Origin of the sequence: Paraburkholderia largidicola, from assembly GCF_013426895.1 — a bacterium.
Classification (GTDB): Bacteria; Pseudomonadota; Gammaproteobacteria; order Burkholderiales; family Burkholderiaceae; genus Paraburkholderia; species Paraburkholderia largidicola.
In genome coordinates this window covers 1,028,605-1,140,381 of the sequence record NZ_AP023176.1, presented here as the reverse complement: position 1 = coordinate 1,140,381, position 111,777 = coordinate 1,028,605, and the positions used below count along the sequence as shown (strand labels likewise).

Below are 111,777 nucleotides of genomic sequence, written 5' to 3'. Positions count from 1 at the left end.
GCCGCCATCGCCCGTGTCCGGCTTCGTCAATCCACCGCCGCCGAACACCTGCGCGATGTTCATCTTGCCGTTGGAATGACCCGTTTCGAGAATCGCGGCTTCCTTCGTCGCCCCCGAGTTCAACGTGACCGAGCCGTCCGCGCCCATATGGCCGACGTTGTTGCCGCTCGCGTTGTACAGGTTGCCCTGCGAGTCTTCCTGCAGATGCAGCGCGTCGCCGCCCGCCTTGCTGTTGATCTTGATGTTGTGCATGCCCTGGCCGGCCGTGCCCAGGCCGTTACTGGCCGACGCGCCAGTGGGCGTGCCCGTGCCCGAACCGGCGGGCGTGCCCGTGGCCGAGCCCATCGGCGGCATCGAGCCGGGCTGGCCGCCCATCGGCGAAGCGGGATTCTGCGCACCCGGTGCACCTTGCGCGCCTTGCTGGCCGCCGAGCACACCCGCCAGATCCTTCAGGAACTGGCTGACGTTGTTCCCGCCGCCCGCATTGTTCTGCTGGCCGTCGATCAGTTGCGACAGATCCTGCAACAGCTTGCCGACGTCGCCGCCCTGACCCGGCACGGCTTGTGACGCGCCGCCCGTCATGCCGCCGACAGGCGTGTAGTTCACGGGGTTGAGAAAGGATTGGGTAATGGAGTTCATCGAATTCTCTCTGGTTGAAAAGAAGACGAACCGGCGATCTTTGCCCGATCCCGATTCAACCCAGACGATAGATTCATGCAGGCGATCGAGACCCATGCGGCGCGAAGCCACGTGACGCGTCGCGAATGACGCATGCCGCTGGCGAGATGCGGTGTAGTGAGCGTTGTGCTCTCTTCACACCCGTCGACGATGCGCTTCGGCACGCGGCACGACGCTTCGCGCACGCGAAAAATCAAAAGCGAAGGCACATGGAGAATGCCGTGTCGGGCGTGTTGCCCGCTTTCGATCGTCAACCGTTCATGCGAGGCCGCCATGTCGAATCTTCAATGCAGTCCATCCGTGCTCAACGCGATGATGTCGGTGTTTTCGGGCGGCATGCGCATCGGTGCCATGCCCGAGCTGCATGACGTGCTCGGCGCGTTGCGCGCGTGGCAGCCCGATAGCCCGCTCGCCGACGTGTGCGAGGCGCGTCTGCTGATCAACCAGACGGAATGGCGCGAAGCGGCGAACCTGCTGCGCCACGTGACGAGCCGTCACGCGAATCTGCCCGTCGTATCGGCGCTGTATGCGCTGTGTCTGTTCATGCAGCACGACGACGAGTGGCGCCGCGCCGCGACGGACGCCGTCGACACGGGCAACGATACGGCTATCGCGATCGTTGCGCGGTTTTTGAATGTGCCGAATGACGAAGCTGCGAGCGTTCACGGGCCGGAACTGTCGACGCGTGTGCTCGCCGCGATCGAGACGACGCATGCGCTGGAGCATGGTTGATGGCGGCAGCCGGTCGTTCCGAATGGTTGTGTCATGGCGGTGGTGACCAGAGTGAGGTTGGCTCGATAGCTCAGTGCGTGTGGGGCCGGACAATGGCGTCGTTCCGATGCGTCAGGCCCGTCCTTGTGTGGTCGACGGATTCGAGGGCTTCGAGGCTCGTGTCGGAACGATCGAGTATCGCGCGGGCTTTGTTCATGTCGAGCGCGTCCTCCCAGCGGGCAACCACGATCGTCGCCACGCCATTGCCGATCAGGTTCGTCACCGCACGCGCCTCGTTGAGGAAACGGTCGACACCGAGCAGCAGCACCAACCCGGACACAGGAATCTTGTGCATCGTGGCGAGCGTGGCCGCCAATGCCACGAACCCCGCGCCTGCCACACCCGCCGAGCCTTTGGACGTCAGCAACAGCACGCCCAGCAACAACAACTGATCCCAGATCGTCAGGTGGATGTTCATTGCCTGCGCGACGAACATCGAGGCCATCGTCAGATAGATTGCCGTGCCATCGGCATTGAACGTATAGCCCGTAGGCAACACCATTCCGACGACGGGACGCGAGCACCCCAGCTTCTCCATCTTGATGAGCATTTGCGGGAGAACGGCTTCCGTCGAGGCCGTGCCGAGCGTGATGAAAATCTCGTCCTTGATATAGCGAAGGTACTTCCACAATGACAGACCACTCAGGCGCATCACGAGACCGAGCACGGCGACCACGAAGAAAATCGACGTCAGGTACAGACACAGCATCAGCTGGCCAAACGAAGCCAGCGTGCCGATCCCGTACTTCGCGATGGTGAATGCCATGCCGCCAAACGCACCGACAGGCGCGACGTACATCACGATCCGCACGACCCCGAACATGCCCTGCAGGAACATGTCGAGCATGTCGACGAACGGTGCAGTGCGCGGGCCGAGTTTCGCGAGCGCGATGGCGAGCAGCAGCGAGAAAAAGATGATGGGCAGCATCTCTCCATTCGCAAACGCTCCAACAATGCTGTTGGGAACGATGCTCATGAAGAAATCGAGCATTCCGTGCTGTTGTGCCGCGTGGGTGTAGGTGGCAATGGCGGAGCTGTCGATATGCGCCGGGTCGATGTTCATGCCGCTGCCCGGCTTGATGACGTTCACGATCACGAGGCCGATCGCAAGCGCGATCGTCGATGCAATTTCGAAGTAGACGACCGCCTTGACGCCGACCCGGCCCGCTTCATGAAGGTCATTCATGCGGGCAATACCCACTACGACGGATGCAAAGATGATCGGCGCGAGCAGCATCCGGATCAGTTTGATGAACAGATCACCAAGTGGTTTGAGTTGAGAACCGATGTCAGGGTAGAAGTGTCCGACGAGGACACCGGCAACGATGCCAATCAGAACCTGGACGTAGAGTCTGGAAAGCGATTTTCCGATCTTTGAAACCCGCATGACTGTCTCCTATGCGTGGCATCTTTTAATGAAAGTCAGGTCGAGCACCGCAGCGGCATGATGCGCTGCGGCGTGCACGGCCTCATTTCGCCTGCATTCCGTTTATCTGTTTTTATGAACGCCGCGCCGACGCGCTTTTAGGCACGCTTTTAGGCACGCTTGTCGGCACGTTTGCCGCAGTGTTGTCGATTTGCGGTTTATGCAGAGAGCTTTTGCATCTCGGCGAAGAGATCGGCTTTCCCTTCGAAGCCGATGCCGGGCAGATCGGGCATGGTGATATAGCCGCCATCCACCTTCACACCGTCGGGGAAGCCGCCGTACGGCTGGAACAGGTCCGGATAGGATTCGTTGCCACCCAGACCGAGGCCCGCCGCGATGTTCAGCGACATCTGGTGTCCGCCGTGCGGAATGCAACGGCTCGGCGACCAGCCATGCTGATGCAGCATGTCCAGCGTGCGAAGATATTCGACGAGGCCGTAGCTCAACGCGCAGTCGAATTGCAGCCAGTCGCGGTCGGGACGCATGCCGCCATAACGGATCAGGTTGCGCGCGTCCTGCATCGAGAACAGGTCTTCGCCCGTCGCCATCGGCTTGTCGTAGTAATTGCGCAGCGTGGCTTGCAGTTCGAAGTCGAGCGGATCACCGGGTTCTTCGTACCAGAACAGGTCGTATTGCGATAACGCCTTCGCGTATTGAATCGCGGTGTCGAGATCGAAACGGCCATTGGCATCGACGGCGAGTTTCTGGCCGTCTTGCAGCACGCTCAGGATCGAGTCGATACGGCGCAGATCTTCATCGAGCGAAGCGCCGCCAATCTTCTTCTTCACGACCGTATAGCCCCGGTCGATGTAGCTGCGCATTTCGTCTTTCAGCTTTTCGTGGTCCTGGCCCGGGTAGTAGTAGCCGCCTGCGGCATACACGAAGATCTTGCGATTGGGCTGGCCATTGCCGTAACGGTCCGCCAGCAACTGGAACAGCGGCTTGCCTTCGATCTTGGCCACCGCATCCCAGATCGCCATGTCGATCGTGCCGATGGCGACCGAGCGCTCGCCGTGGCCGCCCGGCTTTTCGTTGGTGAACATCGTCGCCCAGATCTTGTGCGGATCGAGGTTGTCGCCGGCCTCGTTGACGAGCGAGGCGGGATCGGCTTCGAGGATGCGCGGAATGAAACGCTCGCGCATCAACTTGCCCTGACCGTAGCGGCCATTAGAATTGAAACCGTAACCCACGACCGGCTTTCCGTCCCGGATGACATCCGTCACCACGGCGACGAGACTCAGCGTCATCTTGCTGAAGTCAATGTAGGCATTCCGGATCGGCGAACTGATCGGAACGGTCTTTTCGCGGATTTCAACGATTCTCATGATGGCGTCTCCTGAGTTTTGAGCACGTTTTGCATGCGTCTGGCTGCAATGGAAACTAGCTTAGCCGCGGAACGAGGCGTTAGAATTCACTTGGATTCATTTCATTTTTTACTTTTGGTGAACAAACCGAAGTGACAACCGACTCGGCATCCGATTTCGAATTTTTCATCCTCATCGCCAGGCTGAAAAGTCTGTCGGGCGCGGCGCGCGCGCTCGATCTCACCCCGCCGGCGGCGACCAAGCGGCTGGGGCTGATCGAACAGAGACTGGGGGCGCGTCTCGTCAACCGGACCACACGAAGCGTCAGCCTCACGCCGGAGGGCGAGACCTACCTGCGCTACGCGACGCAGATCGTCGGGCAAGTCCGGCAGATGGAAGACGAGATATCCGGGTCCAGGTCCGACCCGCATGGGCTATTACGGATCAACGCGACGCTCGGCTTCGGGCGCACGACCATCGCGCCGCTCGTGTCCGACTTCGCGAAGCGGTTTCCCAAAGTCGAAATCCAGTTCGAAGTAACCGACCGGCCCATCGATCTGGTCGAAGAAGCCTTCGACATGGCGATCCGCTTTGGCGAGCTTCCCGACAGCCGGTTGAGCGCACGGCGCATCATGAGCAATCGACGGTTTCTCTGCGCCTCACCCAGATATCTCGAGCGCTTCGGCACGCCGCAGCGCGTCGAGGATCTGGTGAAGCATCGTTGCATCATTCATCGTCAGAACGATGATGCTTATGGTGTCTGGCAGTACATGCAGGGCGACCACACCGAAGCGCTGAAAGTCAAAGGCGCGCTGTCAAGCAATGACGGCGATATCGTGCTGCGGTGGGCGCTAGACGGACATGGGATATTGATCCGTTCCGAATGGGATCTGGCGAAGTACGTTCAGAGCGGCCGGTTGAAACTGGTCTTGCCGGATACGGTATTGCCGTCGGCGGATCTGTTTGTCTACTATCCCAGTCAGCGGAATCAGACTGCGCGCGCACGGGCATTTATCGATTTTCTGATCGATCATTTTCAGGCGCCGTTTATTCCAGTCGAAACGGGGGCTGCGATTTATGCCCAGAAGAAGCGCGGGGGACGGAAGGGGTGAGGCGTGGGTTGTAGTCGGGGGATGGTTCGCGAGGTCAGGACCATGCGGAAATTGCGATGAACGCCGTAATTGCCTGCCCACCGAATGGCGTTCAACCTCACGTGCTGGACCTACCCCCACTCACAATTCGGGCAGGCAAAGACACCGTTCCCCACCTGGCGCAATGTAGCCACGGTCGGTCATTTGACCGATACCGCCAAGGCAGTCCCAGTGCGATCCTTACCATCGGCACGTTCACTAGAATCCGATAGGGAGTTGCAATGGTTGATCGCCACGAAGATATCACGCGAGTTCACGAAGAACGCTGGCTCACGCGCTACTACCTTATCCGGACTGCTTTTTCCGCTATCTGGGTCGTACTGGCTTTCTCCGTCGGCCAGCACTTCCCGGCCGGCGCAGTTGCCCTGCTAGTCGTGTATCCCGCATGGGATGCTCTGGCCAATTACATCGACGCGTCGCAAAACGGCGGCGTGGCCAGGAACCCTACTCAAGCCATCAACGTCGTCATCAGTGCCATTACAACGCTTGCTGTGATCGTCGGATTACGATTTAACTGGGTGCTGGGCGTATTTGGCGCCTGGGCCATCCTATCCGGATTGCTTCAGCTTGCCACCGCCGTGCGCCGTTGGAAACGCCTGGGCGCGCAATGGGCAATGATCCTGAGCGGCGGACAGTCAGCATTGGCGGGAGCATTCTTTCTGGTGCAAGGCGGCGCGTCCTTGCATCCCGCGATTGCCAAAGTAGCCGGCTACGCAGCGGTCGGTGCAGTCTACTTTCTCGTTTCTTCGTTGTGGCTGTCGGTCGGTCAGTTGCGCCGCAAGGCCGTTCAAACGCCTTGAAGAATCGGCGCAACTGATTGCGGCGCGGTCTCGTGATCAATGCCCAGTGCACACCTGGAACCGCGGGCGCATCTCACGCTGCGCTCGCCGCCCGCGTCGTCAGCACGATCTTGCCGATATGCACGCCCGAATCCATCAGCGCATGTGCGCCGCGCGCATCGTCGAGATCGAAGGTTCGATAGATCACGGGCTTCACCGCGCCGCGTCGGATCTGAGGCCACACCGTTTGTTCGAGTTCCTCGATCAACGACGCTTTCTCCTCATGCGTGCGTGAGCGCAGCGTCGAGCCGATGTGTGTGAGCCGTTTCGCCAGCATCGGGAACAGATCGAGTGATGGCGCAGGTCCCTTGATGATGCCGATCTGCACGATGCGGCCGTTCATCGCGGCTGCCGCGTAATTCCTCGCGACGTAATTGCCCGCAATGATATCGACGACCACGTCCACGCCGCGCCCACCCGTTTCGCGCATGACTGCCTCGACGAAATCCTCGTTCCGGTAATTGACCGCGACATCGGCGCCGAGCGCCATGCTCGCGTCACGTTGCGTATCCGAGCTGACCGTCGTGATGATCTTCGATGCGCCGAATGCCTTCGCGAGCATCGTCGCAGTGGTGCCGATTCCCGATGCGCCGCCGTGGATCAGCACGCTTTCTCCCGCCGCGAATTTGCCGCGCTGGAACAGGTTCAGCCATACCGTCAGAAAGGTCTCGGGCATCGCGGCCGCTTCGATCACCGAGAGACCTTGCGGAATCGCCAGGGTGTTGCTCTCGTGCGCGACCGCATACTCCGCATAGCCGCCGCCCGGCACCAGCGCGCAGACCAGATCGCCGACCGCGAACCGTTTCACGCTGCGCCCGACGGACACGACCTCTCCCGCCACTTCGAGCCCGGGAATGTCCGGGGCGCCCGGCGGCGGATCGTACAAGCCCTTGCGTTGCATCACGTCAGGACCGTTTACACCGGCGGCATGAATGCGGATCAGCACCTCGTCGTCAGCGGGTGCGGGAACGGGCCGCTCGACGGGCACGAGCACTTCCGGGCCGCCTGGCTGCGTAATCTCGATTGCGGTCATCGCCGCGGGAATAGTGTTGGTTTCGTGTGACACGACTTCATCCTTTTCAAAATGCCGGATGCGTCACGACTTCGGGCAGTTCGCCGGATCGCTGCATCGGATGAAAAAAGTGTAGCGGCGCAGCCTGGATTTGACCCGCAGCGATTTGCCGATCGTATGATGCAAATTTGCATCACGCCGGAGGCGATATGAACTGGGACGACGCGCGCATCTTCGTGGCGCTCCACAGGGAAAGGACCTTGCGCGCCGCCGCCCGCGCGCTCGACATCGATCAGGCGACGGTCGGCCGCAGGCTTGCCGCGCTCGAGCACACGCTTGGCGCGACGCTGTTCCTGCGCACGTCGAACGGTTATGAGCTCACGCCCGTCGGCAAGATCGCGGTCCGCGCCGCCGAGGCGATGGAACAGTCCGCCCACGATCTGGTCCGCCACACGCAAGGCGTCGACAAGCGTCTTGCCGGCGAGGTGAAACTCTCGACGACGGATGCGCTGGCCCATGAGTTCGTCATGCCGGCGATCGAGCGCCTGCATATGAAGCATCCGGATGTATCGGTGATGCTCGACACGACGAGCCAGATTCTCAATCTCGCGAAGCGCGAAGCCGACATCGCGATCCGGACGGTCAAGCCGCGCAATCCGGACCTGCTTGCCCGCCGCCTTGCGCGCTGGGAAGTGGGGCTGTACGCGTCGCCGGACTACATGCGGCGTCATGGCGAACCGGCGCCGGGCGAGCGGTTCGCGGGACACGATCTCGTGGTCTACCAGCCGTATTTCGTCAAGGCGCGGGTGCCGGATTTTCTCGGCGAACCGCTGACGGGCGGCCGCATCGTCGCGCGCCTGAATACGAACCTGACGCTGCGCGCGGCGCTCAGGGCCGGACTCGGCATCAGCGTGCTACCCGTGCCGATGGGCGAACGCGACGGCCTCGTGCGGATCTGGCCAGACCGCGCGAACGACTCGCCCTATGAAATCTGGCTCGTCACGCATCAGGATTTGCGACACACCGCGCGCATCCGCGTGACGATCGACGAGATCGTCCATGCGTTCGATCGGTAGCCGCGGTTGCCTCAGCTTGCCGACCCCGACGTCCATTCGCTGAAGCTGGGCCCGCCGTGAATGGTTTTATGCCTTGCCCATTCCACCTCGGCGGCAGTGGCATACGTCACGCCGGGTTCCCACCAGAGCGCGGGTTCCTGCTGGAACGAGGGGCGTCTTTCCATTCGGGCGACCAACGATGCGAGCCTGGGTCGGCCCGCCGCACGCCAGGACAGTCGCAACGGGCGCGTTTCAATGAACTGACAGATGCAGGCGAGCAGGATGTCCTGCGCCGACATCACGCCGGGCACGAAAGCGGCGTCGGCGCCGACAAGCTGGGTCTCGAACCAGTCGAGAAGGTACTGGTTGCGCATGGCGCATCGCGCCGCATGAACATTTTCTTCATGCCTGACCCCGGACCATTGCAGTTGCGACACCATCGTCGTCGATACGCCGAACGTCTGTAGCGTCGCGAGAACAAGCTTGTCGTGCCAGCGGTGCGTCGCGCGCACATAGTCGGTTGCCAGAGGATCCATGCCCTCCGGTGGAGGCACGCCCGGATAGCTGGACATCAGGTAGTCGATGATCACCGCGGAATCCCAGAGCGTCACGTCACCGTCGATCAGAGTCGGCACCTGCAGGGTCGGCGCGACCTTCGCGCGCGCTTCCACGCTGGGTGTCGTAAAGGTCTCCTCGCGCTCGAAATCGAGTCCCTTCTCAACAAGCACGATACGGACGGCACGAGCGAACGGCGATCCTGTCGTGAAGAACAGCTTGCGCATCCTGGCCCCCTCGATTGCGGTCGACGAACGGAGATGAGCGGCTCGAACCGCATCCAAATCCGCACGTCCACGAAGCGGACTACACTTCAATTCAACCATAGTTGAAAAATGAGCAGGCAATAGCGGATGTGAAGCAGGTTTTTCGGACGCTCCCCTTTCTTTGCGAGCAGACAGACGGCACTGACGTGCGCAAATGCCCGTCCTCTATGGAGACGATCATGAAAAAGGAGAGAAAGACCGCCCGGCAAATTTTGTCCGGGAACTCACGGAAGGTGATTTCGGTGAACCCTACGGACGCGGTGCTAACGGCGCTGCGTCTGATGGCCGACGAGGATGTCACCACCGTGCTGGTGTTGCAGGACAGCAATCCTGTCGGCATCCTGTCGCAGCGCGATTACGCCCGCAAGGTCGAACTGGCCGGTCTCACCGCCGCCTCGACGACCGTTGGCGAGATCATGACGACCCAGGTGTTTTACGTCACGCCGGAGCACACCTGTGACCAGTGCCTGGCGTTGATGCACACCAGGCGGATCCGGCATCTGCCCGTGATCGATTCCGGAAAGATTATCGGCGTGCTATCCAGCGGTGACGTCCTCGAGGAACTGATTCAGGAAGACGAACGTTTCATCAGCATCCTCGAACATGACATGCTGAGCCTGACCATCGATACGGGCGGCGCCTATTGAGCCTTTGCGCGCGACAGTCTCCCCTCAAGTCACACGATACGGCGCTTCCTCACCCGCAGGCGGCGTGACGACACGCTTGACCTTGATTCTGCGCGCCAGCGCGCGGTGCAACGGCTTGTCGATATAGCGATAGACGAGGCAACCCACCGCCGAAGACACCACGATCGCGAGGATCACCCCCATTGGCGAGCGAACATCGAAACCATGCACGACCTTGGGAACGAGCTTGCGTAACCCCTCGACGACGAACGGGTGGCTGAGATAGGTCGCATAGCTTGCATCGCCGAGATACAGCAATCCGCGCGTGAGCGCGCTGTCCACCACGAGGCCTTCGAGACTCAGCGTGCTCAGCAGCAGCAGCATGGTCGGCACGCCATTGGCGACAACCGGCGAAACGTCCGGCCATGCCCGCTCGATACAGGTCATCAGCACATACATCGCGACGGCGCCGAGTGCCGCCATCGCAACGGGAATACGCACGCCTTTGCGCCATGCGAACCATACAGCGATACCTAACGGGAATTCGAGCAACCGGCCGTAGGCGAGGAATTCGACGATCACCCGGTTCGAATGCACAACGCTCGAAATCAGGAACAGCGTGAAGAGTATCGACGTGATCGCCGCGAAAATGTACGAAACATGCCGCCGGAACCGCCACAGTGCAAGCGCCGACACCACGTAAAAGAGCATCTCGTAGTTCAGCGTCCAGCCGACGAACAGCATCGGGAACATGTGGCCGCTCTCTTTTCTGTACGGAATGAAAAAGAGCGACTTCAGCAACTCGGGCACATTGGCGGTCGTCGAGTTGAAGAGATCCGGCCTGAGCAGCGCGCCGAAGAATACCAGCAACGTCGCGAGCCAATAGAGCGGCACGATCCGCACCAGGCGGCTGGCGACGAAGTCGCGCACGCTCGTCGTGCCGGCTTCGAGCGCGAGCGCGATCACGAAGCCACTCAGCACGAAGAATACGTCGACGCGGAATTCGCCGAACACCCTGCCGTCCCGTGTCAAGACGTGGTGCACGACGACAGTCGTCGCGGTCACTGCGCGAAGGATCCTTATTGAATTCAGCCTGCGCATCGCTCACTCACCGATGAGTAACCATACCTGGCTGTGCTCCAGGTATCAGGAGGCACGCGATACAGTCGCAGCAGTCACAAGATCGCCGGCGGCATGGTGCCTGTGCTGGCGCTCTTTACGAAGTGTTGCATCGTCAAATCGTGCATTGCCGCCTGAGCGTGGCTCCGTCGAGAGAAACATTCGCGCGCAAGAAGCGCTCGTGCGATCCGGATGCACGACCGTTTCATCGTTTGAACTGGAGTTTTAGCTGCAGACGGCGGTAATTCACCCGAAGCGTCGAATGCTGTCTTGCGATCGCGTACTCACGAGTCCGACTATGGAGCGTATCGAAGTCGAAGTCAGCGCGACGTCCAACATATGAAGCTGCAAGCAGACCGTAAAAAATAGTGCACGAACGTCCACCCTCACGGATGGTAATGTTTGCTTGACGGCACAACTGTTAGGCGCCGCACAGAAGCTCGACGGGAAACGCCAGAATTACCGGACGCCCGCTATCCGCCTGGCGACGCAAGCAACGCCGCAACCGTCCAGAAGAAAATCCCAGCACCCATCGCCCGCGCCAACTACACTCGAATCCGCGCCACCGCACAAAGGCTCATCCCATCCGAGGAGCACACCCTGCATGGACACGCACACGAAGCGCATCGTAGTAATCGGCGCCGGCTTTGCCGGGTTGTGGAGCGCGCTCGGCGCGGCGCGCAAGCTCGACGAACAGCGCGTGCCGACGGATCAGGTCGAAGTGGTCGTGATCAACGGCACGCCGTATCACAGCATTCGCGTGCGCAACTACGAGCAGCCGCTCGACGGCACGCTCGTGCCGCTTGCCGACGTGCTCGATCCGGCCGGCGTGCGGCGCATTCAAGGCGTGGTCCGATCGATCGATCTGCCAAACCGTCGCGTCGGCTTCGAATCCGCCGATTCATCTACACAATGGCTCGACTACGACCGCCTGATCCTCGCAGCGGGAAGCGAACTGGCGCGCCCCGCCATTCCCGGGCTCCACGAATTCACTTTCGACGTCGATACATTCGACGGCGCCGCGAAGCTCCACGCACATCTGCTCGCCTTGCCGGAACGGCCCGAAGCACCGGGACGCTACACGGTGATCGTAGTGGGTGCGGGCCTGACGGGCGTCGAACTCGCCGCGGAATTGCCTGCGCGACTGCGCGGCATTTTTGGCGACAGCGCACGCGACGCGGTGCGCGTGATTCTCGCCGACCGCTCCGCAAAGATCGGTCAGGCGATGGGCGGCGCCCAGCCGGTGATCGACGAAGCGCTCCGCGCGCAAGGCGTCGAGCTGCGGCCGGGCGTATCGCTCGAAGCCGTCACGCGCGACGGCGTACAACTGACGGGCGGCGAGCACATCGACGCCGCCACCGTCGTCTGGTGCGGCGGCATGCGCGCCAGTCCGCTGACCGCGCAATTCCCCGTGCCGCTCGACGCATTCGGACGCGTTCCCGTCGATTCTTTCCTGCGCGTCGACAATGTGCCCGGCGTGTTCGCAGCGGGCGATTGCGCGCGCATCCTGATCGACGGCGAACGGCCCTCCGTGATGTCCTGCCAGCACAGCCGCCCGATGGGTCGCCACGCGGGCCACAATGCCGTCTGCGACCTGCTGGGCCTCGCGCTGCTGCCGCTTTGCATCGACTGGTACACGACCATTCTCGATCTCGGCCCGTGGGGCGCCGTCTACACGGAAGGCTGGGAGCGCCGCCTCGCGTCGCAAGGCGAGGCGGCCAAACAGACCAAGCGCACGATCAACTGCGAACGCATCTATCCGCCCAGCACGAAGCAGCGCGAAGATCTTTTTCACGCCGCGGCGCCCGTCGTGCAGGCGCCGCCTTACACCATCCGCGACGCGGACTAGAGCGGATTAAAGCGAACCCAGGCCACGCTCAGAACTCGATCACGCGCGGCGTCAGCAACACGAGCCGTTCCATATGGCTGCTCTGATGCGTGCGCGAACGGAACAGCGCGCCGAGCACGGGAATCTTCGACAGCACGGGCACCCCCGTATTCAGATTCGAGTCGTTGTCGATCCGGTAACCGGCGATCAGCAGACTCTGCCCTTCCGCGACGACGGCCTCGGTATCGATTTCACTGGTGCGGATTTCGGGAATGTCCTTCACGCTGGCGCCCGTCGGCTGGCCGTCTTCGACGTGCACCTGCAGCTTGATCTGCTGCGCGCCATTTGAATCGACCACCATGGGCAGCACGCGCAGCGTATTGCCCACCTGCACGCTGAACAGATTGCTCGACGTGAAGCCCGATACGGGAATGAAGAACTGCGTCTTGTTGTTCATCACGGCTTCGACGTTATCGAGCGTCGCGACCTTCGGGCTGGCATCGATGCGCGCGAGGTTGTTCTGCTCCAGCGCGTCGATGCGCGTCAGCAGATAGCGGCTCGCATCGCCGATCACGGCCGTGAGCGATCCGCCCGTCGGCGTCGCCGTGGCCACCAGATTGCCCGCCGTATCGAGCGACGAGAACGTCGGGCTCAGATTGCCGTTGAAGTTGTTCGCGTTGGCACTGCCGCTGCCCGTCTGGAAATCGACATGACTCGAATGCGCGTGCCAGTCGACGCCCAGTTGCTTCAACGCGCCGTCGTCGATCTCGATGATGTGCGCTTCGATCTCGACCATCCTGCGCTTCACGTCGAGCCGGTCGATCAGTTGCTGATACTGGCCGACGCGATCGGGCAGATCGCGGATCAGCACCGAGTTGGTCCGCGCGTCGGCCTGGATGACGGGCAGCGAGCCCGCGCCGTCCGGCACGGCCGCCGTCGCCGCGCGTCCCGCGCTCTGCGGGCCGCTGCCCGATCCGCCGCCCGCCGTACCGCCTGCACCGCCCGCGCCCGGCATGCCGACCGGACCGCCGCCTGCCGCCGCCACGCCTGCGAACACGTCGGGCAGCGGCGGATTCACGCCGCTGTTGTTGTACGGCGAGCCGCCATTCGTGCCGCCTTGCACGTCCGCGTACGGGCTCACCTGCTGCAGGTTCGCCGTACCGTCAGCGGATGCGCGCGATGTGCCCTGCTGATCGCTGTCCCGGTCCGGGTGATAGAGACTCGCGAGCACGTGCGCAACGCCGGGCACGACTTGCGTCTTGCCGTTCACGGTGATCGTATGGTCCGCCGCCCAGCCGTAGCGCAGCGGAAACGCGCGCACTTCGCTGCCCGTGCGGCGGTTCGCGTTCTGATCGAGCCGCGCGGCCACCTCGTCGACCAGTTGAATGAGCCGGTGCGGCCCGGTGATCAGCGCGACGCCCTGCTCCGGGTCGTAGACGATCGGGAAGCGGTCGGTATCGAGCCCGATCTGCTTGAGCGTCGAACGCAAGCTCTGCGTGCCCGCGAAGTCGAGCTTGATGACCTTGGTGGTCACGTCGTCGGCGGTGCTGATGGACAGCACGCTGCCGTCGTAAAACCACACGAAGCCGAAAGTCGCCGCCATCGTGTCGATGAACTTGCGCGGCGGCAGATCGAAGCGCCCCGACACGGTGCCCTGCACGTTCGGCGCAATCGTCGCGATGATGCCCTGGCTCGCCGCGAAGTCGCGCAGCACGTCTTTCAGGTCGCGGCTTTCCACCGAAATATGCACCTGGCCGGGACGCCACGAGATCGGTGCGGCATGGCCCGCGTTCAGGCCCATCAGCAACAGGGCGGCCGCGATCGCGCGGTGACGGAATGTGAGTTTCATGATCGACGCTCGGTACAGTGTGTGGTTATGGTGGTCTCAGCGGTTCAGCGTGTCCGAGGGCGATTCGTTGAATTCGCGGCGGTAGCTGTTGACGAGCGTCGAGCGGTTGCTGACGCCCCACTTGACGGCTGTCGCGAGAATGCCTTGCTCGTGCGCGCTGTCGTCGGCTTCGAGTTCGGCGCGGATGCGCTCCATGCGCAGGCGGCGGATGATCTCGGTTGGTGTGGAGCCGAGGCTCGTCTTGAACGCGCTTTGCAGCGCGCGATCCGTCACGCCGACCTGCGCGGCAATTTCGCGGATCGACAGATCCTTGCGATCGAGGTTGTCGAGCAGATAGCGATACGCGCGCCGGTAACGCGCAGGCAGCCGCGTGCCGATATCGTCGAGCTGTTCCGGCGCACGCGCGATGCGCTGGCCGTAGCGCGCGAGCGCGCCCGCTTCGTCGCGGATGCAGTTGACGGCGGCCAGCGCATAGCGCGTGTACACCTCCAGCGATTCGCCGCTGCGCCCCTGCAGATGACGCAGCTTCGCGAGGCAATACAGATACTCGAGCTGCCGATGGCTCTGCGGCATCCGCACTTCCGCCGTCAGCAGCGTCAGCACCGACTCGGCCAGCGACGACACGCCGCCGGCAAGACTCGCCAGCACGATCTCGATGCGCACCGCGCTCTGATAGTTCTGGATGCCCTGCTTGCCCGCCCACTCCGCATGCGCGACGATCTGCTGCTGCGCGTCACGCTCGCCGCCCGCCAGTCGCGCAAGCCCATCGAGGAACTCGACGCGCCCGCGCAGCAACGGGTCTTCAATCGCGCCCGTCAGCAGGCGCAGCGCAGCGGGCCGTTGCGGCGCGACGCGTGGCGCGGCGTCGCCCGTCAGGCCCACTTGCCAGTAGATATGATCGGACAGCGTGGCGCGCGAGCGCAGCGTGCTCTGCGCTTCGACATCGAAGCGCACGGTGCTCAACAGACGCTGCCAGCCGTCGGCATGATGGAACGCACTGTTCGATGCCGCTTCGTCGAGCAGATCTTCGAGCGTGTCGAGCACGGCATCCGCATCGCGCAGGCGGCCCACGCTGAACAGCACGCCGAACGCGCCGAACAGCGCATCGAGCCGCAGCGCCGCGCTCGCCTGCGGGTGATCGGCGATCTGCATGAAGCACGACATCGCGGTGCCGTAGCGGTAACGGAACAGCGCCTGCCAGCCCGCGTTGCGGCACGACGCGAAGCGCATGCCGTCCTTGTCGTCGCGCATGCGCTTTTGCGCTTCGCGGTACGAGTCGTCGGCATCGACCTCCATGCCGAGCGACAGTTGCAGATCGCCCTGCAGTTGCAGCAGCGCGGCGGGCGGCGCGTCGTCGTGGCTATCGACGAGCCGTTGCACGTTCGCCGCCGCGGCGTGCACATGGCCGTTGCGGATCAGGTCGACGACGCTGGAAGGCACCGACGCTGCATTGAGCATCGACACATACGGGAAGTAGTAGGTAACGAGCATGGCTGATTCCGTCGTAAAGCTCGCGCAGCCGTCGGGGCGATGCTGCGTGAGCGCGTTGAAACGATGGCGAGGTCGTTGTTGCCGACGTCGCGTTGACGGAATGCACTGTAGCCAGGCAGAAATGCGAAAAGCTCAATAATCAGAGGAAACCGTTGAGGCTTGAGTAAAGTTGAGAATTGGCGCGCGCCGCAGACAAGAACGCTCAACAAAGCTCATTTCTTTTTTTGCGCATGTGCGCTGACATCACGGTGACACATCGTTGCGATGCGCCTGCGCGCCCGGCTTCAGATCGGTGTCGCGATCGCTCATCTGCGCGATGGCGCGGACCTGCTCCTTGAAGAGCCGCAAGTCCAACTGATCCTGCACCTGATGCACGAAAAGCCCTGCGAAAACGGCCAGCATCAGCACCGTCACCGCGCCCTTGATGGGTTGACTCAGCGCGCTCAGATCGAGTTTCTGCGCGGCTTTCGACGCGAGATTCGCACCCAGGTCGATCAGCAGCAGCACGAGCAGCATCGGCGCGGCGAGCTTCGCGATGGTCTGCATCAGCGTGTCCGTCTGATGCATCGCGAACACGGCGAGAAAATCCATCGACATCGGCTTCGTCGATGCAACCGGCCACCATCGATACGACTCGTACAGCGCCTCCAGCAAAAACTGCATGCCGCCGAGCGACCAGAACGCGACGGTCGCGATCTGGCCGAGCAGCGTCGCGGACGGCGTCGACTGTTGCGACAGCATCGGGTTGCTCAACTGCGCGTTGTTGTAGCCCGTCAGATTGTCCAGGTAGATGCCCGCGCCTTCCGCGACCCAGAACACCGTCGCCGCCGCGAAGCCCATCACGACGCCGATCAGCGTTTCGCGCAAGCTCGTGATCACCAGCGCGAAGCCCGTCAGCGACTCCGCGAACGACTCCGGTTGCGCCAGCGCGACGAACAGCGAGAAGCTCAGCGCGACGCCGTTGCGCAAGCGGCCTTGCAGCACGCCGTCGGCGGTGGGCGGAAACAGCGTCATGATTGCGTAGAGCCGCAGCGAGCAGACGCCGAGCACGGCAAGATGCCTGAGCAACCAGGGGCCGTAAAACTGCAACAGGTCGTTCATCCGCGTGCAAGGCGCGCGAGCGCCGTCTCCTCGATGTCTTCGTCTTCCGCGTCGGCGGCGATGCCGTCGAGCACGCGCTGCAAGGCGCCGATACGCTTTTCGCACAGATCGATGCGCCCACGGTTCTTCGCGATCTCGCGGCGCGCGCCTGCGATCACGGCATCGTGCGCGGCGAGCGCCTGCTGTGCCGCCGATACGGCATCACACGCCGCCGCGTACTGTCGGTCGACCTCGTCTGCGTAGAGGCGGATCGCCGTCAACGTATCGATCGAAAACGGCTCCGCGCCTGCCATCATCGCGCTGATGCGCTGGCGGTACGAGCGTGCCTGGGCTTCGCGTTCGGCCGCATGATGGCGCGCCTGCGCTTCGCTATGGACCAATGGCGAGCGCGCCGCGACGAGTTGCGCGAGCCGCGCGCGCAAGTCCTGTTCGAAGCGCTGACGGCGCGACACGGCACGCGACAACGCGGCTATCTGCCGTCTCTGCGCACTCATTGCGCGTCGCCCTGCGCCAGTTCGTGCAATGCGGCTTCGGTTTCGGCCGGGTCCGCATAGGCGTCTGTGGGCTGCGACAGGAATGCCTTGAGCGCATCGATCTTCGCGATCGCTTCGTCAGCGAGCGCATTCGTGCCAGGCTGGTACTCGCCGATCTGCAGCAGCATGTCCACTTCGCGATGCTTCGCAAGCAGCTTGCGCAGCCGCGCGGACGACGTCATGAACTCGCGCGGCATCACCTGCGACATCACGCGCGACAGGCTGCCGAGCACGTCGATGGCGGGATAGCGGTTCTGCGCGGCAATCTCGCGCGACAGGATCAGGTGACCGTCGAGCACGCCGCGCACTTCTTCCGCAATCGGATCGCTGCCCGACTCGTCTTCGGCGAGCACCGTGTAGAGCGCCGTGATCGAGCCGCGCTCGCCCATCCCCGCGCGCTCCAGCAGACGCGGCAACTCCGCGAACACGGAAGGTGGAAAGCCGCGCCGCGCGGGCGGCTCGCCCGCTGCGAGACCAATCTCGCGGCCCGCGCGCGCGAAGCGCGTCAGCGAATCCATCATCAGCAGCACGCGTTTGCCTTCGTCGCGGAAGTACTCGGCAATCGCCGTCGCGACGTAGGCCGCCTTGGCGCGCTCGCTCGACGAACGGTCCGACGTCGCGCACACGACCACGGACCGCGCCATGCCCTGCTCGCCGAGAATCAGCTCGACGAATTCGCGCACTTCGCGGCCACGCTCGCCGATCAGCGCGATCACGTTGATGTCGCATTGCGCGCCGCGCGCCAGCATGCCGAGCAAGGTGCTCTTGCCGACGCCTGCCGGCGCGAAGATGCCCATGCGCTGCCCTTCGGCGAGCGTCGTCATCGCGTCGATCACGCGCACGCCCGTCACCATCGGATGCTCGATCATGCGGCGCGTCATCGGGTTCGGCGGATCGGCGAAGATGGGCCGGCTGTCTGCCGCTTCGATCGGGCCGCGGCCGTCCATCGGCTGGCCGAGCGCATCGATCACGCGGCCGAGCAGCGCATCGCCGACAGGCACCGACAAGGGCCGCTGCAAGCCGATCACATGCGTCGCGCGCGACACTTCGGTCAATTGCGCGAACGGCGACACGACGGCATGCTCGCGCGTGAAGCCGATTACTTCGCCATGCTGCAACAGCTTGCCTTGCGGCGTGCGCAGCTCGCACAATTCGCCGAGCTTCAGGTCGATGCCCGCGACCTTGATCAGCGTGCCGACCACTTCGGCGATCTTGCCCGTCTGACGCACGGGCAACAGCGCGCGGATCTCGCGCTCGATTGCGCCGCCTAGCTCACGCAACCCGTCTTCGTGCAGGCCGAGAGCGTCGGCGAACGCCGGGTCGTGCGGTTGATGCTTCAAGGCCGTGGTGCTCATCAGTGAGTCTCTGCTTGCGCGTTGTGCGTTTTCATCGAAGTGTTGAGCGCGCGCACGATTGCCGCGCGCATCGAATCGAGTTGTGTCGACAGGCTGGCGTCGACGATGCCGAGATCCGATTCGCACACGCACGCGCCGGGCTCCAGGCGAGGATCTGCCGTCACCGCAAGCGGCACGGGCCGCCCCAGCATGCGCAGACGCTCTTCGAATTCGCCGAATGCGGTGCGCGCCGCGTCGAGATCGGCGGGATGCACGCTCACACGCAAATTCGCCGAACCTTCGACGATGCGGTCGATCGTGTCCGTCGCGCGCGCGAACAAAGCCTGCGCGCTTTCGGCACGCACCAGTTGTTCGACGGCGAGCATCACGAGTTCGGCCATCCGGTTGCGCAGGCCTTTTTGCAGGCGCTGTGCGTCCGCGCTCAACGCGGCAACGCGCTCGATCCACTGCGCCTCGCCGCGCGCGACGCCTTCCGCGTAGCCTCGTTCGGATGCCGCCTCACGCTCGCGCGCAGCCGACGCGACGAGGGCCTTTGCTTCATCCCGCGCCGCTTGAAGCATCTGCTCGCGCTCGATCTGCGCGGCGGCGAGAATCGCCTGACGCTCGGCTTCGACGCGTCCGTAGACATCGTCGATCGTCGCGAGCATGCCGAAGGTTTCGCGCGGCACGATATCGCCGACCAGGCCGACGCGCGGTTCGTCCTTGTTCTTTCGCGTGTTGCCGGTCGCGTGCGCTTCGCGCGGACGGCTCAGCCAGATAACCATGCGGCCTCCGGCATCAGCGGTCGGATGCGCTCGCGCAGCAAGGCGAACGTGCCTTCACATTCTTCTTCCGAAGGCTGCGCATTCACCGCACTTTGCGCGTCGTCTTCACGCGGCAACGCGAATCGCAGCATCATTCGGTGCATGTCCGTCACCGGCAGCAGCGCGAGCCCTTCGAGCGCGAGCGCATCCGCATCGAGCGAGCCGAGCGCGCGCGTTCCGGCACCCTCGCGCTTCGCATCGGTTAGCGACGGCGCTTCAGGCACTGCCTTGCCGAGCAGATCGTCGAGCGGACAGCCGATCCATTCCGCGAGTCGCTTGCGCGTGGTTCGATCGACGAGACGCCGCACTTCCGCGCGACGCGCCAGCAACGCCTGCATCCTCAGCACGCGCAGGCCGGTCTCGACAGGCAGCGCATCGAGCCGCGTGGCGGGCGCGATACTGAATGTGTCGAGATTCGGCGGCTTGGGCAACAGCACGCGCAGCACGGCGAGCGAGCACGCTTCGTCGCACCGCTCGCGCAACGCGGCCAGTGCTTCATCCATGCGCGTCACCCGTTCGATGCCCAATGCCAGCGCGAGCCAGTCCCGATGCAGCCACTGCAACGCGCTGCGCGCATTGCGTTGCCAGCCGAGCAGGATCTGCGCGGCGTCGGCGGGTGCAAGACGCGGCTCGGTCCTGGCTCGTTGCGCTGGCACCGCGGCGCGCATCGCACCGGATGCAGCCATCGCCGCCGTCATGCGGACTTCTGCCTGCGACGCGGCAGACGCTGCGCGAGCGACGCGACGCTCGCCCTCATCGGCGCGACGATGCCACCCAGCCGCGCGCGAAACACATAGCCCATGCCGACACCCGCCACCATCAACGCAAACAGCCCGCTCAGCACGATTGGCCAGATGGGCGTATGCGCGGGCACACGGCTATCGATATCGACCTGATCCGCCGGCACGCCCGTCACGCTCACCTGGTCGTACGACAGCCCTTCGACGCTGTGCACGACGAGGTTCTTGATCTGCGGCACGAGCGCATCGAGTTCGAGCCCTGGCCGGTACTTGATGAACACGGCGGCGGACGACGGCTTGATGGTCTGCGCAAGCGGGTCGTTGTTCGGAATCACGATCTGCACGCGCGCGACCAGCACGCCGTCGATATGCGACAGCGTGCCCGACAGTTCCTGCGAGAGCCCGTAGATGAAGCGCACGCGCTCTTCCGTCGGCGTCGAAACGAGACCGTCTTTCTTGAACAGACTGCCGAGATCGTCGAACTTGCTGTGCGGCAGGCCTTTTTCGCGCAGCACCTGCATCGCGCGCACCATGTCGCCGTCGTCGACCTGAAGCGTATAGGTCTTGCCGCCGTCCGGCGTGCTCTTGTCGGCGGAGACGCCGCGCTCCAGCAGCGCGACCGTCATCTCGTTGACGTCCTCTTCGGCAAGGCCCGTGTACAACTCCTTCTTGCAGCCCGCGAGCAGCGCGCATGCGATGAACACGCCGCCCATCAGCAGCCGCCTTGTCGGCGGAAACAGGGTTCGCATGTTCATCACTGGTTCTTCATCAGCGTTTCCGCCGACGACTTCGACGCCGAGACCACGGCCATCTTGGTCTGGAAATCGAACTGCGCGAGCGACAGGTTCAGCGACACCTGCGCAGCCGCCGCAATCTGCTGCGTCGGCGTGAGCGCCCCGGCGTTCGCGCTCAGCGTTTCGACCTGTTCGAGCGCGGCTTCCATCTGGCCATCCTGCTTGCGGATCGCGTCGATGACGTGATTGCCCGCGTGCTGCGTTGCGTCGTTGCCAGGCGTGGCGAGCGGCTGCTGCATCAGGTCTTCGAAGCGGCTGACGGACTCGGGCGCGGGCATCGGCGGCAATGCCTCGGGCTTGGCGGCATCGGCGGCGGCATGCACCGCCGTTTCGGCAATCGTGGAGATCGACATGAATGGTTCCTTGAATCAGGCGCGCAAGAACGCGTGCGACGCGAACGCGGGTGCCTCGCCGGACGGCTGGCGGGCGGTCTTCGTCTGCGCGTTCTCCTGCTCTTCGGCGAGATCGCGATACGACTCCGGCAGCACGAACTCGCCGCCGCGATGATTGGCGCGCGCGGCTTCGAGATCGGCACGTACGGTGAGCGCACGGATCAGCGCGTGCGTCTCCGGGCCCGCCTCGCCTTCGAGTGCCTGGTCGGCCCATTGACGCCAGCCGGCGTCCTTCTGCGCCGCGAGGCAGTACGCATACATCGCCTTCGCATAGGCAAACGAAGGCGCCGCGTCGATCACGTCGCGCAACGTGCGCGACGCCTCTTCCCAGCGGCCGTTGACGATGTGCAGCACGCCCGCCAGCGTGTCGATTTCGGCCACCTTCGGACGGAACGCGCGCAACGCGTCGAGCACCAGTTCGATGTCGGTCGTGTCGGCGCTGGCTTGCGGGAAATGCCGGAACAGGCCCGCCGATGCGATCTCGATCAGCGCGTTCAAGGTTGCATCGCCGCATTGCAGATAGTTCGGCGCGGCGTGGGCGAAGGCGGGTTGTGACGCAGGTTGTGATGATTTCGCGAGCATGGCGTGGACCCTCTTGAGGAAAACAGGACGCGGGGCGTCATCGCTTCGAAAGGTATCAAGCCGGCGTCGCGCGGCCCGTGCCGCAGCCGAAGCGAGTCGCGCGAAAGCGAACCTGGCGACGCATCGCGCGTGCCGCCTTTCCCTGCTTCGCGTTCGTGTGTGGGGCTTCGCCTCGTCTGGTCGGGTGCCATGACGGGCGCCCTACACTGCGCCAGCACATAAAGCGGCATAGGAGCCAGGGAGCGCCCGATGAGCGACGACAAAACCGAACAGCCAACCGAGAAACGCCTGCGTAAGGCGCGCGAGGACGGCGAGGTCGCGAAGAGCACGGACCTCGTCGACGGCGCGGTGCTGGCCGTGGGCGTCGGCATGCTGATGGCGACGGGCGACAGGATGGTCGATGGCTTGCGCTCGTGCATTTCGATCGCGCTGAAGTTCGTCGCCGGACCGCACGACATGACGACGCTGCTGCTCGCGGTGAGCCAGATCGGCTCGCGCATGGCCGGCGCGCTGCTGCCGATGATCGGCGCCGCGATTCTCGCCTCCGTTGCGGCGCTCGCCGGACAGACGGGCATCATGATTTCGATGAAGGCCGTCGGCCTGAAGTTCGAGAACGTCAGCCCGATGGCGGGCATCAAGCGCATCTTCTCGCTCAAGTCGCTGCTCGAACTCGCGAAGATGGCGATCAAGGGCATCGTGCTCGGCATCGTGATGTGGAAGACGATCACGGGCCTGCTGCCGCTCGTCACGGGCTCGCTGTTCCAGTCTCTGCCCGAGTTGTCGAAGCTCGCGAGCTTCGTCGTGATCCGGCTGCTCGCCGTTGCAGCCGCGCTGTATGTCGTGTTCGGCGGCGTCGACTTCAAGCTGCAGAAATTCCTCTTCATTCGCGGCAAGAAGATGAGCAAGGACGAGATCAAGCGCGAATTCAAGCAGGACGAAGGCGATCCCCTCATCAAGGGCGAGCGGCGGCGGCTCGCGCGCGAGCTGGCAACTTCGGCGCCGCGCAAGATCGCGACCGCGAGCATGGTGGTGGTCAACCCGACGCACTACGCGGTGGCCGTGCGTTACGCGCCCGACGAATATCCGCTGCCCGTGGTGATCGCGAAGGGCATGGATGAAGCGGCGCTGCAGATGCGCCGCGACGCGCAGTTCGCGGGCGTGCCGATCGTCGGCCATCCGCCCGTCGCGCGCGCGCTCTACAAGGTCGAGCTCGACGAGCCGATCCCCGACGAACTGTTCGAAGCCGTCGCCGCGATCCTGCGCTGGGTCGATTCGCTGGCACTGCCGCGCGAAGCCGATACGGCGCCGTCGCTGTCCGGTTGAATGCGCGCCCTACTACACACACCACACGCTCATGCTCAAGACACTCAAACTACCCGCCGGCGGCGAGATCGGCATCCTCGTGATGATCGTCGCGATCGTCTCGCTGATGATCCTGCCGCTGCCGTTCTTCATGATCGACATACTGGTCGGTCTGAACATCGCCACGGCCGTCACGCTGCTGATGATCACGCTCTATGTGCCGAGCGTCGTGTCGCTGTCCGCCTTCCCGTCGATATTGCTGTTCACCACGCTCTACCGTCTGTCGCTGAGCATCGCGTCGACCAAGTCGATCCTGCTGCATGCGGAAGCGGGCGACATCATCGACAGCTTCGGCAAGCTGGTGGTGGGCGGCAATCTGGTGGTCGGCATGGTGGTGTTCATCATCATCACGCTGGTGCAGTTCATCGTGATCGCGAAAGGCTCGGAGCGCGTCGCCGAAGTCGGCGCGCGCTTCACGCTCGACGCGATGCCCGGCAAGCAGATGAGCATCGACGCCGACCTGCGCGCCAATCTGCTGACGGCCGACGAAGCGCGCCACAAGCGCGCGACGCTCGCGCTCGAAAGCGCGCTGCACGGCGGCATGGACGGCGCGATGAAGTTCGTCAAGGGCGATGCCGTCGCGGGCCTCATCATCACGATGATCAACATCGTTGCGGGTCTCGCCGTCGGTGTGCTGTATCACGGCATGACGGCGGGCGAAGCGGCGAACCGCTTCTCGATTCTGTCGGTCGGCGACGCGATGGTCGCGCAATTGCCCGCGTTGCTCTTGTCCGTCGCGGCAGGCGTGATGATCACGCGCGTCGCCGACGATCGCGACGAGAAGCCGCGCTCACTCGGCGCGGAGATCGGCAAGCAACTGATGGGCAGCGCGCCCGCGCTCGGCTTCGCCGCGCTGCTGCTGGTCGCGTTCGCCGCCGTGCCGGGCTTTCCGTGGCCGCTCTTTCTGGTGCTGAGCGGCATTCTCGGCTTCACCGCGTGGAAGCTGAAAAAACGCGGCCCATCGCGTGCCTTCGAAGACCTCGAAGCCGTGCGCTCGATGCAGCGTGCCGGCGCGAAAAGCGAAACGCCCGCTATTGCCAGCGTGCCGCCCGCATTCTCCTGCGCGCTCGGCGTGCGTCTTGCGCCCGACTTGCGGGGACGACTCGCCGTCGACCGGCTCAATCACGCGTTCGAAGCCGAGCGCACGTCGTTGCAGGAAGAACTTGGCCTGCCGTTTCCGGGCATTCACATGTGGATCAGCGACAGGCTCGCGCCGTCCACCTGCGAGTTCCTGATGCACGACGTGCCGTCGTTCACGCTCGAACTGCCGCAAGGCAAGGTCCTGCTCGCCGGTCTGCCGCAACGGCTGGCCGCACAGCCCGACGACACGCAGGCGCAAGCGCTCGCCGAACGCTGCGAACAGCGCGAACCGATCGACGGCACGACGCAGCCGAGCTACTGGCACGACGAGGCCACGCTCGCCGACAAGACTTCCGGCTGGCGCGCCGAACAGGTGATCGCACATGTGAGCGTGCAGTTGCTCAGACGCAATGCGTCGCTGTTTCTCGGCGTCAATGAAGTGCAGTGGATTCAGGAACAGCTTGGCATCGAGTATCCGGGACTGCTTGCCGAAGTGCAGAAAGTGCTGCCGCCGCAGCGCATCGCCGACGTGCTGCGGCGCCTGCTCGAAGAACAGATCCCGATCCGCAATATCCGCAACATCATGGAAAGCCTGATTGCGTGGGGACCGAAAGAAAAAGACGTGCTGATGCTGACCGAGTACGTGCGCGGCGATCTCGCGCGCTTTCTCGCGCATCGCGCCGCGCTCGGCGCACGCATCCTGCCCGCAATCCTGCTGGACGCGCCCGTCGAGCAGCATATCCGCCAGGCGATCAAGCAGACGCCGACGGGCAATTACCTCGCGCTGCCGCCGGATCAGATCAACTTTCTGGTCGACAGCATCGAGTCGTTCGCGGGGCTTGCGCCGCGTCCGGGCATTGCGCTCGTCACGTCGATGGATATCCGGCGCTACGTGCGACGCATGATCGAAGGAAGGCTCGGCTGGCTCTCCGTCTATTCGTATCAGGAACTCGGCGGCCATCTGGAACTGCAGCCGATCGGCCACGTCACGGCCTGAGGCAACGCATGTCGAGAACCACCTCGCGTCCCGTGCGCGTGATCGCGGCGCCTTCGCAGACGTCGCCCGCTTCGGCGGGCGCGCGCATGCGCCGCGCGCGGCATGCGGATTTCGCCGCGCTCCTGCGGCGCGACGACAAACCGACGCCCGACGATCTTCTCGCTGCGCCGTTCAACGACGACGCTCAGCACGAACATCACGCGGACGAAACGCTCGCGCAACGCATCGGCAGCGCGAGCCAGCGCGTCGTCGCGGCTGTGCTGCGCCGCGAACAACAGATGCTCGAACTCGCGCATCTGCTCGCGCGGCATGTCGCCGACTTCGCGTCGAACCCCGCGATCCGCCAGGCAGGCCACTGGGAAGTGGCCATGCGCATCGATCCGCAGCGGCTGCCCGGCACGCAGTTGCATCTGACGCTTTCGCCCGCGGTTCTCTTGCTTCGCTTCGACGTCGAGTCGGCCGACACGCGCGAACTACTCTTGCATCATGCCGGCCTGCTCGAACGCGAGCTGCGCCAGTTGCTCGCGTCGCAAGGCGAAGCGCGCACGCTCGAACTGACTATCCACTAGCTCACGCCTTTGTCCACTGTGCCCACCGAACCTTCGTATGCAGAGAAACTGCGCCGCGTCACACCCGATGCGGCGCGGGCCGCGCGCTTTCTGTGCGATGCGCGTCATGTCGACGCGTTGCGCCAGCTCGGGGCGGTCGATGCCATCGAAATCGCGCCCGCCGTCGCGGCGGATACGGCTTTCGACGAAGCGGGCCGCATCGTGCTCGCGCATCTGGAAGGCACGCTCGATATCGATCTCGATCTCGCGCGCTATCCCGCGTTGCAGATCGTCGCGGCCAGCGCCGGCGACAGCGCGCGGCACGCGCTGCGCAGCACCCTCGCGAACGCGCTGCTTGCGCCGCTCGTGCAGCGCTTTCAGGCGGCGGGGCTGGGACGCTGGCGTGTGGCGTCGGTGGAACGGACGCCCGCTGGCGTCGCGAGCGGCGAACGCTTCGACGTGGCGTTGCTGCATGAAGGCGTCGTGCATCGGCTTTCGATCGGCGCATCCGGCGCGACGCTCGATGTGCTGCATAAACGGCTCGCCGCGTTGCCGTCGCGTCATGCAACGGAAACATTCGCTTTGGCATCCCCGATCTGCGTCGCGGGATCGATCGCGCTCGGCGCGCGGCGCGTGCCGCTTGCCGCGTTGCAGTCGCTGCGTCCGGGCGACGTCGTGCTGCGCGCCTTTGCGCCTTCCGTCGCGCAAGCGCTGAGCGGCGGCACCGCGTTCACCGCGCGCGCCACATGGGGCGCGACTGCGACGGGCATGCGGCGCATTCATGCGCGTGTCGTCATCGACGGCACGCAGGTCACTGTAGAAGAGAAACCGATCATGAACGAAGAACCTTTACAGGCCGAATGGCCCGACACGCTACCAGGAGACGGCGAAGCGCTGCAAGAAACCGAAGCAGCCGCGCCCGATGAAACGTCCGAAATCGACGCGCACAGCAACTGGCAGCACGACACAGAAGACGCCCCGCTCGATATCGGCCTGCTCGATCTGCCCGTGCAATTCGAAATCGACAGCGTGGCGCTGCCGCTCGCACAGCTCGCCGCGCTCCGCCCCGGCTATGTGATCGAACTTGCCGCGCCCGTGCTCGATACGCCCGTGCGGCTCGTCACGCATGGGCAAACGGTCGGCTATGGCGAGATCGTCTGTGTCGGCGAACATCTGGGCGTACGTATCACGAGGATGGCTTATGCCGGCGATTCAGACAGGTGACATCACCGGGCTGCTGATCGTCGTGCTGGCGATCAGCGTGATCCCGTTCATCGCGATGGTGGTCACGTCGTACATGAAGATCGTCGTCGTGCTCGGGCTGCTGCGCAACGCGCTCGGCGTCCAGCAGGTGCCGCCGAACATGGTGCTCAACGGCATCGCGATCATCGTCTCCGTGTACATCATGGCGCCCGTCGCGTTCTCCGCGATGCAGGGCATGCAGGCCAACCAGGCGCCCGGCAACGTCACGCAGAACGTGACGGCGGGTATCGCGGCCGCGCGCGAGCCGTTCCGCACCTTCCTCGAAGCGCATGCGCAATCGCGCGAACGGCAGTTCTTCCTGCGCTCGGCGACGGCCTTGTGGCCCGCGCAGCAAGCCAGGGCGCTGAAGGACACGGATCTGATCGTGCTCGCGCCCGCGTTCACGCTGACGGAGTTGACGGACGCCTTCAAGATCGGCTTTCTGCTGTACATCGGCTTTATCGTCGTCGATCTCGTGATCGCGAACGTGCTGATGGCGATGGGCCTGAACCAGGTGCAGCCGACCAACGTCGCGATTCCGTTCAAGCTGCTGCTGTTCGTCGCGATGGACGGCTGGTCCACGCTGATGCATGGCCTGATTCTCGGCTACCGGTAGGCGTTTCTTTAACTATGGACAAGCCATGACTATCGATACGCTCGTCGGCCTCGCGACGCAAGGGCTGCTGCTATGCCTGTACGTATCGCTGCCCGTCGTCGTCGTCGCGGCCGGTGTCGGCCTGCTGGTGTCGTTCCTGCAGGCGATCACGTCGCTGCAGGATCAGACGCTGTCGTTCGGCATCAAGCTGATTGCCGTGGTGGTCGCGCTCATCGTCGTGGCGCCGCTCGGCGCGTCGGCCATCCTGCGCTTCGCGAACCAGTTGCTGCTGACGGCGGTGCAGCGATGAACCCGCTTCACTCGCGACCGGCCACAGGGGCCTCAGGCACGTCGGCCACGCAAGAGGCCGCGCAGACGCAACGGGGCGTGACCGAACCCGCGCGGCAACAGACGCGCGCACGCTTTGCCACGTCGTTGCGTAATAACGTGCGCTTCGCACATGCGCATCACGCGCATCGGCAGGGGCAGGCACGCTCGGCAAATGCGCGGCGTCTTGCGAAAGCGCTTTTGAAGAAGCGCCAGGGCAAGGCAGCCGCGACACGTTTTGCCGCGGCACGCCGGCCCACGACGGGCCGCTCCGCTACTGGCGCGAGAGCGGCTCAGAACACGAGAAACACCGACCGCCAGCGCAACGCCGCGCTGCGCGTGTCCCGCGACGGCGGCAACGGCGGCTCGCGCGGCGGCGGGCAGCAGCAGGACGAACAGCAACAGCAACGGCAGCAGCAGCGCCAACAAGGCAAGCACGACGACGATCTGATGCTGGATGGCGCGGACGGCGCGAACCGCGCAGCGCCCTTCGTGCCCGAGTTTGCCGCGCATGCGTCGACACTTGCAGGCACGGCGCGCCGCGAAGCATTAGCCAGCGCGTGGTGCGACGCGTTGCTGAAGCCAGGTCGCCCGCTGCACGACGCGCTCTCGCAATTGCGCGCGCTGCGGCGACATGAGGGCGCGTTGCCGCTCGCATCGCTCGCACAGGTCCGCCAGTCGTTGATGGACGCAACCGCGCGTGCCGCCGCGCGTCGGCAGCCGGATGAGACATTGGCAACGGCTGCAACGGCCACGGCCGTTAGCCCGGACACCTCGAAACAGGCTCGCAACGCTCTCGCACCGTTGCTCGCGCTCGTCGCAGGCGGTCCGACGCTGCCAGGCCGAGAAGGACGCGCGGCAAGCGCGAATGCGGCGCTCGACGGCATCGCACACGCGCGCGGCACCCGTCCTGTCGAATCCGCGCGTTGAACTCACTTCGCGTGAACACGAGTGCCTTCGCACACGACGCGTATCGCAGCCCACGCGTCCATTAATCTGCGACTCATCGAAGGAAGCGAAACAGCACGATCGCTGCCTCGCTTCTCCGCCTGACCGACCGAACTCATGAAACAACTGCGCATCCTGACGGGTATTCATGCTGGCGCGACCGCACCGCTCGGTCCCGGTCTTTTCCGGATCGACGCGGACGACGACGCCGACATTCGCATCACCGACTGGACGGGGCCGTCCGCGATCGTCGAAGTTGGCGACAGCGACGTCGTGACCGTGCGGCGACTCGCCGCGCAAACGACTGCCGTCGACGCGAACGATGAAACAGCGCACCGCGAAGCCGACACGCAAGACGCAGAGCACGAACCCGTGCAGGACACGGCGCCCGTTTTCATGCTCGACTTTCTGCCGATGCAGTTCGACCAGAGCGTGATCTGCATCGGACCCGACGATGTCGAATGGCCCAGCGATCTCGCGCTGCTGTCGACGCTTTTAAAGCCCGGCCAGGCCGACAACGACGTACGCGACCAGCAACGCTCACGGCGCCGCACCTTCGTCGCGCTCGGCGCGGCATGTGTCGCGTTGATTGCGATCGCGTGCGTCAGCGCCCTGTCGATGACGACACGCGCGAAGGCATCGATGTTGCCCAACGACGTCGCCGCGATGGAAAACGTGAACCGCGAATTTGCCGCTGCGCATCTGAACGAACTGCGCGCATCGCTCGATGGTCACGGCGGCGTGCTCGTGCGCGGCCTCGTCGCGAACGAGTCGGAGAACCTCGCCGCGCGGCGACTGCTGGCCGCGATCACGTCGCCGCGCGTGCAGGCGCAGTACGGCATCGCCGAGGTGATCCGGCGCAGCATCGGCGAGAGCCTGCCCGTCGCGGGGATCAGCGTGCATTACGACGGCGCGGGCGTGTTTGCGATCGAAGGCAAGGACGTCGATATGGACGCGTTGCAGCAAGGCGTGAAGCGCATCCGTCCCGACTTGCCCACCAACGTGAAAGACATCCGCATCGACGCAACGGGCGCCGAGCAGGCTGACGCACCAGCGGGCGCGAGCTATATCGCGATCGTGTCGTCGGATACGGTGCGCTACGCGCAAACGCCCGATGGCGTGAAGCACATCTTCATTCTCGACAACGACACGAACGCCAGCGCGCCCGCCGCAGCGAGTGCAGCCAGCGACGCCGCAGCGCCCGCAGCAGCCGACTCACAGCAACCGGCCAGCGATGCAACGCCGCCCGTTTCGAAAGCCGTCATCGAACCGCCCTCACCGCTTGCCAGGCAGCTCGCCGGGCCTGCCGCCGCGCGGCATGTGCTCGACCTAACCCAGACGTCCGTCGCGCAGACGGCCGACACGTTACGGAGATGAACCATGTACGAAGCCATTGAACGCCACGCACAACACTTCATGGCGTTGCAGAACGTCGTGACCGCCGCCGACGCCGACGCGCGCGTCGCTGAACTGCGCAAGGCGCTCGAAGACAGCGCCGAGCAGCTCAATCATGCCGCCGACGGCACGGCCGCCGACCGCGATGCGCGCGCCCGCATCTATCGCGGCCTCGTCGCCGCGAGCCGCATCGTCGGGCAGTTGCGCGAGGACGCGTTGCGCGGCTGACGCGTCGAACGTCATTTCATTCGCTTTTTTCAACACCGGTTGGACATTCCGTCTGCCGGAACTTTCCAGGAGAGCCACCATGCCCGGTATTGCAACGGCAGCAACATCCGCACTGGGCGCCGTGACGAACGGCGTCAACTCGAGCAGCGCAACGGCAAGCGCCGAAGCGACGATCAACAACAACGCCCAACAGCAGCTCGAAATCGCGCAAGCGCAGTCGAATGCGAGCCTGCTGCAGGCGCTCGGCGAAGCGATGAAGTCGGGTGCGTCGAGCATCCAGAAGGCCGCGCAGGCATCGTAGTGCAGGCTGGCTGGCCGTTCGCGCAGCGGCCAGCCGTTGATGCCTTGCAGGATTTCCCTTTGTTTGATCGGGCATTCGCATCGTGAGTGAAGACCGTTATGTAGAACTCGTTGCATCGCTGTGCGAGACAGTCGGCTTGCCCGACGTCGAGCACGTGTTGCAGACCCATTCGATCGAAGTGGGCGGCCTCGATGTGCGGCTCGACTGCTTCGACGAAGACCCCGATGCGATCTATCTGAGCTTCGACTTCGGCGCGGTGACGGCGGGCCGCATCACGACCGTCTACCGGCTCATGCTCGAAGCCAATCTGCTCGTGTATGCGCAGGACCAGGCGCAACTCGGGCTCGACTCCGACTACGGCAATGTCGTGCTGCTCGTGCGCGTACCGTTCGCCGATGCGCCGACGGGCGAAACGCTCGCCGATCTCCTCGCCCACTATTCGGAACATGGCGCGTACTGGAAGCAGAGCATTCTCGAAGCCAGCGACGAGCGTTTCGAAGCCATCGTCTCAGGCAACTTCTCGTGGATCCGGGCATGACACCTACGCGGAAAACAGCGTCACGCTAGAATGTCTTCCAACATCGCCTGGACCTGGAAAACCAATGGATTTACGCACCGACCTGAATTTCTTCAACCTGCTCGCAGGCAGCTATGCGCGTCTGCTGGGCACCGAACTCGTACCGAAGCATGAGCGCGCGGAAGATGCCGTCGCGTGGCTGTATCACGATGCGCCCTTCGGGCTGCTCGCGCACAATACGGCCGAAGACCCTGTGTTCGTCTACGGAAACCGCCGCGCCCAGACGCTGTTCGGCTACGACTGGGACGAAATCACCGCCCTTGCGTCGCGCCTTTCCGCAGAGGCGCCGGAACGCAGCGAACGTCAGGCGTTTCTCGATCAGGTCACGCGGGACGGTTATGTCACCGGCTATCGCGGCGTGCGCATTGCGAAGACGGGCCGCCGTTTCTGGATCGAACGCGCGACCGTGTGGCAACTCATCGACGAGCACGGCAAGCTGCATGGCCAGGCCGCGATGATTCCGCAGACCACGGCGCTGCCTGAATAGGCCCCGCGCAAGGCACAAGGCAGGCCCCAACTCCCTCATCTCTCCGACCGGGCAGTCCGCGTTCTGGCGCGCTGCCCGGTTTTTTCATCTGCTGCGGTCATTTTCGCGTCATCTGCGTCTTGTCGGCGGGTGCATGCGCCAGTAGATTCGAGCGAACATGCCGGTGGTATCGGCCGTCGTTCCGCGTCCCCAGGCGAAAGCTCGACATGCACGCTTTCGCCGCCCTCCAGGTTAGCCATGTATCAGTACAACGAGTTTGACAAAGCCTTTCTGCTCAATCGCGCCGCGCAGTTCCGCGACCAGATCGAACGCTGGCAGGACGGCCGATTGAGCGAAGACGCCTTTCGTCCCTTGCGCCTGCAAAACGGTTGGTACGTGCAGCGGCACGCACCGATGCTGCGCGTCGCGGTGCCGTATGGCGAGTTGTCGAGTGCGCAGCTTCGCGTGCTCGCGCGGGTGGCGCGCGAATACGATGCGCCCGAAGCCGACGTCTACCGGCAGGCACTCGACGCCCAACGCAAGCTCGGCACCGTCCGGCTGCCAACCCATCACGCGCACTTCACGACGCGCACCAACGTGCAGTTCAACTGGATTCCGCTCTCGAAGGCCGCCGACGTGATGGACCTGCTGGCGACCGTCAACATGCACGCCATCCAGACGAGCGGCAACTGCATCCGCAACATTTCCTGCGACGAGCGCGCGGGCGTGGCGCCCGACGAGATCGCGGACCCGCGTCCGTTCGCCGAAATCATGCGGCAGTGGACGACGCTGCATCCCGAGTTCGCGTTTCTGCCGCGCAAGTTCAAGATTGCGATCACAGGTGCAAGCGACGACCGCGCGGCGACCGACTGGCATGATGTCGGCCTGCGCTTGCGCTATGGCGAGAATGGCCAACTCGGGTTTCGCGTGACCGTCGGCGGCGGCATGGGGCGTACGCCCGTCATCGGCACGGTGCTGCGCGAGTTCCTCCCGTGGCAGCACATCATGAACTACATCGAGGCCGTGGTCCGCGTGTACAACCAGTACGGACGGCGCGACAACAAGTACAAGGCCCGCATCAAGATTCTCGTGAAGGCGGAAGGCCAGAAGTACATCGACGAAGTCGAGGAAGAGTTTCGCCAGATCGTCGAGCATGACGGCGGACCGCATACCATTCCGCGTGCCGAACTCGAGCGCGTCAGCGCGTATTTCGTGCAGCCTGCAACGGGCTCGGTCGACAAGCCGTCGGACGCCGACGCTCGCAAGGCGATACACGACGCGGCCGCCAGTACGCCGCAATTTGCGCGCTGGCTGGAGCGCAACGTCGCGCAGCACCGCAATCCGTCGCTGCGCATCGTCACCTTGTCGTTCAAGCGTCTGCTGCAGGCACCCGGCGATGCATCCGCCGATCAGCTCGATCAGGTCGCCGGTCTTGTCGACCGCTTCTCGGCCGGCGAAGCGCGTGTCACGCACACGCAGAACATCGTGCTGCCGTGGGTGCATGAAAACGATCTGCTCGCGTTGTGGGAAGCCGCGCGCAGCGTGGGACTCGCGAGCGCCAACGTGAATCTGCTGACGGATATGATCGCGTGCCCCGGCGGCGACTTCTGCGCGCTGGCGAATGCACGCTCGCTGCCCGTCGCAGAAGCCATCACTGAACGCTATCAGGACATGGACGAACTCGAAGACATCGGCGAAGTGGATCTGCACATCAGCGGCTGCATCAACTCGTGCGGGCATCATCACAGCGGGCACATCGGCATTCTCGGCGTCGACAAGGATGGCGCCGAGTGGTATCAGGTCACGCTCGGCGGCTCCGATGGATCGCATGCAAGCGGCGATGCGCAACCCGGCAAGGTCATCGGGCCGTCGTTCTCGGCGCACGAAGTACCCGACGTGATCGAAGCCGTGCTGCGAGCGTATGTCGAACAGAGAACGGAATCGGGGCCGCGCCGCGAGAGCTTCATCGAAACGGTGCGGCGCATCGGGCTCGATCCATTCAAGACGGCCGCCAATGCGGCACGCACGCCGCTGGAGGTGTCGGCATGAAAGCGCGTATTCGCATTCTTGCAGCCGCCGGGCATCTCGCCGATGCCGTCGCGCATGTCGTCGCGCTCGATAACGATGCCGATCCCTTTGCCTATAGCGAGGCTATCGCTCAGGCCGACCGTATCGAGCTTCATTTTCCGAACTTCACCGACGGGCGGGCGTTCAGCCAGGCGTATCTGATCCGTCGCCGGCTCGGTTTCAATGGCGATCTGCGCGCAACGGGCGACGTGCTCGCGGATCAGTTGATTCAGATGGAGCGCACGGGGTTTTCGAGTGCCGTGCTGGCCGAAGGCGTCGATCCTGCCGACGCGCAGCGCCAATTGGATCGCTTCGCCGCCTTCTATCAGGGTGACGTGGCGCGCGATGCGCCATTCAGGCGGCGTGAAGTGGAAGTCGATGCGGGAAATTGAATTGGTTAGCGGCGCTTCGACGGGAGTCAAAGCGCCGCTAACACATGGAGACCTTCTTTAGTCGCGTGCCAATGCGCGCTCGATCGAAATCTGCGTCGGCATCATGTTGATGTTCGCATTGTGGATGACCCACAGCGAACCCGCGACGATGATCGCGATCAGCAACGCCGTGCACACGAAAATCCCTGTGTTCGAGCGCTGATCCGCGGATGAACCCAGGTGCAGGAAGTACCGCAGCTGCACCACCAACTGCACGACGCACAGAATGACGACGGCCGTCAGCCCCATCGAGCGCGGCACGACATGCGTCATCACCACGCCGAACGACGCGAACGTCAGCACCAGCGACAGCAGCATGCCGACCACGTAGCTCTTCACGCTGCCATGCGATGCATCATGAACGTGACCCTGCGTCACGTTCGATCCAGATGTTTTGCTCATAGAAATTCACGCAGATAGACAAGACTGAACACACAGATCCACACGAGATCGAGGAAGTGCCAGAAGAGACTCAGGCACGCAATGCGCCGCCGCGTCACGGGCGTCAGCCCGAAACGGCTGATCTGATGCATCATCACGACGATCCAGAGCAGGCCCGTCGTGACGTGCAGGCCGTGCGTGCCGACGAGCGTGAAATAGCCCGACAGGAACGCGCTCGTCGACGGTCCGGCGCCGTCGCTGATCAGATGGGCGAACTCATAGATTTCCATGCCGATGAAGGCCGCGCCCAGCACGAAAGTCGCGGCCAGCCAGCCCACCACCTTGCCGCGCTGGTTCGCATGCATGCTCAGCACGCCCATGCCGAACGTGAAGCTGCTGGCGAGCAACAGCAGCGTTTCGCCCAGCACATACGGCAATTCGAACAGCTGCTTGCCCGTCGGGCCGCCAGCCGTCGCATTGGCGAGCACGCCGAAGGTCGCGAACAGCGTCGCGAAGATCAGGCAGTCGCTCATCAGGTAAATCCAGAACCCGAGCGTGGTGCGGGTTCCGCTGTCGTGCTCATGGTCGTGGCCGTGCGCGTCGTGATGCTCGCCGGCCCGATAGGTCGATACGCTTGTCATGGTCAGGCCATCTCCGCAATTGCTTCGTCACGCGCATCTTCGATCTTCGCGTAGCGCGCGTTCTCGATCCGCTCCACTTCGGCAGCGGGAACGTAGTAGTCGACATCCTGATCGTAGGAGCGCGCGATGAACGTGCCGACCATCCCGATCAATGCGACGATCGCGAACACCCACATGTGCCACACCATCGCGAAGCCGAACAGGAGGCTGAACGCGGAGATGATGAAGCCAGCCGCCGTGTTGCGCGGCATATGAATGTCCTCGTACTTTTTCGCGGGCCGGGCGTATGCGCTGCCCGACTGCTTGTTGTCCCAATGCTGTTCGAGCGACGTGATGACGGGAACATGCGCGAAGTTATAGAACGGCGCGGGCGAAGCCGTCGACCATTCGAGGCTGCGTGCATCCCACGGATCGCCCGTCAGATCGCGACACTGCTCGCGCTTGCGGATGCTCACCGCGAACTGGATCAGCAACGCGAGAATGCCCATGCCGACGATCACGGCCCCCACGAGCGCAACGATCAGCCACGGGTGCCACTCGGCCACCGAGTAGTGATTCATGCGGCGCGTCATGCCCTGGAAACCGAGGATATACAGCGGCGTAAACGCGAGCCAGTAACCGACCAGCCAGCACCAGAACGCGACCTTGCCCCAGAACTCGTCGAGCGTGAAACCGAACACTTTCGGGAACCAGTAGCTGATGCCCGCGAGACAGCCAAACACCACGCCGCCGATAATCACGTTGTGAAAGTGCGCAACCAGGAACAGGCTGTTGTGCAGCACGAAGTCCGCGCCCGGCACGGCAAGCAGCACACCCGTCATACCGCCGACGGCAAACGTCACCATGAAGCCGATCGTCCAGAGCGTGGACGTGTGGTAGCGGATGCGGCCGCGATACATCGTGAAGAGCCAGTTGAACAGCTTTACGCCTGTCGGCACCGAAATGATCGACGTCATGATGCCGAAGAACGCATTCACGTTGGCACCCGAGCCCATCGTGAAGAAGTGATGCAGCCACACGAAGAACGACAGAATACCGATCGACGACGTCGCGTACACCATCGACTTGTAGCCGAACAGCGGTTTGCCGGAGAACGTGGAGATGATCTCCGAGAATGCGCCGAACGCGGGCAGGATCAGGATGTACACCTCGGGGTGGCCCCACACCCAGATCAGGTTGATGTACATCATCGCGTTGCCGCCCAGCTCGTTCGTGAAGAAATGCATGTCGAGATAGCGGTCCATCGTCAGCAGCGCGAGCGTGCCCGTCAGCACGGGGAACACCGCGACGATCAGGATGTTCGTGATCAGCGCCGTCCAGCAGAACACGGGCATCTTCATCAGGTTCAGACCCGGCGCGCGCATGCGCAGAATCGTCACGATGAAGTTGATACCGCTCAGCGTCGTGCCTAAACCGGACACCTGCAGCGACCATATATAGTAGTCGACGCCCGTGGTTGGACTGTAGCCAAGCTCGGACAGCGGCGGATACGCAACCCAGCCCGTCGCCGCGAAGTCGCCGACGAACATCGAGATCATCACCAGCACCGCGCCGACAGCGGAGAGCCAGAAGCCCAGCGAATTGACGAACGGATACGCGACGTCGCGCGCGCCGATCTGCAGCGGCACCACCACGTTCATCAGGCCGAGAATCAGCGGCGTCGCCACGAAGAAGATCATGATCACGCCGTGCGCGGTGAAGATCTGATCGTAGTGATGCGGCGGCAGGTAGCCCGCCGAGTCACCGAAGGCGACGGCCTGCTGCGCGCGCATCATGATCGCGTCGGCGAAACCGCGCAGCAGCATGATGAGCGCGAGAATGATGTACATCACGCCGATCCGCTTGTGATCGACGGACGTAATCCACTCTTTCCACAGATACGACCACTTGCCGATATAGGTGATGGCGCCGAGCAACGCGAGGCCGCCCAGTATCACGACGCCGAGCGTGCCCATGATGATGGGCTCGTGATACGGAATCGCATCGAGCGTAAGTTTTCCAAACATATCCACTACTCCGATACCAAAGCTGCGTGTGAAGGCAGACGAGCCGGCTTGACATACATGTCCGCATTCGCCGTCGTGCAGATCGGGCGGTCTGCCGCGTCACGCATGTACTGATAGACGATGCCGTCGAACAGTCCCGGCGCCACGTTGCTGTACAGCGTCACGGGGTTCTTTCTGCTCGGTTGCTGCAAGCTGTCGTAGGCCGCGACATCGAGCGCCTGCGGCGACGCTTTCGCGCGCGCCACCCATGCATCGAATTCGCCGCGGCTCGTCACGACCGTGTCGAAGTTCATGTCCGAGAAGCCCGGCCCGCTGAACGCCGACGAACGGCCCGCATATGTGCCGGCGCTATTCGCGATCAGATGCAGTTGCGTCTGCATGCCGGACATCGCGTAGACCTGGCTGCCCAGTTGCGGAATGAAGAACGAATTCATCAGCGACTCCGCCGTCAGACGGAAGTCGACGGGGGTATCGACGGGCAGCGCAAGCTGGTTGACGGAGGCCACGCCGTAGTCCGGGTAGATGAACAGCCACTTCCAGTTCAGCGCGACCACTTCGACGCGAACGGGCTTCACGTTCGATTCGATCGGCTTGTATGGATCGAGGCTATGCGTTGTCTTCCAGATCAGCACCGCAAGCGTCGCGACGATGATGCACGGAATGGTCCACACGACGACTTCGATGACGGTCGAGTGCGCCCACGTCGGCGCGTACTTCGCCTTCGTGTTCGACGCCCGGTAGCGCCACGCGAAATACAGCGTGAGCGCGATCACGGGAATCACGACCAGCAGCATCAAGCCGAGCGCAATCAGGATCAGGTTCTTCTCCTGTACGCCGATGTCGCCTTTCGGATCGAAGAGCACCATGCTGCAGCCGCCCAGCAGGCTCAGCGCGCCGGTCGCGGCGACGCGGCCTGCGCGCAGGAGTTGTCTTCGAATGGGATGGGAGCGGGACCGTGGTCCCGCGTGTTGGGGGGAACCGCCGTGTGTAGGTGGGTTGCGCATGCTTTGAGGTTGGTTGCCGGGTTACATAGCCCCATGCATCTATCCTCCAACCGTCGTACACGCGCGAACTTCCCGCTATCGCTATGGCCTTGCGGCGGATACATACATAGGCTATGGCGGCGCATGCTAGAGTAAGACATATGCCATACATGCGCGACAAGTTGCCACACATGACTTCATCTTCGAGAAAACGCGCTGCGCGGCGGCCGGACTGGATCACGGACTTTGCAGACAACGGCAAGGCGCGCTATCTGCAGATCGTCGATCTGATCGAGCGCGCCGTGGCGAACGGCACGCTGAATCCCGGCGACCGGTTACCGCCGCAACGCAAGCTCGCAGAAATGATCGGCGTCGATCTGACTACCGTGACGCGTGGCTTTGCCGAGGCGCACCGGCGCAACCTGATCGAATCGCGCGGTCCGTTGGGCACGTTCATCGCGCCACCCATCGCGACGTTCATGCAGCAAGCCGATCTGAGCATGAACATTCCGCCGCCGCCCGCCGACCTCGATCTCGCCGTGCTGCTCAGGCGCGGACTGTCGCAGGTGCTGGTGCGCAGCGACATCGATCTGCTGATGACCTACCAGTTGGGCGGCGGCAGCGATACCGACCGGCAGGCGGGCGCGGCATGGCTCAAGCCGATCCTCGGCCGCGTGGACCCGTCGCGGGTCGTCGTGACGCCCGGCGCGCATTCGGCGCTCGCCGCGCTGATACTGGCGCTCACGAAGCCCAATGCGCCTGTTTTCACCGAACCGCTGATCTATCCGGGCCTGCCGCTGATCGCGCGGCAGTTAGGCCGCACGCTCGAGACCATCGCGTCCGACGCGCACGGCATGCGGCCCGACGCGCTCGATGCGGCTTGCGCGCGCACGGAGGGCGGACTGATCTATCTGAACCCGACCATCCGCAACCCGACCGCGCAGACGATGCCCGAGCGTCGCCGCAAGGAACTCCTCGCCGTGGCGGCGCGTCGCAATGTGCCGATCGTCGAGGACGATCCCTACCGGCTGTTCGCCGACGATCCGCCCGCGCCGCTCGCGAGTCTCGCGCCGCAACAGGTGTATTACCTGTCCACGTTGTCCAAATGCATCTCGCCGGGCTTGCGCGCCGCGTTTGTCGTGTTGCCTGCCGCCACCGGGCAGGAAGCGTTTCTGAAGGCGCTGCGCTCGCTGTCGCTGATGTCGCCGCCGATCACCACGGCACTGGTCACGCAATGGATACTCGACGGCACGGCAGCGGACGTGCTGGCGGGGATACTGAAGGAGTCGGCGGAGCGGCTGCTTGCCGCGAACCAGATACTGTCGACGGTGAGCATGCCGGCGTCCAGCGGCGCGATACATGTGTGGCAGCCCTTGCCTGCGCACTGGGCCGCGCAAAGCCTTGCGGCGGCAGCGAGCACCGAAGGTCTCGTCGTCGCGCCCTCTTCCGCGTTTTGCCAGACGGGCGACGTGCCGAACGCGATCCGCATTTCGCTTGGCGGCTGCACGCGGCGCACGGAATTGACGTCGGCCTTGCGCAAGCTCGCGGCGCTCGTCGAACGCAAGCCTTCCGCCGATAACCGTCTGCTCATCTAACGCGCACCATCCACTCATTGCATCTGCTGCGCTGAAATCTTCGTCAACTGCTGCTGTACGAGAGACGGCTACGCACGAATAATGCGTTCAACGCGCTTCGAGCATTTCCTTCCTCCTTTTAACGAAGCGCGTTGGGATCACTGCGCGAGTGCCCGGGGCTTCGGCCTTCAACCCGCAGAGCTTGCAGCAAAGAAGTATCGAGCGTGGCGAGCACTAGACCTCGGCGCCTTCCGGCGCCGGGGTTTTTTCATTGCGCTCAGGTTCACGCGTCGGCGTGCGCGACGACTTCTACGTCATTCCCAACCTTGGCCAGCCGGCGCGTGCGCCAGCGTGCATACGCGGCCGTGAGCAGTGGCGCGAGCAACGACGTAACGATCGTGGAAGCGGCGATCTGAGGCGTTGCCACTGCGACCAGTGCGCCGAGATGGGGATCGACGGCCGCAATCGCTGTGGGCGTCGCAACCGCGTTGCCCGCCGTCGTAGCCGACGCCACGCCGCCCACACCTGAACCACCGAACAGGCGTGATGCGATCACGTTGAATACCGCGCCGACCGCCAGCGTAATCAGTCCAAGGACGATCCCTGACAAGCCCGCGCCGAGAATGGCGTGCAGATTGATCTGCGCGCCGAGACCGAATGCGAAGAACGGGATCAGCAAATCGCCGCCTGACTTGAGGAATTTGCGCATGTCCGGGTCGATATTTCCCAGCACCATGCCGATGACGATGGGCAGCACGGTGGCAACGAGATCGAGCACCGGTATCTTCGCCAACCCGGACAAACCCAGCGCGAGCATGGTCACGAACGGCCCTTCCAGGATCGACAGAACGGCAAGCGCGCCCCGATCGACCTCGTCGCCGAACTGCCGGGTCAACGCTGCGTAGAGTCCCATGTTCGCGTTGGTCACGGCGGCGATGATCGCCATGCCCGAGAGACCGAGAAACCCGTTCGCCCCGAATACCTTGCTGACGAGCAAACCGATCAGCACGCCGCTCGCGAGCTTGGCGAGGGTAATGGCCGCCCCGTTCTTCAGCGCACGCGGTGCGGTGCGCAGTTGAATCTCGGCGCCCATGCAAACGAAGAACACCGCGAGAATGGGCAGCGCGCCATGCGCAAGCTGGGTCGAAAAACTGCCGATGCCCAACACCTTAGGTGCGAACGTGTTGAGCAAGCTGCCCCAAAGCAAAGGAATGACCATCATGCCGCCCGGAAAGCGTTCGATGGCCTGTTTGATCTTCATGTCGAGTCTCCTTGATCCTGGCGCGGGTTCGACATGGCCCGACCAGCATTTGTCTTACGGCGTGCGGCGAGCGGGAAACCTGAGGCTCCCGCTACGCCGCACGGATGCGCGTCGCGCGACCCGACGCGCACGGCGGTTACATCTGCGCGCCGATCATCCAGGGCACGAATTCCTCGTTGCCGACGCCAAGCGCTTCGCTCTTGCTCTTGTGGCCCGATGCAACGTCGAGGATCATCCGGAAGATTTCTTCGCCCTTCTGCTCCACGCTTACGGTGCCGTCCATGATGTCGCCACAGTTGATGTCCATGTCGTCGGCCATCCGCTTGTACATCGTCGAGTTCGTCGCGAGCTTGATCGAGGGCGCGGGCTTTGCGCCGAAACAGGAGCCGCGCCCCGTCGTGAACACGACGAGATTCGCGCCGCTCGCGATCTGCCCCGTCGCGCCCATCGGGTCATAACCCGGCGCGTCCATGAAAACGAGCCCGTGCGTGTCGATCGGTTCGGCGTAGCGGTACACGCCCATCAACGGCGATGAACCGCTCTTGGCAACCGCGCCAAGCGATTTCTCGAGGATCGTCGTGAGGCCACCCGCCTTGTTGCCCGGCGTCGGGTTGTTGTCGATGCTGCCCTTTTCGCGCTTCGCGTAGTCTTCCCACCAGTGAATTCGCTCGACGATCTTCTCGCCCACGTCTTTGCTCACCGCACGACGTGTCAGCAGATGCTCGGCGCCGTAGATCTCCGGCGTTTCCGACAGGATCGCCGTCCCACCATGCCGCACCAGCAGATCGACAGCGGCGCCCAGTGCCGGATTCGCGGTGATGCCCGAATAGCCGTCGGAGCCGCCGCACTGCAGCGCGATATTGATGTGCGAAACGGGAACCGGCTCACGCACGGCCTGGTTCGCGACAGGCAACATGTTGTTGACTGCGGCGATGGCCGCGTCGACGGTCTTTTGCGTACCGCCTTCTTCCTGCATCACGAGCGGCACCAGCAGCGGCCCCGGCTCGACGCCCTCGGCGATGAACATCGCGCCCATCTGGTTCGCTTCGCAACCAAGACCGATGATGACGATGCCAGCGAAGTTCGGATGCTTCACGTATCCGCCAACCGTGCGACGCAGTTGCTGGATGCCCTCGCCATGATGGTCGATACAGCAACCGAAGCTGTGCGTAATCGGCACGATGCCGTCGACGTTCGGATAAGCGTCGAGCGCGCCGGGTTGCGCGAAGTGCTGCGCGACCAGCTTCGTGACGGTGGCCGAGCAGTTCACGGTGCTGACGACGCCGATGTAGTTGCGGGTCGCGACGCGGCCGTCCGCTCGCCGGAAGCCGTTGAACGTGAGCGGCACTGTAGCGGCCTCGACCTGCTTCATGTCTTCGCCAAATGCGTAGTCGCGCGCGAAGTCGCCCATCGACACGTTGTGCACGTGAACGTGATCGCCTGCGCGGATCGGCTGCGTCGCAAAGCCGATGATCTGGCCGTAGCGCCGCACGGGCGCACCTTGTGCCACGTCGCGGCACGCGATCTTGTGTGCGGCAGGAATGTCAGCCGATGCAACGAGATTGTCGAAATCAGCGAGAATAGTGCCGGCAGCAAGCGCGCCGCGCGCAATCAGCACATCGTCGATATCATGCAGTTTGATGGCGAGTGTGGCCTGGCTCATCATGATCCTCCTGTTCGGATTGTGGGTTAGCACGGGCGACACTCTCTGCTGACGTGCGGAGCGTTTGCCGGCGCGGACTCATATTGCGGTCGGCCCGATTGGACACGCAAACTGGTCAGGCCACTTTTCATCGGGTTGAAAACAGGCCTTCCCCGGTGTGGCTGATGAAGGATCAATTGTGGAAAGTCGTTTGAAAGCAGCGGGCGCATTGGCGCAGACAATCCGCCACATCGAGTCGGGCATTCAGGCAGGTCGCTGGCAGCCTGACGAACGCTTGCCGTCCGAACGCATGCTCGCGGAGTCGCTGGGCGTGTCGCGCGCGACGGTACGCGAAGCGATTGGACGCCTCGCAACCAAAGGTCTTCTGGAAGCGCGACGCGGTAGCGGCGTCTATCTGCTGCGCAGCAAGCCCGCGTCACTGGCGGCGCCGTGGCTTCAGCTGATCGCCGATACCCCGCCGCTGCGTTCCGAAACGCTTGAATTCCGCCTGGTGTTCGAGTGCGCCGCCGCGCGTTTCGCCGCGCAACGTGCGTCGCACCGGGAACTCGAACGTTTCGAGGGCGTGCTCGAACGCATGCGCGACGCGGTTGCAGGCAAGGACGTCGATAAGGAAGCCGCCACCGACGGTGAATTCCATACGGCGCTCGTTGCAGCGTCCCAAAACCGGCTGCTCGATCAGTTCTATGCGAGCGTGATCGGCATGTTGCGCGAACACATTGCAAGCAACACATACGACGCAACCGTCAACAACGCGAATGCAGCCGAGCAGGCACGCAGCCGCTTGCGCCAGCACGAATCGATCTATTACGCGATTCGTGAGGGGAATCCGGATGCCGCGCAACAGGCAATGTACGTGCACATCGACTACGTCGGACGACAGTTCAGCGTCTGACCGGCCCGCTACGGTATTTGTAAGCGTTGAAATGTGCGGTTACCAACTGCATAAGTTATTTCATCGAGTGCTGATTAAGATGGTCTCCATCAACCCGTTAAACGGAAAGCGGAGAACCATCATGAAACGCGCAGCGCTTGTCTTGTTGATGATCGGTAGCTTGTCGGTGGCCCAGCAGGCATCGGCGCACGGGCGCGGCGGCTGGGGCCGTGGCGGCGGCGTCGATGGCGGCGCGATCGTGGGGGCGCTGATCGGAGGTGCCGTGCTCGGTGCGCTCGTGACGTCGGTTGCCAATGCACAGCCCGCGTACGCGCAACCGGTGTATCAACAACCTGTCTATCAGCAACCCGTGTACGCGCAACCGGCTTATTCGCAACCGCCGTCGAACGCTTGCTACGACAGCTATCAACGCGCCTATGTGCCGTGTCAGGGCGGTTACGGATATTGATCGGGGATCGGGGATCGGGGATCGGGCTCGCGGCGGTAGTAGTCTCGTAACGCTATGAGACCGCTGCGAAATCGATCTCGGAGATGTATGTCGCCAGCTCCGTCACGATAGTCCCGATGCTCGCACCTGTCGGAAAGCATCTGGCGACGCCCCGCTTCTTCAATGCATGCCAGCTCGCGCTGTCGATGTTTCCGCCGATCACGATGGGAATGTGCGAGCCTTTGTCACGCAGTGCTTCGAGCAGACCCGACACCAGTTCGACATGCGCGCCTGCCAGCGACGACACGCCGATCACATCGACATCGTGCTTCGACGCCAGTTCGCTGACTGCCTCTGCCGACGCGAACATCGCGCCCGTCGTCACGTTGAAGCCCGCATCCCCGAGCGCGGCAGCGACGATACGCGCGCCCCGGTCGTGACCATCCTGGCCGAGCTTTGCCAGCAAGATGTGCGGCGCGCGCCCCAGTTGCTTCGTGACACGTTGCACGGCTGCGCGGGCGTTCATCCATTCGGCGTCGGACGACAGCATCTCGCCGTACACTTGCGCCGATACCGGTAAATCCACCGTGTGCCGGGGCCAAACAGCTTCCAGTGCCTGCGTGCATTCGCCGACTGTCGCACGCGCACGCATGCATGCGATGGTCAATTCAAGCAGGTTGCCTTCGCCATCGCGTGCCGCCCGTTGCAACGCGGCAAGCGTGTCGCGCACACGTGTCGCATCGCGCGATCGCTTCACCTGCGCGACGCGGCGTGCCTGCAGCGTGCGAATCTGCGCAGCGTCCTGCGCCTGCGTGACAAGCGGCTCGTCCTCGTCGTCCGTCATAAAGCGGTTGACGCCCACAATCACGCGTTGCCCGCTTTCGATATCCGCCTGCATGCGCAGTGCCGATTCATGAATACGCGCGCGTACCCAGCCCGAACGTATCGCCTCGACGACGCCGCCGCTCGCGTCGATCTCATCGAGCACGGCACGCACCCGGCTTGCGATATCGGCCGTCAGGGCTTCCATCATGTACGACCCGGCCCATGGATCGACTACATCGCAGACGCCCGTCTCGTGCTGAAGCACCAGTTGCGTATCGCGCGCGAGCCGCGAAGACTCCGCGCAAGGCAGCGCCAGCGCTTCGTCGTACGCATTGGTATGTAACGACTGCGTGCCGCCGAACACAGCCGCGAGCGCCTCGACCGTCGTCCGCACGACGTTGTTCATCGGTTTTTGCGCCGTCAGCGACCAGCCCGACGTCTGGCAATGCATGCGCAGCGCGCGGCCCTTGTCCGACGTGGCGCCGCTATGCGATGCGATCTCCGACCACAACAGCCGCGCGGCGCGCAGTTTCGCGACCTCGACATAAAAATCCGTGCCGACACCGAAGAAGAAACTCATGCGCTCACACGCGTCGTTTGCGTGCATGCCGCGTGCGACGAGGGTGTCGACATAGGTGCGCGCATTGGCCATCGTCAGCGCGAGTTCGAGCACGGCGTCCGCACCCGCTTCCTGAAAGTGATAGCCGGAGACCGACAGTGCATTGAAGCGCGGCACCTGTTGCGCAAGATGGGCGGCCACATCGGCGGCGATGCGCAGCGAAGGCTCGGGCGCGAAGATGCCCGTGTTGCGCACCATGAACTCTTTCAGGATGTCGTTCTGGATCGTGCCCCGCAGTTGCGATGCATGCACGCCGCTTTCGTCCGCCGCGACGATAAACGCGCCGAGCACGGGCAAGACAGCCCCGTTCATCGTCATCGATACCGACACGCGGTCGAGCGGTATGTCTTCGAAAAGCCGTGCCATGTCTTCGACCGTATCGATGGCCACGCCCGTCATCCCGACGTCCGCGCTGACTGCGGGGTCGTCCGAATCGTAACCGCGCTGGGTCGGCAGATCGAATGCGACCGAGAGACCTTGCGTGCCTTCCGCCAGCGCGGTGCGGAAGGCGAGGTTCGTATCGGCGGCTTGCGCGTAGCCTGCGTACTGGCGAATCGTCCACGGCTTTTCGGTGTACATCGAAGCGAACGGCCCACGCACGAACGGCGCTTCTCCCGGCATGCTGTCCACATGCGCAATGCCTTCGATATCCGCGCGCGTATAGACGCGCTTGAGCGGCACAGCGCGGCGGCGTGCGCGTGTCGTGCTCATCGGCGCCTCCAGCGCTTCTCCGTCGTGACATCGGCGATCTTCATGCCGTCGCTCTTGCGGCGCACTTCCGTCCAGTGCCGGATGCCCCGTTCGTCTTCTGCGCTGCCAACCACACGCAGGCTCAATGTATCGCCGACATCGACATTGCCGTAGTAGAACAACGAGCGGCTCGCGACCAGCGGCGGCTCGTCGAAGCGTCGCCATTGCCATTCGGCGCGATCGACAAACGCCTGAAAACTCGCGAAATAAAGGAAGTCCGCGCCGTTGAAATCGCTGTTCGGGCAAGGAAGAAATTCAATCGGTTCGTCGGTCGCGGGCGCGAGTTCCGGCAGCGCGGCGCGGTCTGCCGCCCGCAGACGCTTGCTCATCTGCATCATCTGCAACGCAGGTTCGGGCATCGGCTCGACGCCACCGGGCAGCGCCGCCAGCGCCGCGCGCGCGACGCAACGGTTGCTGCGCGGCTCGCCGCGCGTGACGAATGCCGACGACATCGACAGTTCCGCAATCTCCGTCTCGCCGCGCATGATGCGATGCGTGCTGAAATGACGCACGGGTCCCGTTCTGCACAGGGTGCTGCGAATGTCGAACGTGTCGTTTTCGCCGATCGAGTCGAGGCCGCCCGTTTGCAGTCGAATCGCCGTAAACGCCGCATACGAACGCCCGCCGTCGTCGTCGTGAAAGTCCGTCTGCTCGCGGCCCGCATGCGCGGCAAGCGCCTCCCAATGGCGATGCCCGCACTCCTTGAGCAACCAGTTTTCCGACAGCCCCGTGTAGCTCAATTGCGGCATGCCCGCGCGATAGCGTTGGATCATGCTCACGCCGCGAGACTCGTCGACGCTGCGTCGATGGATGAACGGATCGTATCGACCACATGCCCGGCATCGCGCGCGATGCCGGAGAAGCGGCCCGATCCCCATGTATGCAGCCACGGCAGCCCGATGAAATACAAGCCCGCTTGCGGCGTGATGCCGCGAACATGCGCGGGATAACCGCGTCCGTTGAAGACAGGCGCATCGATCCAGCTGAAATCCGGCCTGAAGCCGATGCACCAGACAATCGACGTGATGCCGCTTGCCGCGAGATCGAGCGACGTGCGTTCGCCTTCGGGCCGCCACACGGGTGCATAAGGCGTACCGGCCGGCGCGTCGAATCCATGCTTCTCGATGAAGCCGTCGATGCTCGCGTTGATCCGGTTATACGTGTCGTCGGCGCTATCGAGGGCATCGATCAGATTGGGCGCGAACTGCAGACGGCCGTCGCGCAGATCGTCGAGCCTGCCATACAGTTCCATGCCTTCGAGCGCAAAGCGCCGCAAGTCGATATCGCGTCCGCCGTCGCGGCCCGTCACATAGTGGTTCGTGTTGTCGCGCACGCCTTCGCGCAGCGGATGCTGATCGACGGGCATGTCGTAATAGCGCATGTCCGCGAGCCAGTCGACCACATCGCGGCCGCGATAGAAGCGCGCGCAACGCGGTGCTTCACCGACGGCCAGATACACCTTGCGGCCCGCCAGATGCAGGTCTTCCGCGATCTGCGCGCCCGACTGCCCCGAGCCCACGACGAGCACCGCGCCTTCGGGCAGCGCCTGCGGATTGCGGTAATGCGACGACTGCAACTGCACGATGTCAGCAGGCAAACGTTCGGCCATGCGCGGCACGATGGGCGTGTGATAGCCGCCTGAAGCCACCACGACCTGATCGGCCGTGAAGTCGCCATTCGACGTCGACACGACATAGCCGCCTGATGCCAGGCGCTTGATCTTGCGGACTTCCGTATGTTCGAGCACGGGCGCATCGACCATCGCGATGAAGCCGTCCAGATACGCGATGATCTCGTCCTTCTTCATAAAGCCGTGCGGATCGTCGCCGCGATACGGGTAGCCCGGCAGCGCGCATTGCCAGTTCGGCGTGACGAGGCAGAACGCATCCCAGCGCTGCGAGCGCCATGTATGCGTGACCGTGTGCTTTTCGATCACCAGATGATCGATGCCCGCCTCTTTCAGGTAGTAGCTGATCGACAGTCCGGCCTGTCCGCCGCCTACGACGATCACCGTATGATGGGGAACCGAGTTCGTTGCATCGGGAGCGAGAGTGTTTGCGTTCGACATGATTCTTTCCTGCGTTCGGTTCACAAAAGTTCGACGACCTGGACTTCCGCTTGCGGATCGGTAGCGAAGCGCTGCGCCTGAGCTTCGATCTGCGCAAGCTGATCCATCGCCGCCGAGCACGCGAAGCCGTACTTCTCGCGCACGCGTTCCGAGCCGATATGCAGCGCCTCGCGTGCCCTGTCGACGAAATCGCCAAGCGCATAACGTTGTCCGGCAACGAAAAACTCGCCGACTACGGTCGAAGGCGAATAGCAGTTGGCCTCGCTGCCGTCCGGCCACTGGACCCTGAAGTGCATGACTGGCATCACGTTTCCTTTGATTGAGAGATTCAGGCGCTGAGCGCTTGCATGAGGTGCTGCACATGGCTCGCGTACAGCGCGATATGTCGATGCGCGCTTTCGCGCCAACTGAAGCGTGCAAGCAGCTCGGGGACCGCATGTTCGAAGTCGATGCCGCCGCGATCGTGCAGCGCGCGGCGCAGTGCATCGGCGATGCTGGCGGCGTCGTCGGGTTGTGCCCAGCAGCAGACGCGTTCGTCGAGATAACCAGTGAAGGGTTCGATCTGCGACACGACGACGGGCGCGCCTGCCGCCAGCGCTTCGAGCGTGACGAGACCGAAGCCCTCGCGCAGCGACACCATCGAAACGACATCGGCGCGCCGCATCAATGCGGGGATGGCTGCGTCATCGAGCGGACCTGTGACGACGATTGCTTCGCCCTGCCCGATGCGCAGACCCAGTTGCGCTGCGCGCGCGATGAAGCGGCGCGTATAGGCATCGTGATCCAGCAGACTCGCGCCGCCTGCGATCACGAGTTGCGCGTGGGCATGCGTTTGCCTCAGTAAGGCAAACGCCTCCAGCAGTTGCAGCGTGTTCTTGCGCGCCTCGATGCCGCCCACGGCCAGCACGACCGGCTTGCCGACAACGCCCGGCGTCATGCAAACGTCTGGGTCGTTTGCCTCGCTTGAACTGCGAAAGCGCTGCACGTCAACGCCGTTATTGACGGTCGACGCCGCAATATCGAACGCGTCGCGCATCTTATGCGTCCACGTGTCACTGACGCAGAACACAGCATCGGCGTCCGCGAACGCACGACGCTGCCACTCGCTCAGCCGCGCGTCGTCGAACGTATCGAGATGATGGACCGTGCGCACGAAGCCGCGAATCGCACCCGCTTCGCGCAGTTCGGCAAGCGCGTTGCCGCTGATGCTGTCCTGTGCGTGAAGCACGTCGAAGCCGGACGCGCCATCTTCGATCAACGCGGTTTTCAACGCGTCGATCCGCATCCGCACCATCGATACCGTATCGTTGCCGTGCGCCGCGACGGGCGCGAGCACGACACGGCAAGTCGACGCGCGGAACATCGGCGCACCGCCGACGGATGGCGCGAAGATCGTCACGTCCTGCCCTGCCTCATGCAGTGCGCGTCCGAGTTCGAGCGTATGCACCACGCCACCGCGCGGATTGACGGAGTGCGTGAACAGCGCAATGCGCATCGCGGTGCCGTTCATGTTTGCGCTCTCACGGGCGCGCCGATGAACGCGCTGTCCTTGAAGCTCCAGAGCAAGGCCGAATCGGACTGCTGCGTAAGGACGACCTCGCGCGATGCATCCACGCTGCCGATCGACGCGCATGCGAGCCCGCGCTGCGCGAAGCGCGCGAGCACTTCATCCACGTGCTCATCGCGCACCGACAGCACGAAGCCATAACTCGGAAACGCACTGAGCCAGCGTTCGAAATCGACGTGCTCCGGGCGCGGAATCGCGTCGAGATCGATGCGCGCGCCGACGCCCGAGCATTCGAGCAGCATCAGCGACGTGCCGAGCACGCCCGCCATGCTGATGTCCTTGGCCGCGTCGCACAGGCCGCTTTCCGCGAGTTGCGGCAGCAGTTCGAGATCGTCGCGCAGACGCCCAGCGGGCGCGCCAACGGACGCGTTCCAGAACGGATACGGATCTTCGAAACGGCCGCGCAGATCGACGGCCATCACGAGACGGTCGCCGGGTCGCGCGTTGAAACTCGACAGCAGCGCGTTCGCGCGGCCGAGAATCGACACCGCCAGTTGCGGCTCTGCGCTGCGCGTATTGCTGTGTCCGCCTACGACGGGCACGCCATACGCATTCGATGCCGCCGCGATACCCGCCAGTATCTCCGCCGCCGCATCGAGCCCATCGCTCCACAGCGCGTCGACGACCGCGAGCGGCCGGCCGCCCATCGCATACACGTCGCTGACGTTGACCATCACGCTGCTGTAGCCAGCGAACCAGGGCATCGTCTCGACGAAATCGCTGACCAGCCCTTCGATCGCGAACAGCAGATAGCCGTCGCCATCGGCGAGCGCCGCGCAGTCGTCGCCCACGGCAACGGCTTGCGCGAGATCGCGCGTGCCGTTCGGCAAGCGCGACGCCAGCGACGCCACCACGCCGGCTATATCCGTCTTGTGCCGAAAGCCGCGGCTTGCGCGCATCCGTTCGACCAGCGCTTGCAGACTCATGAGCGGCCTCGCGACGACGTGACGAAACCGCTTTCGGGCGTAAAGCATGGCGGATAGTGCGCGAGGTCGGCTTCCATCAGATCGTGAGGCCGGCCAAACAGTGTTTCCTCCGCGACCGTCTGCCAGTGCAGACGCCTGAACAGCGGCACGTTCTGACGCTGCACATGGGCGAGAAACGTATCGCATCCCAGCGCATGCGCGCTGCTCACAGCAAGCCGGATCAGCGTCGAGCCGAGCTTGCCGTGCGAGCGGAACGCCGCATGGACCGCAAGGCGCGAGCCGAGCCACGTGCGCGGCTGCGTTTCGTGGATCCGCACCGTGCCGACCACCTGTTCCGGTACGCCCGCGATGCAGCTCAGCGCAACCAGCAGCTTCGCGTGACCGTCGATCTCGTCGCGGTCGTCGCCGACGAAGATGCCCTGCTCGACGCAGAACACCGCGCGCCGAAGCGCGTACGCTTCATTGCTTTCCCACGGCAGCGTCGCCCATTTCACGCGATACTCGGCGGGCGTGAAGTCGAGCGGCAATGCATCCAGTTCGTCGAATGTCTCGCAGAACATGATCAGTCCTCGTACGATGCGAGCGACGAGCACGCGCCGCATTTGCCGCAGCCCGCCTTGATATCGGCCGAACGCATCTGCGCGTCGCGCAGCATCGCGCCGAGCGGCGCCAGGATCGACTTCATGAACTCGGGCGAAGGCGCGGGATGGTCTTCCAGCGGCGTGCCGCTGATCGGCACGAAAGGCACGACGAACGGGTACACACCGAGGTCGATCAGTTCGCGCGAGATCGACAGAATGGCTTCCGCCGTATCGCCGAGGCCCGCGAGGATATACGTGCTGACCTGTCCCTTGCCGAACACAGCGACGGCCGCCTTGAACGCTTCCATATAGCGCGAGATGGGCACGCTCGCCTTGCCGGGCATCACGCGCGCGCGCACTTCCGGCGTGACGACTTCGAGATGCATGCCGAGCGTGTCGATGCCGCTTGCCTTCATGCGCTCGAACCACGCATCGTTATCCGGCGGCTCGCATTGCGCCTGAATCGGGAGATCGACGGCCGCCTTGATCGCAAACGCGCTTTCGCACAGGATCTGCGCGCCGCGATCCGGCGTCGGTGGCGTGCCCGTGGTCAGCACCATATGTTTCACGCCGTCGAGCAGCACGGCTGCGCGCGCCACTTCCGCAAGCTGTTCCGGCGTCTTGCGCGCAATCGTGCGGCCTGCCGCGAGCGACTGGCCGATCGCGCAGAACTTGCAGGTCTTCTTGCGGCTTTCGTAGCGGATGCAGGTTTGCAGCACCGTCGTGGCGAGCACGTCGGTGCCGTGCAGCGTCGCGATGTGCGAGTACGGCACGCCGTCGAGCGTTTGCAACTGCGTGAAGCGCGGCGCTTTCGGAAAGCTGATGCTGGCAATGGGGATCGTGCCGCGCATCAGCGCACTCGCGCCCGCTTGATCCGGCGCGCTCGCGACGAACGGCGAATTCCACGCGGAACTGGTGTGCACGGGCACCATGATCGTCACGCCATCGACGGTCACGGCCTTGTGGTCCGACGGGCCCGCACCGCCGCGCCGGCTCGCGGCGCCCGCGTTCGGATCGACGAGGCGCAGCCCCGTCGATTGCAGCTCCGTGCGCAGTTCCATCAGCTGGCGCTGCGTGCGCGGCTCAACCGGCGACAGGTTCACGCTGGCATTCATCCTGACCTCCACTCGTGGTTTCGTCGGGGGCGGCATCCGCACCCGCGCGTTCGAACGACATCGACATCGGCGTAACGGGCAGCGCCGGACGGTCGTTGATGGCAAGACTCAACAGCTCGGGCCGCGCATAGTGACCGACCGAGTCCATCATCCGTTTGCGCTTCGTGATCAGCGACATGTCGAGATCCGCGACGACCATGCCTTCGCCTTCGCGCAGCGGCTCGGCGAGATGCTGGCCTTCGGGCGAGATAATGGCCGTCATGCAGCCGCCGCGCAGCGCCTTTTGCAGCTTCGGGTCCGTCGTCACGGATTCGATCTGCGCTTCGCTGAGCCAGCCCGTCGAGTTCACGACGAAGCAGCCCGATTCGAGCGCGTGATGACGGATCGTCACCTCGATCTGCTCCGCGAAAATGGGCCCCACCAGCGAGCCCGGAAACTGGCTGCAATGGATCTCTTCGTGCTGCGTCATCAGCGCGTAGCGCGCGAGCGGGTTGTAATGCTCCCAGCACGCGAGCGCGCCGACTCGCGCAATGCCCGTGTGCGCGACCTTCAGACCCGCCGCGTCGCCTTGTCCCCAGATCATCCGTTCATGAAACGTCGGCGTGATCTTGCGGCGCTTGAGCACCAGACGCCCGTCGACGTCGAACACGAGCTGCGTGTTGTACAGGCTGCCGTGATCGCGCTCGTTCACGCCGAGCACGACCACCATCGAATGACGGCGCGCACGCTCGCTCACGGCCTGCGTGACGGGCCCCGGCACGACGACAGCCTGCTCGTAGAGCCGCATGTGTTCGGCGCCCGACGCGACAGGCGGACGCACGAACGAAAAGTACGGGTAGTAAGGCACGAACGTCTCGGGGAAGACGATCAGCTGCATGCCCTTCGACGCGGCTTCGTCGATTGCGGCGCATACCCTGTCGAGCGTGCCGCCGGGACGCTCGAAATCAGGCGCAATCTGCACCGCCGCTGCACGGATGATTCGCTGCTCGGACATGATCGGCACCCGGCGCGCTCAGACGGTCCACGTATGGATGATCAGCGCGTTCTCCTTGCGATGGAGAAGCTGCAGGTCGAGCACATCGAGCGGATTGATCGGCCGGATGCCTTCGATCAGCGACGCTTCGCCATGACCATAGAGCGCCTGCAAGGCGAAGCGGCATGCGTACACCTTGCCGCCCTCTTCCATGAACTTGACGAGTTGCTTGTTGAAGTTCAGATGGCCGGGAAAGGCTTCGTCGCCGAGCGTCGGAAAGCCGCGTTGCAGGCCGAGCGTGACGCCCGGGCCGTACAGCAGCACCGACGTATCGAAGCCCTTGCGCTGCAGACGCGTGGCCTGCAGCAGATTGACGAAACCGATCGAGCCTTCGAATGCAACCGTATGAAAGGTGACGAGTGCTTTCTCGCCGGGTTCGGCCTTGACGTCGGGAAATACCTTTTCTTCGTAGTCGACCAGGTAGTCGCCTTTCTGATGCATCGGTTTGTTGACGGCAGGCATATCGCTCTCCAATAAGTCGCGTAATTGATCGGATTGCTCGACGGGAAATATCCCGATTGGCGACTCACTTAACGCAACGGATATGCCAATTTCCGGCCCGGTTCATGCAATCAACTTCCAATCAATCAAATCGCAATTGTTCGAGCGACCCGAAAATTTCTTTGCGAGCCTTGTCTGACGGGGGTTTTCGGTGATAAGCGACAGATGCGCGCGCACCGTCTTCGCACAACGACGCAGCGTCTTTTGCGTGCGGATGGTGCGCGATACCCCGCAAGCGTGCATTCATCCAATCAATGCAATCAAGTTTTGAATTGAATGGAAATCGATTTATTTTTCGCGGAATTCGCGTGTTACCTTGAATGACGCTTTTCAGTTATCCGCATCGGAAATAACAGCATGGACAGTCTCGCGCATCACTGGCTCAAGCGGCTGACTGAAAGCCGCAAACCGGCGTATCTCGTGATACCGGATCTGATCGAGGAAGATCTCGCCAGCGGTCGTCTGCGTCCGCGCGACCGTCTGCCCGGCCTGCGCGATCTCGCGGGCGCACTGCAGTTGAACTACACCACCGTCGCGCGCGCCTATGCGGAGGCGCGCAAGCGCGGCCTGCTCGATGCCCGCGCGGGCAGCGGCACGTTCGTGCGTGGACGCACGCAGACCTTGCCGCTCGCGGGCGGCAGCAGCGTCGAAATGTCGATGAACATGCCGCCCGAACCGCCCGAACTGGCCGCGCGCCTGAGAGAGTCGTCGGCACAGCTGCTCGCGCAGACCGATCCTTACCGGCTGCTGCGCTATCAGGATTTCGGCGGTACGCCCGACGACCGCGCAGCGGGACGCGCATGGCTCAAGGAACGCATGCCCGATTGCGAAGACGATACCGTGCTGGTGTGTCCCGGCATTCATAGCGCGCTCGTCGCGCTCGTATCGCAGCTGGCGAGACCGGGCGAAACCATTTGCCTCGACACGCTCGCGTATCCCGGCATCAAGGCCATCGCGTCGCAACTCGGCGTGCGCTTGCAGCCGCTGCCGCGCGATGAAGAAGGACCGTTGCCGCACGCCTTCGAAGCGCTGTGCAAGACCGAAAAGCCCGGTGCGTTCTACTGCAACCCGACCTTGCAGAATCCGAGCACGCTGACGCTGTCGGTGCAGCGGCGCGAAGCGCTCGCCGACGTCGCCTTGCGCTACAGCGTGCCCATCATCGAAGACGATGCGTATGGCTGGCTGCCGTCGAACAAGCCCGTCGCGCTGGCTTCGCTGGCGCCGGAGCTGACCTGGTATGTGACGGGCTTTTCGAAGACCTTCGGCGCAGGGCTGCGCGTCGCGTATCTGCGCGCGCCAACAGCGAGGCAAACGCAGCGCGTCGCGGGCGCGTTGCGCGCGACGACCGTCATGCCGAGTCCGTTCACGGTGCTGCTGGCGACGCAATGGGTCAACGACGGCACCGCGCACGAGATGCTCGACGCGATCCGCAAGGAAGCGAACGTGCGTCAGACCATTGCGTCACAGGAACTGGCCGACTGGCATTACGAAGCGCAGTCCGATGGCTTTCATTTGTGGTTGCCGATTCCGCCGCAGTGTGACTGGAGCGCGCCAGAGCTGGCGCTGCAATTGCGCAATCAGGGCGTCGGGGCGGTGGCGGGTGCGGCGTTTTCGACGGACGGCAATCCGCCCAATACGATCCGCGTCTGTCTGGGTGGCCCGCAGGACAGAAACGATTGCCGCGACGCGTTACAGCGCGTCGCGGAAACCTTGAGCGATCCACATCATCTGCATATGCCGATGATGTGATCGCTCAGTCAATCAGCGCAGACCGCCGCTCGCAACAATGCGCTCGCCCGTCAGCCAGCCGGAATCGTCGGATGCGAGGAACACCGCGATGGCTGCGATATCGCGCGGCTGGCCTGCCCGGCCAAGCGGCGTCTGGCTCACCGCGTTGGTTTCGAACTCGGAGCCGGCAATCCCTGCTTCGTGCGTGCCCTCAGTGACGACGAAGCCAGGATTGATCGCATTGACGCGAATCTTCTTCGGTCCCAGTTCGCGTGCCAGCACGCCCGTGATTGCGTCGACGGCACCTTTCGTGCCGCTGTAGATCGCGCTCGTCGGCGGCGTGATGGTCGTCACGACCGAGCTGATGTTGATGATGCTCGCGCCTTCACCCAGATGCTTCGCGGCCGCCTGCGTGGTCAGCAACAGCCCGAGCACGTTGATGTTGAACTGCTTGTGGAATTGCTCTTCGGTGAATTCTTCAATCGCCGCGAATTCGTAGACGCCTGAATTGTTCACGAGGACGTCGAGACGGCCGTACGTTTCGACGGCGGCATTGATGATGCCTTGCGCGTCCGCTGCCTTCGACACGTCGCCGCCGACTGCGATCGCCTTGCCGCCCGCCGCGTTGATGTCGGCCACGACTGCGTCAGCAGCGGTTTTGCTGCTGGCGTAGTTGACGACCACGGATGCACCCTCGGCTGCCAGCGCCTTGGCGATGCCCGCGCCGATTCCTTTCGACGCGCCCGTGACGACAGCGACCTTACCTGCAAGCTTGCTCATGATCTGTTTCCTCAATCGATTCGATACCGTTTGACGGGACCGGCGGTGTCTCGAACCCGCCGGCCTGCGATGGAGTGAATGTAGACAGACGATTCGCCGCGATAAAGCGGCTCAAGGCGAATTGACTTGAAGGATCTGGCGAACAATCGAAAACGGATTGCGTACTGAGAGCCGCTCGCCGTGCATTCTAGTCCCTGAAACGGAAAACGCGCGGCGAAGGGTCCGAAACATTCACGGCCCCTTCGCCGCGCGAATCACGGCGGGTTGCAATGTCATGCAATCGTCACATCAAAGGCATGATGGTCGGATAGCTCAGATGCGCGCGCGCTTCCTTGACGCCCTTCACTTCGAGCGCGGCGATGCACAGCGCGCGTTCCTCGGCTTCGGACTCGATCACGCCCCACAGATGCGCGACCCCATCCTTGACGATCACATTTCCCTTCGACAACGCCCAGCGTTTTTCGCTCAATGCCGCGACGATCGCATCGGCGATTTCGCGGTCGTCCGCCGAAGGCGTGTCTTGCGTCTGCGCCGGCGCCGCTGTGCTCGCCAGCGCGCGAATCAGGTTGCCGCGCGTAACGATGCCGACCAGCGCGCCGTCACGCACCACCGGCACGCGCTTGATACGGCGCCGCTCCATCAGTTCGGCAATGTCGGCGACGGGGGTTGTTTCGTCGACGGTGATGACGGTCGTCGTCATCACGTCGGCGACGGTGCGTCCGTGTTCCTTCACGAAGCTGCTGGCCAGATCGCGCGTCGACGAAAAAAGTTCGAGCCAGCGCGAACGCCGTTTCCCGGTTCCCAACTCGACCCTGTGCAGCAGGTCCCCTTCGCTCAGGATTCCAGCGAGCGCACCGTTCGCGTCGACGACAGGCATGCCGCTGATCCTGTTTTCGACCAGACGTTTCGCAGCTTCCTGCACGGTCATTTCCGGTTGCGCGCAGATGACGGATGGCGTCATGACATCGATAGCTAACATGGTTTTCTCCTTGGCACACCAACCAGTTTGTGCCTCCTGGCGACGGACCGCTTGATCTGTATCAAACGGCGCGATGCGAAGCATGGGACGATGGACTCACGTTCTTTCGGAGGTCCGCATGCGGAAGCCACCTTCCATGCGCGGACGGCACGCCATGACCAAACCTCTGTTCCGCATCGGCTCCGCGCTGCTCAATACGCCCGCGCCGCGCCCCGTCGAAGGCACACCCGTTCCGTATATCGGCTTTGCGCCCCCGCAACGCACGGGCGGCCTGCCCTTGCTCGACGCGCTCGCCGCTCGGCAAACGTCGCGCGAGTTCGCCGACACGCCGCTCGATCACCGCACGCTCGGCGATCTGCTGTGGGCCGCCGACGGCATCAACCGTGCGCACGGCTATGGCCGCACCGCGCCGTCGGCGCTGGGCGGCTACGAGATCGACATCTATGTGCTGCTCGCGAGCGGCGCGTATCGCTACGATCCCGTCGCGCATGCGCTTACCCTCGTCGCCGCAGCCGACCTGCGCGCGATGACGGGTTACCAGGAGTTTCTCGGCCACGCGCCCGTCAATCTGGTGTATGTCGCCGACCTGACACGCATGCAGGACGTCCCGCACGCGCAGCGCGAAGCCTTCGCGTCGGCGAGCGCGGGCGCGATCCTGCAGAACGTGTATCTGTTCTGCGCGTCGATGGGGCTCGCGGCTGCCGCGCGTGGCTGGATGAACCGCTCGGCCCTCGCGGTCAATCTGAAGCTGCCCGTCGGATCGGTTGCGTTGCTCGCGCAGACGGTCGGGCATTTCGCGGCGGGATACGAACGTCGCGCCTCCGACGAAGACTTCGCGACGACCTTCTTCTGAACAGACGCGCGCGCCGCTCGCGTTGACGCGGACGGCGCATGCTTTACTGCGTGGCTTCGTCTTTTTCGTCGCTGCCGCGCACCAGCAGCACGGGACACGGCGAAATCCGCACGAAGTGTTCAGCGACACTGCCCAGCACGATCCGTTTCATGCCGCGCCGCCCATGCGTGCCGAGCACGACGAGTTCGGCGCCCAGGCGCCCGGCGTAACGTTTAAGCGTCTGGGCGATATCGTCGTTGAGGGGCTCCGTCTCCACCAGCTCGTTCGCGCACGCAACGCCCGATTGTCTGCACGTAGACTCGACGTTTTCGAGCGCGTTGCGCCCGTCGCTGCGCAATGCGTCCGTCAGCACGGTCGGGTCGAAATAACCGGCGTAGTTGAAGATCGGCGATTTATCGACCACATAGACGGCATGCACCGTGCCGCTCGTGAGCGATGCGATCTTTACAGCCTCCTGCACGGCCAGCTTCGATGTGTGGCTCCCGTCCACTGCGACGAGGATCTTCTTGTACATGTCGACTCTCCTTGAAATGCCCGAAAAACTGGATGGAACGTAAGGCCGCTGGCTCTATAAACAGGACACGCGTCACGATACTTCGATCAGCACCTTGAGCGCATGCGTGCTCCCCGCATGTGAGAACGTCTCGTACGCCGCGAGCATGTCGTCGAGCGCGAACCGGTGCGTGATCAGCTGCTTCGGATCGAGGCGGCCTGCGCGCACGGTTTTCATCAGCATCGGCGTGCTGACCGTATCGACCAGACGCGTCGTGATCGAAATGTTGCGGTCCCACAGTTTTTCCAGATGCAGATCGCACTTCACGCCATGCACGCCCACGTTCGCAATCGTGCCGCCGGGCGCGACCAGCGCTTCGCAGAGTTCGAAGGTCGCGGGCACGCCGACGGCTTCGATCGCGCAATCCACGCCCGTCGATTCCGTCAACGCCATGACCTGCGCAACGGCATCCTCGTGACTGTTGTCGATGGAGGCCGTCGCGCCGAAACGTCGTGCCACTTCGAGCCGGTTCGGGTCCGGGTCGATCATGATGATCTGCGCGGGCGAGTAGAACTGCGCCGTCAATAGCGATGCGAGCCCGATCGGCCCCGCGCCGACGATCGCCACCGTGCTGCCCGGCTGAACCTTGCCGTTGAGCACGCCGCATTCGAAGCCGGTCGGCAGGATATCGGAGAGCATCACCAGCGCTTCTTCGTCGAGTCCCGCGGGAATGCGGTAGAGACTCGTCTGCGCGTGCGGGATACGCACATATTCGGCCTGCGTGCCGTCGATGCGATGGCCGAGAATCCAGCCGCCCGTCGTGCAATGCGAGTACATGCCGCGCCGGCAATAGTCGCATCGCCCACACGACGAAATGCACGACACCAGCACGTGATCGCCGACCGCGAGGCCGCTCACCGCGCTGCCCACGCTATGCACGACGCCCACGCCTTCGTGGCCGAGAATGCGCCCCGGCTCGCAGGTCGGTACGTCGCCCTTGAGGATGTGCAGGTCGGTGCCGCAGATGGTCGTGCGCGTCATCCTGACGACGGCGTCCGTGGGCGCCGCGAGTTCGGGCATCGGGCGTTCGTCGAGCGACTTCTCGTTGGGGCCGTGATACACGAGTGCTTTCATGACAGAGTCCTCCATTGAAGGAATGAAGCAGTTCACACAGAACAATCTAGACCCATGCGCGCCGTCCCGCTTGACGTCGATCAATCGCCCCGGAAACAACCGCGCGACTCACGATACGACGCTGCTTGATCTGCATCAATCGCCATGCCGATGCGCCCCGTAGACTCGTTTGCATCGCGGGCTGATGCCCGCTCCACGTCTCTCTCTGTCTGGAGTAACGGCGATGAGCTACAAGAGCATCCTCGTGCAACTCGATACGGGCGTTCACGCGCATCCGCGCCTCGAAATCGCGCTACGGGTCGCCCATCAGTTTCACGCGAAGCTGACGGGCCTCTTTACGACTTACCTGCCCGATCCCCACGCGCTATTCGTGATGGCGGGCACGGCTTTCTATTACGCGGAGCATGAGCGTCAACGTCACGAACGCAGCGCCGCGCTCGACCGCCTGTTCCATGCGGAAGCCGCGCGCGCGAAAGTGGACGCGCGCTGGATTGCGGCGCCCGGCTACGCGAACGACGTCGTGCCGTCCTACGCGCGTCTCGCCGATCTCGTGATCGCCGGACAGACCGATCCGCAAGACCCCGAATCGTTCATTGCCGATCAGTTCGTCGAGCATCTGCTGATGTCGGCGGGCCGTCCGGTGCTGCTGGTGCCGTCGGCGGGCGCCCACGCGACGCTCGGCCAGCGCGTGCTGGTTGCGTGGGATGGCAGCCGCGAAGCCACGCGCGCGATTCACGACGCGATGCCCTTCCTGTCGCACGCCGCCGACGTCACGCTGCTCACCGTCAACGCGACGCGCGACGAGCCGCCGCTGTGGCGCATTCCGGGCGCCGACATTGCGCTGACCATCGCGCGACACGGCGTCAAGGTGAACGTGCGTGAAGTCTCCGCCAGCGGCGACACGCCGATCGGCGACGTGCTGCTGTCGCAGGCGGCGGAATCGGGCTGCGACCTGATCGTGATGGGCGCCTACGCGCATTCCCGTTTGCACGAGCTGGTGCTGGGCGGCGCGACGCGCACCGTACTCCAGTCGATGACCGTGCCCGTGCTGCTGTCGCACTGAGCGTCCTGCTGAAAAAGGAACTGACATGAGCTACAAGACCCTGCTCGTCCATATCGACGATAGCCGCCGCAGCGACACGCGCATCGCGCTGTCGCTCGAACTCGCGCAGCGCTGGGATGCGCATCTGATCGGGCTGTACGTGGTCTGCCAGGATCTGTTCAGGCCGATCTTCCGGCAGGACAAAACGCTGTCGTTCGGGCAGCTCGAAGCGCATGCAGACGAGCGCCGCGAGAAGGCGCAAAACGCCTTTCTCGCCGCCGCCGAACGCGCCGGCCGCAGCGCCGAATGGCGCGCGCCGCCCGGACCCGCGCTCGACGTCGCGATGCTCCATGCGCGGCACGCGGATCTGCTGGTGCTCGGCCAGCAAGATCCCAACGATCCCGCGTCGTTCGTGACACCGCACTTCGTCGGCGATCTGGTGCTGGGGGCGGGCCGCCCCGCGCTCGTCGTTCCGTATGCGGGCGAGGTGCGCACGCTCGGCGACAACGTGCTGCTCGCGTGGGACGGCAGCCGCGAAGCTGCGCGCGCCGCCGCCGATGCGCTGCCCTTGCTGCAACGCGCGCGCCATGTCGGCGTCGATATCGTGCGGCATCGTGTGCACCATGACAGTCGACAGAGCCCGGACGCGCCCGAAGGCATCGACGTCGCCGCATGGCTCGACGCACATGGCGTACGAGCGTCGTTTTCGACGACGCCGCATCATATCGGCGTCGGTACCGGCGCGACGTTGCTCAACCGCGCATCCGATCTGCACGCGGACCTGCTCGTGATGGGCGCGTATGGACATACCCGCGCGCGCGAACGTGTATTCGGCGGCGTCACGCGAACGATGCTCGAATCGATGACGGTGCCCGTCCTGATGTCGCATTGACGGGCGCATGACGATGGCGTCGCGGACGGGACGCCACGCGGCGACAGGCGCAAACGCGCACGATGTCAGCGTCACGCACGCGCGCTTCGCACGACGGCGGCCTTTGCCGGGAAGCGCCGCGCGCTGCCCGTCGTTATCGCGAGGCAGGCAAGAATGAAAGTCGACCTCGACATCGCCAGCAAGTCGCTCGCGCATCGGCGCGTTGCCCGCGCGCAATATGCCGCCCTCGCCTGCGGGTTGACCGCACTGGTCGTGCTTGCCGTCGTCGCGTCGAGCGGCGCGGCAACGCTCGCGCTGATCACGGCGCTGTGCGCGTTGTCGATTGCTGCCGCCGTGGTCAGCGTGCTCGCCGCCACGCGCACGCAAGCCCTTTCCGCACGCAACGCGAGCCGCGATGAATCGCGCATGATGGGCATCATCCGCTCGTCGATGGAAGCGATCATCACGATCGACGAAGCGCAAAACATCGTCATCTTCAATCCGACCGCCGAACGCATCTTCGGCGTGCCCGCCGCGCAGGCGCTCGGCGCGCCGCTCTCACGCTTCATCCCGCAGCGGTTTCGCGACGGTCACGCGCAGCACGTCGCGCAGTTCGGCGCGACGGGCATCTCCGAACGCATGATGGGTCGGCAGCCGGTTCTGTTCGGCTTGCGCGCGAACGGCGAAGAATTTCCGCTGGAGGCGTCGATTTCGCAGATACGCGAAGACGCTGGCAAACTCTATACGGTGATGCTGCGCGACGTCACCGAGCGCGTGAAGTCGGACAACGCGCTGAAGCAGTCGCGCGAGGAGTTGCGGCGGCTGTCGGCCAATCTGCAGAGCGTGCGCGAGGAGGAAAAGACGCGCATCGCCCGCGAACTGCACGACGATCTGGGTCAGCAGCTCACCGCGCTGAAAATGGAGCTTTCGGTGCTCGAAGGCGAGCTGACTTCGCATTCGGGCACGCGCGAACAGATCGACGCCATGTCGCGTCTGCACGGCATGGCTCGCACCATCGACGCGACGGTGGCTTCATTGCGCCGTATCGCGGCCGACCTTCGGCCCGTGATGCTCGACGATCTCGGCCTCGCGCCCGCGATCGAATGGCTCGCGAACGACTTCACCAGCCGCTATGGCATCGCCGTCGAACGAGACATCGAGACTACCGACACAGCGTTCACGAAAGACGCGGCGACCGCCCTGTTCCGCATCGTCCAGGAAGCGCTGACCAATGTCGCGCGCCATGCCGAAGCGAGCGCCGTCGAGCTGACGCTGCATGCGGGGAGTCAACACTACGTGCTGCGCATCGCGGATAATGGCCGTGGCGCCGAACCCGACGCAAGCAGCGGCACGGGAGAGCAGGCAGGCGCAGACAGTCCGTTCGGCCTGATCGGCGTGCGCGAGCGGGCTCATATGCTGGGCGGCTCGGTCCGGATCGACACGACGAGGAACCAGGGCTTTGCGTTGACGGTGACCTTTCCCATGCAAACCGTGCAACAGGAACATACGCAGACATGATCAAGGTATTGCTTGCCGACGACCACACGCTCGTGCGCGACGGGCTGCGCCACATTCTGCAATCCGCGAGCGGTTTCGAGGTGGCGGGCGAGGCATGCGACAGCGCCACGACCATCGCGCTGGTGCGCGCCGCGGAAGCCCACGTGCTGGTGCTCGACCTGTCGATGCCGGGCCGCAACGGCGTCGATCTGATCAAGCAGATCAAGGACGAGAAACCCGCGCTGCGGATCCTCGTGCTGACGATGCACGCGGAGCAGCAATACGCGGTGCGCGCCTTCAAGGCGGGCGCATCGGGCTACATGACGAAAGAAAGCGCCAGCGCCGAGCTGGTCGGCGCTGTGACGAAGGTGGCGTCGGGCGGCGTCTACGTCAGTCTCGCGATGGCCGAGCGCTTCGCGCAGCATCTGAACGAACCCGCCGAAGCGTTGCCGCATCACCGGCTCTCCGACCGCGAGTACGACGTGTTCCGGCGCATCGTCTCCGGCCAGAGCATCACCGAAATCGCGCACGAACTGTGCGTGAGCGTCAAAACCATCAGCACGCACAAGACCCGCATCCTCGAAAAAATGCAGATGCCGAATGAAAACGGGCTGGTGCGCTATGCGATCCGCCACAAGCTGATCGACGACGAGGCCGACATCTAGCCGCGGCGCTTAAGGCTCTGTTGCCCTCAGTAGGAATATTCCTATAACGCCTACCTAAACTCCTAGGGTCGGTTCCATCGTGTCCTATACATTTTTGAGATAGGGCCGTCGATACTGCTGGACATGGATACCGCCGTGCCAGCCCTCGCCGCCAAGGTCTATCTCGTCGACGCCGCCGTCGAAGTGCGGCACCGGCTTGCGCGTCTGCTCGGCGCTATCGCGGGCGTGGAAATCGCCGGCGAGGCTGAAGACGGGGACTCGGCGCTGGAGGGCATCCGCGCCTGCGAGGCGGATATCGTCGTGCTGGACCTGCGCCTTGCCGACGGCAACAGTCTTGCGCTCATCGAGACGCTGTCCCGCCTGCATCCGGCCATCGTCAAGATCGTGCTGACCAACCACATTGCGCGCGCGTTCCGCGATGCGTGCAACGCGGCGGGCGCCGATTTCTTCTTCGACAAGACGTCTGAATTCGATGCAGCCTGCCGCACCGTCGCAGGCATTGCCCGGACGCAACGCGCGTCCCCGTGAGCGAACAGGAGCCGATCATGCTTGCCGCCACTGCTACCGCAACTGAAACCGCCCTCAGCAGCGACCGCCCGACAATCCGTGCACGCGTCGTGCCGATTCATCCCGTCTCGCGCGCCGAGCCGTCTGCGCGCCGTGCGCCGCGCTGCTCCGCGTGCGCGATGCGGGCGCTGTGCATGCCCGCCGACCTGAACGCCGACGAACTGGCCCGGCTCGACGCCGTGATCTGCTCGACGCGTTCCGTCAAGCGCGGCGACACGCTCTATCGCGCCGGCGACGCGTTCCACAGCATTTACGCGGTGCGCGCGGGATCGTTCAAGACGGTCGTCATGCATCGCGACGGCCGCGAGCACGTGACGGGCTTCCAGATTGCCGGCGAGGCGCTGGGTCTCGACGGCGTCGGCGCGAGCCAGCACAACTGCGATGCCATCGCGCTCGAAGACAGCGTCGTCTGCATCATTCCGTTTGCGCAACTGGAAGCGATCTGCCGCGAGCTGAAGCCGATGCAGCATCACATCTATCAGATGATGAGCAGCGAGATCGTCCGCGAGTCCAGCCAGATGATGCTGCTCGGCACCATGACGGCCGAGCAGCGCGTGGCGACCTTTCTGCTGAACCTGTCGCGGCGCTTCAAGGCGCGCGGCTTCTCCGCGGCGGAGTTTCATCTGCGCATGACGCGCGAGGAGATCGGCTGCTATCTCGGGATGAAGCTCGAAACCGTGAGCCGCATGTTCTCGAAGTTCCAGCGCGAGCGGCTCGTGGATGCAAACGGCAAGACGATCCGCATCGTCGATCACGAGGGGCTTGCGCGCGTCTAGCGCGGGTCTGGCGCGAGGACGACCCGATGATTCACGCCACGCCGCGATCGGCATGGGAAATCGACGAAACACAGTTCGACCCTGCCGCGCCACTCGATGCGCAACTGCGCTTCGCACTGCAATACGCGGTGCTCGCGCCGTCCAATCACAACACGCAGCCGTGGCACTTCATGATCGACGGCAGCACCGTGCACGTCTGCGTGGACAGGCTGCGGGCGCTGCCCGTCGTCGATCCGTTCGATCGCGGGCTGATCATCAGTTGCGGGGCCGCGCTCTTCAATCTGCGCGTGGCGCTGAGCCACTTCGGGTTCGCCTATGCGATCACATTGTTCCCGTCGGACGCGGACCCCGACGTCGTCGCGCTGGTGCGGGTGTCGCGTCATGGTCAAGGCGATGCATCCGTCGCGTCGCTCTTCGACGCGATCACGCGGCGCGTCACGACCCGCGCGCCCTTTGCCGACGAGCCCGTTCCCGTTCCCGTGCAACAGAAGCTGATCGACGCCTGCGACGCGGAAGGCGCGCTGGCGGCCTGCCTGCATGAGCGCGCCGATCGCCAGGCGATTGCGTACCTCGTCGCCGAAGCGGACCATACCCAGTTCGCCGACCCGCGCTTTCGGCGCGAGCTTGCCGTCTGGGTCCATCCGCGCCGCCGCGACGACGGCATGCCGGCGTATGGGACGACCGTGAGCGGGCTGCTCGATTTCGCGGTGCCGCTCGTGTCCGCGGTGGTCCGCGTGTTCGACGCAGGCGCGGGGACGCCGGCCACGCACCGGCATCTCGTCGATGGCTCGCCGTTGATCGTCGGCATTGCGACCTTGCGCAACGACCGCGAAGCATGGATCGCCGCTGGCCAGGCGCTCGAGCGCATGCTGCTGGTTGCCGTCTCCGAAGGATTGACCGCGTCTTACCTCAACCAGCCCATCGAAGTGACCACGCTGCGCGTGCAGATCAGCGGCCTGCTGCACCTCGACGCGACGCCGCAACTGCTGCTGCGCGTCGGGCGCGGCCCGCAGGCTGCGCACTCGCCGCGACGCCCGCTTGCCGACGTCGTGTCCTGAGGTTCGCAGCAGCAGCGCTTTGCCGCATGCTCATGTCGGCGGCCATTGACGTGCCTCAATTTCCAGCCACGCATACACGGTAGATTGAATGCGTGCGCCACGCCGAAAAGGAGCCGTCGATGAGAATCACCCTTCACCTCGATACGTTCGAATGCATCGAGCCGTCCGTCTACGCCATTCTCTGGCTCGACCGCGACGCCCGCAAATGGTCACGCGAAGGACATGCCGTGATCGATCTGCCTGAATGGGGCACGCTGGCGCTTTCGAACGGCGGCACGCGCATTCTGGACGCCGCGGGCGAGCGCGTCTGCTGCGAGTTGCCGGGCCTCGATCTGCTCGCACTGGACGGACCGTTCGAAGGTGAATCGGGGCAGGCGCTCTGGTATCGCGATGCCGATCACACGTCCGTCGCCGGGCAATGGCATGTGCAGTGGATCGACGGGACCGATTCCGAGCCTGAGCACGGCGTTTTCGCCGACGAAGTCTGACTGCGCGCGGTGCGCCTGAACGTGTTCAACAGCGCGCCGCTCAACGGCGTGACGCGGACGCAGAGGCCGCTGTCCGCAGCGCGCGCTCGGCTGCATCGAACGCGCAGCGCACGGCCTCTTCCGCGCTTTCCGCCGCATGGCGGCCAATCGGCTTCAGTTCGTGCGCCGCAGTGACGAGGTCGAGGCGCACATCGTAGAGCGGTTTGCCCGAGCGCAGCCGCAGCGCTTCGATGGCCAGACGGCAATCCGACAGCGACGCGCCGAACGGTTGCAGGCGCATCAGTTGCATCGCTGCCTCCGCTTCGAGCGCAGCCGTCGCGCTGCAGCCCAGATAGACAATCTGCATGCCGATGCCCACCATCGTCTCCCATTGAAGCCCGCTTCACCGGATGCGCACAGCCAGTCCTGCGCAGATCCGTGACATCAGCGTACCGGCCGCGCGCGACGGCGTGATTGACCCAGGTCAACGCGGCAGAGCTTCGGCCGCCGCGCACGACCGCCGGGCAAACTGGTACAACCGTTCGCGAACTGATATAACTCAACGGTCCTCTCACCAACCGCCGGGAATCACGATGGCCGCGCCGGGTAACGAGCCGTCCCGCAGCGACAAAGCGGCGTCCGCATTGGATGTCCCGCTCGCGGACCGTTATGTCCTGTTGATCGAAGCCGTTCAGGACTACGCGATCTTCATGCTCGATCCGGCAGGCAAGGTCTCCAGCTGGAATCCGGGCGCGCAGCGCATCAAGGGCTATTCAAACGACGAGATCGTCGGCCGTCATTTTTCGGCCTTCTATACGGACGAGGACATCGCCGCCGGCAAGCCCGCGCACGAGCTGGACATCGCCGCCGCCGAAGGGCGCGTCGAGGACGAAGGCTGGCGCGTGCGGCGCGACGGCTCGCGGTTCTGGGCCAACGTCACCATTTCGGCCGTACGCGACGCCAGCGGCGCGCTGCTCGGCTTCGCCAAGGTCACGCGCGACATGACCGACCGCATGCGTCTCGCCGAACTCGAACTTGCGAGCGAAGTCTCGGCGCAGGTGCAGATCACGCGCGAGAACGAGCAGAAGCGCATTGCGCGCGAACTGCACGACGACCTCGGACAGCAATTGACCGCGCTGAAAATGAGTGTCGCGCTGATGGAAGCGACACTTGCCGCGAAGGCCGAGACCGCGCCGCTCGTGCCGCAAACGCGCGCGCTGCAACAGGAAATCGACGCGATGGCGATGTCGCTGCGCCGCATTGCCTCGGATCTTCGGCCGCCGCTGCTCGACGATCTGGGCCTCACCGCCGCGCTCGAATGGCTCGCCGAAGACTTCACGAAGCGCTACGGCGTGGCCGCGACGGTTCACATCGAAGCCAGCGAGCCGCAGTTCAACGAATTTGCCTCGACCAACCTGTTTCGTATCGTGCAGGAAGCGCTGACCAACGTCGCGCGTCACGCAAACGCGAGCCGCGTGCGCATCGAGCTGGCATGCACCGGCGATCACGTTTCGCTCGATATCGAGGACAACGGCGTCGGCGCTACGCTCACGCTGCCGCCCGTCGGCGCGTCGTTCGGGCTGCTTGGCATTCGCGAGCGCGTCAGGCAGCTACAGGGTTCGGTATCGTTCGCCAGTTCGCCGGGTGCGGGCTTTCATATTTCGATTCGCGTGCCGCTTGCTGCCGTGCAGTGAGCGGGCCGCGTTTGTCCGTCACGGCTGCTTGCCGTTCTGCTTTGCGTCGGCGTCGCCTTTGTCATCCCAGTCGCGCCATTCCACATCGTGCTGGTCCAGATACGCATCGACGGCCACGCCCGTCGTCGGGAAGAAGTGCTGTTCGCCCATCGTGTCGAACAGGCCGTAGCGCCGCAGCATGTCCTTCACCGGCCCCTTCATCTCGGCAAAACACAACTCGATATGCCGCTCGCGCAGGCTCGCATGAAACTCGCGCAGAACTTCACTCGCCGTGACGTCGACATCCGTCATCGGCTCCGCTGCAACGACGACCCAGTTCGCGGGCGTGGCCGCCGTTTCGATTGCGCGTTGCACATGGTCGCGAAAGATCTCGGCGTTCGCGAAGAAGAGCGGCGCATCCCAGCGGTACAACACCAGCCCCGGAATGGTCCGCGCAGCGGGATGCCGCGAAATGTCGTGGTAGCCCTTGCGTCCATCGACACGGCCGAGCACGGCATCGTAAGGCCGCCACGCGCGCCAGACGAACGCCATCAGCGCCAGTCCGACGGCGATGAAGATGCCCTGGATCGGACCGATCAGCGCGACGCCCGCAAAGCACGCCATCGACTGCGTGAACTCGCTGCGACGCAGGCGCAACAGGCGGATCACGTCTCTCACTTCGAACAGCCCCAGGCCCGCCGCGACGACCACGGCGCCGAGCGCGGCGGCCGGCAGCGAGTGCAGCAGCGTCGGCGCGAAGATCAGCAAGGCGGCGACGCACAGCGCGGCGACGATCCCCGTCAACTGCGTTTTTGCACCCGCCGATTCGGCCACAGGCGTGCGCGACGAACTGCTCGTGACGGGGAAGCCCTGAAACAGTCCCACGGCGATGTTGGCCGCGCCGAGCGCGACCAGTTCCTGATCGCGGTCGACGCGTTCGCCGCTGCGTTCCGCGAATACGCGCGACAGCACGCTGATATCCGCGAGCGCAATCAGCCCGATGGCGATCGCGCCGGGCACGAGCGCGACGATCTGATCGAATGAAACGGAGGGGAAGGACGGCACGGGCAAACCCTGCGGCACGTCGCCGACCACGGCCACGCCCGCTCGCTGGTCCAGGTCGAACAGCGCGACGGCAAGCGTCGCGCCGACGACGGCGACGAGTATGCCCGGCACCACGGGCGTCCAGCGCTTGCACGCGAAAATGACCAGCAGGCACGCGGCGCCGATCACGCAGGTCACCTCGTTCAGCTTGCCATCCAATACGCCGCGCATCAGACCGGCCGCTTCCTGCAACAGGTTGCTGCCCTTGACGTTGAAGCCGAGCAGCTTCGGCGCCTGGCTGATGATGACTGTCAGCGCGACGCCGTTCAGATAGCCTTGGCGGATCGGCTTAGACAACAGGTCGGTGAGAAAGCCGAGACGGCACACGCCGACGGCGACGCAGAACACGCCAGAGAGTATCGCCAGCATGCCCGCCAGCGCCAGCGCCTGCTCCGGGCGCGCGCCTGCCATCGGCAGCACGATCGACGCAATCAGCGCGGCGAGCCCCGAATCGGGTCCGAGCACGAGAATGCGACTCGGCCCGAAGGCCGCATACGCGACGATCGCCGCGATGGTGGCGTAGAGCCCCGTGATGGCCGGCAGGCGCGCTGCTTCCGCGTAGCCGAGCCCGGCGGGCACGAGCACCGTGGTGAGCACGATGCCCGCAATCAGATCGTGCGACAGCCACGCGGCCCGATACGCGCGCAGCGTCGCGATGCCAGGCACACGGCGCAGCAACGGATGGGCGCGGCGGGTGTCGGCGCGGTCCGGACCGCTGGTCGCCTGGCTCATCGTCCGCCCTCTCGGGTAAAGAAGCGTTTCACGTCGAATGCGCGGCCGCGAGGCGCCTGCCGCATGTCACATGAACCAGCTTATGCCCCCAGATGGGGTGGCCGCAATCCGCGTGTCACTCGACGCGCCGCAACTCGCGACGCAGGATTTTGCCGACCGTCGATTTCGGCAACGCATCGACGAACTGAATGGCCTTGGGCACCTTGTAGGCCGCCATGCTCGCGCGGCAGTGCGCGATCAGCGCCTGCTGCGTCACGTCGACGCCCGGTGCCGTGACGACGAACAGCCTGAGCGCCTCGCCCGTTCTTTCATCCGGCACGCCGATACACGCGCATTCGGCCACGCCGGGAAACGCGGTCGCCACCGCTTCGACTTCGTTGGGGTAAACGTTGAAGCCGGAGACGATCACCATGTCCTTCTTGCGGTCGACGATCTTCAGAAAGCCCTTGTCGTCGAACACGCCAATGTCGCCGGTACGGAAGTAGCCGTCCGCCGTGAAGGCGCGCGCGTTGGCCTCGGGCTGCTTCCAGTAGCCGCGCATCACTTGCGGGCCCTTGACGCAGATCTCGCCCGCCTCGCCGATACCCGCTTCGCGGTTGTCGTCGTCGAGCAGCTTGACGTCGGTGGACGGCACGGGCAGGCCCGTGTTGCCCGTGAAGCCGTCGATGAACTGCGGATTGAACGACACGACGGGCGAGGTCTCCGACAACCCATAGCCCTCGCGGATGAAGCTGCCCGTCACGGATTTCCAGCGCCCGGAGACGATATCGATCACGGCCGCCCCGCCGCCCGCGGACAGCCTGAGCCGCGACCAGTCCACTTCCGCGAGGCGCGGATGCGCGGCCAGCCCCGCGTACAGCGTGTTGACGCCGACGAACACGGTCGGACGCGCGGCCTTCAGCACGTCGATGAACGGCTCGACGTCGCGCGGATTCGCCACCAGCCAGTTCTCCGCGCCCACGGAGAAGTACGTGAGGAAGTTCACCGTCAGCGCGAAGATGTGATACAGCGGAATCGCCGTGACGACGACCTCGACGCCCGGGCGCAGCGAATCGGGCATGAAGGCCTTGAACTGCTCGATGTTCGCCACCAGGTTGCGATGCGACAGCGCGGCGCCCTTCGACAGCCCCGTCGTGCCGCCCGTGTATTGCAGAAAGAGCAGATCGCTGCCGGTGACGTCGACAGGGTCGGCGACGAGCCGCTCGCCTTGCGCGAGCGCTTGCGGCAGCGTGATCGCGCCGCGCAGTGCCGGGTCGGCGGCAGGTCCGGGAAGCGTGGCGCCGCTGCCGTCGCCCGCGCCTGCCGTGATCACCGTCCTGATCTTCGTGCGGCTGACGACGTCGGCCAGCGTGCGCGTCGAGCCGTCGAACACGACGATCGTTTCGACACCCGCGTCGTTCAGTTGATGCTCCAGTTCGCGCGCCGTGTAGAGCGGATTGACGTTGACCTGCACCGCGCCGATCCGCGCGATGGCGATGAACGCAATCGGAAACGCCAGCAGGTTGGGCAGCATGACGGCCACGCGGTCGCCCTTGCCGACGCCCGCCACCTTCTGCAAATACGCAGCGAATGCCGACGACAGGCGGTCGATGTCCGCATAAGTCAACGTTTGGCCGAACGCGCGAAACGCGGGCTTCGCCGCGAACTCGCGCATTGCGCCTTCCAGCAGCGCGTTGACGGACGGATAGCGGTCGGCATCGATCTCGGCGGGGATCGAGCCGTACGAGGCGATCCAGTGCCGTTTGCTGGCGTGGCCTTCCACGGATGGTTTCGTGCAATGACGGGGGCTGATGTGGCTGTCGTCCACGCTGTCTCCTGATCGATCTTGTATGTACGCTGAACTATCGCGCGCGGATGAACGGATGCAAATGATCTGCGAGGCCGAAATAGTGATCGCAACGGACAAGCTGCTTTACGCTCGACAGATACCCGAACCGCCATTCATGCGCGTTGGCGCGCGGCATCAGCAAGATGAATAAGGGTGAACCCTATGGCGAGCCGATGCGTTCGGGCGCAGAATTCCGGGCACGCAACCGGTATCGTTTCGGACACAGGACTCACCCACGTATGCAGCAACGCGCGCCCGCGCACACGGCGGCAACCCATCGGCACGCGCCGTCCGTCATCGGCTGGCGTGAAAAGCGTTTTGCGCCGTCCAAGCTCGTCGCGCTGCTCGATGTGACATCGGAAGCCGGCATCGACGCGCATGCCGTGCTGGCGGGCACCGAACTCGACGCCGGGGCCGTCGCCAATCCGTTCACGCTGACTTCGTCGCTGCAATTTCAGATCGCGGCCCGCAATGCCGTCCGTCTATGTGAGCGACCGGATCTCGGCGTGCGTGTCGGCTGCCGCTTGCATGCATCGAGCTACGGCATGTACGGCTACGCGCTGCTGTGCTCGGAATCGCTCGCGCAGACTTTCGATACCGCCGTCAAATACCATCAGCTCGCCAACGGCATGCTCGATATCCGCTGGTTCGGGCATGACGACGCGGCATCGTGGGTCTTCCCGAATCTCGACGAAGTGCGGATGCCCGACATCGGCGAGGCGCTGTACCGCTTTTTGATCGACCTGCAGTTTGCCGTGCACGTGACGGTCATCAAGGATGTGATGGGCGCATGGTGCGTGCCGGCGCGCGCGATGTTCACGCAGGCGCAACCGTCGCATGCGGCGTTGCTGTCCGACGTGCTGGAATGCCCGCTCGCCTTCGACCAGCCGCAGAATCTGTTGAGCTACCCTGCCGCGTGGCTGTCGCGCGCGCCGCAACTCGCCAATCCAATCACGGCTGCGCAAGTCTCGACGCAATGCGCGCGGCTGGTCGAACAGTTCCGCTGGCAGGCGGGCGTCACGCGGCGCGTCTATCAGGAACTCACGCGCACGCCCGGCAAGTTTCCGGATATCGAACAGATCGCGGAAAGCCTGTGCATGACGTCGCGCACGCTTCGCCGCAAGCTCGAAGCAGAAGGCGCGTCGTATAGCGAGCTATTGACGGGTGTGCGCAAGGCGCTCGCCGTCGACTATCTGAGCACGACGGCACTCAGCATCGAAGACATTGCCGTGACGCTGGGTTTCAGCGACGCCGTGAGCTTTCGCCACGCGTTCAAGCGCTGGACGGGTAAGACGCCGAACGATGTCCGGCGCGATCGCGGCACGGCGCTTCCATAAACGAACGTCTATGGCCTGCCAAAGTTTGTTTAATTGTTCCGCGCGAAAGTCGCGACCTTACACTTGACGAATACTCCGGAGCCGCTAGCGCTGCACAGCGCGTTCTCCTCATTCGAAAACATCCACATCAAGGAGACGATGCCCGGCCTTCCGGGCATCAGCACCCCATGCCGCCCACCCTCGTCTACACGCATGCCGCCTGCCTGAATCATCAGCCCGGCCCGCATCACCCCGAATCGCCCGAACGGCTGAAGACCGTGCTGCAAACCTTGCGCTCGCCGGAATTCGCCGCGCTCGAATGGCGCGATGCGCCGATGGGCACGATCGAACAGGTGCAACTCATTCACAGCCAGGATTTCATCGACGAAGTGGCGGACATCGCGCCGAACCATGGCTATATGCCGCTCGACGGCGGCGACACCGTCATGTCGCCGGGTTCGTGGGAAGCCGTCATGCGCTGCGTCGGCGCGGCGTGCGCGGGCGTCGATGCCGTGCTCAACGACGACGCGCGCAACGTGTTCTGCGCGACGCGTCCGTGCGGACACCATGCGGAGCCCAGCAAGGCGATGGGCTTTTGCATCTTCAATCAGGCGGCCATCGCGGCCGCGTATGCCTACGACGTGCACAAGCTGGAGCGCGTGGCCGTCGTCGATTTCGACGTTCATCATGGCAACGGCACGCAGGCCGCGTTTTACGACCGGCCCGAACTCTTCTATGCGTCGAGTCACCAATCGCCGCTCTATCCCGGCACGGGCAAATCGGCCGAAACGGGCGTGAGCCACAACATCCTCAACGTGCCGCTGCCGCCGGGCTGCGATTCGGATCTGTTCCGCTCGCGCATCGAGGCCGATATGCTGCCGGCCGTGCGCGAGTTTCGTCCCGAGCTGATCATCATTTCAGCCGGCTTCGACGCACATCGGCTCGATCCCCTCGCCGCGTTGCGCCTCGACGACGACGACTTCCACTGGATCACACGCGAACTGATGCGTATCGCCGACGAGACCTGCAAAGGGCACGTGGTGTCGATACTCGAAGGCGGATACAGCATGGAAGGCCTGGCGGGCGGCACGCGCGCGCACGTGCGCGCATTGATGGAGGCTTGAGCCATGGAGGCTTGAGCCGCAACGCTGCGTCTCGAATGTGCAGGAACAGCCCACGCATCGACATCGATCGATGCGTGGGCTTTCTTTATTGCCCCTGTTGCTGCTGCAGATACTGCTTGACGTCATTCAACGACACGCGCCCCGAATGCGCGGTGTCGATCTGATCGAAATGCTTCGCGATAAAACCCAGGCCGCTGCTTTGCGCCTGTGCTTTCGTGATCGAGGCGCCATTGCTCAGCACCGAATTCGCGCCCATGCGCGCGTCGATGCGCTGTTGCGCCTGCTGCTGCAGTTGCGTCCCCGTGGATGGCGTAATGGGCGCCGCACGGTTGCTCGGGAAAAACGGACCGTCGACGCCATGACCGCCCTTGGGCAGCGTCACGGGCGCAACGGCCTGCGTCGCCGCATGCGCGCTGCCCGCCACGGCGCCGAGAACGATGATGATGGTAAGAACGCGCGACAACCTATCGATTGAAGACATGATCACTCGCCCTGAAAAGATGAGCTGGGAGTCCCCGCGTCGAACACCGACGAGCGGGGATCTGGTGCATTGAGCCTATTGCGTCGCCGCCTGCGCGGTGGCGGTCGGTGTGCCCGCCGGGCTTTCGTCGCGCCACGGCGCGGGCAGCGTCCACAGCGACAGCGCAAGCGGAATCGGCTGGCCGCGATAGTAGTCCACCAGATCGCTCTTCATCTTCGGACGCGCGACGTCGTCGAGATAAATCATATGCCCGCCCTGGAAGAAGTTCACCTGCAGATCCGGATTCAGGCCACGCACCGTTTGCAGACGCGCAAGCTCTTTCTCCGTCGTGAAGAACGGCGTGGCGAGATCGTGGAAGCCGTTCTCAGCGAGCACCTTCAGCTTCGGATTGAGTTTGATCGCGCCGAGCAGATCAGGCAGCGTATCGGGCAGCGGTTGACCGGCGTGCGAGAAGTCCCATGCCTCGATGATGTCGTCGTTCAGCGGCATGTACGTCGCGTTCGGCGCCGTGTAGCCCAGATAGTCCGGCATCTGCGTCGCGAGCGCTGTCGTGAACGGCTGCGAGATCAGGATGTCCGACGGGTCGCCATCCGTCTGCAGACGCGGGTCCGAATTGGGCAGCGACACGCGGCCATCGTAGCGGCCGATCGTGGAGCCCGGCAGCAGCGCCAGGCCGAATGAGTCGGTGCTGAAATAGCCTTGCAGCGCCTGCAGCGTGAGACTCGACGGCCACTCCCATGATTGCAGCGTGCGCGTCGGCGGGACCACGGGGTTGCCGAGCGCATCGGGTATGCCGAGCTGGCTCAACACCCACGTCTGCGCGTACTGCTTGAAGTGGTTGTACTGCCCCGTCGCGAAGATTTCCGATTGCAGCGCAAACAGGCCCTGGTCGATCAACGGCGGCGACACCTGGCGATAGTACGCCGCCACCTCCGCATAGCCGGGGTAGTAACCGGCGAGCGTATCGGTGTCGAGTTGCAGGCCCTCCGTGGTCAACAGAATCGCCACCGCCTCGATCGCGTCGGCGAAGTAGTTGAGAATCGACGACTGCAGAACGATACCCGTCAGCGGCACGCCCGCTGTTTCGAGCGCCAGCGCGAGCATGTCGGTGCGCGGCGTGCCGTACGATTCGCCGTAGAGATAGATCGGCGAGTCGCCGCGATTGTTCGCCGCCAGATAGCGGATGATGAAGTCGCGCATGATGTTGACGTCGGAATCGACGCCCCAGAACTGCTTGTTCGTGTATGGCAGCACTGCTTCCGACAGACCCGTGCCGGGCGGATCGATGAACACCATGTCGGTGGTGTCGATCAGGCTCTCCGCATTGTCGACGAGCGGATAGTTCGGCCAGTTGGTGAGAAGCGGATCGGGCGTCGCAACGCGCGTGGGCGCGAACGACCCGAGCCGCAGCCAGATCGACGACGAACCCGGACCGCCGTTATAGAGGAACGTCACCGGGCGCGGCTTGCCGTTCGCGCCCGGCGCCGTATAGGCAACGTACGACATCGTCGCTTCCGGATTGCCGTTCGCATCGGCTGCCGTCAGGTGGCCTGTCGTCGTCGTGTAGTTGACCGTCGTCTTGCCCGACTTCCACTGGTAATGCATGACGGCCGCTTTCTCCGCGACCTGCGAGGCGGCCAGGCCGTCGTTCGCATGCGGCGAATAGGGAACCGGATCGGTATACGGCTTGTTGGCCCCCTGCGGCTGAGCCTGCTGCTGCGCGAGCGCCTGCGGATTCGCCGCCTGGCTCAACACGCTCGTCGCCGACGAAGCAGGACTCCCATCGCCGCCTCCACATCCCGCCAGAACCAGCAACCCGAGAATCATCGCGCCTGAACCGGCTAGCCGCCCCAGACGCGGGCGGCTGCGGCTAATGCTACGGTCTGGTTTCATTTCTGTCCCTGTGATAGGTAAATTACCGCAACACAAAGGCCGCCTTCGCCGGTGAGGCGCATAGGAAACAGACAGCGGTGCAGAACTCGTCGGCACTCACAGCGGCTGACATTAAACTTTCTATTTTCTAACAGCCTTAATACAGATTTTGAGTTTTCCAGTAATTCGGATCACTAATTACATAAAGTGAACCATGCCGGTAACTTGTACTGGTTTCTTAATGCGTTCCGCTCAGGAAAGATTTGGTAATGAAGAGTGGCAGAGGAAAAATAGGAGATCGCGCGAGGCTTTGTCAAGGCGCGTTTTTACTCGTTATGCGCGGCGAATAGGATCGAAACTTGCGTTCGCATCGACTGTTTCAGTCTGAGAAAATGACGTCGAAATCATTTGCGAAATGTTTTATCTGGCATTCGATATCGGCGAATTATTATTTTCGTTTCAATACGAATGAATTTGGACAAATCCGATAAAGACACTGCCTTCGCCGCAATTAATGCGCGGACAACAGATTCGCCACCTGATTCGATTTCGTCTGTGCGGCGATATCCTTCGCCGTCATGCCGCGATTGTCTTTCAGCGATTCATCCGCGCCGCGTGCGAGCAGCAGCTTCACGGTATCCGCGCGATCGTATCCTGCGGCCCACATCAACGCGGTCAGATCGTTCTTGTAGCGGCGGTTCACGTCGATGCCCGTATCGAGCAACTGCTTCACCACTTGCGTTTCTCCCTGTCCCGCCGCGTATTCCATCGCGGTCTTGCCGACGCGATCCGTCTCCAGCGGATCGGCGCCGCGCGCGAGCAGCAACGCCGCGATGCCGTCGTAGCCGCCATATGCAGCCGCCATCAGCGGTGTCACGCCGGACGCGTTCGCATGCTTCACGTTCGCGCCGTGATCGACCATCACACGCGCTATTTCGGTGTCGCCCTTCTTGCATGCCGTGAGCAGCGCGGTGTCACCGATTCTCGTCATCGCATCGACGGCCGCGCCGCGATCGAGCGCTGCGATCACGCTGGCGCGGTCGCTGTCTTTCGCGGCTGCGAGCAGCGTGCGGTTCACTTCGCCCGCTTCTTCGGCTGCCGCAGGCAACGCAGCACCCGACCCGGCCCACAACGCGCAGGCCATCAGCAACGCAGTCGCCCCATATCGCACGGCGTGATACATGTTCGTCTCCCCGACGCTACTGCAGATTCGCGACGTAACTGGCGAGGTTGCGGATATCGTCGTCAGTCAGATTGCGCGCGACGCTGCCCATGTTGCCCGCATCGTTGGTGCGCGTGCGGGATCGGAAGTCCTGCAACTGCTTGACGATGTACTGGTAATGCTGCCCGGCCACGCGCGGTATCTCGTTCTGCCCGGTGAAGTTGCCGAGATGGCACATCGTGCAAAGCTCCGCAGCCGACTTCTTGCGCCCTGCTTCGACGGCGACGCCGTCCGCCTTGAAATCGACGGGCACGGGTTTCTGCGCGGCGAAATAGTCGGCGAGATCCTGCATGTCGTCTTTCGACAGGTTCGCCGCCATCGGCGACATGCGCGGGTCCTTGCGGCGGCCTTCCTTGAAGTCCTTCAACTGAAGGTACATATAACGCGCGGTCTGCCCGGCAAGCACGGGATACTGCGGATCGGTCGAATTGCCCATCGGGCCGTGACAGGCGACGCAGGTCTGCGCCTTCGTCTTGCCCGCTTCCGCGTCGGCGCGCGCGTCGGCAAGCGGCCATATCATGCTGCCGGAACAAAGAAAAACCGCGCAAGCGCGCGCGACGATACGCGCTGCGCGTTGCGCGGTGAGCGATGACGTCCTGGTTCGCGTCATCACGGCAATGCGAAGACGAGGACCGTGTTGCCGCGTTTGAAGTCCAGTTGCGTGTTGCCGCCCGCCGCGACGGCCACGTACTGCTTGCCGTGCACGCTATACGACACGGCCGGCGCATTCACGCCCGCGCCGCACTGGAACTCCCAGAGCTTCTTGCCCGTCCCGGCATCGAATGCACGGAACAGCCCGTTGCCTTCGCCGTTGAACACGAGGCCGCCTCCTGTGACCAGCACGCCGCCGATCAACGGCTGCGCCGTCTTGAAGTCCCACGCAACCTTGCCCGTGTCGACGTTGACGGCCGACAGCTTGCCCCATTGCTCTTCGGATGGAATCACCTTGAACGCGCCGCCTAGCCACAGCTTGCTGCCGCCGGGATACGGGGCATCCGTGACCTGATAGGTCATCGGTTGATGCAGGTTGGCCGCGTACGCGAGGCGCGTCTTCGGATCGAACGCCATCGGCGACCATTCGACGCCGCCGTTCGCGCCCGGCAGCATCCGCGCGCCTTCGGCGGTCGGCAGCGTCCACATGTTCTCCTGTGGAATCATCGCCTGCGAGAAGCGGATCAGACGGCCTGTCTCGCGATCATGCACATAGATGTGTCCCGTCTTGCCGCCATGGATCACGCCGGGAATCATCTTGCCGTTGGTGTCGCGCACGTCGATCAGGATCGGCGGACTGACGGCGTCGAGATCCCACACGTCGTGCGGCACGTACTGGTAGTGCCATTTGTATTTGCCCGTGTCGAGATCGATGGCGACGAGCGAGTCCGTATACAGGTTATCGCCCGGCCGGATCGCGCCATACAGGTCCGGCGACGGATTGCCGACCACGAAAAACACCGTATGGGTCTTGCGGTCGATAGCCGGCGTCATCCACACGCCACCGCCGAGCGTCTTGTAGAAGTCGCCGCCCTTGTCCGCGAGTTGCTTCTTCTCGGCGGCGATGTCGCGCTTCTCGTCGCGGCCCGTCGCGTCTTTGGTCGCCCATACGCCTTCCTGGCCCGTGTCGGGGATCGTATAGAAGGTCCACAGCAGTTGCCCGGAATTCGCGTCGAACGCTTTCACGAAGCCGCGTATGCCATATTCGCCGCCGTTCGTGCCGATCAGCACCTTGCCGTCCACCACCGTCGGGGCCATCGTTTCCGAGTACCCCTCGTCAGGATCGGCGATCTTGGTTTCCCACAGCACGTTGCCCGTCTTCGCGTTGAGCGCGACCAGTTTCGCGTCGAGCGTGCCCATGAACAGCCGGTCGCCGGAAATCGCCACGCCGCGATTGTTGGGCCCGCAACAGAACGTCGTGACGGGTCCCATCTTGTGCTTGTAATGCCAGAACTCCTTGCCCGTGACGGCATCGACGGCATAGACATGATTGAACGAGGTCGTGATGAACATCACGCCATTCGATACGATCGGCGCCGTTTCCATCGATTCGTTGACAGCCGTCTGAAAGATGAACACGGGCCTGAGCTTCGCCACGTTGGTCCGGTTGATCTGCGTGCCCGGATAGAAGCGCGTCTGGGCGTACGATCCGTTCGAATGCAACCAGTCGGAGGTGTTGCCGGCGGCGCTGTCGAGCTGCGCCTGACTGACGGGTCCGAACGTCGACGGCATCGGCGCCGCGGTGGTGGTGGAGGTGTTCTGCACTTCGTCGGCAGCACGCAAGGCGGGCGATGCGAGCGCAACGAACAGCAAGGGAACGACGACGGCAAGGTACCGCGGGGATGGTGTCATGAGCGTCTCCTCGGCTTTTTATCGTTCGAGACTGCGAGCGCTGGAGTGCAGCATCCGTCCCTGCGTCGTCGACGCGTGGACGGGCACAGTCGCGCAACCCCTCTCAAACAACAAAAGCTTTGAATTGGAACCGTTGATTGCTTCGTCGGGACGGGTCGGCTGCGCAGATTCGGCGAGTACAGCTTCACTCTCGCCCTCAAGGCCGGCTCAATTAAGCGTAGACGAAGCGATGCCGATTTACCAGGCACGCGGCAGCGCACTCGCGCCTCGTTGCCGCGCAACTGAAGGTTGGTTCACGTATGAGGATTGATGGCCGCTCGCGCCGCTACGGCGAACGGACGGGCGTAGCGCCGCATTGAGAACGTGCTTGTGGACGCAAGCTTTGTGCGTTGCATCGAAGCGATGCGAAGCCGGCATCCGGCCTCGCACCGGAAGGCTCAGGCCTGCGCGTCGTCGCTCTCGCCGAGCATGCGCATGGCGGCTTTCTCCGCGTTCGCCACGTGCAGGCGCGCGAGCGCCTGGGCTTCGTCGGCATCGCGTGCCTTGAGCGCCTTGTAGAGCTTGTCGATTTCGCGCAGGCTGCTCGGCAGCCGGTCGGGATGCATCAGCGACGTGGCGCGCAGCAGATTCACCCGCGAATACAGGCTATTCAGAACCTCCTTAACCAGCGCATTACCGCAGTTGTCGAGCAGCACTTCGTAGAGCGCGGTCTTGGCCTTGAGCACGCCCGCCTGGTCCTGCGCGGTCGCCTGCGTGCGCAGTTCCTTCGCGGCCTCGCCGAACTGCGCAATGGCGGCGTCGCTGGCGAGCCTTGCGAACTCGTGCGCCGCGAAGCCTTCCAGCAGCCCGCGCAACGCGTATAGTTCGCTCGCTTCCTGCTGCGAGATCACGGCGACGATCGGGCCCTTGTGCGGCACGCTGCGCACGAGCTTCTCCGCTTCGAGCTTGCGCAGCGCTTCGCGTACCGAGGTACGGCTCACGCCGAGCGACTCGCACAGTTCGCGCTCGATCAGACGCGCGCCCGGCGCAAAGCGCCCGCTCATGATGGCCTGCCGCAGCACGTTTTCGACCTGATGACGCAGCGTCTCAGGTCGGACCAACCCGATATCAGTCGACATTATTGTCTTCCCGTCCGACAAAGTTACAGTCGCTATGATACTTCACTGGCTGCTGTTTTCCGTCCCCCGTTACGCATAAAACGCGTTCATTGTTGCGTGATGGCGCGTGTCAGTTGTAGCCGAGAATCGCCACGGCCCGAACATGCGCGTGGTCCGTGCCGTTCGCCGCGAGCCGCGCGAGCGGCAGCGCCTGCAATGCGCGGAATGTCGAATGCGCCTCGGGCCCGCGCGCCTCGGCGTTTCGAGGCGGGCGCGCGGAACGCATGCTGTGCTCATTCCACGCGTTGGGATTCAACATCGCGCGGTCATGCATCGACGGCCACCCGCTGCTTTTCCAGCGCCGCTTCGAGCAGCGGCGCGCCGAGTTCGGCGCCGTGAATGCCCGTCGTGCTGACGATCTCCAGCAGTTCCATCAGTTCGTCCGCCGTCGCGCCGTAGCGCAACGCGTTGCGCATGTGCAGCTTGAGGCCGGGCACATACAGATGCGTGGACGACGCATCGAACGCGCAATACATGAACTCCTTGATCTTCGGACTCAGCACGCCTGTGCGCCAAGGTACCGAAGAAAACTCGACGTACGCTTCGAACAGATCGGGATCGAGTTCGAGCAGCCCTTCCCATGTCGGGTGCCAGTAGCCGCGATTCTTCTCGAACGCCTCCTTCAATGCGCGGCGGCGTTCGTCGAGCGGCACGGGTCCCACACGCAAGCCTTCTTCTTCGAGCACTTCGAGCAGCACGGGCACGCCGACATTGCTCGTGTGAATGCCGATCGTGCTGATCAGCTCGAGCACTTCCATCAGTTCCTCGCGCGTCGCGCCGAACCCGAGCGCGCGCTCGATATGATGCGCGACGCCCGGCCCGTACAACTGCGTCGCGCAGGCATCGGCGGCGAGCGCGATGAACGCGCGCGTCTTGTCGTCGAGAAGGTTTCGGCGCTGCGGCACGGCGGAGAACTGCACATACGCATCGACAAAGCCCGCGTCGAGACGCAGCATGCTGTCCCATGCGGCATTCCAGACACCGTGCACGCGCACGAAATCGTCCTTGATCTGCTGCGGCTCGCGATGCGCGCGCGCCGGCTGCTCTCCCTGCTTCATTCGCTCGCTCCTTCTGATGACGACGATGCTTTCCCTGCGCGGCACGCCGCGTCAGCCCGCAACCAGCCCTTGCGGATAATCGGCTTCGGCGACTTCTTCCTGCCACGTCGCCTTGCCGATCGACGTCGCGATATGCACCATATAGCTGCCGTCGCTCGCGCCGTGCCAGTGCCGCTCGTTCGGCCCGATGAACACGATGTCGCCCTGGCGGATCTCCTGCGGCGCCTCGCCCTCCTTGCAAATCCAGCCCTTGCCTGCCGTCACCTGCAGCACCTGGCCCTGCTCGTGCGTATGCCAGTAGGTGCGGCCGCGCGGCGCGAAGAACACCGTGTTGATGGTGACGCCATCCGTCGGCGGCATCACGGGGTCGGCCCACACCGTGCCCGAGAACGTCTCGCCGCGCAGTTCCGACATTTTCCCTTCCGCCCTGCCGTGAAATACCTTCATGCCTGCTTCTCCTCTTTGCGAATCTTCCCGTCGTACAGACGCACGCCGCCCGATACATCGCCGATCGCATCGACCACGCGATTGCTGATCACGTCGCCATAACCGAGCGCCGTGCCGAGGCCAAAGCTCGCGAGCGGCCCCGCTGCGTTCAGCGACACCACGCCCAGTTCGCGCGCGCGATCGACATACAGCACGACGTCCTTCGTCATCAGCTTGCCCGTCAGTCCGCCTTCCAGATAGTCACCGTCGACGATCTTCGGAAAGCGGTTCAGCGTGGCGAAGTTGACGCCGCTGCTGCTGTTGAGCACGTCGAGTAGCAGATGCAGGTCGAGCCCGGCCTTCTTGCCCGCCACCATGACCTCTGCGCTCGCCGCAAGGCTCACCGCGTTGAGGAAGTTGTTCAGCAGCTTGGTGGTATGGCCCGCGCCGCTCTCGCCCATATGCGCGACCTTCGAGCTGATCGGCGCGAATGCCCACTTGAGCGCATCGACCGCGCTCGCGTCGCCACCGACCATCAGCGTCAACGTGCCTTTCTCCGCCGCCGCCGCGCCGCCTGAAATGCCCGCATCGACATACTGCACGCCGGACTGGGTGAAGCGCCGCGCGAGCCGTATCGTCGAGCTCGCAGCGGCCGTGCTCAGGTCGACGACGATCTGTCCAGCACGGCAATGCGCGAGCACACCACCTTCGCCTTCGACCACGGCCTCGACGACCTTGCTGTCCGGCAACGACATCATCACGACGTCGGCGAACTTCATCACGTCCGCGATGGAAGCCGCGGCCTGCGCGCCCGCCGCCTTGACGCGCTCGGGCGCGGTGTCGTAACCGAGCACCGCAATGCCCGCATCGACGAGACGCCGCGCCATGCGGCCGCCCATGTTGCCGAGACCGATGAATCCGATCCGTTCCTTGTTCATTTGCGCTAGTCCCTTGCAGTCAGATAATTCGTCAGAAGTCGACGTCCTTCGTTTCCGGTCCCATCATCGCGCCGACCGCGCCGATCAGTCCGCCGATGCACAGCAGCACCACGGACGTCATCCGCAACGGCATGAATGCGCCGAGCCAGTTCATATAGAACGCGTAGAACGACGGGATGATCACCGAGAGGCTGAAGCCGACGCCGAAGCCCGTGGCGCGCACGTCGGTGACGAAGCGTTCGTTGATGTACGTGACGATCACGCCCCACGGCGACGTGACGAGCACGGCGAGCACGCAGACCAGCGCGATGATGGTCGGCAGGGACAATCCGTCGTTGTTCGCGAGCACATACAGCAGCCCTGCGCCGACCGTCGCGATCAGCGGGCCGACGATCACGAAGAAACGCCGCCGCCCGATCGCCTGCGCAATCAGCCCGGAACCGATGTAGCTGAAGAACAGCACGAAGTACGTGATCATCAGCGTGGACGTCATCTGGAAGCCCGTCAGATGCAGCGTCTTGACGAGCAGGCCCGTCGGCAGGTAGATCGTGATGATGTTCTGCGTCAGCCAGAAGCCCGTCATCATGACCAGCACCTGAAGCAGGTTACGTCCGCTCTTGCCGCGCAGCAGGTCGGTGAGCGGCAGCTTTTCCGGCTGGTTGCCTTTGTCGGCGGCTTCGCTCTTCCAGATTTCCGATTCGGCGACCTTGTGCACGTAGTACAGCGCGAGAATGCCCGCGAGCACGGCGCCCAGCACGAACGGAATGCGCCAGCCCCATTGCGCGTACGGCGAGTTCATGCCGTTCAGCGGAAAGAGCGCGAACATCAGCATCGCGACGAGATTGATCGACACGTACGCGGCCGGAAAGCCCGCGATGATGAAACCGCCGACAAACCCGCGCTGCTCTTTCTTCGAATACTCGATGGCGAGCGGCATCGCACCCGTGTAGCCGCCGCCCAGAAAGATCCCGTCGACGAAGCGCAGCAGCACCAGTGCCCAGTACGACGCGATGCCGATGCTCTCGTAGCCCGGCAGCAGCGCGATCAGCAGCGTGACCACGCCGAAGCCCGACACCGACCAGATCGACGCCTTGCGGCGCCCGATGCGGTCCGCGATCATGCCGAACAGCAGCGCGCCGATGGGACGCCCGAGCAGCGTCGTGATGAACACCAGCGAGGCCAGAATCGTCTCCATGCCGCTCGACAGATGCGGCGGCTGGAAGAACGCTAGCACCGGCGACAGCACGACGACGGGCAGGTAGATATCGAACATGTCGATGTACTCGGAGAAGAACGCGCCTTTAATGGCATTGCGTCTTTTCGTTTCTATCGACTGCTCGCCTTCGGACTGTGCGATGTCCGTTGCAGTGAGGGTCTTCATTGTTGTCTCCATGTCTTTGTCGATGGTGCGTGGTTATCTATTGCATCAAGCCGCCGAAGTCTCCGCTTCGTACGCCTTGATCGCTTCCGTCGCGACGCGGAACGCAGCCAGCGCCAGCGGCGCGCCGCAGTACACAGCCGCCTGCATCAACACCGCGCGGATCTCATCCTTCGTCACGCCGTTGCGCAGCGCGCCCTTCACGTGCACGGACAGTTCGTGATGCTGGCTCATGGCAGTGAGCATGCCGAGGTTCAGCATGCTGCGTGTCTTGAACGACAGCGTCCTGTCGCCCCAGATATCGCCCCAGCAGCTCTCGGTGACGAACTTCTGCATCGGACGGTTGAAGTCGTCGGCATTGGCCCATGACTTTTCGACATGCCCCGCGCCAAGCACTTCCTTGCGGTTCTCAAAGCCTTTTTCGAAACGTTCGTTGCTATCCATCTTGAGATCCTCTCTGTTGCTTCAACCCGTTCAGTTGCTCTGCGCGTTAAGACTGCCTGACGCGATGATTGTCCGACAATCCAAACGTGTAAAATTTTTTGGCCGTATTGGCCGTTGCTATCGGCTAAGCGCCGTAACCGACCATTGCCTTCGTTTCCAGATACTCGCGCAAGCCCGCTTCGCCCCACTCGCGGCCATTGCCCGAACGCTTGTAGCCGCCGAACGGCGCATGGAAATCGGCAGGCGGATAGTTCAGATGCACGCCGCCCGCGCGCAATGCACGTCCCACCTTGCGGGCACGCGCGATATCCGCTGATTGCACGTATGCAGCGAGACCGTAGTCCGTGCCGTTGGCAATCGCGATGGCGTCCGCTTCGCTGTCGTACGGAATCATCGACAGCACCGGCCCGAAGATTTCCTCGCGCGCTATCGTCATGTCGGGCGTGACGTCGGCGAAGACCGTCGGCTTTGCGTAATAACCTTTATCGATGCCCTCGGGCAAGCCCGGGCCGCCCGTCACGAGCCGCGCGCCTTCGTCGATGCCCTTCTGGATCAGCGCCTGCACGCGTTCGAACTGGTTGCGGTTGACGAGCGGGCCGAGTTGCGTCGAAGCGTCATCCGTCGGTCCGACGCGATACAGTTCCGCCGCGCGCTTCGCAATCTGCGCGGCGTCGTTCATCAGATGACGCGGCACCAGCATGCGCGTCGGAATCGAGCACGACTGGCCGGAGTTCACGAAGCATGCCGCGACGCCACGCTTGACGGCCTCTTCGAGATCGACATCGTCGAGCAGGATGTTCGCGGACTTGCCGCCCAGTTCCTGCGCGACGCGTTTGACGCTCGGCGCGGCCGACTGCGCGACCAGCACGCCCGCGCGCGTCGAGCCCGTGAACGACACCATGTCGATATCCGGATGGCTCGCAATTGCCTCGCCGACACCCGGACCATCGCCATTCACGAGATTGAACACGCCGGCAGGCACTTGCGCTTCATCGAGCACTTCCGTGAAGAGCAGCGCGCTCAGCGGCGAATACTCGCTCGGCTTGAGCACCATCGTGCAACCGGCTGCAAGCGCGGGCGCGATCTTGACGACGATCTGGTTGACGGGCCAGTTCCACGGCGTAATCAGACCGCACACGCCGATTGCCTCGAGCACGACGCGCGTGCTGCCGCGCTGCTCTTCGAATTCGAAGCGTTCCAGCACGTCGATCAACGCATTCAGATGCGCGGGGCCGCGCGCCGCCTGGCCGTTGCGCGCGAACGTGACGGGCGCACCCATCTCGCGGCGCATCGCTTCGGCGAACTCGTCGTAGCGGCGTTCGTAGATCTGCAGCACGCGCCGCAACAACGCGACGCGTTCCGCGACGCTCGTCGCGGACCACGCGGGAAACGCGCGGCGCGCGGCAGCGACCGCGCGGTCGACATCTGCCGCATTGCCGAGCGCGAGCCGCTCGAACGGTGCTTCCGTGGCTGGATCGACGATGTCGAACCAGCGGGCGGATGCCGGTTCGACCCAGCGTCCGTCGATATAAAACTGCGCTGCATGTGACATGGCAGGTTCCTGTCCAGAATCAAGACGCATCGCGATCGAGCAGGCGATACATTTCAGTGTGGTCGGTGGCGGGCGTCGAACGTTGCGCGGCTTCGCCCCACACGGCCGTGACCGTGTCGCCGAGCGTCATCGGATAGCCGACCGACTGCGCGAGCGCATGGGCGATCTTCAGGTCCTTGTTCATCAATTGCAGTGCGAAGCCGGACGCGAACGTGCCGCTCAGCATGAACTGCTTGACCTTGTTTTCCGATGTATTGCTGCGGCCCGACGACGCGTTCAGCACGTCCGTCATCACGTCCGGCTCGATGCCGAAACGTTGTGCGACGAGCAGCGCCTCGACGGTCGCCGCGAGTCCCGCCGCCGACACATAGTTGTTCAGCGCCTTCGCCGCATGACCCGATCCCGCGCCGCCGATATGCAGAATGCTCTTGCCCATCGCTTCGAGCACGGGCTGGCACTGCGCGAGCACTTCCTCGCGACCGCCGACGAGAATCGCCAGCGTGCCTTCCTTCGCTTTCTTCACGCCGCCGGATACGGGCGCGTCCAGATACGCGAGGCCGCGTTCTTCGAGCATCGCGCCGAGCTTGCGCGAACGTTCCGGCTCCGACGAACTCATGTCGATCACGACGGCGCCTTTCGCGAGCCGACTCGCCCAACCATCACGACCGCCGCCGAGCAGCACGCTTTCGACGATGGCCGAATTCGGCAGCATCGTGATCAATACGTCGAGCGACGCGGCATTGTCGCGTGTCAAACGCTGCGCGCCCGCTTGCGCGGCGAGCGTGTCGGCGCGCGCGGCGTCCGCGTCGTCGATGTAAAGCGCGAAGCCCGCGTTGGTGAGGCATTGCACCATCGGCGCGCCCATCATGCCGAGCCCGATGAAACCGATGCGTTTCCTGTCTGTCATGACGTCCGTCTCCTAGCGCAGCGCGGAGAACGAGGTCGGCGTGAGGAAGTGATTCTCGATGCGCTCGACAATCGGCCGCTGCGCTTCCGTCGCGGCGCGCGTCGCGATCCAGTCGGCGTCGGCCTGAAACGCGTTCCACTTCTGCTCGCGCTCGGCGAGGCTTTCCCATTGGATCATGTAGGTGAGCGCGTGATTGCTCGGGCCGATCAGCGTGGTCCAGAAACCGATCTGCTGGATGCCGTACTTCTCGAAGAATCCAAGCGTGTGCGTCGTGAAGCGGTCGAGTAAGGCGGGAAGGCGCGTCGGCGCGCAGTGATAGATACGCATTTCAACGATCATGGTGTTCTCCGTATTTTGTACTGTGCTTTCGGTTCGGTATTGCTTCAATCTTCAAGGCCGTCGACCGACGACCAGCGTTCGACGTATTTGACGAGTTCCGTCATATCGCGCGCGGCGCCGTCCTGCATGGCGGCGTAGTTCCACATCTGGCGCGCGACGCTGCCCACCCACATCGGCACGCCGAGCGCCTGGCATTCGTCGACGGCAAGACCGATGTCCTTGCAGACGCTGCCGACGGGAAAGCCGAAATCGAAGGTGCCGGGCAGCACGTGCTTCGGAAACTTGTCGAGCGTCGCGCCGTTCTTGCCGCTGCCCGCATTGATCACCGACATCATCACTTCCGGGTCCAGACCGCCGCGCATGCCCGCAACGAACGCCTCGGACGTGATCGCGAACGCCGTCGACGACAGCATGTTGTTCAGCAGCTTCAGCAATTGCCCTTGCCCCGCCTTGTCGCCGACGACGAACGTTTTGCCCAGCACGTCGAACAGGCCGCGCACCTCTTCGAGCGCGACGGGGCTGCCCGCCGCCATGATCGCGAGCGTGCCCTTCTTCGCGCCCGCCGCGCCGCCGCTGACGGGTGCATCGACGGTTTCGATTCCTTTTGCGAGCAGCCCTTCGGCCACTTCCTTTTCGATGCGCGAGCCGACCGTGGACAGATCGACCAGCACCTTGATCGCGCTGCCGTCGATCAGGCCACCTTCGCCGAGCGCGACCTGTTTGAAGATCGCGGGCGTGGGCAGGCTCGTGAACACGATGCGCGCGCGGTCGGCCACGTCGCGCACCGACGCCGCGACTTGAGCGCCCGCCGCCTTGAGTTCCGCGACGGCAGCTTCATCGCGGTCGTAAACGATTACCGTATGACCCGCTTCGACCAGCCGCCGCGCCATCGGCCGACCCATCGTGCCGACGCCGACGAATCCGAGCGACGGACCGTGCTGCTGATTTGATGCCTGACTACTCGACATGACAATCCTCGTGAATGAAAAAATTCCGGCTCAATCCGAACCATGAGCGCGCGCGAGACCCATCACCGCGGCCGCGTTTTGTTCGGTCTCGAACTTCCACAATCTGTCGATCAACGCTTGCGCATCGACGCCCGAACGCGAATACGCGGCCAGTTGGTGCAGTTTGTCCGCCAGTTCGACGTTGGCGAGCGGCGCCGCGAGGCTGCCGCGCGCGGCATGCACGCGGTGTTCGACGCGTTCGCCCGAACGCAGCACGATCGTTACCTGCGCGGATTCGACGGGCCACGACGCGTTATCGATAAAACGCAGGCGGCTGCCGAGCGCGCGTAGCGACGGATCGGCAACGGCGGCATCAGTGAATTCATCGAGACCCGCCTCGCCGCGCGACAGCACCACGGCGACCGCATGCTGCGCGCTGACTTGCGATTCGCGGCCCGTGCGCACGCCCGGCCGGTCGGTGCGCTCGCGCAGCAGCGGATGCCCCGTCAATTCGATCTGTTCGATGTCTGCAAGCGACCAGCGCGCGTCGCGGCGCAGATCGAGGCACGCGTCGATCACCGGGTTCAGCACGACGCCGCACGGATACGGCTTATAGGTGTTCTTCAGCAGTTCCCACTCGTGCCCGAGTTCCTGCGTGAGCGCGCTCCAAACCGGCTGTGAAGCGGCCACGCGCAGAAAGCCGCGCTCGCCTTCGAGCGGCGCGTCCGGGCCGGAGAAACCGTCTTCGGCAAGCAGCGCGGACAGCAACCCATTGCGCGCCGCGTTGCCGACACTGATGCTCTTCGACATCGTGCCGAGCGTTTCGACGAGTCCGCCCGTTTGCACCGATGCGTTACCGAGCGCCCATGCGATGTGTTGCTCATCGAGTTCGAGCGCCTTCGCCACGGCGGCAGCCGCGCCGAACACGCCGCATGTCGACGTGATGTGCCAGCCGCGCTGATAGTGCTCCGGCGACACCGCGTTGCCGATCCGGCATTCCACCTCGACACCGAGCACGAACGCGAGCAGCAACGCTTCGCCGCTCATCGAACGCGATTCGGCAAGCGCGAACAGCGCGGCCGCCACGGGCGCGGTGGGATGAATGATGGTCGGGATATGCGTGTCGTCGAAGTCGTAGACGTTCGCGCTCATCGCGTTGAGCGCGGCTGCGTTCAGCATGTCCGTGCGCTCGCTGCGCCCGACGATGCTGGCGCTTTCATCCGCGCGAAAACGCTGATAGACATGGACGGCCTTGTCGAGCGTGGGATCGTTCGAGCCCGCCAACGCAACCGCGAAGTAATTGACGAGCGAGCGCTTCGCTTCGTTGCGCACGTTGGCGGGCAAGTCGCGCCACTGCGTGCCTGCGACGAAGCGCGCCAGGCTGCGGGTCAATGTGCCGCTGCGCAATGCGTTGGCATCGATGGAATCAGCCTGCAAGCCAGCCTCCTTCTATCGGCATCATCGCGCCTGTGATCTGGCTCGCGGCCGGTCCGCACAGAAACACGACCATCTCGCCGACATGCGCAGCCTCGACCAGTTCGCCCGTCGGCTGCTTGCCTTTGAGGAACTCGCGCACGGCATCGCTGCGATTCAGGCCGCTGTCGTCCATCAACGCATTGATGCGTCCGTCGATGTTCGGCGTGAGCACCGAGCCCGGACAGATCGCATTGCACGTGATGCCCTGATTCAGCGTCTCGATGGCCACCGAGCGCGTGAGCCCGAGCAGCGCCGTCTTCGTCGTGACGTAGTCGACGCGATTGGCGACCGCACGCGCGCCGTACACCGACGTCATGTTGAAGATGCGTCCCCAGCCGCGCTCGCGCATGCCGGGCAAGGTCAGCTGGATCGCGCGGAATGCGGCTGTCAGATTCACGGCGAGCGCGTTGTTCCACTGCTCCATCGGGAACGATTCGATACCGGCGAAATGCCGCACGACTGCGTTGTTGATCAGCACGTCGAGCGTCTTCACGCGTTCGCGCGCGGCGCCGATCAGCGCATCGACGCCTGCCGGAGTCGCGAGATCCGCCTGCACATAGGCGACGTTCACGTCGAACGCGGATGCCAGCTCGTCCGTGGTCTGCGTCATCTGCTGCGGCGCTTCGAGTCCGTGCAAGACGATGTCGCAGCCTGCGCCTGCGAGTGCTCGCGCCATCGCGAGACCGAGGCCGTTCGACGAACCCGTTACTAAAGCGCCTTTGCCTTTCAGCGTCATGAGTGCCGCCCCGCTCAGCGCGCGTGCGCGTCGAGCCGCACGATCCAGCCTTCCGTCTCGCGATCATGCGACGGATAGCGCGTCAGCACGGCGGGATCGTGGCCCGGAATCACGTGTTCGGGCGAACTCGCCAGCCGATGCGCAGCCTCGTAACCTTCGAGCATGTCGCCGACGTTGTAGACGACGGGGAACGGCCGATGCTCCTGCATGTTCGCGTAAAAGTGCGATGCATCCGACGCCAGCACGACCCAGCCGCACTCCGTATGCACGCGCACGACCTGCAAGCCGTTCGTATGTCCGCCGACCCAATGCACGCTCAACCCCGGCGTGATTTCCGAAGCGCCATCATGAAACTGCACGCGTCCATCGAACAGACGGCCGACCATCGACTTCACGTCTTCCGGTTCGAACGGATGACTCAATGCGTGATGACACATGCAGCGCCCGGTGCAATACGCCATCTCGCGATCCTGAAGGTGATAACGCGCGCGCGGAAACAGCGCGCTATTGCCCGCGTGGTCATAGTGCATGTGCGTGATGATCACGTCTTCGACGTCGTCGGCGCGTATGCCGATCTGCTTGAGGCCGCGCTCCACCGTGTTCGTGATCGTGCGGCCGCGCTTGTCGGCCATCGGCTGGTCGAAGCCCGTGTCGACGATGAACGTGCGCGACTCACCCACTACGGCCCAGACGAAGTAATCGAGCGGCATCGGCACGTCATGCGAATCGCCGCCGATGAAGTTGTCGCCTGAACGGCGCTCGAAATGCGCGTACTTGACTGCGTAGATACGGTAGTTCTCAACGGGCGATGACATGTCTCGAGTGTCCTTTGTGTGTGTGTAGCGATGCGTCGCGGCGTGGGCAGTGCGGCGCTATTTCATGGCTGCCGTCGCGCCGCCTTCGATGGCTTCCTCGCTCGTCACGCTGGCGTCTGCCGCAATCGATTCGAGCGAACGCTGCTTCGTTTCCGCGCCGAGCACGCCGACGATCAGCGCCTGGATCAGCAGCGTGGCGACGATCAGCGTCAGCACACCCGCAATGCCGAAGCGCATGAACGCGCTCGCCACCGCATACGGCACGACGATGCTGACCGCGCGGCCCACCGTGTTCGCGAGGCCCGAGCCGCGCAGACGCAGTTCCGTCGGGAACAGTTCGGGCACATACGTCGCGACGCTGAACGACGACAGCACGTAGATGCAGCAGGTAATCGCGAAGCCGAGCGCGGTGATCGCCACCGCGGACTGCGCGAACGGATACGCGACACCGAAGGCCACGCACACGAGCGAAAACAATACGATGCCCCACTTCCGGCCCAGGTGCTCGGCGAGCGCAAAAGCGATCAGCGAGCCAATCGGACCGCCCGCAAACATCACGGCCGTCAGACCGAGCGAGCTCGAGACGCTGTGTCCCTGCTTGACGAGAAACGTCGGTATCCAGCTGACGAATGCGTAGTTGACCGTGAACAGCGCGACGAGCACCGTGATGGCCGTGATGGTGCGCGTGAGCAGCCGGCGCGAGAAAAGATCAGACAGACGGCCCGTGTCGTTCGCATAGAACTCGCGCGTCGACGGTTGTTCGGGTGCGTTGGCCGGATAACTGACCGCATTACCGCAGGCCGTTTCGATGCGTTCGACGATCTCGCGCGCCTCGTCGGTGCGTCCGCGCGACGCGAGCCAGCGCGGCGACTCCGGCATCGACTTGCGCAGGAACCACACGAACAGCGCGCCGCATCCCGCGATCGCGAACATCCAGCGCCAGCCGTACTGCGGCACGATCAGCCAGCCGAGGAAGGTCGACAGGAACAGCGACGTGTTGATGATCAGATTGAGGATGGTGCCGAAGTGGCCGCGCCAGTCCGCGGGAATGAACTCGCTCAGCGTGCCGTAGCCGACGACGATCTCCGCGCCCATGCCGACGCCCATCACCAGACGGAAGAAGATCAGCCAGTAGATCGACGGCGCGAGCGCCGCGGCAATCGATGCAAAGCCGTAGATGCCGAGATTGAACTGATAGCAGAAGCGGCGCCCGAAGCGGTCGCCGAGCAGCCCGGAAAGCCACGCGCCCGTCATCATGCCGATGAAGGTGACGGAGACGAACGTCGCGTTGAGGCTGAGCGTGGATTCGCCGCTATGGATCATCGCGGCGAGCACGGTGCCGGCGATATAGATGTCGAACGAATCGAAATACATGCCGGCCGCGATCAGGCCCAGCAGACGCCAATGGAAGCCGGACAGAGGCAGTCTGTCCAGGCGCGCTCCGATACTGGCATCCATCTGCATGATGCTGTCTCCGTGACGTTAGCGTTTTCTTGTGCGCCGCTGTTACGTTCCGTATTGCGTTTGCTGCGGAACGAAGTCGGCCGGTCGATGGGTTGGATTATATTCCTGTCATACAATCCGTCAAGCAGACACTTCAAGATCATCGAATGATCCGCGTGTGACGTTTTTGTGGACAAAAGGCTACAACTCGCCGCGCAAATGTTTACTGCCCGCTAACATCTCGTTATATTCCCCGCAGCACAACGGCATGGCTGGACGCGAGTCCAGCGGTGCTTCAGGCAGTCCGTCCGCTCCACGAAAGCAGGACGACAGGACGTCAGCAACACACGCGGCTGTCTCATCGCACGCCGCACCCACAGGATTACTCCGGCATCGAAACGCGAAATCGTGCGCCCACGCATGAGGCCCCTGCTCGATTTGACATTTCGTGCCGCCTTTAGCAGTCCATTTTCACGCCATGCCGCGCGCTCGCCGCCAACGTGCGCGCAGGCATTCACTACAAGAAGGAAGAGAATGAAAAAGACCATCCTGGCCGCAGCGGCTCTCGGGAGTTTCGGCATCGCTGCGCACGCACAAAGCAGCGTCACGTTGTACGGCCTGCTCGATGCCGGTATCACCTACGCAAACAAGGTGGCGACGTCGACGGGACACGACAGCCTCGTCAAATACGGCGACGGCGTCGCGTCGGGCAGCCGTTGGGGCCTGCGCGGCACGGAAGACCTCGGCGGTGGACTGAAGGCGCTGTTCGTGCTCGAAAGCGGCTTCAGCACGGGCGACGGCACCTCGGGCCAGGGCGGCGCGCTGTTCGGCCGTCAGGCATTCGTGGGTGTGGCGAAGGACGGTATCGGCGCGTTGACGTTCGGCCGTCAGTACTCGTTCTCGACCGACTACATCGGCGCGAACTACACGATGGGCAGCCAGACGCCCGCCGGCAACTACGCGTATCACATCAACGATCTCGACCAGTTGACCTCGAGCCGCATCAACAACGCAGTGAAGTTCAGCAGCGCGAACTTCGCCGGCCTGACGTTCGGCGCGATGTACGGCTTCTCGAACTCGACGCAGTTCGCAGGCACGCCGACCACGACGGCGGGCACGACGACCACGCAAGGCTCGTCGAGCACGTACAGCTTCGGCGCGAACTACGCGAACGGTCCGTTCGGCATCGGTGCGGCCTACACGAACATCCGCTTCCCGAGCGGCGCGACGCCCGCCTTCAGCGTGAGCATCGCGAACGTCAACACGCTCGGCCTGCGCGACCTCGAAACCTTCGGTGTCGGTGCGCGCTACGCGATCGCTTCCGGTCTCGTGTTCGCGAACTGGACGCACACGAAGTTCGAGCCGCTGTCGGGCGAATCGTCGAAGCTGAACAACTATGAAATCGGCGGTCGCTGGGGCTTCACGCCGGCGCTGTCGGCAGGCCTCGGCTACACGTTCTCGAAGCTCGACGACCGCTTCGAAGGCAAGTGGCACCAGATCAACAGCTCGGTCGACTACGCGCTGTCCAAGCGCACCGATGTCTACCTGCTGGGGATCTATCAGAAGGCGTCGGGCAGCAACGTCGTCGCGGGCCGCAACGTGCCCGTGCAGGCGGAGATCGGCTCGTCGTCGTCGTTCATCGGCAATGCGGGCGCGAACACGCAGTTCGTGACGCGCGTCGGTCTGCGTCACCGCTTCTGATCGTCTGATTGTGGCCGCCGCGGCGATGGCGCGCGGCCACTTCAGCGCATCCTGTCTCCAATCGCGGTACGCTTATGGGTTTTGACCGACCCACAAAGGACCGCGATGTCTGCTTTCCCCTTCGACGCTGTGTTATTCGATTGCGACGGCGTGCTCGTCGATTCGGAAACGATCACCAATACCGTGCTGGCAGCGATGCTCGGCGAACTGGGTTGGCATCTGAGTGTCGACGAAGCGATGTCGATCTTCGTCGGCAAGACCGTGATGGACGAAGCGCCGCTGATCGAAGCGAAAACGGGCGTGCGCATCACCCCCGCCTGGCTCGAAACCTTCCGTGAACGTCGCAATGCCGCGCTCGAACGCGATGTGACGGCGATCGAAGGCATCCGCGAAACCGTCGCCGCGTTGCATGCGCGGCTCGATGGACGGATCGCCGTGGCCTCCGGCGCGGACCGCATCAAGCTACGCTTGCAGCTCGCGAAAGCCGGCATACTCGACGACTTCGAAGGACGGATCTTCAGCGGCCAGGAGACGCCGCGCAACAAGCCGCACCCTGACGTTTATCTCGCCGCAGCTGCGGGGCTCGGCGTCGATCCTGCGCGTTGCGCGGTCATCGAAGACACCGTGACGGGCGCCACGGCGGGCCGCGCGGCGGGCGCAACCGTGTTCGGCTTCAGTCCCAGCGAGAAAGGCCATAGCTCGAAGGAAGCGTTGCGAGCGATCGGCGTCGCCGAGGTATTCGAAGAGATGGCGCGCTTGCCCGCACTGCTGGCGGGCTGGCAACGCTGAACGCCTATGCGTCGACGCGCGCGCCTGCGCGCCGCGTCACGCACGGCAAGCTCACAGCATTTCCGCTTCTTCGAGATTCGCGCCGAAAAAGAAACGGCTCAACTCACGCGTCAGTTCGTTGAGAATCGCCATTTCCGGCTGCGTGATCTTGTGCACGGCCTGCACGTCGGTCCAGTCGCCGTACACGAGCGCGACCGTCGTGTCGTTGGCTTTCACGGGCAGCAGCACGAACGCCTGCGCATCGGCGAGATGCGCCTTGAACCAGTCCGGCAGACGCGCTTCCATGCGCGGCTCGTGCGCGTTTTCGATGAAGATGCCGACCGGGTTCGCGATCGCGAGATGGAATACGTCGGGCTGGAAACCCGCGCCGAAGTTGAGCGTCGGCAGCATGCGCTCCATGTCGGGGCCGAAGCCGATGCGCGCGTGATAGCGCGCGTCGGCCTGGCGCACGAACACCAGCGTGCGCGACATCGACAGGCCCGCCAGAATGGTTTCGGAAGCCAGCGTCAGCACGGGCAGGAGCGCCTTGCTCGACGGCAGCGCGCGCAAGTCTTCGAGACCGGCCGACAGACGCGCCTGCGCCGACTTGCCGGTGCGTACGATCGCGTCGGCATGTGCGCGCAGTTCGGAAATCTCCTGCATCAGCCCTTCGTTGCTTTCTTCGTCGATCAACGCCGCGCTGAGCGCGTCGAGCCTGGCGGCGTCGATCCTCAGCGCGTCGCTGTAGAGACTGGCGAGTTCGGCAAGCCGTCGCTCCAGTTCGTCGCCCGGCTGGTGAGTCACGAGCGCGTTGGCCACTTCCGTCGAATAGCTGTTGACGGCCCGCAGCCAGCGCACATGCTCCGAGAGCGGCTCGTCCGATGCCGCACCGATGGTCTGCATCCCCGCCGAGATCGTCTCCGGCAGACGCCAGCGGCGCGCCGCCTCGCAGCCGATTTCCTCGAAGCTCACGCCCAGCAGCTGCGCACAGGCCTCGCTGTCGTCGATCTGGTCGGTCGCCGCCGTGCGGCGCAGCCGGTCCCATTCGCTTTCCAGATAGAACGCCACCAGCAGCCGGCCCACCTGACGCATCAGCGCGCACACCACGGCTTCTTCCGCGACGCGCAGATCGACGCCTTCCGTGATGCGGCGCGCAACCGTTCCGCATAGCAGCGCGCGGTTCAGTTCGAGCTTGGCGTCGATCCGGTGCGGCGCGCTGTGATGAAAGTGATCGACGATCTTCATCCCGACCACGAGATGGCCGACGGTATCCATGCCGAGCACCATCAGCGCGCGAGTCACGGTGGTGATGTTGCCGCCGAATGCGACATACATCGCCGAATTGGCGAGCCGCAGCACCTTTTGCGTGAGGCCGACATCCGAAAGCACGACCTGCACGAGCGACGTGAAGTCCAGATCGTCGTTATTCATCGCCGACACGGTGGTGCGCAACGCCTGCGAGAGCATCGGGAAATCCCCGCGCTCGCTCATGCGCGCCCACAGTTTTTCCAGCAGTTCGGACTTGACGACGGGGGACATCTGATAGTGATGGAGTGCAGATACGTTGAAAGACAACCACAGTACCCGTGATTAAAACACAACCCGTCGTCCATCATCGCGCCGGCAAGCCTCGGACAGACCGCAAACCGCCCGTCCGTTGCGTGATTGCGCATCGATTGCGCAATATTTCGAAGTCTTTCCGTGTCTCCATTGCGCGACATTGCGCCCTGTCCTGCCACCTTGGGCGGCCTTCGACGCCATTTGCGTCAGATATCGACGCCTGACGCGACGATCATCGCGCCCGCGTTGCCCGGCGGCGTGCCGTTCGCGCGCGGGCAGTAGACGGTTTCGCCCGCCGCGATGCTGCGGCCCGTCAGCACGCATTGTCCCGCCCGGCGCGCGATGTTCACGCGCCATGTCTGATAGCCGTAGTGGCCCGTGCGGGCGTCGCACCATGAAACCGTCAGCGTCTGCGCGGTCGGCTTGTCGAGCACGCGTACCGTCGGCTGGCTTCGCCCATCCCAGCATGCTGCTGTGCGCGGCCTGCGGCGCGCCGGACGTTCCGGGCGTGGTGTTGCGACGGGTTCCGGTGTGACGTCGAAATTGCGAATCGCCACGACAGTCCGACACCAGACATCGGCGTGCTCTTCGATCCGTATGCGTTCTGGCATGATTAATTCAACACGTGATGAATATCGAGATCGTAACGGCGCCGGACGTTCGTGTCAAACGCATGCGTCGCGCGGCCCACTTCGGCCGCCCCTCGGGCGCTCGGTTAAACTCACGCGTGATCTGACGATCGGCAAGCTCATTCGAATGAAAGACGTGACGGCAACAGCAGAGCCCCAGAAGGACAAGAAACGCGCACGCGGACGCCCGGCGTCGACGGCATCGGTCGGGCCGGACCTGATCCTGCGCAATGCACGCAAGAGTTTCGGCAAACGGGGATTCGAGGCAACGAGCGTGCGCGAGATCGCGCGCGACTCAGGCGTCGATGCGGCACTCGTCGCGCATCATTTCGGATCGAAAGAAACGTTGTGGCTGGCCGTCGTCGAGCAGATCGCCGACCAGATGGCGCCGATGGTCGACGCGACGCTGGCGTTGCGGACCGCGCCGCTGGACGCGAAGGCGCGGGTGGAAATGGCGGTGGCGAGATTCATCGACGAGGTGTTCGGCGACCCCGACGTGGGCATTTTCTTTTCGACGGCGGCGACGGAAGAAGGCGAGCGGCTCAACGTGCTGATCGAGCGGCTGGTGCGCCCGTATCACGACGCGCTGGTGCCGATCTTCGCCGACGCCGCGCGGCAGGACGCGCTGAAGGTCAAGGACGCGGAGCTGATGTTTTTCATGCTGCTGAACGCGATCAGCAAGACCGTCGCGTACAGCCACCTGATGCTGGCGTTCTCATCGCTGCCGCAGCATGAGAAGAAGTTCAAGCGCATGGTGCTGGAGACGGCGCTGGGCATGCTGTTCTAGCCGATCCACGCGGCAGCGCCACGACACTCCCACACTACGGCTGGAACGTCGCCGCCTTCAGACTGCGCGCCTGATACAGCATTTCCCGTTCGAGCAGATCGAGCAGCGCGATGACCCGCTGCCGTTGCGTCGTCACCAGATCGTAAGTCTGCGCGAGCTTGCGCAGGCGCTTCGCCCAGTAGTCGTAGTCGAGCTTCGACACGTCATCCGTTTCCGTCCGGCGAACCACGTACTGAACCATCCTTTCCAGATGTTCCAGCTCGACGTCGGCCAGGCTCGCTGAGCGCAGCGTCCCGACATCCGCCGGCGTTTCAATTCTTGTTGCCACCATGTTGGCCCCCGATCGTCACCCGTCGCTGCCCGGCAGGCCGCGCCCGACTGTCCCTGAGGACAGCGGAGCGGCGTCGACGCGGCCACGGTGCCATCGATCTTCATGACGCACCGCCGCGCGATCTGTCCGGCTCTTTTCGAACAACGATAACCCTGCCTGGCGGCGAGGCTTTACCGTGCGTCTCAGTTGGGCGCGTGGGTCGGAAAAACCGGGCGCGGTGCCGCCTTCAGCCCAGACACGAAAACGCGCATCGCAAACGATTGCGCCAGCTATGAAGTCCGCTCGACAGCAAACTTTCGATACGGCGCGAAGCGCGTATCGCCATGCAGCGCAGAGAAGACTTCGATCAGATGATCGGTGAAGAGTCGCACCTTTTGCGACGGCTGCGCGCCCTCAGGAAAGACGGCATGAATTGGCGCGGACGGCAGGCGGTAGTCGTCCAGCACCGTGACCAACTGTCCAGACTGCAGCTCAGGCTCGCAAAGCCATTGCTTCGCCATCGCGATGCCGAGGCCTTCGCGGACGCAGGCAATGACGCCCTCTGCCGCGCCGACGAACACGCGCGCGTGGACCTTGATCGACACGGGAACGCCATCGTGCTCGAAGGTCCATGTTTCACGCGACGGGCCCGACGGGCCGGTGACGATGTCATGCGCGGCGAGTTCGTCCAGCGTGGCCGGGATGCCTCGCTCCCTCAGGTAGCCGGGGGAAGCGACCAGCATGCGCGGCACCATGCCGATCTTGCGCGCGCCGAAGCCGGAATCCTCCAGCTCGCCGAAGCGGACGGCGAGATCGGCGCCTTCGGCGATCAGGTCCTGCATGCTGTCGGATGTCAGAAGCTCGATGCGCAACGCCGGATGCGCCTTCAGGAACACAGGCAGGCTCGGAATCAGCGTGCGCACGCCGACGATGGCTGACGTCGCCACGCGCAGCACGCCGCTCAGGCCACCGACGTGCCGCGCTTCGTCGTCGGCTTCTTCGAGTTCGCGCAGCAGCTTCCGGCCTCTGAGCAGAAACGCCTTGCCTGCCTCCGTCGGCACGATATTGCGCGTGCTGCGCAACAGCAGCGTCGTGCCGAGACGCGCTTCGAGCTCGGAGACGATCCGCGACACGGAAGGCTGCGACAGCCCGAGTTCGCGCGCCGTTGCGGAGAAGCTGCCCGTTTCGGCAGCGCGCACGAACACATGCAGCTCCTGGAATCGATCACTCATTTGCTTCACGAATAGGTGTTGTTTGCCGCAAGCCCGTAGTGCGGCACGCGCGGCTCGTACATGATGCCACCAACGGCCTGGCGGTTCAGTTCGACGGTTCGGACGCACGCCGCTGCTGGCGCACTCATTCAGGATCTGCAAAATGAACGATCGTATCTATCCCGTTCAAACCACGGCACTCGTGCTCATCGACGTGCTGAACGACTTTCTCGCCGACGACGGCAAGCTGCACGCGTCGATTGCGCCCATGCTCGACAAGACGGGTTTCGTGGTGCACGTCGCGCAACTGCTCGAAGGCGCGCGCGCAGCGGGTATGAAGATCATCTTCGCACCGCACGGCACCGATGAGCACAGTTTCGACGACATCAAGCATGTCCATCCGCGTATGCAATGGGCGCTCGCCAACGAGGTGCTGCGCAAAGGGACTTACGGCGCGGACTTCTACGCGCCGCTGCGTCCGCGGGCAGGCGAAATCGTAGTGAGTCGTCACCGGATGTTCGACTCGTTCATCGGCACGGATCTGGAAGCGCAACTCCGGGCGAACGGCATCGAGAAAGTCGTGCTGGCCGGACTGACATCGCAGACCTGCATCGAAGGGACCGGCCGTCATGCGCTCGAAGCCGGCTTTCACGTGACGTTCATCACCGATGCCGTCGCCGACTTTACGGAAGCGGCGCACGAAGCCGCGCTGTCGATTTCCTATCCGACGTTCGGCCACGACGCAATGACCGTTGCCGAATTTCTCGAAGCCGTCGATTCCGTGGCCGCGTGACGACCGTGGCAGCACGCTGATCCGTTGCCCGATCGCGAATCGCGGACGGGCATCTCTCTACCAGGCGACATGAATTCGACAACCACCATGGAAGAAGTCACGATTGCAATCGTATTTCATAGCGGCTACGGCCACACTGCGCGGCAGGCGCAGGCCGTCAGCGCCGGCGTTGCACAAACGCCCGGCGCCAGGGCGTTGCTGCTGAGCGTCGAGCAGGCGCAAGACGAGTGGGCCGCGCTCGAATCCGCCGACGCGATCGTGTTCGGCGCGCCGACGTATATGGGCAGCGCGTCGGCAGCGTTCAAATCGTTCATGGACGCCAGTTCCAGCGCGTTCTTCACGAGTGCATGGAAAGACAAGCTGGCGGCGGGCTTCACGAACTCCGCATCGCGCTCGGGCGACAAGCTCGCGACGTTGATGCAGTTCGCGATCTTCGCTGCCCAGCACGGCATGCACTGGATCAGCCTTGGCTTGCCGCCCGGCAACAACAGCACGCGCGGCAGCGAACAGGATGCGAACCGGCTTGGCTTCTTTCTGGGCGCGGCCGCGCAATCGAATGCCGACGAAGGCGCCGACGCCGCGCCGCCGCAAGCCGATCTGGACACGGCACGACACCTTGGAGAGCGCGTCGCGCAAACCGCCATTCAGTTTGCGCGCGGACGGGCCGCGTCGCGTGAACGCGCAATCCTGTCACACGCAGGAGAACCGTCTTGACGGCTTACATGATTTTCACGCGCGAAAGCACGCAGGACCAGGCGGCGCTCGACGCATACCACTCGAAGGTGCGCGACAGCTTCGACGGCTACCCGCACAAGGTGCTCGCCGCCTATGGCACGCAACAGATGCTGGAAGGCGATCCAGCCGAAGCGACGGTCATACTCGAATTTCCGTCGGTGACGGCAGCCCGTGCCTGGTACGACAGCGACACGTATCAGCAAGTCGCGCAGCACAGGCTCGAAGGATCGCGTCACCGTGTCATGCTGATCAAAGGGCAGTGACACGGTAGCGCCGTCACTTCGCCGCAATGCAAAACGCCAGCAGCCCCGACGTCACCTCGTCGATGATCTGCTTCATCTCCGGGTACGGCGGGTGGAACGGCGTCGGATTGTCCTTGCTGCCCCATTCCACCGTATAGGAGAACACCTTCGCCTTCTTCGCGTCGACGATGTGACGGCTGAACGCATAGTCGTCGGACGTGCCCGCCGTCGGGTACAGGCTCATCGCCTGCTCGGTCTTGTACACGCGGCCGCGCGACGCCTTGATCGCGTCGCGCATTTCGTTCGCGAGATCGACGGCGATCTTCTTGTCCGCCGTCGCGATGTACTCGCGATAGGCCTTGTCGTTGGCAATGCCGCGCTTGCCGTCGTAGGCGGGGTTCTGGAAGTTCATGTCGGGATGACCGCTCTGGTTCTCGTCGTCGCCCCAGTTGTACAGAATGTCTTCCGAATAGCTGTGCAGATCGATGAAGTAACGGATGTTCGGATAGGTGTCGAACATCCATACGGCGTTCTTCGTTTCCGGCTCCGATTCGGCGGCGGGGCCGATATACACCTCGTAGTCGCAGGGATCGGTGGAATTGGTGATCGGACTTTCGGGATCGAAGTACTGCGGGAAATTCCACAGAAAATTGTAGTTGCGGTTGATATCGACGCCGCAGCATTGCGGCTTGCTATGTCCCGCCGGCGCGGGCCGGCGGTTCTTGCGCCACATCGACTCGGTCGACATGCTGTAGTGGCGGCCGTCGGGATTCGCTTGCGGAAACACGAACAGGTCTTTGGCTTCGACCACGTGCCTGATATCCGCCGCCGTGAACGTTCGGCTGCCGATCTTGACCGGTTGGTGCGTGGTATACGCGTTGGCGAGCAACTGCACGAAATGGATCAGGATATCCGGGCTTCCCCATTCGCGCGCATGCACGCCGCCCAGCAAATAGATGCCGGGACGCGCCGCGCCGCTGCCTTTGCCGATCTTCAACGCGTGACAGGTGCGCTTTTCCCAGGTGGCATGCGGCAGCTTGATCAGCTTCGTGAACGCATCGTTGGGCGCGGCGCTTGCTGCCGCCAGCGCCGCCTCGATCTGCACGACATCGAGATAGCCGGTGCCCGCTGCGACGGACAACGCATCGGCCGCGTGCGGCGCGGCCAGTGGCTCGCGCATCTCCGCCTGGCGCGCCTTGCCTTGCGCTTCGGCATCCTCCAGCCGTTCGACCTGGTAGCCGTCCGCTTCGAGCGCCTTGATCTGCGCATTGGAGGCGTGCGCGTCGACGCGATAGCCGCCTTGCACCTTCTCGATCGTATGGCGCGCGACCGTGACCTTGTGTTTCGTCACGAGATCGGCCAATGCCGCCTGGTCCTTTCCAGTGATGCGTGCGTGGTAGCGGGACATGTTGGTTCTCCGGTCAGACGGCCCGGCCCAGGACGGCCCGGTCCTTCTAACCGAGAACGGCGCACGCGGCGGACATTTCAATTATCCCGCCGCAGCGCTTGCGCTTTACTTCAGATCGACGGTCACGAAACTGCGCGCGTGATTGCGCTGGATCAGCAGCGCCGCCTTCTTCCCCGCCTTCGCCGCGAGGGATGCCAGTTCATCCTGCGATGCAACCAGCGTGCCGTTCAGCGACAGCACCACATCGCCGGGCTTGATGCCTGCCGGGCCCGCGGCCCCCGACACGTCCTCGACCATCAGCCCTTCGGCCAGCCCCGTGGTGCGCCGTTCGTCGTCCGTCAGCGGATGCATGCTGAGTCCGAGATGATCCAGCGGGCCGACATCGCTCACGCCCGTGCTCGCGTATTGCGCCGACGCCGTCAGGTTGACCATGATCGTCATCTGCTTGCGATTGCGAATCAGCTTGACGGGGACTTTGCCCGACTGCGGCACCGCATCCTGGTCGGTGAGATCCGCGCCGTGCTCGACGGGCTTGTCGGCGATCTGCACGATCACGTCGCCGGGCTTCAGCTTGCTGGTGGCGGCGGGACTGCCGGGTTCGATGGCGATCACCAGCGCGCCCGCCGCACGCGGCAGACCGAACGCGCCAGCGAGTCCGGGGTCGATGTCCTGCACCTGCATGCCGAACGCGCCGTGCGCGGCGTCGCCGTCCTGAGACTTCGACTGCGCCTGCAACTGCGCGCGCACCTTGTTCGCCATCGCGATCGGAATGGCAAAAGTCAGACTCTGGAAACGATCGCCATCGGCGTAGACCTGAACGTGTATGCCGACCACTTCGCCCGCGCGATTGAACACCGGGCCGCCCGAGTTGTCGGGATTCAATGCGCCGTTGGTCTGGAAGAACGGAAACGTCGTGCCATCGGACAACGTGCGCGACGTCGCGCTGACGATGCCCGCCGTCACCGTGTTCTGATAGCTGTCCGGTGAGCCGATCGTCAGCACCTGTTCGCCGACGCGCACACGCGTCGAGTCGCCCAGCTTGACGACGGGCAGCTTCGTCGCGTCGATCTGGATCACGGCGACATCGCTTGGGCCATCCACGGCCACCACTTTCGCCTTGAACTCGCGCCGGTCGGTGAGGCGCACGGTCACGTCGTCGGAGCCGTCGACCACATGCGCCGTCGTCAGAATCAAGCCGTTGGGACTGACGATGAAACCCGATCCCACACCCGACATCGCGCGCGGTGAACTGCCCTGCCCGTCCTGCGACTGCGGCATGACCTGCCGGAAGAACGCGAACAGCGGATCGTCACCGTCGATCGCTTCGGAGCTTGCGCCCGACGCGGGCGCCGGCGAAGCGGCTGGCGTTGGCGGTGCGGGCGGTGCCAGAGGTTTCTCTGGCAGGATCGCGCGGATGTTCACGACGGCAGGTCCGTAGCGCTCGACGATCGCCGGGAAGTCGAGCGGCGCGCTCGCATTCGCGGGCGCCGTTCGCTTCTCTTTCGCCGGCGCTGAGGCAGGCGATGGCGCGGAAGCAGCCGCAACATGCGGTGCGATCGCGGTTGCGTGGGCGCAGGGGTATCCGGTGAGGCATGCCGTTGTCACGGCGGTGCAAAACCAGGTGCGGGACAGAGTTGAGTGAAACACAGCGCACCTCCATGGCGTTCGTTATGCCTGGCACTGTGAAGAGATTATTTCGCGCGCGGCGGCCGGGGACTGTGACATAGCACACCGAAGAGTTCGAAAAGAAAGTTAACTCATACGGTCTGGGCAAACCATGTCGCATGGCAATCCGTCCGCGAGCGCAGACGGATGCGATCGACCCTTGATGTTTGTCTGGATGGATCGAAATCGACATGAGATTCGGTTGCATGTTTGCCCGCAATGGACAATCAGGGACGCGAACGGATGAACCGTTCGTCCTGATTCATTTATAGAGATCGCGCGGCGAAATTGCAGCGAGTAGAAATCCTGGCGTGCGCCGATGGCGGCATTGCCGGTACGCTGGTAATCCGCGTTGATAGTCCGCGTTGATGTTCCGCGCTGATAGCTCGATAAGCATCACTTGCCATGCCGTCGTGATGCAATTACGGTCGCGCAAAACGCGTCATTCATTTGTGTCCGTTTCGCGTCGATGAAGCGGGTGGCCAATCGCTCGCTGCAGCGCGCGTTCGAAAACGCTCATGTCCGCTGCAGCGCTGTTCGTCGACTACGCCTGGCCGTTATGTCGCCGCCGACAGCGCCCATCGCGTTCAGGTCGGCCCGCGCGCAACCGGGGAAAAGCCTCTGCGGAAATATTCGACCGTGAAGTCCACGAAGGTGCGCACCTTCGCCGACACATGGCGCCGGCCTGGATACACCAGCGACAGTTCCTTGAGACCGTTGGTGACCCGATACTGCTCGAGCACGCGCATCAACACACCGTCCGCAATGTCGCCGACGACGTAGTCTTCGGGCAGGATGGCGAGCCCCATGTCGGCGAGGACCATTTGCCGAAGCATGATCATGCTGTTGACCCTGCACACGGAGTCGAGATTCAAGGTCTCCTCGCGGCCATCGGCGCTCGCGAATGACCACTCGGTTCCATGCATGTCGCGCGAAGGCGCGAGGAAACTGTGCGAGGCGAGCTGTTCGAGCGAGGTCGGCGCGCCGTGCCGTTCGATATAAGCGGCCGACGCGACCGCGATGGGCCGCACCGACAGCAAAGGACGCTTCACCAGCGTGCTGCCGTTCACCTGCCACGACGCGACGATGCCGACGTCGAACCCGTCTTCGACGAGATCGACGGATTGATGCAACAGCGTCACGTCCAGCTTCACCTTTGGATGACGCATCCGGTAGCGGTGCAGCAACGGCGCCAGCGCCGCCAGTGAAAACGAGGCCGCCGCCGCGACCTTGAGCGTGCCCGTGGGCTCGCCCGCTTCTTCCGTCACAGCCGATTCCATCGAATCCAGCAGTTCCAGCAGTTGCTGGCACCCTCTTGCATAAGCGCGGCCCGCTTCCGTCAGCGACACACTGCGCGTCGTGCGATTGACGAGACGAGCGTTGAGATGCGCCTCCAATAGCGCCACATAGCGCGTCACGACTGCATTGGACAGATTGAGACTCGATGCGGCGCGACTGAAGGAGTTGTTCTCGGCGACTCTTAGGAATATTCGTATTGCCTGCAGCTTATTCAGCATGAGCAACAGAAATAAAACAGATTAGACATATATATCAACATTGAATTGCCCAACTCCTTTTAAAGCCACCATTTCAATCGTCGGAAATACGATTATCACCCATGCAAGCCCTCCATGTAGCAAGGTCACAACACAATATCAAACAGGCGTCAGTCCACACTTAAATATCAGGATGAAATTAATCCGAATATACAAAAACTTATCTCCCGGTATTCAATTTATTTTAAATTAATTAAAAATAGTTTTTGATTATTAAGTATAACGAAATATCAATCTGGCATCTATAGTTCGCCCTGCGTGAACGACGTATGCCGCGAATTCACAAAGCAACGCAGCGCGGCTATCTCGCCCACGGAAGACAGCACATTCATTCAAGTCGTCAGGCTTAGCACGGAATACGAACATGAAAAAAACCACCTTGATTTTCGCAGCTGCTTCGGCGGCCTTTGCGGGTGCGGCGCACGCGCAGAGCAGCGTTACGCTGTATGGTCTCGTCGACGCGGGTCTGACTTACGTGAGCAACGAAGCCACGCGCAATTCTCCCGTGACGCCAAACGGCCTGACCGACGGCAAGGCAATGTTCGGCATGACAAGCGGCAATGTGCAGCAAAGCCGCTGGGGATTGCGCGGCGTGGAAGAACTGGGCGGCGGGCTGAAGGCCGTCTTCAACCTCGAAAGCGGATTCAACGTGAACAATGGCAGTCTGGCCAATAACAATGCGGCCAATAACAGCCTGTTCAACCGTCAGGCGTATGTCGGCCTGTCTGCTGCCGATTACGGCACGCTGACCCTCGGCCGCCAGTACGACTCGGTCGTCGATTACCTGGGCCCGGTCTCTGCCGCCGGCACGTGGGGCGGCACGTACTTCGCGCACCGCGGCGACAACGACAACCTGAACAGCACGTTCAGCATCAGCAATTCGGTCAAGTATCAAAGCGCGAACTACTCGGGCGCTTCGTTCAACGCGTTGTATGGCTTCTCGAATTCGGCGAGCGGCTTTGCAAACAACCGCGCGTATAGCGTTGGTGCGGGCTATGACTATGCCGGCGTGCATGTCGCGGCCGCCTACCTGCAGATTCAGGGGCTGAATTCCAACAACAGCTCGGGCGCGATTCAGAACCTTCCGACTCTCGCAATGACCAACCTTCCGGGCCTTCAGAACCAGCGTACCTGGGGTCTCGGCTCGAACTATGAAGTCGGACCTTTGACGCTCGGCGCGCTGTTCACGCAGACCCGCTATCAGGACGCCATCGGCGACTCCTCCGTGCGTTACAACAACCACGAAATCCACGCACGCTATAGCGTGACGCCTGCATTGAGCCTCGGCGCGGCGTACACGTACACACAAGGCCTGCGCAGCACGCCGCGTACGTCGTCGACGAGCAACAGCTCGGCTCACTGGAACCAGTTCGGCGTCCAGGCTGATTACGCGCTGTCGAAGCGCACCGATATCTATGCCGAGAGCGTCATGCAGATCGGCGCAGACAACCAGGTCGGCACGAACCTGACTCAGGTGAACGGTACGTCGCAACCCTCGACGAGCAAGAGCCAATACGTGGTGTCGGCCGGCATTCGGCACCGCTTCTAATTCAATCGGTTCTTAGGAATCTTCTCTGGTCTCCGCCAGTTTTAACCGCCCCTTTTAGGGGCGGCTTTTTCTTTTGTGCAAACGACCGACAACTGGATGAGGTATCTCGAAGATGAATCCAAATAGTAAAAACGAACGTGGCATGAAGTTGAGATTGACCCAGATCGTCGCGTCGGTGTTGACGCTCACGGCAGTGACCTGGCAACTTCCTCCGTCGTACGCAGCGAATGCCCCCGCGACGACGACGCAGGCTGACTGGCCGCGCAATTTTGAAGCGGACGGCGAGCATGTCGAGATGTATCAGCCGCAGATCGAGAAATGGGACGGCAATCGCATCTCGGGGCGCGCGGCCGTCGCCGTCGGCAAGGCCAGCGGAACGCCCACTTTCGGCGTTGCGCATTTTTCGGCGAATGCCCATATCGACAAACCATCGGGACTGGTCAACCTGACTGCGATCCAGATCGACAGCGTCGATGTTCCAACCGATGCGAGCCTCGCTGAGAGCGTCCGCAAATCCTTGCTCGCGCGGCTGCCCGCAACGGGCATGAGCGTTTCGCTCGATGAACTGCAGACCAGCTACGCGGCATCGCAAGAGCTGTCGAAAACCATGCGTATGCCGGTGAAAAACGACCCGCCGCAAATCGTGTTCGCCGCACAGCCCACCGTGCTGGTGCTGGTCGACGGCTCGCCTGCGTGGCAAGACGTCGGACGCACTGGCTTTCAGCGCGCGCTGAACAGCCGCGCGCTGCTGATGCGCGACGCCGGCGGCACGCTCTATCTGCGCGCGGCCGGCTACTGGTTCGACGCGCGCGATACGAACGGGCCGTGGCGCGTCCTCGCAACACCGCCGCAAGCGCTGTCGGATGCCGAGAAGCAATCGACCGCGAAAAACGCCGCCGACCCGATGCTGCCCGCCAACGGCAAGCCCGCTGCTCATGCGCCCGCCGTGCTCGTCGCGACGCGTCCGGCCGAGCTGATCGTAACGGATGGTCCCGCACAGCTGAAGCCCGTCGATGGCACGGGACTGCTGACCGTCGCCAATACCGATCACGCCGTGTTCGTGAATCCCACGACGAACCTGTACTACGTGCTCGTCTCGGGGCGCTGGTTCCAGGCCACGACGACGAACGGCCCGTGGACTTACGTTCCGGGCAATGCGCTTCCTGCAGACTTCGCAAAGATTTCTCCGAACGATCCAAAAGCCAATGTCTTGGTGTCGGTGCCGGGCACGCCTCAGGCGAGAGAAGCCGCGATTGCTGCCTCCATTCCCCAGACGGCCTCGGTGTCCCGTCAGAAAGCCCTCATGTCGGTCTCGTACGATGGCGCGCCGCGCTTCGAGTCGATCTCGGGCACGCCGTTGCGGTATGCGGTCAATACGGCAACGCCCATCATCGAGGTCGACTCGACGCATTTCTACGCGGTGTCCAACGGCGTCTGGTTCGCTTCGATATCGCCCATGGGCGGCTGGACCGTCGCGACCGAGGTCCCGCCCGTGATCTACACAATTCCTCTCAGCTCGCCGCTGCACTACGTGACGTATGTCCACATCTATTCGGTGACGCCGGATGCCGTCGTCGTCGGCTATACGCCGGGCTATCTCGGGGTCGTCGTCGATGCACAAGGCACGGTCGTCTACGGCACGGGTTATGTGTATCCACCGTACGTCGGCGGGTATTACTACGGCTATCCGCAGACCTACGGGTACGGCGCGAGCTTTGCGCTGGGCGCGGCAGAGGGCTTTGCGTTCGGCTTTGCGGCAGGCGCGATCTGGGGATGCGCGTCGCCTTACTGGGGACCGTACTGGGGCGGCGGATATTGGGGTGGCGGCTGGAACAACGTGAACGTCAACCAGGCCAATTTCTATGGCCGCTGGGGCCAGGGTACGGTCACGCACACCACAGGCTGGAATGCATGGACAGGTGCGCAATGGCGTGGCACGGCGGGGTCCGGCTATAACCCCGCGACGGGCGCACACTTCCAGGGCGCACGCGGGGC

Annotated in this window: 111 protein-coding genes and 1 pseudogene (2 of these 112 cut by a window edge); 44 read left to right on the top strand and 68 right to left on the bottom strand. The window is 63.7% G+C overall.

Annotation, left to right across the window (positions count from 1 at the left end; all coding sequences use genetic code 11):
• Window positions 1-639 carry the 5' portion of a hypothetical protein gene (locus tag PPGU16_RS33885; protein ID WP_180727054.1) on the bottom strand. 69 nt of this gene lie to the left of the window's left edge, so only the first 639 of its 708 coding nucleotides appear in the window; the start codon lies at window positions 637-639; its stop codon lies beyond the left edge, outside the window.
• Window positions 636-953: a hypothetical protein gene (locus tag PPGU16_RS33880; protein WP_180727053.1), complete on the bottom strand. Its 318-nt coding sequence runs from the start codon at window positions 951-953 to the stop codon at window positions 636-638. Before PPGU16_RS33880 ends, PPGU16_RS33885 begins: the two co-directional genes overlap by 4 nt.
• Between PPGU16_RS33880 and PPGU16_RS33875 the strand changes: the two genes are divergently transcribed.
• The gene (locus PPGU16_RS33875; protein ID WP_180727052.1) at window positions 952-1,410 is read left to right on the top strand and encodes an HrpB1 family type III secretion system apparatus protein; all 459 of its coding nucleotides are present in this window, start codon (window positions 952-954) and stop codon (window positions 1,408-1,410) included. The genes PPGU16_RS33880 and PPGU16_RS33875 overlap by 2 nt on opposite strands.
• Before the next feature lie 70 nt (window positions 1,411-1,480).
• On the opposite strand, the gene dctA is transcribed toward PPGU16_RS33875, so the two are convergent.
• Together dctA and PPGU16_RS33865 are read right to left on the bottom strand one after the other, a co-directional pair.
• The gene (gene dctA / locus PPGU16_RS33870; protein WP_180727051.1) at window positions 1,481-2,836 is read right to left on the bottom strand and encodes a C4-dicarboxylate transporter DctA; all 1,356 of its coding nucleotides are present in this window, start codon (window positions 2,834-2,836) and stop codon (window positions 1,481-1,483) included.
• 197 nt (window positions 2,837-3,033) lie between these two features.
• Complete coding sequence (locus PPGU16_RS33865; protein WP_180727050.1) at window positions 3,034-4,200, bottom strand: mandelate racemase/muconate lactonizing enzyme family protein; 1,167 nt, start codon at window positions 4,198-4,200, stop codon at window positions 3,034-3,036.
• A 131-nt stretch (window positions 4,201-4,331) separates the two neighbouring features.
• Here PPGU16_RS33865 and PPGU16_RS33860 point away from each other — a divergent pair, with 131 nt between their 5' ends.
• Entirely contained in the window at window positions 4,332-5,291 is a 960-nt protein-coding gene (locus PPGU16_RS33860; protein WP_180727049.1) for a LysR family transcriptional regulator, read from the top strand.
• A gap of 260 nt (window positions 5,292-5,551) precedes the next feature.
• Complete coding sequence (locus tag PPGU16_RS33855; RefSeq protein WP_180727048.1) at window positions 5,552-6,130, top strand: DUF308 domain-containing protein; 579 nt, start codon at window positions 5,552-5,554, stop codon at window positions 6,128-6,130.
• A gap of 73 nt (window positions 6,131-6,203) precedes the next feature.
• On the opposite strand, the gene PPGU16_RS33850 is transcribed toward PPGU16_RS33855, so the two are convergent.
• Window positions 6,204-7,235 (bottom strand): NAD(P)H-quinone oxidoreductase, encoded by a 1,032-nt coding sequence (locus tag PPGU16_RS33850; protein WP_434064450.1) that lies wholly within the window; start codon window positions 7,233-7,235, stop codon window positions 6,204-6,206.
• A 155-nt stretch (window positions 7,236-7,390) separates the two neighbouring features.
• Here PPGU16_RS33850 and PPGU16_RS33845 point away from each other — a divergent pair, with 155 nt between their 5' ends.
• A complete protein-coding gene (locus tag PPGU16_RS33845; protein ID WP_180727047.1) occupies window positions 7,391-8,257 on the top strand; it encodes a LysR family transcriptional regulator in 867 nt (288 codons plus the stop codon).
• A gap of 11 nt (window positions 8,258-8,268) precedes the next feature.
• On the opposite strand, the gene PPGU16_RS33840 is transcribed toward PPGU16_RS33845, so the two are convergent.
• Window positions 8,269-9,018, bottom strand: a complete 750-nt coding sequence (locus tag PPGU16_RS33840) for a glutathione S-transferase family protein (RefSeq protein WP_180727046.1) — start codon at window positions 9,016-9,018, stop codon at window positions 8,269-8,271.
• Window positions 9,019-9,236: 218 nt separating this feature from the next.
• Between PPGU16_RS33840 and PPGU16_RS33835 the strand changes: the two genes are divergently transcribed.
• Window positions 9,237-9,704 carry a CBS domain-containing protein gene (locus PPGU16_RS33835; RefSeq protein ID WP_180727045.1) on the top strand — a complete coding sequence of 156 codons (468 nt, stop codon included), beginning with the start codon at window positions 9,237-9,239 and terminating at the stop codon, window positions 9,702-9,704.
• A gap of 24 nt (window positions 9,705-9,728) precedes the next feature.
• Here the strand turns inward: PPGU16_RS33835 and PPGU16_RS33830 are convergent, their stop codons facing one another.
• Complete coding sequence (locus PPGU16_RS33830) at window positions 9,729-10,748, bottom strand: acyltransferase family protein (protein WP_243460762.1); 1,020 nt, start codon at window positions 10,746-10,748, stop codon at window positions 9,729-9,731.
• Between the two features lie 658 nt (window positions 10,749-11,406).
• Between PPGU16_RS33830 and PPGU16_RS33825 the strand changes: the two genes are divergently transcribed.
• Window positions 11,407-12,651 (top strand): NAD(P)/FAD-dependent oxidoreductase, encoded by a 1,245-nt coding sequence (locus tag PPGU16_RS33825; protein WP_180727043.1) that lies wholly within the window; start codon window positions 11,407-11,409, stop codon window positions 12,649-12,651.
• Between the two features lie 28 nt (window positions 12,652-12,679).
• Here the strand turns inward: PPGU16_RS33825 and sctC are convergent, their stop codons facing one another.
• From sctC to PPGU16_RS33775, 10 genes are all read right to left on the bottom strand, one after another.
• The gene (gene sctC, locus PPGU16_RS33820) at window positions 12,680-14,479 is read right to left on the bottom strand and encodes a type III secretion system outer membrane ring subunit SctC (protein WP_180727042.1); all 1,800 of its coding nucleotides are present in this window, start codon (window positions 14,477-14,479) and stop codon (window positions 12,680-12,682) included.
• 36 nt (window positions 14,480-14,515) lie between these two features.
• Window positions 14,516-15,970 carry a helix-turn-helix transcriptional regulator gene (locus PPGU16_RS33815; RefSeq protein ID WP_180727041.1) on the bottom strand — a complete coding sequence of 485 codons (1,455 nt, stop codon included), beginning with the start codon at window positions 15,968-15,970 and terminating at the stop codon, window positions 14,516-14,518.
• Between the two features lie 243 nt (window positions 15,971-16,213).
• Window positions 16,214-17,071, bottom strand: coding sequence for a type III secretion system export apparatus subunit SctT (gene sctT, locus PPGU16_RS33810; RefSeq protein WP_180727040.1), 858 nt, complete (start codon window positions 17,069-17,071; stop codon window positions 16,214-16,216).
• A complete protein-coding gene (locus PPGU16_RS33805; RefSeq protein ID WP_180727039.1) occupies window positions 17,068-17,565 on the bottom strand; it encodes a type III secretion protein in 498 nt (165 codons plus the stop codon). Before PPGU16_RS33805 ends, sctT begins: the two co-directional genes overlap by 4 nt.
• On the bottom strand, window positions 17,562-18,959 hold the full coding sequence (sctN, locus tag PPGU16_RS33800) for a type III secretion system ATPase SctN (RefSeq protein WP_224031729.1): 1,398 nt from the start codon (window positions 18,957-18,959) through the stop codon (window positions 17,562-17,564). The genes PPGU16_RS33805 and sctN overlap by 4 nt, the downstream gene beginning before the upstream one ends.
• Complete coding sequence (gene sctL / locus PPGU16_RS33795; protein WP_180727038.1) at window positions 18,959-19,723, bottom strand: type III secretion system stator protein SctL; 765 nt, start codon at window positions 19,721-19,723, stop codon at window positions 18,959-18,961. The genes sctN and sctL overlap by 1 nt, the downstream gene beginning before the upstream one ends.
• Window positions 19,708-20,448 carry a type III secretion protein HrpB4 gene (locus PPGU16_RS33790; protein ID WP_243460761.1) on the bottom strand — a complete coding sequence of 247 codons (741 nt, stop codon included), beginning with the start codon at window positions 20,446-20,448 and terminating at the stop codon, window positions 19,708-19,710. Before PPGU16_RS33790 ends, sctL begins: the two co-directional genes overlap by 16 nt.
• 8 nt (window positions 20,449-20,456) lie before the next feature.
• On the bottom strand, window positions 20,457-21,257 hold the full coding sequence (gene sctJ, locus PPGU16_RS33785) for a type III secretion system inner membrane ring lipoprotein SctJ (protein WP_434064449.1): 801 nt from the start codon (window positions 21,255-21,257) through the stop codon (window positions 20,457-20,459).
• Window positions 21,257-21,649: a type III secretion protein gene (locus PPGU16_RS33780; protein ID WP_180727036.1), complete on the bottom strand. Its 393-nt coding sequence runs from the start codon at window positions 21,647-21,649 to the stop codon at window positions 21,257-21,259. Before PPGU16_RS33780 ends, sctJ begins: the two co-directional genes overlap by 1 nt.
• A gap of 15 nt (window positions 21,650-21,664) precedes the next feature.
• On the bottom strand, window positions 21,665-22,270 hold the full coding sequence (locus PPGU16_RS33775; RefSeq protein ID WP_180727035.1) for an HrpB1 family type III secretion system apparatus protein: 606 nt from the start codon (window positions 22,268-22,270) through the stop codon (window positions 21,665-21,667).
• Window positions 22,271-22,519: 249 nt separating this feature from the next.
• Here PPGU16_RS33775 and sctU point away from each other — a divergent pair, with 249 nt between their 5' ends.
• From sctU to PPGU16_RS33705, 14 genes are all read left to right on the top strand, one after another.
• Window positions 22,520-23,593, top strand: coding sequence for a type III secretion system export apparatus subunit SctU (sctU, locus tag PPGU16_RS33770; RefSeq protein ID WP_180727034.1), 1,074 nt, complete (start codon window positions 22,520-22,522; stop codon window positions 23,591-23,593).
• A 31-nt stretch (window positions 23,594-23,624) separates the two neighbouring features.
• Window positions 23,625-25,709, top strand: a complete 2,085-nt coding sequence (sctV, locus tag PPGU16_RS33765) for a type III secretion system export apparatus subunit SctV (protein WP_180727033.1) — start codon at window positions 23,625-23,627, stop codon at window positions 25,707-25,709.
• Window positions 25,710-25,717: 8 nt separating this feature from the next.
• Window positions 25,718-26,278, top strand: coding sequence for a type III secretion system protein SctP (sctP, locus tag PPGU16_RS33760; protein WP_180727032.1), 561 nt, complete (start codon window positions 25,718-25,720; stop codon window positions 26,276-26,278).
• A gap of 18 nt (window positions 26,279-26,296) precedes the next feature.
• Window positions 26,297-27,481 (top strand): type III secretion system cytoplasmic ring protein SctQ, encoded by a 1,185-nt coding sequence (gene sctQ, locus PPGU16_RS33755; protein ID WP_180727031.1) that lies wholly within the window; start codon window positions 26,297-26,299, stop codon window positions 27,479-27,481.
• The gene (gene sctR / locus PPGU16_RS33750; RefSeq protein ID WP_180727030.1) at window positions 27,459-28,115 is read left to right on the top strand and encodes a type III secretion system export apparatus subunit SctR; all 657 of its coding nucleotides are present in this window, start codon (window positions 27,459-27,461) and stop codon (window positions 28,113-28,115) included. Before sctQ ends, sctR begins: the two co-directional genes overlap by 23 nt.
• Window positions 28,116-28,140: 25 nt before the next feature.
• A complete protein-coding gene (gene sctS, locus PPGU16_RS33745) occupies window positions 28,141-28,404 on the top strand; it encodes a type III secretion system export apparatus subunit SctS (protein ID WP_180727029.1) in 264 nt (87 codons plus the stop codon).
• Window positions 28,401-29,351, top strand: coding sequence for a hypothetical protein (locus PPGU16_RS33740; protein ID WP_180727028.1), 951 nt, complete (start codon window positions 28,401-28,403; stop codon window positions 29,349-29,351). Before sctS ends, PPGU16_RS33740 begins: the two co-directional genes overlap by 4 nt.
• 135 nt (window positions 29,352-29,486) lie before the next feature.
• Entirely contained in the window at window positions 29,487-30,746 is a 1,260-nt protein-coding gene (locus tag PPGU16_RS33735; protein WP_180727027.1) for a type III secretion protein, read from the top strand.
• A 3-nt stretch (window positions 30,747-30,749) separates the two neighbouring features.
• Window positions 30,750-30,992, top strand: coding sequence for a type III secretion protein (locus PPGU16_RS33730; RefSeq protein WP_180727026.1), 243 nt, complete (start codon window positions 30,750-30,752; stop codon window positions 30,990-30,992).
• Between the two features lie 79 nt (window positions 30,993-31,071).
• Window positions 31,072-31,293, top strand: a complete 222-nt coding sequence (locus PPGU16_RS33725; protein ID WP_042308577.1) for a hypothetical protein — start codon at window positions 31,072-31,074, stop codon at window positions 31,291-31,293.
• Window positions 31,294-31,375: 82 nt separating this feature from the next.
• Window positions 31,376-31,831, top strand: a complete 456-nt coding sequence (locus tag PPGU16_RS33720) for a CesT family type III secretion system chaperone (protein ID WP_180727025.1) — start codon at window positions 31,376-31,378, stop codon at window positions 31,829-31,831.
• A gap of 64 nt (window positions 31,832-31,895) precedes the next feature.
• Window positions 31,896-32,357, top strand: coding sequence for an MEKHLA domain-containing protein (locus PPGU16_RS33715; RefSeq protein ID WP_180727024.1), 462 nt, complete (start codon window positions 31,896-31,898; stop codon window positions 32,355-32,357).
• A gap of 237 nt (window positions 32,358-32,594) precedes the next feature.
• Window positions 32,595-34,385 carry a nitrite/sulfite reductase gene (locus PPGU16_RS33710; RefSeq protein ID WP_180727023.1) on the top strand — a complete coding sequence of 597 codons (1,791 nt, stop codon included), beginning with the start codon at window positions 32,595-32,597 and terminating at the stop codon, window positions 34,383-34,385.
• Window positions 34,382-34,795 carry a DUF934 domain-containing protein gene (locus tag PPGU16_RS33705; protein ID WP_180727022.1) on the top strand — a complete coding sequence of 138 codons (414 nt, stop codon included), beginning with the start codon at window positions 34,382-34,384 and terminating at the stop codon, window positions 34,793-34,795. Before PPGU16_RS33710 ends, PPGU16_RS33705 begins: the two co-directional genes overlap by 4 nt.
• A gap of 57 nt (window positions 34,796-34,852) precedes the next feature.
• Here PPGU16_RS33705 and cyoD read toward each other — a convergent pair whose 3' ends face one another.
• Genes cyoD through cyoA form a run of 4 tightly spaced genes read right to left on the bottom strand, consistent with a single transcriptional unit; the run spans window position 34,853 to window position 38,728 of the window.
• Window positions 34,853-35,236 carry a cytochrome o ubiquinol oxidase subunit IV gene (gene cyoD, locus PPGU16_RS33700; RefSeq protein ID WP_180727021.1) on the bottom strand — a complete coding sequence of 128 codons (384 nt, stop codon included), beginning with the start codon at window positions 35,234-35,236 and terminating at the stop codon, window positions 34,853-34,855.
• Complete coding sequence (gene cyoC / locus PPGU16_RS33695) at window positions 35,233-35,856, bottom strand: cytochrome o ubiquinol oxidase subunit III (RefSeq protein ID WP_180727020.1); 624 nt, start codon at window positions 35,854-35,856, stop codon at window positions 35,233-35,235. The genes cyoD and cyoC overlap by 4 nt, the downstream gene beginning before the upstream one ends.
• Before the next feature lie 2 nt (window positions 35,857-35,858).
• Entirely contained in the window at window positions 35,859-37,862 is a 2,004-nt protein-coding gene (gene cyoB, locus PPGU16_RS33690; protein ID WP_180727019.1) for a cytochrome o ubiquinol oxidase subunit I, read from the bottom strand.
• Between the two features lie 5 nt (window positions 37,863-37,867).
• Window positions 37,868-38,728, bottom strand: coding sequence for a ubiquinol oxidase subunit II (gene cyoA, locus PPGU16_RS33685; RefSeq protein WP_243460760.1), 861 nt, complete (start codon window positions 38,726-38,728; stop codon window positions 37,868-37,870).
• Between the two features lie 308 nt (window positions 38,729-39,036).
• Here cyoA and PPGU16_RS33680 point away from each other — a divergent pair, with 308 nt between their 5' ends.
• Entirely contained in the window at window positions 39,037-40,440 is a 1,404-nt protein-coding gene (locus tag PPGU16_RS33680) for an aminotransferase-like domain-containing protein (RefSeq protein WP_243460759.1), read from the top strand.
• Between the two features lie 262 nt (window positions 40,441-40,702).
• Here PPGU16_RS33680 and PPGU16_RS33675 read toward each other — a convergent pair whose 3' ends face one another.
• A complete protein-coding gene (locus tag PPGU16_RS33675; RefSeq protein ID WP_180727018.1) occupies window positions 40,703-41,680 on the bottom strand; it encodes a 2-keto-3-deoxygluconate permease in 978 nt (325 codons plus the stop codon).
• A 136-nt stretch (window positions 41,681-41,816) separates the two neighbouring features.
• Entirely contained in the window at window positions 41,817-43,343 is a 1,527-nt protein-coding gene (locus PPGU16_RS33670; protein ID WP_180727017.1) for a UxaA family hydrolase, read from the bottom strand.
• 178 nt (window positions 43,344-43,521) lie between these two features.
• Here PPGU16_RS33670 and PPGU16_RS33665 point away from each other — a divergent pair, with 178 nt between their 5' ends.
• Both PPGU16_RS33665 and PPGU16_RS33660 read left to right on the top strand, forming a co-directional pair.
• Window positions 43,522-44,235 carry a FadR/GntR family transcriptional regulator gene (locus PPGU16_RS33665; RefSeq protein ID WP_224031754.1) on the top strand — a complete coding sequence of 238 codons (714 nt, stop codon included), beginning with the start codon at window positions 43,522-43,524 and terminating at the stop codon, window positions 44,233-44,235.
• 121 nt (window positions 44,236-44,356) lie between these two features.
• Window positions 44,357-44,683, top strand: a complete 327-nt coding sequence (locus PPGU16_RS33660) for a hypothetical protein (protein ID WP_180727016.1) — start codon at window positions 44,357-44,359, stop codon at window positions 44,681-44,683.
• A gap of 52 nt (window positions 44,684-44,735) precedes the next feature.
• On the opposite strand, the gene scpA is transcribed toward PPGU16_RS33660, so the two are convergent.
• Genes scpA through PPGU16_RS33610 form a run of 10 tightly spaced genes read right to left on the bottom strand, consistent with a single transcriptional unit; the run spans window position 44,736 to window position 54,608 of the window.
• Window positions 44,736-46,817, bottom strand: a complete 2,082-nt coding sequence (scpA, locus tag PPGU16_RS33655; protein ID WP_180727015.1) for a methylmalonyl-CoA mutase — start codon at window positions 46,815-46,817, stop codon at window positions 44,736-44,738.
• A complete protein-coding gene (locus tag PPGU16_RS33650; RefSeq protein ID WP_180727161.1) occupies window positions 46,814-47,629 on the bottom strand; it encodes a Pnap_2097 family protein in 816 nt (271 codons plus the stop codon). The genes scpA and PPGU16_RS33650 overlap by 4 nt, the downstream gene beginning before the upstream one ends.
• Window positions 47,630-47,631: 2 nt before the next feature.
• The gene (locus PPGU16_RS33645) at window positions 47,632-48,924 is read right to left on the bottom strand and encodes an MSMEG_0569 family flavin-dependent oxidoreductase (RefSeq protein WP_180727014.1); all 1,293 of its coding nucleotides are present in this window, start codon (window positions 48,922-48,924) and stop codon (window positions 47,632-47,634) included.
• A gap of 20 nt (window positions 48,925-48,944) precedes the next feature.
• Window positions 48,945-49,229 carry an MSMEG_0570 family nitrogen starvation response protein gene (locus tag PPGU16_RS33640; protein ID WP_180727013.1) on the bottom strand — a complete coding sequence of 95 codons (285 nt, stop codon included), beginning with the start codon at window positions 49,227-49,229 and terminating at the stop codon, window positions 48,945-48,947.
• Window positions 49,230-49,252: 23 nt separating this feature from the next.
• The gene (locus PPGU16_RS33635) at window positions 49,253-50,434 is read right to left on the bottom strand and encodes an MSMEG_0565 family glycosyltransferase (protein WP_180727012.1); all 1,182 of its coding nucleotides are present in this window, start codon (window positions 50,432-50,434) and stop codon (window positions 49,253-49,255) included.
• Window positions 50,431-51,417, bottom strand: coding sequence for a sll0787 family AIR synthase-like protein (locus PPGU16_RS33630; RefSeq protein ID WP_180727011.1), 987 nt, complete (start codon window positions 51,415-51,417; stop codon window positions 50,431-50,433). The genes PPGU16_RS33635 and PPGU16_RS33630 overlap by 4 nt, the downstream gene beginning before the upstream one ends.
• Window positions 51,414-51,977 (bottom strand): MSMEG_0567/Sll0786 family nitrogen starvation N-acetyltransferase, encoded by a 564-nt coding sequence (locus tag PPGU16_RS33625; protein WP_180727010.1) that lies wholly within the window; start codon window positions 51,975-51,977, stop codon window positions 51,414-51,416. The genes PPGU16_RS33630 and PPGU16_RS33625 overlap by 4 nt, the downstream gene beginning before the upstream one ends.
• Window positions 51,978-51,979: 2 nt before the next feature.
• Window positions 51,980-53,113, bottom strand: a complete 1,134-nt coding sequence (locus tag PPGU16_RS33620; RefSeq protein WP_180727009.1) for an MSMEG_0568 family radical SAM protein — start codon at window positions 53,111-53,113, stop codon at window positions 51,980-51,982.
• Window positions 53,082-54,107: a Nit6803 family nitrilase gene (locus PPGU16_RS33615; protein ID WP_180727008.1), complete on the bottom strand. Its 1,026-nt coding sequence runs from the start codon at window positions 54,105-54,107 to the stop codon at window positions 53,082-53,084. The genes PPGU16_RS33620 and PPGU16_RS33615 overlap by 32 nt, the downstream gene beginning before the upstream one ends.
• Before the next feature lie 18 nt (window positions 54,108-54,125).
• Window positions 54,126-54,608 (bottom strand): MSMEG_0572/Sll0783 family nitrogen starvation response protein, encoded by a 483-nt coding sequence (locus PPGU16_RS33610; protein WP_180727007.1) that lies wholly within the window; start codon window positions 54,606-54,608, stop codon window positions 54,126-54,128.
• A 396-nt stretch (window positions 54,609-55,004) separates the two neighbouring features.
• Here PPGU16_RS33610 and PPGU16_RS33605 point away from each other — a divergent pair, with 396 nt between their 5' ends.
• Window positions 55,005-56,396 carry an aminotransferase-like domain-containing protein gene (locus tag PPGU16_RS33605; RefSeq protein ID WP_180727006.1) on the top strand — a complete coding sequence of 464 codons (1,392 nt, stop codon included), beginning with the start codon at window positions 55,005-55,007 and terminating at the stop codon, window positions 56,394-56,396.
• A gap of 12 nt (window positions 56,397-56,408) precedes the next feature.
• On the opposite strand, the gene PPGU16_RS33600 is transcribed toward PPGU16_RS33605, so the two are convergent.
• Window positions 56,409-57,155 (bottom strand): glucose 1-dehydrogenase, encoded by a 747-nt coding sequence (locus PPGU16_RS33600; protein WP_180727005.1) that lies wholly within the window; start codon window positions 57,153-57,155, stop codon window positions 56,409-56,411.
• A gap of 283 nt (window positions 57,156-57,438) precedes the next feature.
• The gene (locus tag PPGU16_RS33595; RefSeq protein WP_180727004.1) at window positions 57,439-58,134 is read right to left on the bottom strand and encodes a CBS domain-containing protein; all 696 of its coding nucleotides are present in this window, start codon (window positions 58,132-58,134) and stop codon (window positions 57,439-57,441) included.
• Between the two features lie 154 nt (window positions 58,135-58,288).
• Between PPGU16_RS33595 and PPGU16_RS33590 the strand changes: the two genes are divergently transcribed.
• A complete protein-coding gene (locus tag PPGU16_RS33590) occupies window positions 58,289-58,987 on the top strand; it encodes a SagB/ThcOx family dehydrogenase (RefSeq protein ID WP_180727003.1) in 699 nt (232 codons plus the stop codon).
• Window positions 58,988-59,030: 43 nt separating this feature from the next.
• Here PPGU16_RS33590 and PPGU16_RS33585 read toward each other — a convergent pair whose 3' ends face one another.
• Entirely contained in the window at window positions 59,031-59,501 is a 471-nt protein-coding gene (locus PPGU16_RS33585) for a universal stress protein (RefSeq protein WP_180727002.1), read from the bottom strand.
• Window positions 59,502-59,573: 72 nt separating this feature from the next.
• The gene (locus PPGU16_RS33580) at window positions 59,574-60,614 is read right to left on the bottom strand and encodes a zinc-dependent alcohol dehydrogenase family protein (protein ID WP_180727001.1); all 1,041 of its coding nucleotides are present in this window, start codon (window positions 60,612-60,614) and stop codon (window positions 59,574-59,576) included.
• Window positions 60,615-60,837: 223 nt separating this feature from the next.
• Here PPGU16_RS33580 and PPGU16_RS33575 point away from each other — a divergent pair, with 223 nt between their 5' ends.
• From PPGU16_RS33575 to PPGU16_RS33540, 8 genes and pseudogenes are all read left to right on the top strand, one after another.
• Window positions 60,838-61,677 carry a universal stress protein gene (locus tag PPGU16_RS33575; RefSeq protein WP_180727000.1) on the top strand — a complete coding sequence of 280 codons (840 nt, stop codon included), beginning with the start codon at window positions 60,838-60,840 and terminating at the stop codon, window positions 61,675-61,677.
• Between the two features lie 25 nt (window positions 61,678-61,702).
• Window positions 61,703-62,548, top strand: coding sequence for a universal stress protein (locus PPGU16_RS33570; protein WP_180726999.1), 846 nt, complete (start codon window positions 61,703-61,705; stop codon window positions 62,546-62,548).
• Between the two features lie 279 nt (window positions 62,549-62,827).
• Window positions 62,828-64,045 (top strand): annotated as a pseudogene (locus PPGU16_RS33565) (PAS domain-containing sensor histidine kinase); the annotation flags it as partial.
• A complete protein-coding gene (locus PPGU16_RS33560) occupies window positions 64,042-64,689 on the top strand; it encodes a response regulator (protein ID WP_180726997.1) in 648 nt (215 codons plus the stop codon). The pseudogene PPGU16_RS33565 and the gene PPGU16_RS33560, both read left to right, overlap by 4 nt.
• A 123-nt stretch (window positions 64,690-64,812) precedes the next feature.
• Window positions 64,813-65,217 (top strand): response regulator, encoded by a 405-nt coding sequence (locus PPGU16_RS33555; protein WP_180726996.1) that lies wholly within the window; start codon window positions 64,813-64,815, stop codon window positions 65,215-65,217.
• A 17-nt stretch (window positions 65,218-65,234) separates the two neighbouring features.
• Window positions 65,235-66,032, top strand: coding sequence for a fumarate/nitrate reduction transcriptional regulator Fnr (fnr, locus tag PPGU16_RS33550; protein WP_180726995.1), 798 nt, complete (start codon window positions 65,235-65,237; stop codon window positions 66,030-66,032).
• A 26-nt stretch (window positions 66,033-66,058) separates the two neighbouring features.
• Window positions 66,059-67,090, top strand: a complete 1,032-nt coding sequence (locus PPGU16_RS33545; protein ID WP_180726994.1) for an Acg family FMN-binding oxidoreductase — start codon at window positions 66,059-66,061, stop codon at window positions 67,088-67,090.
• A 119-nt stretch (window positions 67,091-67,209) separates the two neighbouring features.
• Entirely contained in the window at window positions 67,210-67,578 is a 369-nt protein-coding gene (locus tag PPGU16_RS33540; RefSeq protein WP_180726993.1) for a DUF3564 domain-containing protein, read from the top strand.
• 40 nt (window positions 67,579-67,618) lie between these two features.
• Here PPGU16_RS33540 and PPGU16_RS33535 read toward each other — a convergent pair whose 3' ends face one another.
• Window positions 67,619-67,936, bottom strand: coding sequence for a hypothetical protein (locus tag PPGU16_RS33535; RefSeq protein ID WP_180727160.1), 318 nt, complete (start codon window positions 67,934-67,936; stop codon window positions 67,619-67,621).
• A gap of 214 nt (window positions 67,937-68,150) precedes the next feature.
• On the opposite strand from PPGU16_RS33535, the gene PPGU16_RS33530 reads away from it, so the two are divergent.
• Window positions 68,151-69,251: a PAS domain-containing sensor histidine kinase gene (locus PPGU16_RS33530; protein ID WP_180726992.1), complete on the top strand. Its 1,101-nt coding sequence runs from the start codon at window positions 68,151-68,153 to the stop codon at window positions 69,249-69,251.
• Between the two features lie 18 nt (window positions 69,252-69,269).
• Here the strand turns inward: PPGU16_RS33530 and PPGU16_RS33525 are convergent, their stop codons facing one another.
• Together PPGU16_RS33525 and PPGU16_RS33520 are read right to left on the bottom strand one after the other, a co-directional pair.
• Window positions 69,270-71,066: a SulP family inorganic anion transporter gene (locus tag PPGU16_RS33525; RefSeq protein WP_180726991.1), complete on the bottom strand. Its 1,797-nt coding sequence runs from the start codon at window positions 71,064-71,066 to the stop codon at window positions 69,270-69,272.
• Window positions 71,067-71,181: 115 nt separating this feature from the next.
• Complete coding sequence (locus PPGU16_RS33520) at window positions 71,182-72,873, bottom strand: AMP-binding protein (RefSeq protein WP_434064448.1); 1,692 nt, start codon at window positions 72,871-72,873, stop codon at window positions 71,182-71,184.
• Window positions 72,874-73,133: 260 nt separating this feature from the next.
• Here PPGU16_RS33520 and PPGU16_RS33515 point away from each other — a divergent pair, with 260 nt between their 5' ends.
• Complete coding sequence (locus PPGU16_RS33515; protein WP_180726990.1) at window positions 73,134-74,231, top strand: AraC family transcriptional regulator; 1,098 nt, start codon at window positions 73,134-73,136, stop codon at window positions 74,229-74,231.
• A gap of 167 nt (window positions 74,232-74,398) precedes the next feature.
• Window positions 74,399-75,334 (top strand): histone deacetylase family protein, encoded by a 936-nt coding sequence (locus PPGU16_RS33510; protein ID WP_180726989.1) that lies wholly within the window; start codon window positions 74,399-74,401, stop codon window positions 75,332-75,334.
• 85 nt (window positions 75,335-75,419) lie between these two features.
• Here the strand turns inward: PPGU16_RS33510 and PPGU16_RS33505 are convergent, their stop codons facing one another.
• The 20 genes from PPGU16_RS33505 to PPGU16_RS33410 form a co-directional block, all read right to left on the bottom strand.
• On the bottom strand, window positions 75,420-75,815 hold the full coding sequence (locus tag PPGU16_RS33505) for a 2-oxoglutarate dehydrogenase (protein WP_180726988.1): 396 nt from the start codon (window positions 75,813-75,815) through the stop codon (window positions 75,420-75,422).
• Between the two features lie 75 nt (window positions 75,816-75,890).
• Window positions 75,891-77,708: a S10 family serine carboxypeptidase-like protein gene (locus tag PPGU16_RS33500; RefSeq protein WP_180726987.1), complete on the bottom strand. Its 1,818-nt coding sequence runs from the start codon at window positions 77,706-77,708 to the stop codon at window positions 75,891-75,893.
• 490 nt (window positions 77,709-78,198) lie between these two features.
• On the bottom strand, window positions 78,199-78,870 hold the full coding sequence (locus PPGU16_RS33495; protein WP_434064447.1) for an ankyrin repeat domain-containing protein: 672 nt from the start codon (window positions 78,868-78,870) through the stop codon (window positions 78,199-78,201).
• A 16-nt stretch (window positions 78,871-78,886) separates the two neighbouring features.
• Window positions 78,887-79,519 (bottom strand): c-type cytochrome, encoded by a 633-nt coding sequence (locus PPGU16_RS33490; protein ID WP_180726986.1) that lies wholly within the window; start codon window positions 79,517-79,519, stop codon window positions 78,887-78,889.
• Window positions 79,519-81,252 (bottom strand): pyrroloquinoline quinone-dependent dehydrogenase, encoded by a 1,734-nt coding sequence (locus PPGU16_RS33485; RefSeq protein WP_180726985.1) that lies wholly within the window; start codon window positions 81,250-81,252, stop codon window positions 79,519-79,521. Before PPGU16_RS33485 ends, PPGU16_RS33490 begins: the two co-directional genes overlap by 1 nt.
• A gap of 437 nt (window positions 81,253-81,689) precedes the next feature.
• A complete protein-coding gene (locus PPGU16_RS33480; RefSeq protein WP_042308644.1) occupies window positions 81,690-82,370 on the bottom strand; it encodes a GntR family transcriptional regulator in 681 nt (226 codons plus the stop codon).
• Between the two features lie 109 nt (window positions 82,371-82,479).
• Complete coding sequence (locus PPGU16_RS33475; RefSeq protein WP_224031032.1) at window positions 82,480-82,635, bottom strand: hypothetical protein; 156 nt, start codon at window positions 82,633-82,635, stop codon at window positions 82,480-82,482.
• A 40-nt stretch (window positions 82,636-82,675) separates the two neighbouring features.
• The gene (locus tag PPGU16_RS33470) at window positions 82,676-83,467 is read right to left on the bottom strand and encodes a carboxymuconolactone decarboxylase family protein (protein ID WP_180726983.1); all 792 of its coding nucleotides are present in this window, start codon (window positions 83,465-83,467) and stop codon (window positions 82,676-82,678) included.
• A 51-nt stretch (window positions 83,468-83,518) separates the two neighbouring features.
• Window positions 83,519-83,914: a cupin domain-containing protein gene (locus PPGU16_RS33465; RefSeq protein WP_180726982.1), complete on the bottom strand. Its 396-nt coding sequence runs from the start codon at window positions 83,912-83,914 to the stop codon at window positions 83,519-83,521.
• Window positions 83,911-84,831 (bottom strand): NAD(P)-dependent oxidoreductase, encoded by a 921-nt coding sequence (locus PPGU16_RS33460; RefSeq protein ID WP_180726981.1) that lies wholly within the window; start codon window positions 84,829-84,831, stop codon window positions 83,911-83,913. The genes PPGU16_RS33465 and PPGU16_RS33460 overlap by 4 nt, the downstream gene beginning before the upstream one ends.
• 31 nt (window positions 84,832-84,862) lie before the next feature.
• Window positions 84,863-86,212 carry an MFS transporter gene (locus tag PPGU16_RS33455; protein ID WP_180726980.1) on the bottom strand — a complete coding sequence of 450 codons (1,350 nt, stop codon included), beginning with the start codon at window positions 86,210-86,212 and terminating at the stop codon, window positions 84,863-84,865.
• Between the two features lie 45 nt (window positions 86,213-86,257).
• Window positions 86,258-86,653, bottom strand: coding sequence for a carboxymuconolactone decarboxylase family protein (locus PPGU16_RS33450; RefSeq protein WP_180726979.1), 396 nt, complete (start codon window positions 86,651-86,653; stop codon window positions 86,258-86,260).
• Between the two features lie 124 nt (window positions 86,654-86,777).
• Window positions 86,778-88,205: an aldehyde dehydrogenase family protein gene (locus PPGU16_RS33445; RefSeq protein WP_180726978.1), complete on the bottom strand. Its 1,428-nt coding sequence runs from the start codon at window positions 88,203-88,205 to the stop codon at window positions 86,778-86,780.
• A gap of 19 nt (window positions 88,206-88,224) precedes the next feature.
• Window positions 88,225-89,112 (bottom strand): NAD(P)-dependent oxidoreductase, encoded by an 888-nt coding sequence (locus PPGU16_RS33440; RefSeq protein WP_180726977.1) that lies wholly within the window; start codon window positions 89,110-89,112, stop codon window positions 88,225-88,227.
• A gap of 12 nt (window positions 89,113-89,124) precedes the next feature.
• Window positions 89,125-89,451 carry an NIPSNAP family protein gene (locus PPGU16_RS33435; RefSeq protein WP_035996114.1) on the bottom strand — a complete coding sequence of 109 codons (327 nt, stop codon included), beginning with the start codon at window positions 89,449-89,451 and terminating at the stop codon, window positions 89,125-89,127.
• A 44-nt stretch (window positions 89,452-89,495) separates the two neighbouring features.
• Window positions 89,496-90,419: an NAD(P)-dependent oxidoreductase gene (locus PPGU16_RS33430; protein ID WP_180726976.1), complete on the bottom strand. Its 924-nt coding sequence runs from the start codon at window positions 90,417-90,419 to the stop codon at window positions 89,496-89,498.
• Window positions 90,420-90,449: 30 nt separating this feature from the next.
• Window positions 90,450-91,835: an MmgE/PrpD family protein gene (locus tag PPGU16_RS33425; protein ID WP_180726975.1), complete on the bottom strand. Its 1,386-nt coding sequence runs from the start codon at window positions 91,833-91,835 to the stop codon at window positions 90,450-90,452.
• A complete protein-coding gene (locus PPGU16_RS33420) occupies window positions 91,825-92,610 on the bottom strand; it encodes an SDR family oxidoreductase (protein ID WP_180726974.1) in 786 nt (261 codons plus the stop codon). Before PPGU16_RS33420 ends, PPGU16_RS33425 begins: the two co-directional genes overlap by 11 nt.
• Before the next feature lie 14 nt (window positions 92,611-92,624).
• Window positions 92,625-93,425: an N-acyl homoserine lactonase family protein gene (locus PPGU16_RS33415; protein WP_180726973.1), complete on the bottom strand. Its 801-nt coding sequence runs from the start codon at window positions 93,423-93,425 to the stop codon at window positions 92,625-92,627.
• Window positions 93,426-93,482: 57 nt separating this feature from the next.
• Window positions 93,483-94,889, bottom strand: a complete 1,407-nt coding sequence (locus PPGU16_RS33410) for an MFS transporter (protein ID WP_180726972.1) — start codon at window positions 94,887-94,889, stop codon at window positions 93,483-93,485.
• Window positions 94,890-95,402: 513 nt separating this feature from the next.
• Here PPGU16_RS33410 and PPGU16_RS33405 point away from each other — a divergent pair.
• Both PPGU16_RS33405 and PPGU16_RS33400 read left to right on the top strand, forming a co-directional pair.
• Window positions 95,403-96,569 (top strand): porin, encoded by a 1,167-nt coding sequence (locus PPGU16_RS33405; RefSeq protein WP_180726971.1) that lies wholly within the window; start codon window positions 95,403-95,405, stop codon window positions 96,567-96,569.
• A 105-nt stretch (window positions 96,570-96,674) separates the two neighbouring features.
• Complete coding sequence (locus PPGU16_RS33400; protein WP_180726970.1) at window positions 96,675-97,358, top strand: HAD family hydrolase; 684 nt, start codon at window positions 96,675-96,677, stop codon at window positions 97,356-97,358.
• A gap of 51 nt (window positions 97,359-97,409) precedes the next feature.
• On the opposite strand, the gene PPGU16_RS33395 is transcribed toward PPGU16_RS33400, so the two are convergent.
• Both PPGU16_RS33395 and PPGU16_RS33390 read right to left on the bottom strand, forming a co-directional pair.
• Complete coding sequence (locus PPGU16_RS33395) at window positions 97,410-98,876, bottom strand: HDOD domain-containing protein (RefSeq protein ID WP_180726969.1); 1,467 nt, start codon at window positions 98,874-98,876, stop codon at window positions 97,410-97,412.
• Between the two features lie 227 nt (window positions 98,877-99,103).
• Complete coding sequence (locus tag PPGU16_RS33390) at window positions 99,104-99,508, bottom strand: DUF3331 domain-containing protein (RefSeq protein ID WP_180726968.1); 405 nt, start codon at window positions 99,506-99,508, stop codon at window positions 99,104-99,106.
• Between the two features lie 145 nt (window positions 99,509-99,653).
• Here PPGU16_RS33390 and PPGU16_RS33385 point away from each other — a divergent pair, with 145 nt between their 5' ends.
• Entirely contained in the window at window positions 99,654-100,313 is a 660-nt protein-coding gene (locus PPGU16_RS33385; RefSeq protein WP_180726967.1) for a TetR/AcrR family transcriptional regulator, read from the top strand.
• 34 nt (window positions 100,314-100,347) lie between these two features.
• Here the strand turns inward: PPGU16_RS33385 and PPGU16_RS33380 are convergent, their stop codons facing one another.
• The 3 genes from PPGU16_RS33380 to PPGU16_RS43145 all read right to left on the bottom strand — a co-directional run bounded on the left by PPGU16_RS33380 (window position 100,348) and on the right by PPGU16_RS43145 (window position 101,983).
• The gene (locus PPGU16_RS33380) at window positions 100,348-100,644 is read right to left on the bottom strand and encodes a hypothetical protein (protein WP_224031044.1); all 297 of its coding nucleotides are present in this window, start codon (window positions 100,642-100,644) and stop codon (window positions 100,348-100,350) included.
• A 269-nt stretch (window positions 100,645-100,913) separates the two neighbouring features.
• Window positions 100,914-101,855, bottom strand: a complete 942-nt coding sequence (locus tag PPGU16_RS33375) for a LysR family transcriptional regulator (RefSeq protein ID WP_180726966.1) — start codon at window positions 101,853-101,855, stop codon at window positions 100,914-100,916.
• A gap of 5 nt (window positions 101,856-101,860) precedes the next feature.
• Window positions 101,861-101,983, bottom strand: a complete 123-nt coding sequence (locus PPGU16_RS43145; protein ID WP_274600001.1) for a hypothetical protein — start codon at window positions 101,981-101,983, stop codon at window positions 101,861-101,863.
• A gap of 14 nt (window positions 101,984-101,997) precedes the next feature.
• On the opposite strand from PPGU16_RS43145, the gene PPGU16_RS33370 reads away from it, so the two are divergent.
• The 3 genes from PPGU16_RS33370 to PPGU16_RS33360 all read left to right on the top strand — a co-directional run bounded on the left by PPGU16_RS33370 (window position 101,998) and on the right by PPGU16_RS33360 (window position 103,625).
• Window positions 101,998-102,627, top strand: coding sequence for a cysteine hydrolase family protein (locus PPGU16_RS33370; protein WP_180726965.1), 630 nt, complete (start codon window positions 101,998-102,000; stop codon window positions 102,625-102,627).
• 87 nt (window positions 102,628-102,714) lie between these two features.
• The gene (locus tag PPGU16_RS33365) at window positions 102,715-103,341 is read left to right on the top strand and encodes a flavodoxin family protein (RefSeq protein WP_180727156.1); all 627 of its coding nucleotides are present in this window, start codon (window positions 102,715-102,717) and stop codon (window positions 103,339-103,341) included.
• Window positions 103,338-103,625 carry a DUF1330 domain-containing protein gene (locus PPGU16_RS33360; RefSeq protein WP_180726964.1) on the top strand — a complete coding sequence of 96 codons (288 nt, stop codon included), beginning with the start codon at window positions 103,338-103,340 and terminating at the stop codon, window positions 103,623-103,625. Before PPGU16_RS33365 ends, PPGU16_RS33360 begins: the two co-directional genes overlap by 4 nt.
• A 13-nt stretch (window positions 103,626-103,638) precedes the next feature.
• Here PPGU16_RS33360 and PPGU16_RS33355 read toward each other — a convergent pair whose 3' ends face one another.
• The 3 genes from PPGU16_RS33355 to PPGU16_RS33345 all read right to left on the bottom strand — a co-directional run bounded on the left by PPGU16_RS33355 (window position 103,639) and on the right by PPGU16_RS33345 (window position 108,194).
• Complete coding sequence (locus tag PPGU16_RS33355; protein ID WP_180726963.1) at window positions 103,639-105,012, bottom strand: M14 family metallopeptidase; 1,374 nt, start codon at window positions 105,010-105,012, stop codon at window positions 103,639-103,641.
• Window positions 105,013-105,117: 105 nt separating this feature from the next.
• Window positions 105,118-106,659, bottom strand: a complete 1,542-nt coding sequence (locus tag PPGU16_RS33350; RefSeq protein ID WP_180726962.1) for a trypsin-like peptidase domain-containing protein — start codon at window positions 106,657-106,659, stop codon at window positions 105,118-105,120.
• A 605-nt stretch (window positions 106,660-107,264) separates the two neighbouring features.
• The gene (locus PPGU16_RS33345; protein WP_180726961.1) at window positions 107,265-108,194 is read right to left on the bottom strand and encodes a LysR family transcriptional regulator; all 930 of its coding nucleotides are present in this window, start codon (window positions 108,192-108,194) and stop codon (window positions 107,265-107,267) included.
• 403 nt (window positions 108,195-108,597) lie between these two features.
• On the opposite strand from PPGU16_RS33345, the gene PPGU16_RS33340 reads away from it, so the two are divergent.
• A complete protein-coding gene (locus tag PPGU16_RS33340; RefSeq protein WP_180726960.1) occupies window positions 108,598-109,782 on the top strand; it encodes a porin in 1,185 nt (394 codons plus the stop codon).
• A gap of 142 nt (window positions 109,783-109,924) precedes the next feature.
• On the top strand, window positions 109,925-111,777 hold the 5' portion of the coding sequence (locus tag PPGU16_RS33335; RefSeq protein ID WP_243460757.1) for a carbohydrate-binding family V/XII. The gene runs 577 nt beyond the window's last position; the window shows 1,853 of its 2,430 coding nt (coding positions 1-1,853); the start codon lies at window positions 109,925-109,927; its stop codon lies off the right edge, out of view.

Excerpts from the sequence above, each read along its gene's own strand:
- PPGU16_RS33345 (WP_180726961.1), bottom strand. The coding sequence starts at position 108,194 with ATGCTGAATAAGCTGCAGGCAATACGAATATTCCTAAGAGTCGCCGAG.
- PPGU16_RS33445 (WP_180726978.1), bottom strand. The coding sequence starts at position 88,205 with ATGTCACATGCAGCGCAGTTTTATATCGACGGACGCTGGGTCGAACCG.
- PPGU16_RS33485 (WP_180726985.1), bottom strand. The coding sequence starts at position 81,252 with ATGACACCATCCCCGCGGTACCTTGCCGTCGTCGTTCCCTTGCTGTTC.
- sctC (WP_180727042.1), bottom strand. The coding sequence starts at position 14,479 with ATGAAACTCACATTCCGTCACCGCGCGATCGCGGCCGCCCTGTTGCTG.
- PPGU16_RS33440 (WP_180726977.1), bottom strand. The coding sequence starts at position 89,112 with ATGACAGACAGGAAACGCATCGGTTTCATCGGGCTCGGCATGATGGGC.
- PPGU16_RS33580 (WP_180727001.1), bottom strand. The coding sequence starts at position 60,614 with ATGAAAGCACTCGTGTATCACGGCCCCAACGAGAAGTCGCTCGACGAA.
- PPGU16_RS33670 (WP_180727017.1), bottom strand. The coding sequence starts at position 43,343 with ATGAGCCAGGCCACACTCGCCATCAAACTGCATGATATCGACGATGTG.
- sctV (WP_180727033.1), top strand. The coding sequence starts at position 23,625 with ATGCTCAAGACACTCAAACTACCCGCCGGCGGCGAGATCGGCATCCTC.
- PPGU16_RS33790 (WP_243460761.1), bottom strand. The coding sequence starts at position 20,448 with ATGGCTGCATCCGGTGCGATGCGCGCCGCGGTGCCAGCGCAACGAGCC.
- PPGU16_RS33545 (WP_180726994.1), top strand. The coding sequence starts at position 66,059 with ATGATTCACGCCACGCCGCGATCGGCATGGGAAATCGACGAAACACAG.
- sctU (WP_180727034.1), top strand. The coding sequence starts at position 22,520 with ATGAGCGACGACAAAACCGAACAGCCAACCGAGAAACGCCTGCGTAAG.
- PPGU16_RS33450 (WP_180726979.1), bottom strand. The coding sequence starts at position 86,653 with ATGGATAGCAACGAACGTTTCGAAAAAGGCTTTGAGAACCGCAAGGAA.
- PPGU16_RS33840 (WP_180727046.1), bottom strand. The coding sequence starts at position 9,018 with ATGCGCAAGCTGTTCTTCACGACAGGATCGCCGTTCGCTCGTGCCGTC.
- PPGU16_RS33650 (WP_180727161.1), bottom strand. The coding sequence starts at position 47,629 with ATGATCCAACGCTATCGCGCGGGCATGCCGCAATTGAGCTACACGGGG.
- PPGU16_RS33740 (WP_180727028.1), top strand. The coding sequence starts at position 28,401 with ATGAACCCGCTTCACTCGCGACCGGCCACAGGGGCCTCAGGCACGTCG.
- PPGU16_RS33385 (WP_180726967.1), top strand. The coding sequence starts at position 99,654 with ATGAAAGACGTGACGGCAACAGCAGAGCCCCAGAAGGACAAGAAACGC.
- PPGU16_RS33730 (WP_180727026.1), top strand. The coding sequence starts at position 30,750 with ATGTACGAAGCCATTGAACGCCACGCACAACACTTCATGGCGTTGCAG.
- PPGU16_RS33585 (WP_180727002.1), bottom strand. The coding sequence starts at position 59,501 with ATGTACAAGAAGATCCTCGTCGCAGTGGACGGGAGCCACACATCGAAG.
- PPGU16_RS33500 (WP_180726987.1), bottom strand. The coding sequence starts at position 77,708 with ATGAAACCAGACCGTAGCATTAGCCGCAGCCGCCCGCGTCTGGGGCGG.
- sctT (WP_180727040.1), bottom strand. The coding sequence starts at position 17,071 with ATGAACGACCTGTTGCAGTTTTACGGCCCCTGGTTGCTCAGGCATCTT.
- PPGU16_RS33525 (WP_180726991.1), bottom strand. The coding sequence starts at position 71,066 with ATGAGCCAGGCGACCAGCGGTCCGGACCGCGCCGACACCCGCCGCGCC.
- PPGU16_RS33875 (WP_180727052.1), top strand. The coding sequence starts at position 952 with ATGTCGAATCTTCAATGCAGTCCATCCGTGCTCAACGCGATGATGTCG.
- PPGU16_RS33510 (WP_180726989.1), top strand. The coding sequence starts at position 74,399 with ATGCCGCCCACCCTCGTCTACACGCATGCCGCCTGCCTGAATCATCAG.
- PPGU16_RS33705 (WP_180727022.1), top strand. The coding sequence starts at position 34,382 with ATGAAAGCGCGTATTCGCATTCTTGCAGCCGCCGGGCATCTCGCCGAT.
- sctR (WP_180727030.1), top strand. The coding sequence starts at position 27,459 with ATGCCGGCGATTCAGACAGGTGACATCACCGGGCTGCTGATCGTCGTG.
- PPGU16_RS33375 (WP_180726966.1), bottom strand. The coding sequence starts at position 101,855 with ATGAGTGATCGATTCCAGGAGCTGCATGTGTTCGTGCGCGCTGCCGAA.
- PPGU16_RS43145 (WP_274600001.1), bottom strand. The coding sequence starts at position 101,983 with ATGAGTGCGCCAGCAGCGGCGTGCGTCCGAACCGTCGAACTGAACCGC.
- PPGU16_RS33420 (WP_180726974.1), bottom strand. The coding sequence starts at position 92,610 with ATGACGCTGAAAGGCAAAGGCGCTTTAGTAACGGGTTCGTCGAACGGC.
- PPGU16_RS33595 (WP_180727004.1), bottom strand. The coding sequence starts at position 58,134 with ATGTTAGCTATCGATGTCATGACGCCATCCGTCATCTGCGCGCAACCG.
- PPGU16_RS33430 (WP_180726976.1), bottom strand. The coding sequence starts at position 90,419 with ATGTCGAGTAGTCAGGCATCAAATCAGCAGCACGGTCCGTCGCTCGGA.
- cyoA (WP_243460760.1), bottom strand. The coding sequence starts at position 38,728 with ATGGTGCTCTTCGATCCGAAAGGCGACATCGGCGTACAGGAGAAGAAC.
- sctJ (WP_434064449.1), bottom strand. The coding sequence starts at position 21,257 with ATGAACATGCGAACCCTGTTTCCGCCGACAAGGCGGCTGCTGATGGGC.
- PPGU16_RS33780 (WP_180727036.1), bottom strand. The coding sequence starts at position 21,649 with ATGTCGATCTCCACGATTGCCGAAACGGCGGTGCATGCCGCCGCCGAT.
- PPGU16_RS33415 (WP_180726973.1), bottom strand. The coding sequence starts at position 93,425 with ATGTCATCGCCCGTTGAGAACTACCGTATCTACGCAGTCAAGTACGCG.
- PPGU16_RS33355 (WP_180726963.1), bottom strand. The coding sequence starts at position 105,012 with ATGTCCCGCTACCACGCACGCATCACTGGAAAGGACCAGGCGGCATTG.
- PPGU16_RS33610 (WP_180727007.1), bottom strand. The coding sequence starts at position 54,608 with ATGCCTGCCGTCAACAAACCGATGCATCAGAAAGGCGACTACCTGGTC.
- PPGU16_RS33825 (WP_180727043.1), top strand. The coding sequence starts at position 11,407 with ATGGACACGCACACGAAGCGCATCGTAGTAATCGGCGCCGGCTTTGCC.
- PPGU16_RS33620 (WP_180727009.1), bottom strand. The coding sequence starts at position 53,113 with ATGAATGCCAGCGTGAACCTGTCGCCGGTTGAGCCGCGCACGCAGCGC.
- dctA (WP_180727051.1), bottom strand. The coding sequence starts at position 2,836 with ATGCGGGTTTCAAAGATCGGAAAATCGCTTTCCAGACTCTACGTCCAG.
- PPGU16_RS33675 (WP_180727018.1), bottom strand. The coding sequence starts at position 41,680 with ATGAAGATCAAACAGGCCATCGAACGCTTTCCGGGCGGCATGATGGTC.
- PPGU16_RS33390 (WP_180726968.1), bottom strand. The coding sequence starts at position 99,508 with ATGCCAGAACGCATACGGATCGAAGAGCACGCCGATGTCTGGTGTCGG.
- PPGU16_RS33495 (WP_434064447.1), bottom strand. The coding sequence starts at position 78,870 with ATGTATCACGCCGTGCGATATGGGGCGACTGCGTTGCTGATGGCCTGC.
- scpA (WP_180727015.1), bottom strand. The coding sequence starts at position 46,817 with ATGAGCACGACACGCGCACGCCGCCGCGCTGTGCCGCTCAAGCGCGTC.
- PPGU16_RS33470 (WP_180726983.1), bottom strand. The coding sequence starts at position 83,467 with ATGAAGCAGGGAGAGCAGCCGGCGCGCGCGCATCGCGAGCCGCAGCAG.
- PPGU16_RS33855 (WP_180727048.1), top strand. The coding sequence starts at position 5,552 with ATGGTTGATCGCCACGAAGATATCACGCGAGTTCACGAAGAACGCTGG.
- sctN (WP_224031729.1), bottom strand. The coding sequence starts at position 18,959 with ATGAGCACCACGGCCTTGAAGCATCAACCGCACGACCCGGCGTTCGCC.
- PPGU16_RS33455 (WP_180726980.1), bottom strand. The coding sequence starts at position 86,212 with ATGAAGACCCTCACTGCAACGGACATCGCACAGTCCGAAGGCGAGCAG.
- PPGU16_RS33615 (WP_180727008.1), bottom strand. The coding sequence starts at position 54,107 with ATGTCCGAGCAGCGAATCATCCGTGCAGCGGCGGTGCAGATTGCGCCT.
- PPGU16_RS33600 (WP_180727005.1), bottom strand. The coding sequence starts at position 57,155 with ATGAGCAAGCTTGCAGGTAAGGTCGCTGTCGTCACGGGCGCGTCGAAA.
- PPGU16_RS33570 (WP_180726999.1), top strand. The coding sequence starts at position 61,703 with ATGAGCTACAAGACCCTGCTCGTCCATATCGACGATAGCCGCCGCAGC.
- cyoB (WP_180727019.1), bottom strand. The coding sequence starts at position 37,862 with ATGTTTGGAAAACTTACGCTCGATGCGATTCCGTATCACGAGCCCATC.
- PPGU16_RS33530 (WP_180726992.1), top strand. The coding sequence starts at position 68,151 with ATGGCCGCGCCGGGTAACGAGCCGTCCCGCAGCGACAAAGCGGCGTCC.
- PPGU16_RS33775 (WP_180727035.1), bottom strand. The coding sequence starts at position 22,270 with ATGCTCGCGAAATCATCACAACCTGCGTCACAACCCGCCTTCGCCCAC.
- PPGU16_RS33805 (WP_180727039.1), bottom strand. The coding sequence starts at position 17,565 with ATGAGTGCGCAGAGACGGCAGATAGCCGCGTTGTCGCGTGCCGTGTCG.
- PPGU16_RS33505 (WP_180726988.1), bottom strand. The coding sequence starts at position 75,815 with ATGTCTTCAATCGATAGGTTGTCGCGCGTTCTTACCATCATCATCGTT.
- PPGU16_RS33715 (WP_180727024.1), top strand. The coding sequence starts at position 31,896 with ATGGATTTACGCACCGACCTGAATTTCTTCAACCTGCTCGCAGGCAGC.
- sctS (WP_180727029.1), top strand. The coding sequence starts at position 28,141 with ATGACTATCGATACGCTCGTCGGCCTCGCGACGCAAGGGCTGCTGCTA.
- fnr (WP_180726995.1), top strand. The coding sequence starts at position 65,235 with ATGCTTGCCGCCACTGCTACCGCAACTGAAACCGCCCTCAGCAGCGAC.
- PPGU16_RS33515 (WP_180726990.1), top strand. The coding sequence starts at position 73,134 with ATGCAGCAACGCGCGCCCGCGCACACGGCGGCAACCCATCGGCACGCG.
- PPGU16_RS33435 (WP_035996114.1), bottom strand. The coding sequence starts at position 89,451 with ATGATCGTTGAAATGCGTATCTATCACTGCGCGCCGACGCGCCTTCCC.
- PPGU16_RS33400 (WP_180726970.1), top strand. The coding sequence starts at position 96,675 with ATGTCTGCTTTCCCCTTCGACGCTGTGTTATTCGATTGCGACGGCGTG.
- sctP (WP_180727032.1), top strand. The coding sequence starts at position 25,718 with ATGTCGAGAACCACCTCGCGTCCCGTGCGCGTGATCGCGGCGCCTTCG.
- PPGU16_RS33815 (WP_180727041.1), bottom strand. The coding sequence starts at position 15,970 with ATGCTCGTTACCTACTACTTCCCGTATGTGTCGATGCTCAATGCAGCG.
- PPGU16_RS33340 (WP_180726960.1), top strand. The coding sequence starts at position 108,598 with ATGAAAAAAACCACCTTGATTTTCGCAGCTGCTTCGGCGGCCTTTGCG.
- PPGU16_RS33660 (WP_180727016.1), top strand. The coding sequence starts at position 44,357 with ATGAAACGCGCAGCGCTTGTCTTGTTGATGATCGGTAGCTTGTCGGTG.
- PPGU16_RS33575 (WP_180727000.1), top strand. The coding sequence starts at position 60,838 with ATGAGCTACAAGAGCATCCTCGTGCAACTCGATACGGGCGTTCACGCG.
- cyoD (WP_180727021.1), bottom strand. The coding sequence starts at position 35,236 with ATGAGCAAAACATCTGGATCGAACGTGACGCAGGGTCACGTTCATGAT.
- PPGU16_RS33625 (WP_180727010.1), bottom strand. The coding sequence starts at position 51,977 with ATGTTCTGCGAGACATTCGACGAACTGGATGCATTGCCGCTCGACTTC.
- PPGU16_RS33645 (WP_180727014.1), bottom strand. The coding sequence starts at position 48,924 with ATGTCGAACGCAAACACTCTCGCTCCCGATGCAACGAACTCGGTTCCC.
- PPGU16_RS33710 (WP_180727023.1), top strand. The coding sequence starts at position 32,595 with ATGTATCAGTACAACGAGTTTGACAAAGCCTTTCTGCTCAATCGCGCC.
- PPGU16_RS33480 (WP_042308644.1), bottom strand. The coding sequence starts at position 82,370 with ATGTCGACTGATATCGGGTTGGTCCGACCTGAGACGCTGCGTCATCAG.
- PPGU16_RS33835 (WP_180727045.1), top strand. The coding sequence starts at position 9,237 with ATGAAAAAGGAGAGAAAGACCGCCCGGCAAATTTTGTCCGGGAACTCA.
- PPGU16_RS33880 (WP_180727053.1), bottom strand. The coding sequence starts at position 953 with ATGGCGGCCTCGCATGAACGGTTGACGATCGAAAGCGGGCAACACGCC.
- PPGU16_RS33380 (WP_224031044.1), bottom strand. The coding sequence starts at position 100,644 with ATGGTGGCAACAAGAATTGAAACGCCGGCGGATGTCGGGACGCTGCGC.
- PPGU16_RS33410 (WP_180726972.1), bottom strand. The coding sequence starts at position 94,889 with ATGCAGATGGATGCCAGTATCGGAGCGCGCCTGGACAGACTGCCTCTG.
- PPGU16_RS33370 (WP_180726965.1), top strand. The coding sequence starts at position 101,998 with ATGAACGATCGTATCTATCCCGTTCAAACCACGGCACTCGTGCTCATC.
- PPGU16_RS33865 (WP_180727050.1), bottom strand. The coding sequence starts at position 4,200 with ATGAGAATCGTTGAAATCCGCGAAAAGACCGTTCCGATCAGTTCGCCG.
- PPGU16_RS33725 (WP_042308577.1), top strand. The coding sequence starts at position 31,072 with ATGCCCGGTATTGCAACGGCAGCAACATCCGCACTGGGCGCCGTGACG.
- PPGU16_RS33405 (WP_180726971.1), top strand. The coding sequence starts at position 95,403 with ATGAAAAAGACCATCCTGGCCGCAGCGGCTCTCGGGAGTTTCGGCATC.
- PPGU16_RS33590 (WP_180727003.1), top strand. The coding sequence starts at position 58,289 with ATGACCAAACCTCTGTTCCGCATCGGCTCCGCGCTGCTCAATACGCCC.
- PPGU16_RS33845 (WP_180727047.1), top strand. The coding sequence starts at position 7,391 with ATGAACTGGGACGACGCGCGCATCTTCGTGGCGCTCCACAGGGAAAGG.
- PPGU16_RS33395 (WP_180726969.1), bottom strand. The coding sequence starts at position 98,876 with ATGTCCCCCGTCGTCAAGTCCGAACTGCTGGAAAAACTGTGGGCGCGC.
- PPGU16_RS33680 (WP_243460759.1), top strand. The coding sequence starts at position 39,037 with ATGACTTCATCTTCGAGAAAACGCGCTGCGCGGCGGCCGGACTGGATC.
- PPGU16_RS33475 (WP_224031032.1), bottom strand. The coding sequence starts at position 82,635 with ATGCGTTCCGCGCGCCCGCCTCGAAACGCCGAGGCGCGCGGGCCCGAG.
- PPGU16_RS33560 (WP_180726997.1), top strand. The coding sequence starts at position 64,042 with ATGATCAAGGTATTGCTTGCCGACGACCACACGCTCGTGCGCGACGGG.
- PPGU16_RS33640 (WP_180727013.1), bottom strand. The coding sequence starts at position 49,229 with ATGCCAGTCATGCACTTCAGGGTCCAGTGGCCGGACGGCAGCGAGGCC.
- PPGU16_RS33490 (WP_180726986.1), bottom strand. The coding sequence starts at position 79,519 with ATGACGCGAACCAGGACGTCATCGCTCACCGCGCAACGCGCAGCGCGT.
- PPGU16_RS33465 (WP_180726982.1), bottom strand. The coding sequence starts at position 83,914 with ATGAAGGTATTTCACGGCAGGGCGGAAGGGAAAATGTCGGAACTGCGC.
- sctL (WP_180727038.1), bottom strand. The coding sequence starts at position 19,723 with ATGGTTATCTGGCTGAGCCGTCCGCGCGAAGCGCACGCGACCGGCAAC.
- PPGU16_RS33555 (WP_180726996.1), top strand. The coding sequence starts at position 64,813 with ATGGATACCGCCGTGCCAGCCCTCGCCGCCAAGGTCTATCTCGTCGAC.
- PPGU16_RS33630 (WP_180727011.1), bottom strand. The coding sequence starts at position 51,417 with ATGAGTCTGCAAGCGCTGGTCGAACGGATGCGCGCAAGCCGCGGCTTT.
- PPGU16_RS33365 (WP_180727156.1), top strand. The coding sequence starts at position 102,715 with ATGGAAGAAGTCACGATTGCAATCGTATTTCATAGCGGCTACGGCCAC.
- PPGU16_RS33460 (WP_180726981.1), bottom strand. The coding sequence starts at position 84,831 with ATGAACAAGGAACGGATCGGATTCATCGGTCTCGGCAACATGGGCGGC.
- PPGU16_RS33540 (WP_180726993.1), top strand. The coding sequence starts at position 67,210 with ATGAGAATCACCCTTCACCTCGATACGTTCGAATGCATCGAGCCGTCC.
- PPGU16_RS33735 (WP_180727027.1), top strand. The coding sequence starts at position 29,487 with ATGAAACAACTGCGCATCCTGACGGGTATTCATGCTGGCGCGACCGCA.
- PPGU16_RS33605 (WP_180727006.1), top strand. The coding sequence starts at position 55,005 with ATGGACAGTCTCGCGCATCACTGGCTCAAGCGGCTGACTGAAAGCCGC.
- cyoC (WP_180727020.1), bottom strand. The coding sequence starts at position 35,856 with ATGACAAGCGTATCGACCTATCGGGCCGGCGAGCATCACGACGCGCAC.
- PPGU16_RS33635 (WP_180727012.1), bottom strand. The coding sequence starts at position 50,434 with ATGAACGGCACCGCGATGCGCATTGCGCTGTTCACGCACTCCGTCAAT.